At 47.9% G+C, this 115,343-nt stretch carries 104 protein-coding genes, 1 pseudogene, 1 riboswitch and 1 other annotated feature (2 of these 107 cut by a window edge); of the genes and pseudogenes, 98 read left to right on the top strand and 7 right to left on the bottom strand.

Going from position 1 to position 115,343, the window contains the following annotated elements; all coding sequences use genetic code 11:
• From frr to pduL, 50 genes are all read left to right on the top strand, one after another.
• Window positions 1-457: the 3' portion of a ribosome recycling factor gene (gene frr / locus AC2TDN_RS05700; protein WP_484687281.1), read on the top strand. 98 nt of this gene lie to the left of the window's left edge; only the last 457 of its 555 coding nucleotides appear in the window; the start codon falls outside the window, past its left edge; its stop codon occupies window positions 455-457.
• Window positions 458-518: 61 nt separating this feature from the next.
• Window positions 519-1,283 (top strand): undecaprenyl pyrophosphate synthase, encoded by a 765-nt coding sequence (gene uppS / locus AC2TDN_RS05695; RefSeq protein WP_482065515.1) that lies wholly within the window; start codon window positions 519-521, stop codon window positions 1,281-1,283.
• Window positions 1,284-1,310: 27 nt separating this feature from the next.
• A complete protein-coding gene (locus AC2TDN_RS05690) occupies window positions 1,311-2,105 on the top strand; it encodes a phosphatidate cytidylyltransferase (protein ID WP_482065514.1) in 795 nt (264 codons plus the stop codon).
• Window positions 2,106-2,123: 18 nt separating this feature from the next.
• Window positions 2,124-3,263: a 1-deoxy-D-xylulose-5-phosphate reductoisomerase gene (locus tag AC2TDN_RS05685; RefSeq protein ID WP_484687280.1), complete on the top strand. Its 1,140-nt coding sequence runs from the start codon at window positions 2,124-2,126 to the stop codon at window positions 3,261-3,263.
• 88 nt (window positions 3,264-3,351) lie between these two features.
• Window positions 3,352-4,626 carry an RIP metalloprotease RseP gene (gene rseP, locus AC2TDN_RS05680; RefSeq protein ID WP_482065512.1) on the top strand — a complete coding sequence of 425 codons (1,275 nt, stop codon included), beginning with the start codon at window positions 3,352-3,354 and terminating at the stop codon, window positions 4,624-4,626.
• A 4-nt stretch (window positions 4,627-4,630) separates the two neighbouring features.
• On the top strand, window positions 4,631-6,079 hold the full coding sequence (proS, locus tag AC2TDN_RS05675) for a proline--tRNA ligase (RefSeq protein WP_484687279.1): 1,449 nt from the start codon (window positions 4,631-4,633) through the stop codon (window positions 6,077-6,079).
• A 42-nt stretch (window positions 6,080-6,121) separates the two neighbouring features.
• Entirely contained in the window at window positions 6,122-10,429 is a 4,308-nt protein-coding gene (locus AC2TDN_RS05670) for a PolC-type DNA polymerase III (protein ID WP_484687278.1), read from the top strand.
• Between the two features lie 169 nt (window positions 10,430-10,598).
• Window positions 10,599-11,060: a ribosome maturation factor RimP gene (rimP, locus tag AC2TDN_RS05665; RefSeq protein WP_484687277.1), complete on the top strand. Its 462-nt coding sequence runs from the start codon at window positions 10,599-10,601 to the stop codon at window positions 11,058-11,060.
• A gap of 38 nt (window positions 11,061-11,098) precedes the next feature.
• Window positions 11,099-12,196 (top strand): transcription termination factor NusA, encoded by a 1,098-nt coding sequence (gene nusA / locus AC2TDN_RS05660; RefSeq protein ID WP_053375757.1) that lies wholly within the window; start codon window positions 11,099-11,101, stop codon window positions 12,194-12,196.
• A 41-nt stretch (window positions 12,197-12,237) separates the two neighbouring features.
• A complete protein-coding gene (gene rnpM, locus AC2TDN_RS05655; RefSeq protein ID WP_053375758.1) occupies window positions 12,238-12,552 on the top strand; it encodes an RNase P modulator RnpM in 315 nt (104 codons plus the stop codon).
• The gene (locus AC2TDN_RS05650; RefSeq protein ID WP_482065507.1) at window positions 12,539-12,871 is read left to right on the top strand and encodes a L7Ae/L30e/S12e/Gadd45 family ribosomal protein; all 333 of its coding nucleotides are present in this window, start codon (window positions 12,539-12,541) and stop codon (window positions 12,869-12,871) included. The genes rnpM and AC2TDN_RS05650 overlap by 14 nt, the downstream gene beginning before the upstream one ends.
• Before the next feature lie 61 nt (window positions 12,872-12,932).
• Window positions 12,933-15,476, top strand: coding sequence for a translation initiation factor IF-2 (infB, locus tag AC2TDN_RS05645; protein WP_482065659.1), 2,544 nt, complete (start codon window positions 12,933-12,935; stop codon window positions 15,474-15,476).
• 7 nt (window positions 15,477-15,483) lie between these two features.
• Window positions 15,484-15,840, top strand: coding sequence for a 30S ribosome-binding factor RbfA (rbfA, locus tag AC2TDN_RS05640; RefSeq protein ID WP_482065506.1), 357 nt, complete (start codon window positions 15,484-15,486; stop codon window positions 15,838-15,840).
• Window positions 15,837-16,826 (top strand): DHH family phosphoesterase, encoded by a 990-nt coding sequence (locus AC2TDN_RS05635; RefSeq protein ID WP_484687276.1) that lies wholly within the window; start codon window positions 15,837-15,839, stop codon window positions 16,824-16,826. Before rbfA ends, AC2TDN_RS05635 begins: the two co-directional genes overlap by 4 nt.
• Window positions 16,827-16,829: 3 nt before the next feature.
• Window positions 16,830-17,744, top strand: coding sequence for a tRNA pseudouridine(55) synthase TruB (gene truB / locus AC2TDN_RS05630; RefSeq protein ID WP_484687275.1), 915 nt, complete (start codon window positions 16,830-16,832; stop codon window positions 17,742-17,744).
• Between the two features lie 44 nt (window positions 17,745-17,788).
• On the top strand, window positions 17,789-18,736 hold the full coding sequence (locus AC2TDN_RS05625; RefSeq protein WP_482065503.1) for a bifunctional riboflavin kinase/FAD synthetase: 948 nt from the start codon (window positions 17,789-17,791) through the stop codon (window positions 18,734-18,736).
• A gap of 211 nt (window positions 18,737-18,947) precedes the next feature.
• Complete coding sequence (rpsO, locus tag AC2TDN_RS05620; protein WP_484687274.1) at window positions 18,948-19,217, top strand: 30S ribosomal protein S15; 270 nt, start codon at window positions 18,948-18,950, stop codon at window positions 19,215-19,217.
• 151 nt (window positions 19,218-19,368) lie between these two features.
• Window positions 19,369-21,468, top strand: a complete 2,100-nt coding sequence (pnp, locus tag AC2TDN_RS05615; protein ID WP_484687273.1) for a polyribonucleotide nucleotidyltransferase — start codon at window positions 19,369-19,371, stop codon at window positions 21,466-21,468.
• A 221-nt stretch (window positions 21,469-21,689) separates the two neighbouring features.
• Entirely contained in the window at window positions 21,690-22,688 is a 999-nt protein-coding gene (locus AC2TDN_RS05610; RefSeq protein WP_484687272.1) for a polysaccharide deacetylase family protein, read from the top strand.
• Between the two features lie 125 nt (window positions 22,689-22,813).
• On the top strand, window positions 22,814-24,082 hold the full coding sequence (locus tag AC2TDN_RS05605) for a M16 family metallopeptidase (RefSeq protein ID WP_484687271.1): 1,269 nt from the start codon (window positions 22,814-22,816) through the stop codon (window positions 24,080-24,082).
• On the top strand, window positions 24,063-24,506 hold the full coding sequence (gene dut, locus AC2TDN_RS05600) for a dUTP diphosphatase (protein WP_484687270.1): 444 nt from the start codon (window positions 24,063-24,065) through the stop codon (window positions 24,504-24,506). Before AC2TDN_RS05605 ends, dut begins: the two co-directional genes overlap by 20 nt.
• A 130-nt stretch (window positions 24,507-24,636) precedes the next feature.
• Window positions 24,637-25,536, top strand: a complete 900-nt coding sequence (dpsA, locus tag AC2TDN_RS05595; protein ID WP_482065498.1) for a dipicolinate synthase subunit DpsA — start codon at window positions 24,637-24,639, stop codon at window positions 25,534-25,536.
• Window positions 25,533-26,120, top strand: coding sequence for a dipicolinate synthase subunit B (locus AC2TDN_RS05590; RefSeq protein WP_482065497.1), 588 nt, complete (start codon window positions 25,533-25,535; stop codon window positions 26,118-26,120). The genes dpsA and AC2TDN_RS05590 overlap by 4 nt, the downstream gene beginning before the upstream one ends.
• Window positions 26,121-26,151: 31 nt before the next feature.
• A complete protein-coding gene (locus AC2TDN_RS05585; RefSeq protein WP_482065496.1) occupies window positions 26,152-27,198 on the top strand; it encodes an aspartate-semialdehyde dehydrogenase in 1,047 nt (348 codons plus the stop codon).
• A gap of 46 nt (window positions 27,199-27,244) precedes the next feature.
• Window positions 27,245-28,459: an aspartate kinase gene (gene dapG, locus AC2TDN_RS05580; protein ID WP_484687269.1), complete on the top strand. Its 1,215-nt coding sequence runs from the start codon at window positions 27,245-27,247 to the stop codon at window positions 28,457-28,459.
• A 27-nt stretch (window positions 28,460-28,486) separates the two neighbouring features.
• Window positions 28,487-29,362 carry a 4-hydroxy-tetrahydrodipicolinate synthase gene (gene dapA / locus AC2TDN_RS05575; protein ID WP_484687268.1) on the top strand — a complete coding sequence of 292 codons (876 nt, stop codon included), beginning with the start codon at window positions 28,487-28,489 and terminating at the stop codon, window positions 29,360-29,362.
• Window positions 29,363-29,802: 440 nt separating this feature from the next.
• Entirely contained in the window at window positions 29,803-31,482 is a 1,680-nt protein-coding gene (locus tag AC2TDN_RS05570) for a ribonuclease J (RefSeq protein WP_482065493.1), read from the top strand.
• Between the two features lie 180 nt (window positions 31,483-31,662).
• The gene (locus tag AC2TDN_RS05565) at window positions 31,663-32,412 is read left to right on the top strand and encodes a ClpP family protease (RefSeq protein ID WP_484687267.1); all 750 of its coding nucleotides are present in this window, start codon (window positions 31,663-31,665) and stop codon (window positions 32,410-32,412) included.
• Entirely contained in the window at window positions 32,412-32,624 is a 213-nt protein-coding gene (locus tag AC2TDN_RS05560) for a YlzJ-like family protein (RefSeq protein WP_484687266.1), read from the top strand. Before AC2TDN_RS05565 ends, AC2TDN_RS05560 begins: the two co-directional genes overlap by 1 nt.
• An 80-nt stretch (window positions 32,625-32,704) precedes the next feature.
• The gene (locus AC2TDN_RS05555; protein ID WP_484687265.1) at window positions 32,705-35,374 is read left to right on the top strand and encodes an FtsK/SpoIIIE family DNA translocase; all 2,670 of its coding nucleotides are present in this window, start codon (window positions 32,705-32,707) and stop codon (window positions 35,372-35,374) included.
• A 118-nt stretch (window positions 35,375-35,492) separates the two neighbouring features.
• Window positions 35,493-36,281, top strand: coding sequence for a spore cortex-lytic enzyme (gene sleB / locus AC2TDN_RS05550; RefSeq protein WP_484687264.1), 789 nt, complete (start codon window positions 35,493-35,495; stop codon window positions 36,279-36,281).
• 147 nt (window positions 36,282-36,428) lie between these two features.
• Complete coding sequence (yfmF, locus tag AC2TDN_RS05545; protein WP_484687263.1) at window positions 36,429-37,703, top strand: EF-P 5-aminopentanol modification-associated protein YfmF; 1,275 nt, start codon at window positions 36,429-36,431, stop codon at window positions 37,701-37,703.
• 3 nt (window positions 37,704-37,706) lie between these two features.
• The gene (gene yfmH, locus AC2TDN_RS05540) at window positions 37,707-38,993 is read left to right on the top strand and encodes an EF-P 5-aminopentanol modification-associated protein YfmH (protein WP_484687262.1); all 1,287 of its coding nucleotides are present in this window, start codon (window positions 37,707-37,709) and stop codon (window positions 38,991-38,993) included.
• Window positions 38,990-39,736, top strand: coding sequence for an elongation factor P 5-aminopentanone reductase (ymfI, locus tag AC2TDN_RS05535; protein WP_484687261.1), 747 nt, complete (start codon window positions 38,990-38,992; stop codon window positions 39,734-39,736). Before yfmH ends, ymfI begins: the two co-directional genes overlap by 4 nt.
• Window positions 39,737-39,847: 111 nt before the next feature.
• Window positions 39,848-40,099, top strand: a complete 252-nt coding sequence (locus tag AC2TDN_RS05530) for a DUF3243 domain-containing protein (RefSeq protein ID WP_169083022.1) — start codon at window positions 39,848-39,850, stop codon at window positions 40,097-40,099.
• A 189-nt stretch (window positions 40,100-40,288) separates the two neighbouring features.
• Window positions 40,289-41,056, top strand: a complete 768-nt coding sequence (locus AC2TDN_RS05525; RefSeq protein ID WP_138751528.1) for a DUF3388 domain-containing protein — start codon at window positions 40,289-40,291, stop codon at window positions 41,054-41,056.
• Window positions 41,057-41,074: 18 nt separating this feature from the next.
• Window positions 41,075-41,992: a helix-turn-helix domain-containing protein gene (locus AC2TDN_RS05520; protein WP_482065485.1), complete on the top strand. Its 918-nt coding sequence runs from the start codon at window positions 41,075-41,077 to the stop codon at window positions 41,990-41,992.
• A gap of 30 nt (window positions 41,993-42,022) precedes the next feature.
• Entirely contained in the window at window positions 42,023-42,517 is a 495-nt protein-coding gene (locus AC2TDN_RS05515; protein WP_053375785.1) for a YajQ family cyclic di-GMP-binding protein, read from the top strand.
• A gap of 157 nt (window positions 42,518-42,674) precedes the next feature.
• Window positions 42,675-42,818, top strand: coding sequence for a hypothetical protein (locus AC2TDN_RS05510; protein WP_482065484.1), 144 nt, complete (start codon window positions 42,675-42,677; stop codon window positions 42,816-42,818).
• A complete protein-coding gene (pgsA, locus tag AC2TDN_RS05505) occupies window positions 42,815-43,390 on the top strand; it encodes a CDP-diacylglycerol--glycerol-3-phosphate 3-phosphatidyltransferase (RefSeq protein ID WP_482065483.1) in 576 nt (191 codons plus the stop codon). The genes AC2TDN_RS05510 and pgsA overlap by 4 nt, the downstream gene beginning before the upstream one ends.
• A gap of 98 nt (window positions 43,391-43,488) precedes the next feature.
• Entirely contained in the window at window positions 43,489-44,739 is a 1,251-nt protein-coding gene (locus tag AC2TDN_RS05500) for a competence/damage-inducible protein A (protein WP_484687260.1), read from the top strand.
• A gap of 259 nt (window positions 44,740-44,998) precedes the next feature.
• On the top strand, window positions 44,999-46,048 hold the full coding sequence (gene recA, locus AC2TDN_RS05495; protein WP_482065481.1) for a recombinase RecA: 1,050 nt from the start codon (window positions 44,999-45,001) through the stop codon (window positions 46,046-46,048).
• Window positions 46,049-46,191: 143 nt separating this feature from the next.
• On the top strand, window positions 46,192-46,404 hold the full coding sequence (locus AC2TDN_RS05490) for a RecX family transcriptional regulator (RefSeq protein ID WP_484687259.1): 213 nt from the start codon (window positions 46,192-46,194) through the stop codon (window positions 46,402-46,404).
• A gap of 321 nt (window positions 46,405-46,725) precedes the next feature.
• Window positions 46,726-48,267 carry a ribonuclease Y gene (gene rny, locus AC2TDN_RS05485; protein ID WP_482065479.1) on the top strand — a complete coding sequence of 514 codons (1,542 nt, stop codon included), beginning with the start codon at window positions 46,726-46,728 and terminating at the stop codon, window positions 48,265-48,267.
• Between the two features lie 89 nt (window positions 48,268-48,356).
• Window positions 48,357-49,151, top strand: coding sequence for a TIGR00282 family metallophosphoesterase (locus AC2TDN_RS05480; RefSeq protein WP_482065478.1), 795 nt, complete (start codon window positions 48,357-48,359; stop codon window positions 49,149-49,151).
• A gap of 137 nt (window positions 49,152-49,288) precedes the next feature.
• A complete protein-coding gene (locus AC2TDN_RS05475) occupies window positions 49,289-49,549 on the top strand; it encodes a stage V sporulation protein S (RefSeq protein ID WP_006036664.1) in 261 nt (86 codons plus the stop codon).
• A 115-nt stretch (window positions 49,550-49,664) separates the two neighbouring features.
• Entirely contained in the window at window positions 49,665-50,606 is a 942-nt protein-coding gene (locus tag AC2TDN_RS05470) for a dipeptidase (RefSeq protein WP_482065477.1), read from the top strand.
• A 182-nt stretch (window positions 50,607-50,788) separates the two neighbouring features.
• Entirely contained in the window at window positions 50,789-52,546 is a 1,758-nt protein-coding gene (locus AC2TDN_RS05465; protein ID WP_482065476.1) for a 2-oxoacid:acceptor oxidoreductase subunit alpha, read from the top strand.
• Window positions 52,524-53,390, top strand: a complete 867-nt coding sequence (locus tag AC2TDN_RS05460; RefSeq protein WP_482065475.1) for a 2-oxoacid:ferredoxin oxidoreductase subunit beta — start codon at window positions 52,524-52,526, stop codon at window positions 53,388-53,390. The genes AC2TDN_RS05465 and AC2TDN_RS05460 overlap by 23 nt, the downstream gene beginning before the upstream one ends.
• 93 nt (window positions 53,391-53,483) lie before the next feature.
• Window positions 53,484-54,056 (top strand): phosphate propanoyltransferase, encoded by a 573-nt coding sequence (pduL, locus tag AC2TDN_RS05455; protein WP_484687381.1) that lies wholly within the window; start codon window positions 53,484-53,486, stop codon window positions 54,054-54,056.
• A gap of 84 nt (window positions 54,057-54,140) precedes the next feature.
• Here pduL and AC2TDN_RS05450 read toward each other — a convergent pair whose 3' ends face one another.
• Entirely contained in the window at window positions 54,141-55,634 is a 1,494-nt protein-coding gene (locus tag AC2TDN_RS05450) for a DHA2 family efflux MFS transporter permease subunit (protein WP_484687258.1), read from the bottom strand.
• A gap of 188 nt (window positions 55,635-55,822) precedes the next feature.
• On the opposite strand from AC2TDN_RS05450, the gene AC2TDN_RS05445 reads away from it, so the two are divergent.
• From AC2TDN_RS05445 to AC2TDN_RS05425, 5 genes and pseudogenes are all read left to right on the top strand, one after another.
• The gene (locus AC2TDN_RS05445; protein WP_484687257.1) at window positions 55,823-56,425 is read left to right on the top strand and encodes a TetR/AcrR family transcriptional regulator; all 603 of its coding nucleotides are present in this window, start codon (window positions 55,823-55,825) and stop codon (window positions 56,423-56,425) included.
• Window positions 56,426-56,917: 492 nt separating this feature from the next.
• Window positions 56,918-57,064, top strand: a pseudogene (locus AC2TDN_RS05440) (transposase); the annotation flags it as partial.
• A gap of 200 nt (window positions 57,065-57,264) precedes the next feature.
• Window positions 57,265-57,750 (top strand): GNAT family N-acetyltransferase, encoded by a 486-nt coding sequence (locus AC2TDN_RS05435; protein ID WP_484687256.1) that lies wholly within the window; start codon window positions 57,265-57,267, stop codon window positions 57,748-57,750.
• A gap of 218 nt (window positions 57,751-57,968) precedes the next feature.
• Entirely contained in the window at window positions 57,969-59,558 is a 1,590-nt protein-coding gene (gene miaB, locus AC2TDN_RS05430) for a tRNA (N6-isopentenyl adenosine(37)-C2)-methylthiotransferase MiaB (RefSeq protein ID WP_482065471.1), read from the top strand.
• Between the two features lie 23 nt (window positions 59,559-59,581).
• The gene (locus AC2TDN_RS05425) at window positions 59,582-60,076 is read left to right on the top strand and encodes a YlbF/YmcA family competence regulator (RefSeq protein WP_484687255.1); all 495 of its coding nucleotides are present in this window, start codon (window positions 59,582-59,584) and stop codon (window positions 60,074-60,076) included.
• A gap of 221 nt (window positions 60,077-60,297) precedes the next feature.
• On the opposite strand, the gene AC2TDN_RS05420 is transcribed toward AC2TDN_RS05425, so the two are convergent.
• Window positions 60,298-60,909: a biotin transporter BioY gene (locus AC2TDN_RS05420; RefSeq protein ID WP_484687254.1), complete on the bottom strand. Its 612-nt coding sequence runs from the start codon at window positions 60,907-60,909 to the stop codon at window positions 60,298-60,300.
• A 123-nt stretch (window positions 60,910-61,032) separates the two neighbouring features.
• Here AC2TDN_RS05420 and AC2TDN_RS05415 point away from each other — a divergent pair, with 123 nt between their 5' ends.
• Both AC2TDN_RS05415 and AC2TDN_RS05410 read left to right on the top strand, forming a co-directional pair.
• Window positions 61,033-61,890 (top strand): ABC transporter ATP-binding protein, encoded by an 858-nt coding sequence (locus tag AC2TDN_RS05415; RefSeq protein ID WP_484687253.1) that lies wholly within the window; start codon window positions 61,033-61,035, stop codon window positions 61,888-61,890.
• Entirely contained in the window at window positions 61,880-63,727 is a 1,848-nt protein-coding gene (locus tag AC2TDN_RS05410; protein WP_484687252.1) for an ATP-binding cassette domain-containing protein, read from the top strand. The genes AC2TDN_RS05415 and AC2TDN_RS05410 overlap by 11 nt, the downstream gene beginning before the upstream one ends.
• Here the strand turns inward: AC2TDN_RS05410 and AC2TDN_RS05405 are convergent.
• Both AC2TDN_RS05405 and AC2TDN_RS05400 read right to left on the bottom strand, forming a co-directional pair.
• Window positions 63,701-64,303: an HAD family hydrolase gene (locus AC2TDN_RS05405; protein WP_482065466.1), complete on the bottom strand. Its 603-nt coding sequence runs from the start codon at window positions 64,301-64,303 to the stop codon at window positions 63,701-63,703. The genes AC2TDN_RS05410 and AC2TDN_RS05405 overlap by 27 nt on opposite strands.
• Window positions 64,300-65,514, bottom strand: coding sequence for an MFS transporter (locus tag AC2TDN_RS05400; protein ID WP_484687251.1), 1,215 nt, complete (start codon window positions 65,512-65,514; stop codon window positions 64,300-64,302). Before AC2TDN_RS05400 ends, AC2TDN_RS05405 begins: the two co-directional genes overlap by 4 nt.
• A gap of 389 nt (window positions 65,515-65,903) precedes the next feature.
• On the opposite strand from AC2TDN_RS05400, the gene AC2TDN_RS05395 reads away from it, so the two are divergent.
• The 10 genes from AC2TDN_RS05395 to AC2TDN_RS05350 all read left to right on the top strand — a co-directional run bounded on the left by AC2TDN_RS05395 (window position 65,904) and on the right by AC2TDN_RS05350 (window position 79,990).
• A complete protein-coding gene (locus AC2TDN_RS05395; RefSeq protein ID WP_482065657.1) occupies window positions 65,904-66,749 on the top strand; it encodes a collagen-like protein in 846 nt (281 codons plus the stop codon).
• 173 nt (window positions 66,750-66,922) lie between these two features.
• On the top strand, window positions 66,923-67,465 hold the full coding sequence (lepB, locus tag AC2TDN_RS05390) for a signal peptidase I (protein WP_482065464.1): 543 nt from the start codon (window positions 66,923-66,925) through the stop codon (window positions 67,463-67,465).
• A gap of 19 nt (window positions 67,466-67,484) precedes the next feature.
• Complete coding sequence (locus AC2TDN_RS05385) at window positions 67,485-68,396, top strand: DUF4184 family protein (protein WP_484687250.1); 912 nt, start codon at window positions 67,485-67,487, stop codon at window positions 68,394-68,396.
• A 180-nt stretch (window positions 68,397-68,576) separates the two neighbouring features.
• Complete coding sequence (locus AC2TDN_RS05380) at window positions 68,577-70,055, top strand: sensor histidine kinase (protein ID WP_484687249.1); 1,479 nt, start codon at window positions 68,577-68,579, stop codon at window positions 70,053-70,055.
• The gene (locus tag AC2TDN_RS05375) at window positions 70,033-70,722 is read left to right on the top strand and encodes a response regulator transcription factor (protein ID WP_482065461.1); all 690 of its coding nucleotides are present in this window, start codon (window positions 70,033-70,035) and stop codon (window positions 70,720-70,722) included. The genes AC2TDN_RS05380 and AC2TDN_RS05375 overlap by 23 nt, the downstream gene beginning before the upstream one ends.
• Window positions 70,723-70,755: 33 nt before the next feature.
• Window positions 70,756-73,779, top strand: coding sequence for an efflux RND transporter permease subunit (locus AC2TDN_RS05370; protein ID WP_484687248.1), 3,024 nt, complete (start codon window positions 70,756-70,758; stop codon window positions 73,777-73,779).
• Window positions 73,780-74,136: 357 nt separating this feature from the next.
• On the top strand, window positions 74,137-74,298 hold the full coding sequence (locus tag AC2TDN_RS05365; protein ID WP_484687247.1) for a hypothetical protein: 162 nt from the start codon (window positions 74,137-74,139) through the stop codon (window positions 74,296-74,298).
• A 162-nt stretch (window positions 74,299-74,460) separates the two neighbouring features.
• Window positions 74,461-76,413, top strand: a complete 1,953-nt coding sequence (locus AC2TDN_RS05360) for a putative thiazole-containing bacteriocin maturation protein (RefSeq protein ID WP_484687246.1) — start codon at window positions 74,461-74,463, stop codon at window positions 76,411-76,413.
• The gene (locus AC2TDN_RS05355) at window positions 76,410-78,353 is read left to right on the top strand and encodes a TOMM precursor leader peptide-binding protein (RefSeq protein WP_484687245.1); all 1,944 of its coding nucleotides are present in this window, start codon (window positions 76,410-76,412) and stop codon (window positions 78,351-78,353) included. The genes AC2TDN_RS05360 and AC2TDN_RS05355 overlap by 4 nt, the downstream gene beginning before the upstream one ends.
• Window positions 78,354-78,409: 56 nt before the next feature.
• Window positions 78,410-79,990 carry a SagB family peptide dehydrogenase gene (locus AC2TDN_RS05350; RefSeq protein ID WP_484687244.1) on the top strand — a complete coding sequence of 527 codons (1,581 nt, stop codon included), beginning with the start codon at window positions 78,410-78,412 and terminating at the stop codon, window positions 79,988-79,990.
• A gap of 91 nt (window positions 79,991-80,081) precedes the next feature.
• On the opposite strand, the gene AC2TDN_RS05345 is transcribed toward AC2TDN_RS05350, so the two are convergent.
• Window positions 80,082-80,621, bottom strand: a complete 540-nt coding sequence (locus tag AC2TDN_RS05345; RefSeq protein WP_484687243.1) for a hypothetical protein — start codon at window positions 80,619-80,621, stop codon at window positions 80,082-80,084.
• Between the two features lie 159 nt (window positions 80,622-80,780).
• Here AC2TDN_RS05345 and AC2TDN_RS05340 point away from each other — a divergent pair, with 159 nt between their 5' ends.
• The 12 genes from AC2TDN_RS05340 (at window position 80,781) to AC2TDN_RS05285 (ending at window position 93,458) form a co-directional block, all read left to right on the top strand.
• Window positions 80,781-81,119: a DUF3889 domain-containing protein gene (locus AC2TDN_RS05340; protein WP_484687242.1), complete on the top strand. Its 339-nt coding sequence runs from the start codon at window positions 80,781-80,783 to the stop codon at window positions 81,117-81,119.
• Window positions 81,120-81,201: 82 nt separating this feature from the next.
• Window positions 81,202-81,513: a YbjQ family protein gene (locus AC2TDN_RS05335; RefSeq protein WP_482065453.1), complete on the top strand. Its 312-nt coding sequence runs from the start codon at window positions 81,202-81,204 to the stop codon at window positions 81,511-81,513.
• A 166-nt stretch (window positions 81,514-81,679) separates the two neighbouring features.
• Window positions 81,680-82,873, top strand: a complete 1,194-nt coding sequence (locus AC2TDN_RS05330) for an AraC family transcriptional regulator (RefSeq protein WP_482065452.1) — start codon at window positions 81,680-81,682, stop codon at window positions 82,871-82,873.
• 164 nt (window positions 82,874-83,037) lie between these two features.
• Window positions 83,038-83,658 carry an ABC transporter permease gene (locus AC2TDN_RS05325; RefSeq protein ID WP_482065451.1) on the top strand — a complete coding sequence of 207 codons (621 nt, stop codon included), beginning with the start codon at window positions 83,038-83,040 and terminating at the stop codon, window positions 83,656-83,658.
• Window positions 83,659-83,675: 17 nt separating this feature from the next.
• On the top strand, window positions 83,676-84,320 hold the full coding sequence (locus tag AC2TDN_RS05320; RefSeq protein WP_482065450.1) for an ABC transporter permease: 645 nt from the start codon (window positions 83,676-83,678) through the stop codon (window positions 84,318-84,320).
• 20 nt (window positions 84,321-84,340) lie between these two features.
• On the top strand, window positions 84,341-85,267 hold the full coding sequence (locus AC2TDN_RS05315) for an ABC transporter substrate-binding protein (RefSeq protein ID WP_482065449.1): 927 nt from the start codon (window positions 84,341-84,343) through the stop codon (window positions 85,265-85,267).
• A 30-nt stretch (window positions 85,268-85,297) separates the two neighbouring features.
• Window positions 85,298-86,287, top strand: coding sequence for an ABC transporter ATP-binding protein (locus AC2TDN_RS05310; RefSeq protein WP_484687241.1), 990 nt, complete (start codon window positions 85,298-85,300; stop codon window positions 86,285-86,287).
• 47 nt (window positions 86,288-86,334) lie between these two features.
• Complete coding sequence (gene hutH, locus AC2TDN_RS05305; protein ID WP_482065447.1) at window positions 86,335-87,855, top strand: histidine ammonia-lyase; 1,521 nt, start codon at window positions 86,335-86,337, stop codon at window positions 87,853-87,855.
• Between the two features lie 32 nt (window positions 87,856-87,887).
• A complete protein-coding gene (gene hutU / locus AC2TDN_RS05300; protein WP_482065446.1) occupies window positions 87,888-89,549 on the top strand; it encodes a urocanate hydratase in 1,662 nt (553 codons plus the stop codon).
• A gap of 13 nt (window positions 89,550-89,562) precedes the next feature.
• Window positions 89,563-90,822: an imidazolonepropionase gene (hutI, locus tag AC2TDN_RS05295; protein WP_484687240.1), complete on the top strand. Its 1,260-nt coding sequence runs from the start codon at window positions 89,563-89,565 to the stop codon at window positions 90,820-90,822.
• A 49-nt stretch (window positions 90,823-90,871) separates the two neighbouring features.
• On the top strand, window positions 90,872-92,128 hold the full coding sequence (locus AC2TDN_RS05290) for an allantoate amidohydrolase (protein WP_482065444.1): 1,257 nt from the start codon (window positions 90,872-90,874) through the stop codon (window positions 92,126-92,128).
• 10 nt (window positions 92,129-92,138) lie between these two features.
• Window positions 92,139-93,458: an amidohydrolase family protein gene (locus AC2TDN_RS05285; RefSeq protein WP_484687239.1), complete on the top strand. Its 1,320-nt coding sequence runs from the start codon at window positions 92,139-92,141 to the stop codon at window positions 93,456-93,458.
• A 48-nt stretch (window positions 93,459-93,506) separates the two neighbouring features.
• On the opposite strand, the gene AC2TDN_RS05280 is transcribed toward AC2TDN_RS05285, so the two are convergent.
• Window positions 93,507-94,160, bottom strand: coding sequence for a HutD/Ves family protein (locus AC2TDN_RS05280; RefSeq protein ID WP_482065442.1), 654 nt, complete (start codon window positions 94,158-94,160; stop codon window positions 93,507-93,509).
• A 217-nt stretch (window positions 94,161-94,377) separates the two neighbouring features.
• Between AC2TDN_RS05280 and AC2TDN_RS05275 the strand changes: the two genes are divergently transcribed.
• The 7 genes from AC2TDN_RS05275 to AC2TDN_RS05245 all read left to right on the top strand — a co-directional run bounded on the left by AC2TDN_RS05275 (window position 94,378) and on the right by AC2TDN_RS05245 (window position 101,963).
• Window positions 94,378-94,698, top strand: coding sequence for a rhodanese-like domain-containing protein (locus AC2TDN_RS05275; RefSeq protein ID WP_484687238.1), 321 nt, complete (start codon window positions 94,378-94,380; stop codon window positions 94,696-94,698).
• Between the two features lie 212 nt (window positions 94,699-94,910).
• The gene (locus tag AC2TDN_RS05270) at window positions 94,911-95,132 is read left to right on the top strand and encodes a hypothetical protein (RefSeq protein ID WP_484687237.1); all 222 of its coding nucleotides are present in this window, start codon (window positions 94,911-94,913) and stop codon (window positions 95,130-95,132) included.
• Window positions 95,133-95,315: 183 nt separating this feature from the next.
• Window positions 95,316-96,062, top strand: a complete 747-nt coding sequence (gene map / locus AC2TDN_RS05265) for a type I methionyl aminopeptidase (RefSeq protein WP_484687380.1) — start codon at window positions 95,316-95,318, stop codon at window positions 96,060-96,062.
• 174 nt (window positions 96,063-96,236) lie between these two features.
• The gene (locus AC2TDN_RS05260; protein WP_484687236.1) at window positions 96,237-96,641 is read left to right on the top strand and encodes a hypothetical protein; all 405 of its coding nucleotides are present in this window, start codon (window positions 96,237-96,239) and stop codon (window positions 96,639-96,641) included.
• 113 nt (window positions 96,642-96,754) lie between these two features.
• Window positions 96,755-96,988 (top strand) — a binding site (T-box leader).
• Between the two features lie 50 nt (window positions 96,989-97,038).
• On the top strand, window positions 97,039-98,913 hold the full coding sequence (locus AC2TDN_RS05255) for an arginine--tRNA ligase (protein WP_484687235.1): 1,875 nt from the start codon (window positions 97,039-97,041) through the stop codon (window positions 98,911-98,913).
• A gap of 72 nt (window positions 98,914-98,985) precedes the next feature.
• Complete coding sequence (locus tag AC2TDN_RS05250) at window positions 98,986-101,280, top strand: heavy metal translocating P-type ATPase (RefSeq protein ID WP_484687234.1); 2,295 nt, start codon at window positions 98,986-98,988, stop codon at window positions 101,278-101,280.
• A complete protein-coding gene (locus AC2TDN_RS05245; protein ID WP_484687233.1) occupies window positions 101,277-101,963 on the top strand; it encodes a sulfite exporter TauE/SafE family protein in 687 nt (228 codons plus the stop codon). Before AC2TDN_RS05250 ends, AC2TDN_RS05245 begins: the two co-directional genes overlap by 4 nt.
• Window positions 101,964-101,968: 5 nt before the next feature.
• On the opposite strand, the gene AC2TDN_RS05240 is transcribed toward AC2TDN_RS05245, so the two are convergent.
• Window positions 101,969-102,412 (bottom strand): FixH family protein, encoded by a 444-nt coding sequence (locus AC2TDN_RS05240; protein WP_484687232.1) that lies wholly within the window; start codon window positions 102,410-102,412, stop codon window positions 101,969-101,971.
• 227 nt (window positions 102,413-102,639) lie between these two features.
• A riboswitch (cobalamin riboswitch) is annotated at window positions 102,640-102,793 on the top strand.
• Window positions 102,794-102,941: 148 nt separating this feature from the next.
• Between AC2TDN_RS05240 and AC2TDN_RS05235 the strand changes: the two genes are divergently transcribed.
• The 12 genes from AC2TDN_RS05235 to AC2TDN_RS05180 form a co-directional block, all read left to right on the top strand.
• A complete protein-coding gene (locus AC2TDN_RS05235) occupies window positions 102,942-103,934 on the top strand; it encodes an ABC transporter substrate-binding protein (RefSeq protein WP_484687231.1) in 993 nt (330 codons plus the stop codon).
• Window positions 103,935-103,974: 40 nt separating this feature from the next.
• On the top strand, window positions 103,975-104,976 hold the full coding sequence (locus AC2TDN_RS05230; RefSeq protein WP_484687230.1) for a FecCD family ABC transporter permease: 1,002 nt from the start codon (window positions 103,975-103,977) through the stop codon (window positions 104,974-104,976).
• Window positions 104,973-105,785, top strand: coding sequence for a heme ABC transporter ATP-binding protein (locus AC2TDN_RS05225; protein WP_484687229.1), 813 nt, complete (start codon window positions 104,973-104,975; stop codon window positions 105,783-105,785). The genes AC2TDN_RS05230 and AC2TDN_RS05225 overlap by 4 nt, the downstream gene beginning before the upstream one ends.
• Before the next feature lie 2 nt (window positions 105,786-105,787).
• Window positions 105,788-106,858: a nicotinate-nucleotide--dimethylbenzimidazole phosphoribosyltransferase gene (cobT, locus tag AC2TDN_RS05220; protein WP_484687228.1), complete on the top strand. Its 1,071-nt coding sequence runs from the start codon at window positions 105,788-105,790 to the stop codon at window positions 106,856-106,858.
• A 10-nt stretch (window positions 106,859-106,868) separates the two neighbouring features.
• A complete protein-coding gene (gene cobU, locus AC2TDN_RS05215; RefSeq protein WP_484687227.1) occupies window positions 106,869-107,456 on the top strand; it encodes a bifunctional adenosylcobinamide kinase/adenosylcobinamide-phosphate guanylyltransferase in 588 nt (195 codons plus the stop codon).
• Window positions 107,456-108,436, top strand: a complete 981-nt coding sequence (gene cbiB / locus AC2TDN_RS05210; RefSeq protein ID WP_484687379.1) for an adenosylcobinamide-phosphate synthase CbiB — start codon at window positions 107,456-107,458, stop codon at window positions 108,434-108,436. Before cobU ends, cbiB begins: the two co-directional genes overlap by 1 nt.
• Complete coding sequence (gene cobS / locus AC2TDN_RS05205) at window positions 108,418-109,230, top strand: adenosylcobinamide-GDP ribazoletransferase (protein ID WP_484687226.1); 813 nt, start codon at window positions 108,418-108,420, stop codon at window positions 109,228-109,230. The genes cbiB and cobS overlap by 19 nt, the downstream gene beginning before the upstream one ends.
• A 21-nt stretch (window positions 109,231-109,251) precedes the next feature.
• Window positions 109,252-110,349 carry a threonine-phosphate decarboxylase CobD gene (gene cobD / locus AC2TDN_RS05200; RefSeq protein WP_484687225.1) on the top strand — a complete coding sequence of 366 codons (1,098 nt, stop codon included), beginning with the start codon at window positions 109,252-109,254 and terminating at the stop codon, window positions 110,347-110,349.
• Window positions 110,346-111,959 carry a cobyric acid synthase gene (locus AC2TDN_RS05195; RefSeq protein WP_484687224.1) on the top strand — a complete coding sequence of 538 codons (1,614 nt, stop codon included), beginning with the start codon at window positions 110,346-110,348 and terminating at the stop codon, window positions 111,957-111,959. Before cobD ends, AC2TDN_RS05195 begins: the two co-directional genes overlap by 4 nt.
• Complete coding sequence (locus AC2TDN_RS05190) at window positions 111,956-112,666, top strand: adenosylcobinamide amidohydrolase (RefSeq protein WP_482065426.1); 711 nt, start codon at window positions 111,956-111,958, stop codon at window positions 112,664-112,666. The genes AC2TDN_RS05195 and AC2TDN_RS05190 overlap by 4 nt, the downstream gene beginning before the upstream one ends.
• A 29-nt stretch (window positions 112,667-112,695) precedes the next feature.
• A complete protein-coding gene (locus AC2TDN_RS05185; protein ID WP_484687223.1) occupies window positions 112,696-113,139 on the top strand; it encodes a GNAT family N-acetyltransferase in 444 nt (147 codons plus the stop codon).
• Between the two features lie 744 nt (window positions 113,140-113,883).
• Window positions 113,884-115,343 carry the 5' portion of a methyl-accepting chemotaxis protein gene (locus AC2TDN_RS05180; RefSeq protein ID WP_484687222.1) on the top strand. Its footprint extends 559 nt past the window's final position, so only the first 1,460 of its 2,019 coding nucleotides appear in the window; its start codon is at window positions 113,884-113,886; its stop codon lies beyond the right edge, outside the window.

Here is a 115,343-nt window from a genome sequence, read left to right as displayed (position 1 = left end):
TACAGCTTTGCTGGATCGTATTCAAGTGGAATATTACGGAGCAATGACGCCAGTTAATCAACTAGCCAACATTAACACGCCTGACTCACGCACGCTGTTCATTCAGCCGTGGGACAAATCGTCTATGTCGGCCATTGAGAAAGCAATTATGAAATCCGACCTTGGTTTAACGCCTTCGAACGATGGCGTATCGATTCGCATTTCGATTCCGCCGCTTACGGAGGAGCGTCGTGCAGAGCTTGTAAAAACATCTAAAAAGTTAGGTGAAGAAGCGAAGGTAGCTATTCGCAATATTCGCCGTGATGCTAACGATGGTGTGAAGAGGCTTGAGAAAACGACGATTTCCGAAGACGAATCGCGCGGACATCAAGAGGATATTCAGAAAGCGACTGACAAATTTATTGCTGAAGTAGATAAAGTGCTGGTTGCCAAAGAAAAAGAAATTATGGAAGTATAATAATCTCTGGGCCCCTCCGATAGGTGGGGTTTGGTTTTGATTTCGGTTGGGAGGAAGTAAGATGATCGAGCGACTTTGGGCCAAATTAGGCAAATCGTCCTTACAGCCGACTGATTCTGTGTCCTTAGAAAATGTGCCTGAGCATGTTGCAATTATAATGGATGGGAACGGTCGCTGGGCTAAAGATCGTGGATTGCCACGAATGGCAGGTCATCATTCCGGCATGAAAGCGGTCAAACGAATCACAATTGCAGCAGACCGGTTAGGCGTCAAATATTTGACGTTATACGCGTTTTCAACGGAAAACTGGAAGAGACCGAAAGCTGAAGTGGATTTTCTCATGAAGCTGCCCCAGCAATTTCTTGAAATTGAATTAGAAGAGCTGATTGCCAACAATGTTCAGGTTCGTATGATGGGCCATAAAGAGGATTTGCCATCATTTACAATAAGCGCAGTTGAAGAAGCCATTGTGAAGACTGCAAATAATACTGGACTTGTTTTAAATTTTGCTCTGAATTACGGAAGCCGCAAGGAGATGCTTGAAGCCATAAAAAGCATCGCGTCAGATGTTCAGCAAGGAGATTTGTCCTTAGATGACATTGATGAAACAGTGATGGCAGATCGATTGCTTACGAGCGGATTGCCCGATCCAGATTTACTCATACGCACTAGCGGAGAGCTGCGTCTAAGCAATTTTATGATGTGGCAGCTAGCTTACAGTGAGTTGTGGTTTACGGATGTGTACTGGCCGGAATTTACGGAAGCGCATTTTCAAGAGGCGATTTTGGAATACCAGCGCCGTGCACGTCGATATGGTGGATTGTAGCTTCAAGCGACGGAGTGTGACTTTTCATTGAGACAACGAATTATTACCGGAGTTGTAGCAGGTGCTGGCTTCATCGGTTTAGCAATAGTAGGCGGATGGTTATATACAAGTCTACTCGTATTACTTGCAATTATCGGCTTTACTGAATATGTGCGCATGAATGGTGTAGCATGGTCGCATCCGTCCTCCTTGCTTGGATATGCGGGTGTGCTACTGTTCGTGCTTCCTTGGTCTTATTGGGGGATAACGATCCCATCGCCGCTAGCCATCCTATGGGTGCTTGCCTTCCTTCTGCTGTCTATAACTGTAATTACAAAAAATAAAACAACAATTGACGGCGCCGCACTTATGTTGCTTGGCGCTTTATATGTAGGATATGGCTTTTCAGCTATGGTCCAGTCACGTCAAATTGAGCAGAATGGTTTAATATGGACGTTTTTGGCCTTTGGCTGCATTTGGGCATCGGATATTGGCGCATATTTTATGGGACGAGCTTTCGGGAAAACAAAGCTCTGGCCATCGATAAGTCCAAATAAAACGATTGAAGGCGCCCTTGGAGGCGTTTTATTTTCCTTAATTGTGTCTGCGGTATTCGCTCTAGCGTTTCCAGATTTTATTGAATTGCCAAAAGCGCTGCTCATCGGCGTAGTGGCTGCTGTAGCTGGTCAATTCGGAGATCTGATACAATCGGCGTATAAGCGTGTTAGAGACATTAAGGATACAGGCACATTATTGCCGGGACATGGCGGTGTGCTTGACCGATGCGACAGCTGGCTTATCGTATTTCCGCTGTTAGTGCTGACCGAGCTGCTACCCGTATAAGTCAGGAGGATTTTTGGCATGAAAAAAATAAGTATATTAGGTTCGACAGGTTCAATCGGAACACAGACGCTAGACATTATAGCTCATGATCCTGATCGTTATAAGGTTGTCGGTTTATCGGCGGGTGCGAATGTCGATTTGATTATAGAACAGGCAAAGCAATTTAAGCCATCAATCGTAAGTTTAGCCTCAAAGGCTGATGCGGATGCCGCACGACCTCATTTACCGGCAGGTACGAAGGTTGTACATGGCGAGGAGGGTCTCGTGGAGGTTGCGGCTGGTGTGGACGCTGACATCGTTGTAACGGCAATTATGGGCAGCAGAGGCTTGCCTGCAACACTTGCGGCAATTGACGCGGGCAAAACGATTGGCTTGGCGAACAAAGAAACACTCGTTACAGCAGGACATATCGTTATGGAGCGCGCGAGACAGCGCGGCGTATCGATATTTCCGATTGATAGCGAGCATTCTGCCATATTCCAATGCTTGAACGGGGAAGATCGTAAATCGATCAAGCAAATTACACTAACAGCCTCTGGAGGCTCATTCCGCGATCGTACCCGGGAGCAGCTTGAAGGCGTGACGGTTGCTGAGGCGCTTAATCATCCGAACTGGTCCATGGGCGCCAAAATTACGATCGATTCCGCAACGATGGTTAATAAAGGGCTTGAGGTTATTGAGGCAAAATGGCTCTTCGACGTTACATACGATCAAATAGATGTCATTATTCATCCGGAGAGCATCATTCATTCTTATGTGGAGTTTTCCGATCATAGTGTAATCGCGCAGCTCGGAATGCCGGATATGCGTGTACCGATTCAATATGCATTATCCTATCCAGAGCGGAACGCGACACCAACGAATAGACTTAATTTAGCTCAAATCGGCAAGCTGAACTTCCGAGAGATGGATTACGACAGGTACCCATGCCTCAGGCTGGCCTTTGAATGCGGCCGTCTCGGCCAATCTGCTCCTTCCGTGTTCAATGCAGCTAATGAGGTCGCAGTGGCACGTTTTCTGAAAGGTGAAATTACGTTTCTTGACATTGAACGGATATTGGAGACGGTAGTTGGACGTCATGAGGCATCGGATATCAATGACCTGCAAATGATCGCTGAAGTGGACGCTTGGGCGCGCCAGCTGGCAGAATCCGTATAATATCGGTCAAATTCCGGTTCTCTTGTATCGGACGGGAGAATAATGATAATCTATGTACAGGCCGTAACGAACAGGAGGCTTCAGCTATATGCACATGATTCAAGTCGTCTTTTTGACTATACTCGTCTTTTTCGTTATCGTAACGATCCACGAATGGGGTCATTACTATTTCGCTAAACGTGCGGGAATATTGGTTCGAGAATTTGCAATTGGCTTCGGGCCCAAGCTCTTTTCGGTAAAACGCGGCGAAACTAGATATACGCTTAGGCTAGTGCCGGCGGGTGGATTTGTTCGAATGGCAGGCGAGGATCCTGAAATTGTCGACGTTCAACCCGGCCAAACGATAGCGGTTCGTCTGAAGGACGATAAAATTACACGATTGTATTTGGATCGTCTTGACGAGAGAAGCGGCGTTATTCGCGGCGAAATCGTCAAAATCGATTTGGAGAGAAGCCTATCCGTAACATTGGATGTCGAAGGCGAGAACGAGACCTTCTCGGTGCATCCTCAGGCATTGATGGTTGCCAAAGGGAAGGACACCCAAATTGCGCCGCTTGACAGACAATTTAACAGCAAGACGGTAGGGCAGCGTGCGCTTGCTATATTTGCAGGGCCGCTAATGAATTTTGTGCTCGCATTCGTATTGTTTGCGACGTACATCCAGATGGTCGGCATTCCAGTTGAATCGCCGGATAAGCTGCTTGTCAGTGAAATTTCCGAAGGTATGCCGGCAGATAAGGTCGACCTTAGAAAAGGCGACGTTATCGATGCGGTTAACGGAATCAAAATCGGTGCTGATTTCGATAAGATGATTGCCATAATCGGCAAATCACCGAATGTGCCAGTCAAAATGGACATCATTCGGGAAGGCAAGGCGCAGCAGATTGTCATTACGCCTGAGCCTAATGATGCAGGAGTAGGCAAGGTAGGCATTAGCGCGGCACTGCCGACTCGTCCTGCTTCGTTCTCGGAGACGTTTACAGGTGCAGGCAATCTGATGAAAAAAATGACGATAAGCATTTTTGAAGGGTTCAAGAAGCTTATTTTCGGAGAGTTCAAGCTTGATGATCTTGGAGGGCCGGTGCGTACCGCTGAGGTAACAAGCCAAATTGCCAAGCAGGGCATCGCACAGCTAACTTCGTGGACAGCACTGCTCAGCTTGTATTTAGGTATTTTCAATTTGCTTCCAATTCCAGCGCTGGACGGCAGCCGACTCATTTTCCTTGGAATTGAAGCGATTCGAAGAAAGCCAATTGATCCAAACCGTGAGAGCATGGTGCATTTTGTAGGCTTCGCTTTCATTATGCTGCTGATGCTTGTAGTAACCTATAATGATATTTTACGATTGGTTAGAGGGGAATAGTCTCATGTCTAAGGATAAACAGTTTGTTACAGAAATTACGCCGCAAAGCGAAGATTTCTCCAGATGGTATATAGATGTTATTAAGAAAGCTGAGCTTATGGATTACTCTCCGGTGCGTGGCTGTATCGTGTTCCGCCCGGAGGGCTATGAGCTTTGGGAAAATATTCAACGCGACCTCGATCGCCGCTTTAAGGAAACGGGCCACCGCAATGCTTATTTTCCGCTATTCATTCCGGAGAGCTTTTTCCAAAAGGAAAAAGAGCATGTCGAAGGCTTTAATCCGGAGCTGCCATGGGTAACAGAGGCCGCTGGCGAGAAGCTGGAAGAGCGGCTCGCTATCCGTCCAACATCGGAAACGATGTTCGGTCATATGTATTCAAAGTGGATTCAATCGTATCGTGATCTTCCTTTGCTCATTAACCAATGGGCTAACGTAGTTCGATGGGAGAAGCGGACGATGCCTTTCCTTCGCACAAGCGAATTTTTGTGGCAGGAAGGCCATACCGCTCATGAGACGGAAGAGGAAGCTCGTCAAGAGACGATGCAAATGCTCGATGTGTATACACAATTTGTCGAGGAGTTTCTCGCAATCCCGGTTATTAAAGGGGAGAAAACGCCGTCCGAGCGCTTTGCAGGTGCTGTAGATACTTACTCTATTGAAGCGATGATGAAGGACGGGAAGGCTGTTCAAGCCGGAACTTCCCATTACCTCGGCACAAAGTTTGCCGTTGCATTCGATATCAAATTTCTTGATCGTGAAAATACATTGCAATTCGCGCACACGACATCATGGGGTGTTAGCACAAGGCTGATTGGCGCACTAATTATGGTTCATGGCGATGATCGCGGTCTAGCTCTGCCGCCGAAGGTAGCGCCAACCCAAGTGATCATGATTCCGATCGGTCCGGCGAAAATGCGCGAGCAGGTTGTCGGCCGTGTAGACGAGCTGTATGCTGAGCTTAAGAAAGCAGGCGTTCGTGTACGTGTAGACGACCGCTCAGACGTCAGCCCAGGCTGGAAATTCAATGAGTACGAAATGCGCGGCGTTCCGCTTCGTCTGGAGCTTGGACCGCGTGATATGGAAAACGGACAAGTTGTACTCGTTTCTCGCATTACAGGTGAGAAACGTGTCGTTCAACAAGCGAATCTCGTTGCGGAAGTGGAAGCGATGCTCGAGGAAACGCATCATGAAATGTTCAATCGCGCGAAGCAGTTCCGTATCGATAACTCGCGTTCGGTTGATACCTTGGATGAAATGAAGAGCTTCCTTGAAGAGCAGCGCGGCTTCGTAGAAGCTGGCTGGTGCGGATCTGCTGCTTGTGAGAAGCAGGTTAAGGAAGAAACAGGGGCAACAAGCCGCAATATCCCATTTGAACCATCTACGCAGAAGAGCACATGTCTCGTATGCGGCGATGAGTCTAAACATATTGTTGTATTTGCACGTGCTTATTAAGAACTGAAGAAGCTCGGTTCGGATCTTAAGGAGTGGAGTTTTATGAGCCAAACCGCTGACAAGCGGCAGCGCTTCGATATGCTTTTACAGCAGACGGAGCTGCCGCAGGAACTTATACAAACTTATTTTCAAGATGGTTATATCGATCAAGTTATCGTCAGCAACAGCAATCGGGAATGGACGTTTTGCATCCGCAAAACGTCCATGGTGCCTTTACAGGCCTATAATGGACTATGCCAAGCGGCTCGTATGAAATTCGAGCATATCGCTGCGGTATCCTTTATATTCGTTTATGACCCTGTGGTCGAGACAGAATCGATTGTTTTGCAGTACTGGGGTTTATTTATGGAGTGGGCTCAGCGCGAGATCGCATCCGTTAACGGTTGGCTTCAAAAAGCCAGCATTTCAGTTGAAGGTGATGTGCTTACGCTGTCATTGCTCGATAATACGGGGCTGGAGCTTGCTCGCAAGAAACGTTTGGACGAAGAAATTATCCGATTTTATAATCAATATTTTCAGCGTGAATGCAAAGTGAAGATGATCATGAGCGAATCAAGGCAAGAGATTTTGGACGAATACGCCCTTCGGATCGTACAGGAAGAGCGCGAGTACGTGCAGGAGCTGATGGCTAACTCGCAATCTGAATCCGAGCTTGTGGATGAGGCTGAGATTAGGCTCGCAGTTGGTTATGATATCCGCGAAGAGCCTGTGCCATTGATGAATATCATCGAGGAAGAAAAGAAAATTACGGTGCAAGGCGCCGTATTTGGCCTCGATGTGAAGGAGCTTCGCAACGGAAGCACGCTCTTTACCTTTAATGTGACGGATTTCTCGGATTCCATTGCGATGAAGATGTTCGCCAAGACGAAGGACGATGTCAAAATTTTAAGCCAGCTTGCCAACGGCAAATGGGTTAAAGCGCGCGGGCGGATCGAATATGACCGCTTTATGCAGGAGCCTGAGCTCGTGATGATGCCAAATGATTTGCATGAGGTTAAATCACCTCCGGATCGCATGGACAAAGCTGAAGAGAAGCGCGTTGAGTTCCATCTCCACACGACGATGAGCGCCATGGATGCGGTAACGCCGGTCGACGTATATATCAAAACGGCAGCCAAATGGGGACATAAGGCGATAGCGGTAACCGACCACAGCAATGTGCAATGTTACCCTGACGCGAACAAAGCAGCCAAGAAGCATGGCATCAAGGTGCTGTTCGGCTTAGAAGCCAATGTCGTTAACGATGCCGTTCCAATGGTGCTGCAGTCAAGGCCGGAGCCTCTTGCGACTGCAACTTATATTGTATTCGATATAGAGACGACAGGCTTGTCGGTTATCAACAACAAAATCATCGAGCTTGCAGGGGTTAAAATGCGTGACGGGAAAGAAATCGATCGTTTCTCGACGCTCATTGACCCGCATGAGAAGATTCCTTATCATATTCAGCAGTTGACTAATATCAATGATGATATGGTAAAAGGGCAGCCCGAAATTGAGCCGAAACTCCGTGAGTTTATTGAATTTATAGGCGATGATATTCTCGTTGCGCATAATGCGCGGTTCGATATCGGCTTCATTCAAGCCAACTGCAAAGCATTTGGCATGCCAGAGGTTAAAAATCCAGTGCTCGATACGCTTGAGTTGGCACGCTTTATTTTCCCGACGCTCAAAAATCATCGTTTAAATACTTTGGCGGATAAATACAAGGTCAGCCTAGAGAACCATCACCGTGCGGTAGATGACTCCCTTGCGCTTGGCGGCGTACTGTACGGCTTGATTGCGGATGCAACTGAACGAAATATAACGAATCTGCATCAGTTAAACGATTATGTAGGCATCGATTTATCCAATTCACGGCCTTTTCATAGCAATATCTACGCTTTAAATGCGGTAGGCAAGAAAAACTTGTTCAAGCTTATTTCATTATCGCATACCAAGCATTTTAAACGCGTAGCCACGATTCCAAAAAGCAAGCTCGTGGAGCTTCGCGAAGGATTGCTCGTTATATCCGGCTGCGAGAAGGGCGAGTTTTTCGAGACGGTATTGAACAAGTCGTACGAAGAAGCGCTGGAGGTTGCCCGTTTCTATGATGTCCTTGAAATTCAACCGATCGATTTTTACATGCACCTGGTTGAGAAGGGGCTAGTCAGCAGCCGGGCCGAAATTGAACAAGCGCATCGTCGCATCTGTCAAATCGGTGATGAGCTCGCCAAGCCGGTAATCGCAACAGGAAACGTTCATTATTTGAATCCGCGGGACAAAATGTACCGGGATATTACAATTAACGGCATTACGGGCTTTAGTCCCCTGAAGAGCATTCGCAAGCCTGACGCTCATTTCCGCACGACGGAAGAGATGCTGGAGGAATTTGCTTTTCTCGGAGAAGCAAGAGCGAAGGAAGTTGTCATAACGAATACGGCTGAGCTTGCTGATCGTTTTGAGCCTTATGACATGTTCCCGACAGGCTTGTTCGCGCCTAATATCGATGGAGCGGATGAAGAAATACGAAGGACCTGCTATGACACAGCAAAATCGATGTATGGCGAGGACTTGCCGCAGGTCGTTATCGACCGGTTGGAGAAAGAACTTATTCCGATTATTAAATTTAAATTTTCCGCCAACTATCTGATATCGGAGAAGCTCGTTAAAAAATCGAACGAAGACGGTTATTTGGTCGGTTCGAGGGGATCGGTTGGATCTTCGGTCGTAGCTACGTTCCTCGGCATCTCCGAGGTTAATCCGCTGCCAGCCCATTACTTGTGCAAAAATCCGGATTGCCGCCATAGCGAATGGTTTTTGGACGGAAGCATTCCGAGCGGCTTCGATTTGCCGGACAAGCAATGCCCGAAATGCGAGAAGCCGATGAAGGGCGAAGGACAGGACATCCCGTTTGAAACGTTCCTCGGCTTTAAAGGCGATAAAGTTCCCGATATCGATCTTAACTTTTCGGGTGATTATCAGCCTATCGCCCATAACTATACGAAGGTATTGTTTGGCGATAAGAGTGTGTTCCGTGCCGGAACAATCGGTACGGTAGCCGAAAAAACAGCCTATGGCTTTGCTAAGAAATTTGAAGAAGAGCATAGCAAGAAGTGGCGCGGCGCGGAGCTCGCAAGACTTGCCAGCGGGTGTACCGGCGTGAAGAGGAGTACGGGACAGCATCCCGGCGGTATTGTCGTCGTTCCCGATTATATTGAAGTAGAGGACATTACGCCTGTTCAATTCCCGGCTGATGATGTCAACGCGGAATGGATGACGACCCACTTCGACTATCATGCTTTTGATGAAAACCTGCTTAAGCTCGATATTCTAGGTCATGATGATCCGACCATGATGCGGATGCTGCAGGATTTGACTGGCGTTGATCCAACGAGCATTCCAATGAACGATCCCAAAGTGATGAGCATGTTCAACTCGACGAATGCGCTGGGCATTCCTGGTGAAAAGATACGCTCTTCGGTAGCGACATATGGCGTTCCCGAGATGGGAACCAAATTCGTACGGCAAATGCTTCAGGAAACGCAGCCTTCTTCCTTTGCGGATTTGCTGCAAATTTCCGGCTTGTCGCATGGTACGGGCGTTTGGCTCGGAAATGCGCAGGAGCTGATCAAGAACGGCACCTGCAACATCAAGACCGTTATTGGCTGCCGGGATGACATCATGCTTTTCTTGATTTACAAAGCGGGGATGGATGCGGGCTTGGCGTTCAAAATTACGGAGAGCGTGCGTAAAGGCAAAGGGCTCACGCCGGAGTGGATCGATGAGATGAAGCGGTGCAAGGTACCTCAGTGGTATATTGATTCTTGCCTTCGCATCGAGTACATGTTCCCGAAAGCACATGCTGCTGCCTATGTCATATCCGCTGTTCGTACAGCTTATTTCAAGCTTTATTATCCGATTGATTACTATGCGACTTACTTTACCGTCCGCGCGGATGACTTTGATTTAGAGCTGCTGTGCCAAGGATACGATGCGATCCTGCGGAAGCTGATCGAAATTGAAGCCAAAGGGTTTAACGCGCTGCCTAAAGAGAAAAACATGGTGTCTCAGCTGGAAATGTCGCTTGAAATGACGGCGCGCGGCTTCTCCTTTAAGCCAATTGATCTGTACCGCTCCGACGCGACGAAGTTTCTGGTTGACGGCGATTCGCTTATCCCGCCATTTGCTGCAATTGCAGGTATCGGCGATAATGCGGCTCGCAATATTGCAGCTTCGAGAGACGATGGCGAGTATCTGTCGATCGAGGATTTCCAGATGAAATCGAAGGCTACAAAGACGATTGTAGAGGTTCTCGGCAACATGGGATGCTTCCGTGGATTGCCTGAATCCAACCAGCTATCCCTCTTTTAGAATGAGGCCTGTTAGAAAAGATTTCTTGTCACTATAGTGCGGTTATGTTATAATTTTTCTGGCAATGATGATGATAAAGACTTTGATGCAGAAGAGTGGGGAAACCCACTCTTTACGTTTTGTAAATGGCAAAATGGCATAGTGCGTATAAACAGGAGGTCAACTGAATTTGAGTATTTCCAAAATCAAAGCTGCCGTCCAGGAAATGGTCCTGCCATACCTCAGCAGTAATGGATTTGAACTGGTTGATATTGAGTATGTCAAAGAGGGAAGCAACTATTTCCTTCGTATATTCGTGGATAAAGAAGGCGGCATCGATATCGACGATTGCGGCCGTATCAGCGAATTTATGAGCGAGCAGCTGGATAAGAACGATCCGGTTACTGACGCTTATTTTCTAGAGGTATCTTCCCCGGGAGCAGAAAGACCGCTTAAGAAGGAAGAAGATGTACGTAAAGCAATCGGTAAACACGTTTACATAACGACATATGAACCGATTAGCGGCGCTAAAGAATTTGAAGGGCTGCTACTTTCATTTGACGGGGAAAACGCGGTTGTCCGTACAGGCAAGAAGGAGTATACCATTCCTTATGTCAAGGTAGCCGGCGCTAGACTCGCTATCGTGTTCTAATATTCGTTTTCTATATTGAAAGGGGGAAATCCAGTCCAATGAGCATGGATTTTATTGAAGCGTTACAGGAAATAGAAAGAGATAAGGGAATTACCAAAGATGTCCTATTGGAAGCCATTGAGGCAGCGCTTATCTCCAGCTACAAAAGAAATTTCAATACCGCGCAAAATGTGCGTGTCGATATTAATCGCCACACTGGCGTTATTAAAGTATATGCCCGCAAAACAGTTGTCGATGAGGTGCTGGATCCGCGTCTGGAAATTACAGTAGAGGCTTCCAGGGAAATCAATCCTCATTACCAGCTGGATGATATTGCGGATATTGAAGTAACGCCGCGTGACTTCGGCCGCATCGCCGCGCAAACAGCGAAGCAGGTTGTAACGCAGCGCATCCGCGAAGCTGAGCGCGGACTGATCTATAACGCTTTTATCGACAAAGAGGAAGATATCGTAAACGGTATCGTTCAGCGTCAAGATGTTCGCAACCTATTCGTAGACCTAGGCAAGGTAGAGGCTGTATTGCCGCTTACTGAGCTGATGCCTACCGATAAGTTCAAGCATGGCGACCGCGTGAAGTCTTATATTACGAAAGTCGAAAATACGACCAAGGGTCCGCAAATTATTTTGTCCCGTACCCATCCTGGTCTATTAAAACGACTGTTCGAGCTTGAAGTGCCTGAAATCTATGACGGAGTCGTGGAAATTCGTTCGGTTGCGCGCGAAGCCGGCTTCCGTTCGAAAATTGCTGTACATTCCCGCAATTCTGAGGTTGATCCGGTCGGATCATGTGTTGGACAAAAGGGACTGCGCGTTCAGACGATCGTAAACGAGCTTAAAGGCGAGAAAATCGATATCGTTCGTTGGTCTGAAAGCGTGGATGAATATGTTGCGAATGCGCTCAGCCCGTCTAAGGTGCTTGAGGTTATCGTATTCGAACAAGAGAAGATGGCTAGAGTTATCGTTCCAGACTACCAGTTGTCGCTAGCGATCGGCATCAAAGGCCAGAATGCTAGGCTTGCCGCTAAGCTTACTGGCTGGAAGATTGACATTAAGAGCGAGACTCAAGCGGAGCAGGAGTATGGCCGTCCGAAATCTTTGACGACGATCATGCACCAGGATTCGGTATCCATCGATTAATTCGTTAAGCGTCAATTCAGCTGGCAGAGGAGGGGTGTACAATGAGACCGAGAAAAGTACCGCTTCGCAAATGCGTCGCTTGTCAGGAGATGATGCCGAAGAAGGAACTCATTCGGATTGTGCGGACACCGGCCGAAGAGGTGCAAATTGACCTGACAGGCAAAAAAGCGGGCCGCGGCGCGTATTTATGCGGTAAAGTAAGCTGCTTTAAATTGGCAAAGAAATCCAAGGCACTTGATCGAGCGTTGAAGCAGCATGTTGGAGATCATATTTATGATCAGCTCGAGCAGGATTTTGTAGCGGTAGAGGAGCAGTTTATCGCCGGCAAGGAGCTGATAAGCGATGAAGCAGAATAAGAGCTTATCACAGCTGGGCATGGCTATGCGAGCTGGCAAGCTGATTACTGGCGATGAGATCGTACTCAAAGCTGTGAGAAATAATAAAGTGCATCTTGTTATCGTTGCAGGAGATGCTTCAGAGAATACGAAGAAAAAATTTCGTGACAAATGCAACACCTACGGAATACAACTCGCCGAAGCATTCGACCGTGAGCAACTAGGAAAGGCGATTGGTAAGCCAGAACGGGTTGTACTAGCGGTAACCGATGCGCAATTCGGAAAAATGATTGCGAGTCATCTGAGCCATAATACGGAGGTGGATCATATTGGACAATAAACAAGACAGCAAGGACAATAAAGATAAGCTGCGCGTTTACGAGTATGCCAAGTCACTTAATATGAGCAGCAAAGAAATCATTACGATTCTTAAACGACTTGATTTACCGGTCAATAACCATATGAGTGTCATGGAAAATGAAATGGTAAACAAGGTCGAAGGCTTTTTCCGAAATATTAAGCAAAATGCAGCTGCTAAGCGGGCACAGGAAACGACAAGCGTGTCTGTATCCTCCGCTCAATCGTCAGCAAACCGGCCGCAGTCGCAGCAGCCGCAAGAACGAAAGCTTGCCGTTCAAGAAAACAAAAATACGAATCAAGACAGACAGGGGCCTATGAATTCTATTAATACGAAAACACAAACCAACCAAACCGAACAACGACCAGCAGGGCAGCAATCAACGAATCGTCCTGCGCAACAATCCAGCAACAACCGTCCATCCCAAGGAAGCGCAAGCTCAAGCCGTCCGAGCCAAGGACAAGGCGGCCAAGGAAATCGCCCTAGCCAAGGCGCGGGTTCAAGCCGTCCAAGTCAAGGGCAAGGCGGTCAAAGCAACCGTCCGGCATCATCAGGACAAAATCGTCCAGCTCAAGGCGGACAAGGAAATTCAGCAAGCCGCCCAAGTACTTCTGCAAGCAGCAGCCGTCCGGCACCATCTGGACAAAGCCGTTTCGATTCCAAGCCTGCGCAAGGGCAAGCGCGCGGGAACGACAATAAAAATGCAAGACCAGGCCAAAAGCGTTTTGAAGACGGCAAGCCTGGCGGCGGCTATAGAGGAAACAACAACAACCGCGGTCAAAAAGGCCGTGGCGGCAAGTTCCAACAACAACCGCCTCGTGAGAAAATCGACAATACGCCTAAAAAGATTATCGTTCGCGGTACGATGACTGTTGGCGAATTAGCTAAATTGCTTCATAAGGATGCATCAGAAGTTATCAAAAAGCTGATTTTCCTAGGTGTTATGGCTACAATCAACCAAGAAATCGATATGGATGCTATCCATTTGATCGCTACGGATTATGGTGTAGAGGTTGAAGTGAAAATTCCTGTAGAGGAAGATTCCTTCGAAACGGTTGAAGAATCAGACGAAGACGATGATTTGATAACGCGTCCACCGGTTGTTACGATCATGGGTCACGTTGACCACGGTAAAACAACTTTGCTTGATGCGATTCGCAAAACGAACGTAACAGGCGGAGAAGCCGGCGGTATCACGCAGCACATCGGTGCTTACCAAGTTGAAATCAACCATAAAAAAATTACGTTCCTAGATACACCGGGTCACGAAGCGTTTACGCTTATGCGTGCTCGTGGTGCTCAGGTAACGGATATTACGATTATCGTAGTCGCAGCCGACGACGGCATTATGCCGCAAACGATAGAAGCGATTAACCATGCGAAGGCTGCTGGCGTTCCGATTATCGTTGCAGTTAACAAAATCGATAAGCCTGAAGCTAATGTTGACAAAATCAAGCAAGAAATGACTGAATATGAGCTCGTTCCGGAAGAGTGGGGCGGCGATACGATTTTCGTCGAAGTTTCCGCTAAGCAAAGAATCGGTCTTGAAGGTCTTCTTGAAATGATCTTGCTCGTAGCAGAGGTAAATGATTATAAAGCGAACCCTAACAAACGCGCTCGCGCTACCGTTATTGAAGCCGAGCTTGATAAAGGCAAAGGTCCGGTTGCACGTATTCTCGTACAGCACGGTACGCTGAAAATCGGCGATGCTTTCGTTGCAGGCAACTGCTTCGGCCGTATCAGAGCAATGGTTAATGACAAAGGCCGCCGTTTAAAAGAAGCAGGTCCTTCTACGCCAGTAGAAATTACTGGTTTAACGGAAGTTCCGCAAGCCGGCGATCCGTTCATGGTATTCGAGGATGAGCGCAAGGCCCGTGCAATCGCTGACCGTCGTTCCATTAAACAGCGTCAATCGGATATGGGTGCCAATACGCGCGTAACGCTTGATGATCTGTATAACCATATCAAAGATGGTGAAATTAAAGATCTGAACGTTATTATCAAATCCGACGTTCAAGGCTCTTCAGAAGCACTTAAAGGATCGCTCGCGAAAATCGACATCGAAGGCGTACGCGTTAAAATCATCCATAGCGGTGTAGGCGCGATTACGGAATCCGATATCATTTTGGCATCGGCATCCAACGCGATCGTAATCGGCTTTAACGTTCGTCCAGATCCGCAAGCTGAAGCAACCATTGCACAAGAGAAGGTTGACGTGCGTATGCACCGCGTCATCTACAATGTCATCGATGAGATTGAGCAAGCGATGAAGGGCATGCTGGATCCGATCTTCAAAGAGGTTGTTATCGGTCATGCCGAGGTTCGTAACGTATTTAAAGTTACGAAGGTTGGCGCAATTGCAGGCTGCATGATCACTTCCGGTAAAATCATTCGTAACGCAGAAGCTCGTCTTATCCGTGGCGGCATCGTTGTCTTCACAGGTAAGATTGAGTCCCTTAAGCGCTTCAAGGATGATGCGAAAGAAGTTGCACAAGGCTACGAGTGCGGTATTACACTTGACCGTTACAACGATGTTCGTGAAGGAGATACGATCGAAGCGTTTGTCATGGAATCGGTAGAGAGGTGATTATAGCATGGCAAAAATCCGCGTAGGACGGGTAGGCGAGCAGATTAAAAAAGAGCTCAGCCAAATTATACAAACAGAGCTTAAAGATCCTAGAATAGGTTTCATCACCGTAACCGGCGTTGAAACGTCGAGCGATCTGTCACAAGCTAAGGTGTATCTAAGCGTGCTTGGAAGTGAAGAACAGAAGGAAGCTACGCTTAAGGCTCTTGGAAGCGGAACGGGCTTTATCCGTACGGAGCTAGGCAAGCGTATGCGACTTCGTCACACGCCAGTGCTGCTGTTCAAGTTCGATAGCAGTATCGAATACGGCAGCCGCATTGAATCTTTGCTTGAGAACATCAACAGCGGGAATGCAAGTCAATGATGGCACAAGACAGCTATTTGAAGCAGTTGGATGCTGCGCTGGCATTCATCAAGGATTCCGATCACTTTCTGGTCGTGTCGCATGTACAGCCTGACGGTGATGCAATAAGCTCTACTGTTGTCGTCGGCTGGCTGCTTCAGGAGCTTGGTAAATCGGCTATTTTGATCAATGAAAGCGAATTGCCGTCGAGACTTAGCTATTTGCATCAATTTGATTCGATTGTAAACTATAAGCTGGCTGTACCGCAGCAAAAGTTCGATGCCATTATTTCGGTCGATTGCGCTGATTTCAAACGAATCGGGGAGGTTGCGAGCAGCTTTGCGCCAGACGCAAAGCTGCTCAATATCGACCACCATCCGACCAACAACGGATTTGGTTCTGTAAATGTCATTCGTGCTGAAGCTGCTGCAACAGTCGAGATCTTGTATGATCTAATCGAAAGAGCAGAAATTTCGTTTGATCTGAATTGCGCAACAGCTATCTATACCGGTCTTTTGACCGATACAGGTGGCTTTCGTTATTCCAATACAAGTCCGCGTGTCATGGAAATTGCCTCGCATTTGCTTGCATTAGGCGTGTCAGGCAACGATCTTGCAGATCATTTGCTTGAAAAAATGACGATGGCTAAGCTTAAGCTTCTCCAAATCGCGTTAAACCGGCTCACTTTTTCAGATAATTTGGAAATTGGCTGGGTCTTTATTGGAAAAGACGATTTGCAAATGACAGGCGCGGTACCCGAGGATATTGAAGGTATCGTAAATTATGCTCTTAATGTTGACGGGGTTGAGGTCGGCATATTATTTAAAGAAGCAGACGACGGGTCAGTTAAAGCAAGTCTGCGTTCGGCGGGCAAAGCCAATGTAGCTGCAATCGCGCAAGATTTTGGCGGCGGCGGTCATGTAAGGGCAGCCGGCTGTCGGCTTGAGGGTTCATTATCAGAGTCGATTAACGAGCTGGTGGAAGCAGTCAGAAAGGCGTTGGTTTAATCGATGGACGGCATTTTGGCAGTTTGGAAGCCTGAAGGCTGGACTTCTCACGACGTGGTTGCAAAGGTTCGCCGCATTCTAAAGATGAAGCGGATTGGACATGCAGGTACGCTCGATCCTATGGTGACAGGTGTATTGCCTTTATGTTTAGGGCGTGCTACTAGAGTGGTTGAATATGTTCAAGAGCGACCTAAGTCTTATGAAGCCGTATTGCAGCTTGGTATTGCGACGGATACGGAAGACCTAACCGGTACGGTCATTGAGCAGCAATCATCTGTAGCTGTTACAGAAGAAGAGATTCGTGAAGCATTAAGTCGTTTTACAGGCGAAATTGAACAGGTCCCGCCTATGTATTCCGCTGTAAAAGTGGATGGCAAACGGCTTTATGAGCTGGCAAGAGAAGGTAAAACGGTTGAGCGTAAATCGAGAAAAGTAACGATTCATCAAATGGATCTCATTGACGCGCAGCTTGAGCTCGATCAGCCTAAAATTACGTTTTCTGTCGTTTGTTCAAAAGGTACATACATTCGTACTTTATGCGTGGATATTGGCAAAGCGCTCGGCGTTCCAGCGACGATGGCCCACTTGACGAGAACGATGTCAGGCGGCATTACGAAAGAAAGCTGCTTGACGTTAGAGCAAATCGAGGAGCTGGAGAAAGCGGGCGAATTAAGTGAGCATTTAATTGCTGCTGACGAAGCTATTACACATTTGGAGAGCGCGATTGTTCCTGAGGCAATAGGCAAGCTTGCGCTTTTGGGACAGAAGATTAATCTTTCCCATGCGTGTAATCGAGATGCAACCTATATAGATGAACAGCTTATTCGTCTTTATAACGATAATAACTCGTTTCTTGGCATTTTTCAGATCGATCTGGGTGCTGCTGTTTTCAGACCAGTCAAGGTGTTTTCAGCTTAAATTATCGATGTAGAAAGTTAACAGGAAATGCAGGTGCTTCAGCGTTGGAAATTATTCCATTAAGTTTTCCTTTAAACGGTTTGTCCACGTTATCGCTGGACAAACCGCTTTCCATAGCAATCGGTCATTTTGATGGTGTTCATCGCGGACACCAAAACGTCATTCGTCAAGCGGTGCTTGAGGCGAAAGAGGCCGAAATGCTGTCAGCGGTTTTGACCTTCGATCCCCATCCGAAGGAAGTGCTCGGACAAGGTAATCAATATTATCGTTGTCTTACGCCTCTTGAGCATAAGACCGCTTTATTTGCAGAGCTCGGAGTCGATCTCGTATTCATTATGCGATTTGATCCCGAATTCGCATCTGTTACTCCTGAACGCTTCGTGAATGAGGTATTGCGAACACTTCGCGCCAAGCAGGTAGTTGTTGGCTTCGATTTTAATTTCGGCCATAAGGGCTTAGGCAATACGGAAGCTTTGAAGCAGCTAGGGCAACCCGATATTGCTGTTCATGTCATTGAGCCATTATTCGAGAATGGAATTAAAGTTAGCAGCACCTATATACGTGAAGCGCTCGAGCAGGGGAATACGGAATTGGCTGAGCATTTGCTAGGTCGGCCTTATGAAGTTAAAGGCATCATCGTGCATGGGGATAAGAGAGGCCGCACAATCGGCTTCCCGACGGCTAATCTTCATATCACCGCTCCATATATTGCGCCTAGATTAGGCGTCTATGCGATAACGGCTTGGCTTGGAGAGAAAGCTTACCCTGGCGTCTTGAATTATGGCTTAAAGCCAACCTTTAACCAGAAAGAGCCGCAGCCTGTAATGGAAGCTCACTTGTTTGATTTCAATGGCGATATTTACGGGGAACAATTGCGTCTGCAATTTCTTTCGTTTATTCGCTCGGAGAAAAAATTCAATTCCATCGATGAGCTGGTCAACCAAATCGGTGCGGATGCGCTTCAAGCTAAAGCAATACTCGGATGCAACTAATGCGGACCGTTGTTTTGAGCTGTAGCTGCGCGTTGTGCAGCAACGAGGAGATACACCTCGACAAGCATCTATCTTATATGTTATACTATACAACGTTGTGAGTAGACATACATTTCGTATGTCATTCTCTAAACTTAACCTTAGCTTGGGTGTCCGATCTCACCGACGGCAGCGAGGCTAATGGCGATTATCAAGAAGGAGGTGAATTAGGATGGCAATTACACAAGTACGTAAAAACGAACTGATTGAGACGCATAAGACACATGCAACTGATACCGGTTCTCCGGAGGTTCAAGTGGCTATCCTGACTGAAAACATCGTTAACTTGACTCAACATTTGCGGGAGCACAAGAAAGATCATCATTCCCGTCGTGGTTTGCTCAAGATGGTAGGTCAGCGCCGTAAGCTGCTTGCATACCTTAAGAACAATGATGTTAGACGTTACAGCGCATTGATCGAAAGACTCGGCCTTCGCCGTTAAAACATGCGTAATGAGAAGCAACCTGGTTGTCCAGCCGTCCGGGAATACCGGATGTGCGGATTCGGGTTGCTTTTTGTAATAGGAGAACACTGGGGAAAAACCTGTATAATACAGTGAAATAGACTATAAAATAACTTTTAGGAGGGATTAGATGGTACAACGAATTGAGATGATGGTAGGCGGAAGACCGCTATCCATTGAAACAGGCCGCCTTGCTAAGCAAGCGAATGCTGCAGTAACCGTGCAATATGGCGATACTGTTGTATTGTGTACGGTAACAGCATCCGCAGGTCCGAAGGACTTGGATTTCTTCCCGCTTACGGTTAACTATGAAGAGCGTTTGTATGCCGTTGGTAAAATTCCAGGCGGATTCATTAAACGTGAAGGCCGTCCAAGCGAGAAGGCGATTTTGTCCAGCCGTCTTACGGACAGGCCTATTCGTCCGTTGTTCCCGGAAGGGTTCCGGAACGACGTTCAAGTGATGAACATCGTAATGAGTGTGGATCAAGATTGCCCGCCAGAAATTGCGGCTATGATCGGTACATCTGCTGCTCTATCGATTTCCGACGTTCCATTTGACGGCCCAATCGGCGGCGTGAGCGTTGGCCGGGTAAACGGTCAATTCGTCATTAATCCAACAGTTGAGCAAGAGCAGCTAACAGATCTGTTTGTTGTTGTAGCAGGCACGAAGGATGCTATCATGATGGTTGAAGCCGAAGCGAATGAGGTATCGGAAGAAGTTATGCTTGAGGCAATCATGTTTGGACATGATGAAATCAAGAACATCGTTGCCAAGATCGAAGAGCTGCAAGCCATTGCCGGCAAGCCGAAAATGGAAGTTAAGCTACATACCGTTAATGAACAAGTAAATGCTGATGTTCGCGCTTATGCTTCAGCGGATCTCGTAGAAGCGATTAAAGTAGAAGAGAAGCATGCTCGTCAGGATGCAATTGACGCTGTTAACAGCGCAGCGGTTGCACATTTTGAAGAGCAATATATCGATACACCAGGGCTGCTTTCCGATGTGAAGGAAGTTCTTTACGATATCGTCAAGGAAGAAGTTCGCCGCCTTATTTCTCATGACAAGGTTCGTCCTGACGGTCGTTCGCTTGAAGAAATTCGTCCGATTGATTGTGACGTAGCGCTTCTGCCGCGTACGCATGGTTCGGGCTTGTTCACTCGTGGACAAACGCAAGCGCTAAGCATTTGTACGCTTGGAGCGATGGGTGACGTTCAAATTTTGGACGGCATTTCACCTGAGGAAACAAAACGCTTCATGCATCATTACAATTTCCCGCCATTCAGCGTTGGTGAGGCTCGTCCTCTTCGTCCGCCAGGTCGCCGCGAAATTGGTCATGGTGCACTTGGTGAGCGCGCGCTTTCCAAAGTTATTCCGTCTGAAGCAGATTTCCCATATACAATTCGTCTTGTTTCTGAAGTGTTGGAATCAAACGGTTCATCGTCACAAGCCAGTATTTGCGCAAGCACGCTCGCTATGATGGATGCAGGCGTACCGATCAAAGCTCCTGTAGCTGGTATCGCAATGGGTCTCATCAAGGACGGCGACCATTTCGCAATCCTGTCTGATATTCAAGGTATGGAAGATCATCTTGGAGATATGGACTTTAAGGTTGCTGGTACAGCTGAAGGCGTTACTGCCATTCAAATGGACATCAAAATTGCCGGCATCAACCGCGCGATTTTGCAGCAAGCTCTTGAACAAGCGCGTCAAGGACGGGTTTTCATCCTAGGCAAAATGCTTGAAAGCCTGCCGACTACTCGGACAAGCTTATCGAAATATGCGCCGAAAATTTTGACGCTTCGCATTAACCCGGACAAAATCCGCGACGTTATTGGCGCAGGCGGTAAAATTATTAACAAAATCATCGAGGAAACAGGCGTTAAAATCGATATCGAGCAAGACGGAATGGTATTCATCGCTTCCTCTAACGAAGAGATGAACCAGAAGGCAAAATCGATTATCGAAGGCATTGTGAAGGAAGTTGTTGTTGGCGAAATTTACGTGGGTACAGTTAAACGCGTAGAGAAATTCGGAGCTTTCGTTGAGATCTTGCCGAACAAGGATGGACTTGTCCATATTTCGCAGCTGTCGAATGAGCGTGTTGCCAAAACCGAGGATGTCGTGAACATTGGCGACCAAATCAAAGTTAAAGTAACCGAGATTGACCAACAAGGCCGAATCAACTTGTCAGCTAAAATTCTGATGACGCCGGAAGTTTCACCGCAGTAAGTTTCACTTAGGCAACAATAGAAGATACAGGCAACAATAGAAGATACTTAAGAAAAGAGCCAGATTTGATCTGTCTCTTTTTGTTTTTCTATTCGTACAGATATCGCTGTCAATGTCTTCCTTCTGCATAATCTTGTCCCTCTTTTCATAAACATGGATTAACATGCTTCATTAAGGTCAAGCTTAGGAGGCATGTGATGCTGTTTATAGGAGTGGGAAATATGAAGGTGAGAAAAGCTGCCACGATTGCAGCGAGTATGCTCATGTTGATCGTTTTTGTGAGTATAAATAGTGACGTGTCTCAATATCTTGCCTCATTGAAATATGGCGATGCCAGGGCTGCATCAACGGTGCTCGTATCTTCCACAGAGGACCGGCAAAGGCTGCTGACGATTATATCGGAAGAAGCAAATAAGCGTAGAATCGCGCCAGTCGATGCGAGGATTGACCGCGTATGGAAAGCCATCCCTGGATATAATGGGTTGGAGGTCGATATAGAGAAAACGCTGGACGCTGCATTGCTCGCACCTTCCGCAAATGCGATACCTTATGTCTACAAGGAAGTAGAGCCTAAGATTAAGCTAAACGATCTTGGACCTCACCCGATCTATAGAGGCAATTCGAATAAAAAGATGGTATCATTCATGATAAATGTAGCTTGGGGCAACGAATACATAGATTCCATATTAAATACACTTAAACGAGAAAATGTGAAAGCAACCTTTTTTCTGGACGGCAGCTGGCTTAATAAAAATGCGGAGATAGCAAATCGAATTCAATCCGAAGGACATGAGATGTCCAATCATGCGTATACACATCCGGATATGAGTGCGTTAAGCAGGCAGGATCAATATAATCAAATTTCAAAAACCGAGGCGCTTCTGAAGTCAAAACTAAAAGTCAATAACAAATGGTTTGCTCCACCGTCAGGCTCCTTTAATCAAGCTACCGTTCAAATTGCTGAGGAGCAGGGGTTGAAAACAGTGCTTTGGACAATCGATACGGTTGATTGGCAAAAACCTCCGGCTGATTCGATCGTTCGTAAAATATCGTCGAAGCTGGAGCCTGGCGCTTTAATATTGATGCACCCTACTGCATCCTCGCGTGATGCCCTTGCAGGCATGATTGCATCTGCCAAGGCGAAGGGCTACGCAATCGGTACAGTTAGCGAGACGCTTTCATCCAAGCGTATGCCGCCTGCTGTTGAGGGAGCTGGCTGATTCTGCTATAGTAAAAACATTCATGTTCAAAAGCACATGCATACGAAGTCGGTTTAGTTCGGCCATCCATATAAAAAACGAGTACGTGGTTTGCTTTGCCGCTCTGAACATAAGGAGGACTATTAATGAATAAATACACCCTTAGCAATGGATTACGTATTGTAGTTGAATACATTCCGACCGTAAGATCCGTATCGTTTGGGATTTGGGTCAAAACAGGCTCGCGCAACGAGACGCTTGAAAATAACGGCATTTCGCATTTCATCGAACACATGCTCTTCAAAGGAACTGAAAAACGTACATCGAAGGATATTGCAGATTTATTTGATGGCATTGGCGGCAATGTCAATGCGTTTACATCAAAGGAATATACTTGTTACTTCGCCAAGGTGCTTGATGAGCATTTGCCGCTTGCGGTTGATGCGCTATCGGATATGTTCTTCAACTCTCAGCTTGATCCAGATGAGCTGGCGAAGGAAAAGAATGTCATACTTGAAGAAATTTCGATGTACGAGGATACGCCGGATGACAAGGTGCATGATGAAGCATCACGTGCCGCATTCGGTGATCATCCGTTGGCCTATTCGATTTTGGGGCTTGAGGAGCGCTTGACTGCGATGACTTCGGATACGCTTCGCGGGTATATGAATGACACCTACACGCTTGAGAATACCGTTATCAGCGTAGCTGGCAATGTTGAAGAGCAAGGATTGCTCGCTTTGCTCGAAAAATATTTTGGCGGCTTTACGAACAGCAAGCCTGCATCTGCTATCGTTGCTCCGCCTGCATTCCACGGTGAATATTTGTTTTATAAGAAGAAAACCGAACAAAATCATCTCTGTATCTCGTTTCCTGGATGTTCCATCACCGACTCTCATTTGTATGCGATGATTTTGCTTAATAATGCGCTGGGCGGTGGAATGAGCTCTAGACTTTTCCAAGAAATCAGAGAGAAGCGCGGTCTTGCTTATTCCGTCTATTCCTACCACACCTCCTATGCAGATACTGGCTTGTTCACGCTTTATGCAGGAACGGCACCGAAGCAAACCAAAGAAGTGCTTGATTTGACGATGGAGCAGCTTAACGAGCTATCGGTCAAAGGGCTTGGCGAGGATGAGCTGCATCGCGGCAAAGAGCAGTTGAAGGGAAGCCTGATCTTAAGCTTAGAGAGCACAAGCAGCAGGATGAACCGTTTAGGCAAAAACGAGCTGATGCTTGGCAAGCATTATACGCTCGATGAGCTATTAAAGCGTATTGATTCTGTAGATATGTCGCATGTAGTTGAAGTGACGAAGCGTATGCTGTCCGTACCTTTCTCCGTTGCGATGGTTGGCTCAAACGACAAAGCAGCAGTGCAATTGGGGAGGAATCAATTTGTACCAAGTACAGTTTAAACGATTAGAAGGCAATGAAGATATTGCGATTCCGCGTAAAATGTCCGAATGGGCAGCTGGCTTTGATCTGCAAGCAGCTGTAAGCGAGCCTGTCGTATTAGCGCCAGGGAAGCGTCAGCTTATCCCGACCGGATTTGCTATGGCCATGCCTGGTGAACTGGAAGCGCAAATTAGACCCCGGAGCGGTCTCGCATACAAGCATGGCATTACTTGCTTGAATTCGCCCGGAACGATTGATGCGGACTACCGCGGTGAGGTAAAAGTGCTTCTAATCAATTTAGGGCAAGAGCCATTTACTATTACAAGAGGCGAGCGAATCGCTCAAATGGTGTTCCAGCTAGTGCCCGCGGTTACAATTGTTGAAGCAGAAGAACTGCCTGACACGGTGCGAGGCGCAGGCGGGTTCGGCCATACAGGAGTATAACGAAATAACTGCATAACGTTATTAAAGTAAAAGATCGGGTCATTTGCCCGATCTTTTTTTCTTTTTCACCCCGCTCTGGGCGCAAGCATAAGATGATCTTGAGCTAGTAGCAAGAAAGGAGTGAAGCTTAATGCTAACAGGCGTTCGAGTGCTGTTGCTAGGCGGTGATGCAAGACAGCTTGAAGTCATACGCAAGCTGACAGAGCTTGATGCTATCGTCACTGTTTCCGGCTTTGACGGACTGCATTCGTCATTGGACGGTGCCGTGCAAGCGGAGTTCGAGGAACAGCTGTTCGAAGGAGTCGATGCGCTGCTGCTGCCTGCGGTAGGCACCGATGATCAAGGAATGATCCATGCCGTTTTCAGCGATCGACAAATGCAGTTGACCGATAGCCATTTGGCAAAGCTGCCAAAGCACTGTACGGTGTATACGGGGATGGCCAAACCCTATTTGCGCCAGCTATGCGAGCAGCATACACTATCGCTCATTGAGCTCTTTGACCGTGATGATGTCGCTATATACAACTCGATACCGACTGCGGAAGGCGCTCTGATGATGGCGATTCAGAATACGGATATTACGATTCATGGTTCGTCCTCCATGGTGCTCGGATTCGGTAGAACGGGCTTCACAATGGCGCGCACACTTCAAGGCTTAGGGTCGAAAGTGAAGGTTGGCGTACGGCGTTCGGAGCAATTCGCAAGGGCTTCAGAAATGGGGTTTGAGCCTTTCTACATCAGTGGTTTGCTGCATCATGTAAGCAATATTGACTTGCTTTTTAATACAATTCCGACTATGATAGTCACAGCGCAAATTATCGCAAATTTACCTTCGCGGGCCGTAATAATCGACCTCGCATCGAAGCCTGGCGGCACTGATTTCCGCTTTGCAGAGAAGCGGGGAATTAAAGCGATGCTCGCACCCGGACTACCCGGTATCGTCGCACCCAAAACAGCTGGACGTATCATGGCGGATTGCTTAACACAGTTGATTTTGGATGATACGATTAAGCGGGGGAATGGGATATGAATTGGTCTGGAATTACAGTAGGATATGCTTTATCTGGTTCACACTGCACGTTTGCTGAGGTTATGCCAGAAATTAAGCGGTTCGTCGATGCGGGTGCCAATGTGGTGCCGATCGTTTCTAATACGCTTATGACGACGGATACTCGATTCGGAAAATCCGAGGATTGGCAAGCACAGCTTAAGGCTATTACGGGAAATGAGCTAATTTCGACGATTGTGGAGGCTGAGCCGCTTGGGCCATCTAAGCTGCTTGACGTTCTTGTCATAGCGCCATGCACAGGCAACACAACAAGTCGATTGGCAAATGCGATAACAGACAGCGCGGTGCTTATGGCTGCCAAGGCGCAGATGCGCAATGGTCGTCCGCTAGTACTCGCTATTTCAACAAATGATGGACTTGGTTTAAATGCTGCTAACATAGCGAAGCTGCTAGTGGCTAAACATATTTATTTCGTGCCGTTCGGCCAAGATAACCCTGTGCAAAAGCCTAACTCGCTGGTTGCAAGAATGGATTTGGTCTTGGAAGCATGCGAAGCTGCCCTTCAGGGGAAACAGCTGCAGCCTCTGCTTGTCGAACGCCATTAATGACAGACGGAAAGAGGGGAGTCGACAGCAGATGTCGAATCAGAAATTGTTCAATGTTGCAGTAGTTGGCGCAACAGGCGCAGTAGGGGAACAAATACTAAAATTACTTGATTCTAGAAACTTCCCGATCAAAGAGCTTAAGCTCTTATCATCTGCTCGTTCAGCAGGCACAAAAATGACATTCAAAGGCCAAGAGCTGACGGTTGAGGAAGCAGCGCCGGATAGCTTCAAAGGCATCGAAATTGCGTTATTTAGTGCAGGCGGCGACGTTACAAAGGCGCTGGCACCGCATGCGGTTGAGCACGGGGCGATTTGTATCGATAATACGAACGCTTATCGAATGGATGAGAACACGCCGCTCGTAGTTCCAGAAGTGAACATCGAGAAGGTTAGCGAGCATAAGGGCATAATCGCTAATCCGAATTGTTCGACTATTCAGATGGTTGCAGCGCTAAAACCGCTGCAAGACCGTTATGGCATTTCCCGCATCATCGTTTCTACTTATCAAGCAGTATCTGGTGCAGGAAGCCGTGCAATAGATGAAATGCTGCGTCAAACGCAAGCAGCGCTGAACGGCGAAGCTGTAAGTCCAGCTATTCTTCCGGTTGGTGCATTGCCAGTCAAGCATCAAATCGCGTTTAATGCGATTCCGCAAATCGACAAATTCCAAGAGAATGGCTATACGCTCGAGGAAATGAAAATGGTTCGCGAAACGAAAAAAATTATGGGTGACGAATCCATTCAGGTTACAGCTACTTGCGTACGTATTCCTGTCGTTTACGGTCACTCGGAATCCCTATATGTTGAGCTTAAAAACGACTACGATTTGGAAGAGGTTAAGCAGCTGTTAGCAGACGCGCCAGGCATTACGCTCGTTGATGATCCTGCTAATCAGCAGTACCCTCTTGCGACTGAAGCAGCCGGCAAGCCGGATGTATTTGTCGGTCGCTTGAGACGTGATCTTGGCTCTGAACGCGGACTTAATATGTGGATCGTCTCAGACAACCTACTCAAAGGCGCAGCATGGAATGCTGTTCAAATCGCTGAATATATCGCTAACGGTTCATTTATTAAGTAAGGGTATTCGGCTACTTCTTCCCGGGATCGATCACGGAGGATAAAATATGCGCATCCTGATTCAAAAATTCGGGGGCACCTCTCTATCAAATGATCACGCCAGGGAACACGTTATCCATCACATTTGCAGAGAACGCAGTAATGGCTTCGCTGTTGTCGTTGTTGTTTCGGCTATGGGTCGCAAGGGTGATCCTTATGCTACGGATACGCTGCTGCAGCTTATTCGTGACAATGGCGACAGACTGCCGGCGCGCGAGCGGGATATGCTGTTAGGCTGCGGGGAAATTATATCCGCAGCCGCTTTATGCAGTTTACTCATTACACGCGGCATTCCTTCCGTCGTTTTAACCGGCGGACAGGCGGGCATAATTACTGACGAACAATATGGGCATGCCCGAATTAAAGAGATTCGTCCAGATAAGGTACTCAGTCACTTGCATGAAGGTACCGTCGTCATTGTAACAGGCTTTCAAGGAAGCACGGCGCAGGGCGACACGACAACGCTCGGCCGCGGCGGAAGCGATACTTCCGCAACTGCACTCGGTGCAGCGCTGCGTGCCGAAATGGTTGATATCTATACAGACGTGAATGGAATATTGACGGCAGATCCGCGCATTGTCGAGGAGGCAAAGCCGCTCCCTGTCGTAAGCTATGCTGAAATATGCAATATGGCAAGGCAAGGAGCAAAGGTGATTCATCCGCGCGCGGTTGAGATAGCGCAGCAAGCTCGCATACCGCTCCGAGTGAGATCCACCTTTTCCAATGAGACGGGGACGCTTGTAACCGATTCGGCCGAGCTGAAGGCAGATCTGTCTGTTAAGGATCGTCATGTAACAGGAATTGCCCATGTTTCTGGCATTACACAAATTTCGGTCAAGGCGATTGATGGCCGGAATGATGTGCAGCTTCAAGTATTTCAATCGATGGCTAAACATCACATTAGCGTCGATTTTATTAATGTTACGCCTAGCGGTGCAATTTATACTGTATTTGATCATGATGCCAAGCGTGCTGTTGATGTGTTGAAAGAGAGTGGATTCGCTCCTTCAGCGATTAAGGGCTGTGCGAAGGTATCCGTAATTGGCGGAGGGATGAATGGAGAGCCTGGCGTTATGGCGCGTATCGTGGAAGCGCTGACGGAACGAGGAATTACCATCATGCAATCGGCTGATTCCAATACAACGATTTGGGTGCTCGTACGTGAAGCGGATATGGCGGAAGCGCTTCGTTCTCTCCACGCGAAGTTCGAGCTTCATCGATAGAGAGCAATACTTTTGGGAGGAATTCAGATGGAATTTGGCAGATTAATTACAGCAATGGTAACCCCATTCGATGCGGATGGTCATATTGATTGGCATACGACAGGCCGATTGATTGATTATTTAATTGAGGAGCAGCAAAGCGATAGTCTTGTCGTTTCTGGCACTACTGGCGAATCGCCTACGCTGTCCGATGAAGAGAAGCTGGAGTTGTTCCGATTTGCGGTCAAGCATGCGAATGGTCGTTGCAAGATTATTGCTGGTACAGGGAGCAACAACACAGCCCATTCCATCCATTTGACGAAAGAGGCAGAAGCTGCGGGTGTTGACGCCGTATTGCTTGTTGCTCCTTACTACAACCGTCCTAACCAAGAGGGACTTTATCAACATTTCAAGGCAATTGCGGAAGCAACCGCTCTGCCCATTATTTTGTATAACGTAGAAGGTCGCACAGGGGTGAACATATCCGCCGAAACGACGCTTCGCTTAGCGCAAATCGACAATATTATCGCTACCAAGGATTGCGCATCAACAGATCAATTGACTCAAATTATTAGCGGCGCGCCTGCTGATTTCAAAGTGTATACTGGTGATGACAGTGCAACCCTGCCTGCCTTGGCTATTGGCGGATACGGTATTATTAGCGTTGCAAGCCACATTGTCGGAAAAGAGATGAAAGCGTTGATTCAAGCTTACACCAGCGGCAACGTTCAAGAGTCTGCACGCATTAATGGACGTTTGCATCCTATTTTCAAAGGTCTATTCGCTTGTCCTCATCCTGTTCCAAATCCCGTTGCAGTAAAATATGCGCTCGGGTTAAAAGCATTTTCGGTAGGCGGAGTAAGGCTGCCGCTTGTTTCAGTGAGCGAGGCAGAAGCCGCATTCTTACGCAATTTGCTTGGATAAATAGACGTTATCGTTGATTGCAGCCGGTGCATCCAGCATCGGTTTTATTTTTTTGGGAAGCATATTGGAAAATAGCTTTATCGGGTTTCACTTGTATTCCAGCTTTTTCTTCATGTATAATGATTTCAAGTGACTGGGTGCGGCAAATATTTGGAAATGAACTTAACGTCAGAGCGGCATCTGACGATAACAGGGCATAGGTGAAAAAAGCTTTGGCATTTCAACACCAAATGGGACTGTACGGAGCTATTCTGCTTTTCCATATTCAGACCATACTTACGAAGCTTTTTCGCTTCGCAATAATTTAATATTTCGAAGCCTTTATGCTTCGAAAAATTCACAAAAACGAAGTTCACGAAGTCTTTGCGCTTCGCAAAAATTTATGAAAATGATTACGAAGCAATAGTTGCTTCGCAAAATTTTAAGGAGGAAAGATACACTTGTCTAAGAAGAACAACCAGGATAAACTGCTCATTTTTGCACTAGGCGGAGTTGGCGAAATCGGAAAAAATATGTACGTCATTCAGTATAACAATGACATAGTTGTTGTTGACTCGGGTTTGAAGTTTCCAGAAGAGGACATGCTCGGTATAGATATCGTTATTCCGGATATTTCATACTTAACGGAAAATCGCGATAAGGTTCGCGGAATTATTATTACCCATGGACATGAGGATCACATCGGCGGATTGCCATATGTGTTGAAAAGCTTAAACGTGCCTTTATATGCAACTAAACTAACACTCGGTCTTATTGAAGGTAAACTGAAGGAAGCTGGATTGCTAGGAGAAACGAAACGTATTCTCATCAATGCAGACAGCGAAATTCAGCTCGGCACCATTCGTGCTTCCTTCTTCAGAACGAACCACAGTATTCCTGATTCCGTAGGTGTCAGCCTGGATACTCCAGAAGGAACTGTCGTTCATACGGGTGACTTTAAATTCGATCATACACCGGTTAACGAGCAATTCGCTGATTTGCAGCGTATCGCCGAAATCGGAAAACGCGGCGTTTTGGCGTTATTGTCGGATAGTACAAATGCAGAACGTCCTGGATATACGCCGTCTGAAGCTCAGGTAGGCGACAATCTTGAAGATATTTTCCGGAAGTCGTCTCAGCGCGTAGTTGTGGCAACCTTCGCATCGAACGTACACCGGATTCAACAAATCATTAATGCTGCAATCGCTACAAAACGCAAAATTGCTGTTGTAGGCCGCAGTATGGTGAACGTAGTTGGCATCGCTTCCGATCTTGGTTACTTGAACATTCCGGAAGGCATGATCATCGAACCGGAGGAAGTTAACAAATTGGCTGCGGATCGCGTTGTCATTTTGTGTACAGGCAGTCAAGGCGAGCCGATGTCGGCGCTTACTCGTATGGCGCGCTCCACGCACCGCAAGGTTGATATTTTGCCTGGCGATACCGTTATCATCGCTGCAACGCCAATTCCAGGCAATGAGAGATATGTAGGACGTACCGTAGATGAATTATTCCGCTTAGGCGCAAACGTTATTTACGGAAACGGTTCGGTATCGGGCGTTCACGTATCCGGTCACGGAAGCCAAGAAGAATTGAAGCTTATGCTTAACTTGATTAAGCCAAAATATTTTATTCCCATTCACGGTGAATACCGGATGCTTCGCCAGCATGCGAAGCTTGGCGAAGCGATCGGAATCGAACGCGAAAATATTTTCGTCATCGATAACGGCGACACTGTAGAGTTCCAGAATGGCGCAGGCCGTAAAGGCTCTAAAGTACAAGCCGGCAACGTATTGATCGATGGTTTGGGTGTTGGCGATGTTGGTAATATCGTACTTCGCGACCGCAAGCTGTTATCGCAAGATGGCATATTGGTCGTTGTTGTTACACTAAGCAAGCAGGATGGCACGATCTTGTCAGGTCCGGACATTATTTCTCGCGGATTCGTTTATGTTCGTGAATCCGAAGGTCTTTTGGATGAAGCAAATCGTATCGTTACATCAACGCTAACTCGCCTCATGAACGATAAAGTGAATGAGTGGGCTTCACTCAAAACGAATGTGAAGGATGCGCTTGGCCGCTTTTTGTACGAGCAAACTCGCCGTCGACCAATGATTTTGCCAATCATTATGGAAGTATAATGAAATGAATGAATGAAATAAATGAATAAAGGAAGAGAATCGCTTGTCCATTCCGCAGTTGCCGCGGCGGACGCAAGCGATTCTTTTTTTGCTTCATAGCGGTTCTTGACTGTATTTGTATAAATTCGGCGCCAGACCTCATACTATGACAAGCAATAATTCATTAGAGGGGGATTGTACATGAGCTCGCAATTTCAAATGGATTTATCAGCAGAGCAGCAGGAACCAAATACGGATGAAAAAAGAAAAGGGAATGCAGTTGTCGACACGATCCAGCAGCTTGGCCAGACAGCAGTACCGGCGCTAACCGAGTCGAACATATTTTGCATGACCATCATTGGGCAGGTGGAGGGGCATCTTGTGCTGCCGCCGCAAAATAAAACGACCAAGTACGAGCATCTTATTCCGCAATTGGTAGCTGCTGAACAAAACCATAAAATTGAAGGCGTGTTTATCGTTTTGAATACGGTAGGCGGCGACGTGGAAGCGGGACTCGCGATAGCCGAAATGATCTCATCCTTATCCAAGCCAACAGTAACGTTGGTACTCGGGGGTGGTCACTCCATCGGCGTTCCGATTGCAGTAGCTGGCGATATGTCATTTATTGCAGAAACGGCGACGATGACGATCCATCCCATACGGTTGAACGGATTAGTTATCGGCGTTCCGCAAACGTTCGAATATTTGGATAAAATGCAGGAGCGTGTCGTCCGTTTTGTCACATCGCACTCCAATGTATCAGAGCACATTTTCAAAGAGCTGATGTTCAAAACAGGTGAGCTTACTCGGGATATTGGAACGACGGTTATTGGATCTGACGCAGTGAAGCATGGCTTAATTGATGCGGTTGGAGGCCTTGGAGAAGCGCTTAAGGAGTTAAATCGACGCATAGAGGCTTCTAAGCTTGGACGGGTAGAGGTGAACAGCTAATGACGATTTATACGAATATGCCGCTCGAATTAGTGCTGGAAGGACTTCATGACGAAGTGGAAAAGGTACAGGAGGTTTGGGCAAACGGGGTTAAGATGCAGATCATGCCGGTCGCGCCCGGAATGGGAAAAATCGTCCGTCTTATAGAATGCGGTCTGGACGATTATTTGAATCCGAATTTGATGCCAGGTACCATTGTGCATTACCATTAACAGCAAACGGATGTTCGTACGAATGTCTCATAGGAACATTTGCCCACCTATGGTATAATCTTTTACCAGAGGTGACGGATTTGGCAAAGAAAAAGAGACGAAAAAAAACAATTGGCACAAACTTAAAATACGAAGTATACGGCATATTGCTTATTACCATCTCCATCATTGCATTATCCGGTGAAGCGGCTGTCGGGCGCTCGTTATCCAAGCTATTTGGGCTTGTGCTCGGCAAGTTTTATTTTGTGCTTGCTTTAATTGGCATCGTTATTGGACTAACTGTCATGATTAAACGAGCTTGGCCAAAAGGCTGGACGAATAGACGTACGGGCTTATTTATTTTGGTGCTTGCTTTTACGCTGATGAGCTCGATTTCTGAAATCGAGCAAAAGCTCCCAACGACTGATCTAACTGGCACGATGATATTCAAACAGCTTAGCAGCGATTTGCAGATATCGTTAATTAGTGTTCCAGCAGCTAATGATTTACCCATAAGAGATAAGGAAATAAGCGGCGGTTACATCGGTGCCATTCAATATTCGTTATTTTTCTCTTTGTTTGGCTACTACGGCGCAAAGCTGATCATGTTCGTCATGTTCGCCATTTCCATCATGCTGATGACAGGGAAGTCGTATGTGGAATTAGGCAGACTGATAAGCTCGCGGACTACTCGGATGTTCAAATTGCTAGGGGCAAAATGGGCGAAACGAGCAGCTAGGCGTGCATCTGCTGCAGCTGCCGCGAATGTAAACCAAGTGGATGCTGATGATGATGACATAATGGATGACGATCATGAAGGCTATGTCGTATCTCCTCCCAAAAAGAAAAGATCCTTGTTTTTCTCATGGAGACAAGAGAGGGATGCCGAGGAACAAAGCCAGGAGGAAGACGAGCAGAATGAGTGGGTATTCGAGCCGGGCAGCACTGAAGCGCGTACAAATGGCAAGCCTGCTTGGCAAAATGATCTCGAGCCGCCATGGGAAAAATCTGGCGAAGACTTACATTCAGACCCATTACATACCCAATCTGTTCAAGATCATGCTGTTCCTTGGGAATCTTCCGGGACTGACATAATCATTGATCATGACCTGCCTGTACCGCCTAACGAGGAAGAATGGAACGAATCATGGCCTGTTCAAGAGCTTGCTCAATCCGATGTGACTGATGATACCGATGAGAACGAGCTTGAGGATGATCCAGAGCTTCTTAATCCAGAATCGCTATCAAGCGACGTCTCCGAGGCTTCGGAAGCATTGGTGATAGATGAAAGCGCAGCGCAGCCGTTGCCAAGACGTCCGATCGCCGAGGCAGAGGCTAGTACGGAGAAGCCGTATCTGCTGCCGCCGTTTTCGCTGCTTAACAAGCCTAATTTACTTGGAAAAAGCGCAGATGCGTCCGATATGTACGACTCGCGTCGCAAGCTGGAGGCAACGCTCGAAAGCTTTGGCGTTCGCGCGAAAGTGCTCGATGTCGTAAGAGGTCCCGCGGTAACGCGCTATGAGGTTCAGCCGGCTACTGGCGTTAAAGTGAGTCGAATTGTTGGACTCACGGATGATATCGCCCTTGCATTAGCAGCAAAGGATATCCGAATGGAAGCCCCGATTCCGGGAAAATCAGCGATCGGCATAGAAGTGCCGAATATGGAAGTATCCGTCGTTACGATGCGAGAGGTAATGGAGACAGCTACCTTCCAAAATGCCTCGTCAAAATTGTCTATCGCATTCGGCCGCGATATTTCCGGACAGACGATTGTGGGCAACTTAGCGAAAATGCCCCATCTGCTCGTAGCAGGTGCTACAGGTTCCGGTAAATCGGTTTGTATAAACGGTATTATTACAAGCATTTTGTACAAGGCTGCGCCTGATGAAGTTAAGTTTCTTATGATTGACCCGAAGATGGTTGAACTAAATGTATACAATGGCATTCCGCATTTGCTTGCTCCCGTAGTGACGAATCCTAAGCGGGCATCGCTCGCTCTAAAGAAGATCGTTGTCGAGATGGAAAGCCGCTACGAGCTGTTCTCCAAGTCTGCTACACGCAACATTGAAGGCTACAACACGCTGATGGCTGATAATCCGGCCGCCGTTCTCCCTTATATCGTCGTCATTGTGGACGAGCTTGCGGATCTCATGATGGTAGCCGCCAATGATGTGGAGGATTCAATCGCAAGGCTTGCCCAAATGGCACGTGCTGCGGGCATTCATCTCATCATTGCGACGCAGCGGCCGTCAGTGGATGTTATTACAGGCGTCATCAAAGCAAATATTCCGTCACGCATTGCGTTCGGCGTCTCTTCACAGGTCGATTCACGAACGATTCTCGACATGGTAGGGGCTGAGAAGCTGCTCGGCCGCGGGGACATGCTTTTCTTGCCAGTAGGTATGTCCAAGCCGATAAGGGTGCAAGGTGCTTTTCTGTCGGATCAGGAAGTGGAGACGCTCGTTAATTACGCGCGCGGCCAAGCTGAAGCGGAATATAAAGAAGATCTTGTACCTGAAGTCGAGGAAGAGTCGGCAGAGGGCAATGTGGCCGTTGATGAGCTTTACGATCAAGCGGTGCAAATTATTTTGGAAGCGAAGCAAGCTTCTGTTTCCTTGCTGCAGCGTCGCATGCGGGTCGGCTACACAAGAGCTGCAAGGCTTATCGACCAAATGGAGGCACGCTCTATAGTAGGACCATATGAAGGAAGCAAGCCTAGGGAAGTTCTGATAACGATGGACGAATTCCAAGCCGGCAGAGTCAGCTCATAATTTACGGCTGACTGAAGGTACAGGAGAAAATGCATAGAAGAGGGACGAATTTCTCATACTAAAGTTAGGTAACGCTACCTTAAGCGAACTAACTTGCAAGAGAAAGGCAGATCCCAACATGAGAAATCGTTTAATTTTGGTGACCTCGATTATCGTGCTGCTGCTGTTCGGCACCTTTTCTTTCATGCGCGATGTGCATAACGAAGCAAAGGAAACATTCAGCAACGCTACCTTAACGGTAGGCTCCTCTGGTCAGGACGTCTATGAATTGCAAGGACGGCTCAAGCATCTCGGTTATTTCAAAGGTGCAGTAGACGGAAAGTTTGGAGCAGCTACTAAAAACGCAGTAACATGGTTCCAGTGGAAGTTTGGACTCAAGTCGGATGGGGTTGTCGGAGCAAAAACAAAGCTAAAGCTTTGGGAAGCCACAAAAACCTGGAAGCCGACAGCCAGCACTGGCGGATCTAGCGGATCCGGTGGATCTGGCGGCAAAGAAAACGCCAGCTCGACGGGTGACATAACGACAATCGGACAGTCCAATCGACTTGGCTTGACGGACAATGATTTGCAGATGATGGCGAATGCCGTTTACGGTGAAGCACGAGGCGAATCCTATGAGGGGCAAGTAGCCGTTGCAGCTGTTATTATTAACCGTTTGAAATCACAAAGCTTCCCAAACACGATCTATGGCGTCATCTTCCAGCCAGGCGCTTTCACGGCGGTTGCTGACGGACAAATTTGGCTGCAGCCAAATGCCAGGGCGAGGGATGCGGTTGAGGATGCGATTAATGGCTGGGACCCAACCGGCGGCTGCATCTACTATTTCAATCCGCATACTGCAACCTCCAAATGGATTTGGACTCGGACGCAGATCAAGACGATTGGAAAGCATATTTTCTGTATGTAACTATACGCTTATTACGAAAGGAAGCAGCCGTTACTGCCTAGCGCAGCAGTGGTTGCTTCTTCCATTTCCTATAGGTTAGAATGGTATAGTGATTTGTCAATTGGAATAGATTTACTCTATAACGCGCCGTTGAAAGGAGCAAACCGAGTGACCCAATTCGAAAGAGGGCTGCTGCAGCGAATTCGACTGCATGTGTTGCCTACAAAACGATTTAAAACGTTTGCCATTTCCTTATTTGCTGGACTTACACTTGATGAAGCAACGGTAACGCCGGTTGCCCTCATTCCGTTCGTACTAAGAAGAGGCACGGCTAATTTGCCTGAAACGATTGCTTTCCGCGAGAAGCTTGACGATTTATATGGAGCAGGCTTCGGTTTTGACGTATATAAAAGAGGCGATGCTCAAATCGTTCAATTCCGCATGGATGTGATCAACGATGAATTCGTCTCAGCGAACACCTCGCTCCTGGCAGAATCGCTGAAATTTTTAGGGGATGTGCTTACCGATCCGCTCATAGATAATAACGGCTTCCATCCAAAATATGTGGACGCAGAAAAAACGACGCTTAGAAAACGGCTAGAGGCAATCGTAAACGATAAAATACGATATGCAGCGGAGCGCTGTTTGGAAGAAATGTGCGCTGACGAGCCTTACCGTCTGCATCCGCTTGGCAAACGATCAGAAATTGATGCGATAACGCCTGCATCGTTGTATGAGCATTATGAGCAATGGCTGAATAACGCTGCGCTTGACTTGTATGTCGTTGGGGATACGTCGCTTGAAGAAGTAACTCGTCTCGTCAACAAAACATTCAAATTGAAGGATGGCACGCCTTCTGCTTATACGGTGCCAAACGTCCAGCATGCGGTCAAAGAAGTGAAGAAGGTTACGGAACGCATGGAGGTAAGCCAAGGCAAGCTGAACTTGGGACTTCGCACCGGTGTAGGCTACAGCGATGACGCTTATCCGGCAGCATTAATGTACAACGGCATTTTGGGAGGATACCCGCATTCGAAGCTTTTCTTGAACGTGCGAGAGAAGGAAAGCCTGGCGTATTATGCTGCATCAAGGCTTGATGGCCATAAAGGGCTTTGCACGATTCAATCAGGCATCGAATTCGCTAATTACGACCGTGCTGTCGCCATTATCCAGGAGCAGCTTGAAAGCATGAGGCAAGGCCAACTTTCAGAGCTTGAGATGAGCCAGACGAAAGCGATGATTTCGAATCATCTCCGCGAGCTTCAGGATTCCGCCTATGAGATGATCGCCTACGACTTCAACAGCGTGCTGACCGGGAAAGAGCGAAGTGCAGAGCAGCTGCTTGAGCAGGTTCAGGCAGTTACCGCTGAGGATATCGTGAAGGTTGCGGAGCGCGTGCAGCTCGATACGATTTACTTTTTGCGTGATCGAAAGGAGGCATAACCTATGCAAACCCTTAGCTATCCAAACGTACAGGAAACGTTGTATCGCGAAGTGCTTGATAACGGACTTGAGGTTATCGTGCTGCCGAAGGAAGGCTTTAATAAAACATATGCGACATTCTCGACAAAGTATGGTTCAGTCGACAACCGCTTTTCGGTTGGCAATCAGCCTCCTGTGAAAGTGCCTGACGGTATCGCGCATTTTCTCGAGCATAAAATGTTCGAGGAGCCAATGGGAGACATATTTGCTGTATTTGCATCGCAAGGAGCTTCAGCGAACGCGTTTACGAGCTTCGACAGAACGGTATATTTGTTCTCTGCTACGGAGCAGATAAACGCTAATTTAGAGACGTTAATCAACTTCGTTCAAAATCCTTATTTTACAGATGCCAATGTAGAGAAGGAAAAAGGAATAATCGAGCAGGAAATCAATATGTATCGTGACAATCCCGATTGGAGAGTTTATTTCGGGTTGATTGATGCGCTGTATCATGAGCATCCGGTTCATATCGATATCGCCGGAACGGTGGAGTCCATCAGGCAAATCGATAAGGAAACCCTTTACCGCTGCTACGAAACCTTTTATCATCCCTCCAATATGATATTGTTTGTCGTTGGCGGAGTGAAGGCGGAGGAAGTATTCCAGCTTGTGCGCGATAATCAGAATAGCAAATCTTTTGAGCCGCAGGGGCCGATCGAGCGATTTTTTGAGAAAGAGCTTGAAGCTGTCAAGATCCCACGCAAGGTGACGGAGCTTCCTGTTTCACTGCCAAAATGCATGCTCGGAATCAAAGAAAAGCATACGGGGCTAACCGGCGAAGCGCTTCTGCGTCAAGAAGTGACGACCAAGCTGATGCTGGAAGCTCTAATTGGACCTAGCTCTACGCTCTATCAGCAGCTTTATGAGAAAGATCTGATCTCTGACTCGTTCGGACACGAGTATAATTCGAGCACGGGCTACGCCTTCTCGGTTATCGGGGGCGACACGCCAAATCCGGATGAGCTGATTAAGCAAATTCGTTCAGCAGTTGAGGGTATTTTGGCAAAAGGCATTGAACCAACTGCGTTCGAGAGAGCCAAGCGCAAAAAAATCGGCGGATATTTACGCATGCTAAACTCCCCAGAAGCCATCGCCGGTGAATTTACGAGATATCGATTCCGTGACAGCGATATGTTCGATGTGCTTGATTTCTATGAAAAATGCACGCTTGACGATGTTAATGAGCGGCTTCGCGAGCATTTTGACTTCAATCAATCATCGGTATCGATTGTGGAACAGCCATCAAAATGAAGACGCTTCAGGAAATGACGGTGCTGATTACTGGGGGAGGCCGCGGCATCGGCGCAGCTATTGCCAAACGATTTGCAGCTGAGAGAGTCAATATCGTCATACATTATTTGCATTCTCATGAGACGGCTAACGAGACGGCACGAACCTGTATGGCGCTTGGCGCAAACGTATTAACGATCTCAGCGGATCTGCGTTCCAAGGAGCAGCTTGAGCGGATGCGGGAGAAGCTGGAGAGCCACAATATGCTTCCGGATATATTAGTCAACAACGGAGGTATTTCGCATTATGGCATGCTGATGGATGTGACCGAGGAAGATTGGGATGATGTGATGGCCGTCAACCTGAAGGGCATGTTTCTATGCTCGCAGTTGTTTATGCCGAATATGATTGCCCAGCGTTATGGCCGCATCATTAACGTTTCCTCCATTTGGGGGATGTCTGGAGCATCCTGCGAAGTGCTTTATTCCACAACAAAGGGCGGTATGAACGCTTTTACGAAGGCGCTGGCCAAGGAGCTGGCGCCGACGGGCATTACCGTTAATGCGGTTGCACCGGGAGCGGTTGATACCGAAATGATGGATAGCTTCAATGCGGAGGAGAAGGCTGCGATGCAGCAGAAAATTCCAGTCGGGCGATTTGGCTCTACGGAAGAAATTGCTTCGCTCGTGTATTTTCTGGCGCTGCCTGAATCATCGTATATTACGGGACAAGTAATTAGCCCAAACGGCGGCTGGCACACATAGGTTGAAGCTGTTCTTTTTTGGCGGACAAGCCCTTTTGCATAATTAGACGTGCTTTTACGCATGATAAGACTGTTGATGATTCTTTTCTATACCATTAGGAGGCGAAGAAACATGTCGACAGTCCTTTCTAACTTTGCAACATGGAAGCATTTTTTGGCAGACCGTGTATCGCAAGCGAAAAAAATTGGGATGACGGAAGAAACGATCGTGTCCTTAGCTTATGAGATTGGCACTTTTCTTGAAGAAAAGGTTGATCCGAAAAATGAGGAAGAACGCGTATTGAAAGAGCTATGGGATGCAGGCGATGAGTCTGAGCGCAAGACGCTAGCCTGCTTGATGGTCAAGCTCGTCCAAAAATCGTAGCCCATTTTTTGCGATGGCGGCATTTCGTCAACAGAAGCAGCAGCAGAAGAGCCTCCCTTTAGGAGGCTTTTCTGCAATGTTTCTTTTTGGGTTGCAGGATTGTGACGAAAATTGTAGAATTATGTTTTATGACGGGCAGTTCAATCATTTACATACTTCTATACGATTAGGTTTAGGACGGTGAAAGCTTTGGAGTCGAAGCAGTGGTACATGGAATACAAAATACATAAGAACCGCCCAGGCTTGCTTGGAGATATCGCTTCATTGCTAGGTATGCTTGAGGTTAATATTATGACGATCAACGGCGTTGAGGATCGAACAAGGGGCATGCTGCTTCAGACCGATGATGACGAGAAAATCGAGCTTCTTGGCAAAATGCTTCAAAAGGTTGATAATATTACTGTAAACAAGCTGAGAACGCCTACAATTGTTGATATTTTAGCAGTCCGTCATGGACGCTATATCGAACGTGATTCCGATGACCGCAAAACGTTCCGTTTTACGCGCGATGAGCTCGGTATTTTAGTGGACTTTTTGGGCGAAGTGTTTAAACGTGATGGAAATCAGGTTATAGGTTTAAGAGGTATGCCACGGGTAGGCAAGACGGAGTCCATCATTGCAGGCAGCGTATGCTCGAATAAGCGCTGGACCTTTGTTTCCTCTACTTTGCTTCGGCAAACGGTCAGAAGCCAGCTGTCTGAGGACGAGATGCAGCCTAACAATATTTTTATAATTGATGGAATCGTAAGCACGATTCGCTCGAATGAGAAGCATTACGGATTGCTGCAGGAGATTATGGCTATGCCTTCAACGAAAGTAATCGAACATCCAGATATATTCATTAAAGAATCCAATTTTGATTACAGCCATTTTGACATTATTGTAGAATTGCGCAATACGCCAGATGAGGAAATATCTTATGAATCTTTCACAGCTAACTATACAGACGATTTCTAATCGGAAGGAGGCCGTCTCATGTCTGATTTAGGTGAACTACTTCGCAAGGCGAGAGACCAGCGCGGCTTAACGCTTGATGATATTCAAGAAACGACAAAAATCAGAAAACGGTACTTGGAAGCGATAGAGAGTGGAGATCATACGGTTTTGCCAGGCCCTTTTTATGTACGGGCATTTGTGAAAAATTACTCAGAAGCAGTTGGACTCGATCCAGATGAAGTGCTTCGCTTGTATCAGCATGAGGTGCCTGCTGCACCGGTAGAGCAAATTTCCGAGCCGATCGTCGTTAGGGCACCGCGCAGAGTCAAATCTCAATCGTCAGAGAGACTTGGCAAAATCGGTTTTAGCGTCATGATGTGGTCCTTTCTTATTTTGATCGTTGTCGTCATTTGGGTCTATGCAATCAATAAAGATTCTAGCGATCCGAAACAGGCAGATAACAGTACAGACATTACCGAGGTGTCCCAGCCGCCTGCTGAGGATACGGATAATAATAATTCAACTGGGAACGAGAACGTGCCAAGTACACCACCCGTCTCTCCGACTCCGACTGTTGCGCCTACAACGGTTACGTTCGGCAGCAAGGTGGGCAAGGCTGATCAATATGATATTGGTCCAGCGGGTACAGCCCATAAGGTTGAAGTTAAAGTGGTTGGCGGCAGAAGCTGGCTTGAGGTTCGCTCAGGCAGCAGAACTGGAGAGAAGCTTTACTCTACAAATGCAGAGGACGGCACAATCGAAACTTATGAACTCGCAGGTCCAATTTACATCAATGTAGGCAGAGCGGATCTGACCGAAATAACCGTGGACGGCGTTCCTGTGCCTGATGGCGACAGGGCAACATTAAAAAAACTGCTGCTTAATCCAGTTGGCGCTACCGACAATGCAACACCAACAGATGAAGCGGTACCAACGGACCAGGCTAAAACGGAATAATTGATTCCTGTACCAAAGGAGAGGTATGAAATGGCTTCAGAAAATGCTTTTGATATTGTATCCAAGGTGGATATGCAAGAATTAGCGAATGCGATAAAGCAAGCAGAGCGTGAGATTGAAACGCGCTTTGATTTTAAAGGCAGCAAGAGCTCCATCGCTCTCGAGAAGGAAGAGCTTGTTGTCGCTTCCGAGGATGACTATAAGCTAAAAAACGTGCTTGATATCCTATTGTCCAAAATGGTAAAACGCGGCGTTCCGATCAAAAACTTGGATTATGGCAAAATCGAAGGCGCATCGGGCAATACCGTCCGTCAACGCATAAAGCTAAGACAAGGCATTGAGCAGGATGTCTCGAAAAAAATCAATATTTTGATTCGCGATTCGAAGCTGAAGGTGAAAAGCTTGATTCAAGGCGATCAGATTAGAGTATCAGGCAAAAGCCTCGATGACTTGCAAGCCGTGATGAAGCTGCTTAGAGAAGCTGATCTGCCAGTAGAGCTTCAATTCACTAATTATCGCTCTTAAAACAAAAGCTTCGTTTCATCGCATTTTGAGAAACGGGGCTTTTCGTTTTCATGCTGAAGTCGTTAACAATTGAGGCTTTAGCCGCTTTTGACACGTGAATTGGCATGTATTATACTTGGTTAGGTAGCTTTACGGAAGGATCTGGGGGAATACATAGATGAGAGAGAGAACAATTGCTAAGGCTCAAGGCTGCTTATTATATGGTATGCAGCTGGAAATGAAAGCCGATTTCATTCACGAACAAGGGGTTCGCGTAATGCACACCTATGAGTTAGATCGATCTAAGGAGGGAATTGCGTGAATCTGGCGAATCGCATTACACTAGCCAGAATATTTTTGGTGCCGGTTATTATGTTTTTTCTGCTTATTAAAGTGGATTTGGGGTCGTTCAGCATCTCAGACTTCTCCATTACATACAATCAAATCATAGCGGCACTCATTTTTATTGTGGCGGCAAGCACAGACGGATTAGACGGCTACATTGCGCGCAAGAACAAAATTGTTACGAACCTAGGCAAGCTGCTTGATCCATTGGCAGATAAGCTGCTCGTAGCAGCGGTACTGATTTCACTCGTTGAGATGGACAAGCTGAACGCATTGATTGCGATCGTGATCATCAGTCGGGAATTTGCGGTAACTGGTCTCCGTCAGATCGCGCTTCTAGAAGGCTCCGTTATGGCTGCCAGCACATGGGGCAAATGGAAGACGGCGATTCAAATTACGATGATTATCGCGCTCTTGATCAACAACTTCCCATTTAATTTCATAGATTTTCCGTTTGATGTCATCGCAAGCTGGGTGGCTGCCGCTATTACGGTATACTCGGGAATCGATTATTTTTTAAAAAACAAGCATTTGATTCCGGTAGAATAATGTCAAAGCATCTTTCCGCAAGGCGGGGAGATGCTTTTGCTTATATGCATGCATAAATTCAAACCTAGAACATTTGAACGAAGAGGAGAACGCTAACCATGAAAGCAGAAATCATTGCGGTCGGCACGGAGCTGCTGCTAGGCCAAATCGTAAATACGAATGCACAGTTTTTGTCTCAAAAGCTTGCAGGGCTAGGTGTTGATGTTTACTTTCAGACGGTAGTCGGCGACAACGCCCTGCGGCTGAGGCAAGCCATCGAAATCGGAAGAAGCAGAGCCGACCTGCTTGTCTTTACAGGGGGGCTTGGCCCGACGCAGGATGATCTTACGAAGGACGTGCTAGCCGAATATTTAAACCGCAAGCTGCTCATTCACGAGCCTTCGATGGCCCAAATCGAGCAGTTGTTCAGCTCCCGAGGCATTCATATGGTAGAGAGCAATCGCAGGCAGGCACTCATGATTGAAGGCGGCGAGCCGCTTGAGAATACGACAGGCCTTGCTGTGGGCAATGGCTTATCCGTTGACGGCACGCTTTATTTGCTTCTGCCAGGCCCGCCGCGGGAAATGAAGCCGATGATGGATGGCGCTGGCGAGGTGTGGCTGCGTTCCGTGCTTGGGTTAGCAGATCCGCTTTATTCGCGCCTGCTGAAATTCGCTGGGATCGGTGAATCCAATCTCGAAGCGAAGCTGCTTGATTTGATTGATGGTCAGGTTGATCCAACCATAGCCCCTTACGCAAAGGAAGGCGAGGTAGCTATCCGAGTATCAACCAAAGCGAGCACGTCAATCGAAGCGGATCAAAAAATAGATGAAACCGTCGAGAAGATTAAGGAACGTGTAGGCGAGTATTTGTACGCACAGAAGGACATCCCGATCGAAGAAGAGGTTGTACACCTTCTTAGAGCCTCAAGGCGCAAGCTGGCGAGCGCGGAAAGCTGCAGCGGGGGTTTGTTCGCGGAACTTATTACAAACGTTCCTGGGAGCAGTGGGGAGTATGTAGGAGGGGTTGTTACCTACACCAATATAATGAAGCATCACCTGCTCAGCATTCCGATGACACAGCTTGAGGGAGAAGGTGCGCCAGGTGCGATTAGCGATTCGACTGCGGCATTGATGGCGGAGAGAGTCAGAGAGCTGTCGGACGCTGATTTTGGCGTGTCGCTGACAGGTGTTGCGGGACCTGCAGAATCCGAGGGCAAGCCGGTAGGACTTGTCTATGTAGGCTTAGCGGAACGCGGCAGGCCGACGATCGTTCATACTTTAAACCTTAGCGGCGGAAGAGGCATGATCAGGCTGCGGGCTGTAAAGGCAGCGTTATATCGACTGTGGTTGGCGCTGCAGACGCGTTAAAAACGGAAGCGGGCCACCTCGTCAACCCATCGCCATGCTGTCCCTTTTGATGGATAAATAAAGTTTGTCAATTGTCGATAAGACAGTTATAATGAAGAATAGTTATCGGAAGAACCGTGGCGAAGAATACTTTGCTGCGGTTTTTTTATGCCCAAATTAGGCGTCAAGCAAAAATGCGAATGTATGTTCGAAAAAATGCTTGTCAACCTGATGGAAAAAAGGTATCATAACATTATAAATAAAGAAGGATGTGAGTTTCTTGTCGGATCGTCGCGCTGCACTAGAAATGGCTTTGCGTCAAATTGAGAAACAATTTGGTAAAGGCTCCATCATGAAATTAGGAGAATCCACACACATGCAGGTAGAGACCGTTCCTAGCGGTTCGCTTGCTCTTGATATTGCATTAGGAATAGGCGGCTTGCCGCGTGGACGTGTTATTGAAATATACGGACCGGAATCTTCCGGTAAAACGACAGTTGCACTTCATGCGATTGCAGAGGTTCAACGTATTGGCGGACAAGCTGCCTTTATCGATGCAGAGCATGCTCTTGATCCGCTCTATGCAAGCAAGCTTGGCGTTAACATTGACGAGCTGTTGCTTTCACAGCCTGATACGGGTGAGCAAGCATTGGAAATCGCGGAAGCGCTCGTACGCAGCGGCGCCGTTGATATCGTCGTTATTGACTCCGTAGCTGCACTCGTGCCGAAAGCGGAAATTGAAGGCGATATGGGGGATTCCCACGTTGGTCTTCAAGCGCGTCTGATGTCTCAGGCTTTGCGGAAGCTTTCCGGAGCAATCAGCAAATCGAAGACGATTGCGATTTTCATCAACCAATTGCGTGAGAAGGTCGGCGTTATGTTCGGTAACCCTGAGACAACGCCAGGCGGTCGCGCCTTGAAATTCTACTCCAGCGTACGTCTTGATGTCCGTCGTATTGAAACGTTGAAACAAGGTAACGACATGGTCGGTAACCGTACTCGTATCAAGGTTGTTAAGAACAAAGTAGCTCCTCCGTTCAAACAAGCTGAGATCGACATCATGTACGGCGAAGGCATTTCCAGAGAAGGCACGCTTGTTGATCTTGGCGTAGAGATGGATATCGTACAGAAGAGCGGCGCATGGTTCTCTTACAATGGCGAGCGTCTTGGCCAAGGCCGCGAGAATGCGAAGCAGTACTTGAAGGATCATAAGGATATCGCTGAAGTGATCGAGAAGCAGATTCGCGATGCAAGCAACCTGTCGGCTGCAGCAACTCAGGCTAATTTCAAAGCTGAAGAAGACGACGAAGAATTCGAAGATCTAGAATAAATCGACCTGAAATCATACATGCTGATGCTTCGCCGTCCCGATAGGGACGGCGAAGCTGTGTTTAGAGAGGATTTTAAATCGCAAGCTTTTTTGAAGCTGATCATATTCAATATGCCCTAGACCGTTTAGAAAGGGAGCATATTGTGGATGATGAACAATATGCACGACAATTTGCGACAAGCCAGCTCAAAAACAGCTTGAGAGGGCTTCGATTCATTCAGCAGGAGCTGAAGCGAGGCGTGTCGAAAGAAGCTGCAGCAGATGCAACGGGATCGTTAGACCGCGATGTAAAATTAGCATCGGCCAAAAAAAGCTGCGGAGAAGGATTGGCGATTCGTAAAAAGGCAAGCCATTAGACCGAAAACGCATGCTAATGGGCTATTTAATGCGTAGAGGCTTCCCTTCAGAAATCGTGAAGGTAGCCATAAAGTGGATTGATCTAAATGGGGAAGTTGAAGCATTCGAGGAAGATGATGGGCTTTTGCTTGACAATTGATTTTACGAAAAGATAAAATGAGTTTGTATTCCTTCATTATTGAATCAATTTTCCTTCCAAAAGTTGATTCAAAACGATTATTTTCGTCAAATTAGTAAATGTTGAAACGGTTTGAAGCCGGTTGAAAACCTAATATCATCCCAAGCAGTGCCTTGGTGTATGCAACAAGGAGGTGAACAAGATGCATGAGATCATTTGGATCTTGATCTGTCTCTTTGTTGGCGCAATATTCTTTGGGATTGGTTATTTTATTCGAAAGTCGATTGCCGAGGCCAAAATTTCAAGCGCTGAGCAAGCTGCGATCCAAATCGTAGAAAATGCGAAGAAGGAAGCGGAAGCTCAGAAGAAAGAAACCGTGCTAGAGGCAAAAGACGAAGTCCACAAACTTCGTTCCGAAGCCGAGAGAGACATTCGTGAACGTCGCAACGAGGCTCAACGTCAGGAAAGACGTTTGCTCCAAAAAGAGGAGTCGCTGGATAAAAAGTTAGAAGCGCTAGAACGCAAAGAAGAAACTGTAGCCAACAAAGAAAAACGGATCGAAGAAACGCAAGAGGAGATCGATTCCATTTACAAGCAGCAGCTTAGTGAATTGGAACGTATATCGAGTCTCACAACGGAAGATGCGAAATCGATCATTTTATCCAATGTTGAACAGGAAGTACGACATGAGACAGCACAGATGATCAAAGAGATCGAGCAGCAAGCGAAAGAAGAGGCAGATAAGAAAGCCCGTAATATTATATCACTTGCGATTCAACGCTGTGCGGCAGATCATGTGGCTGAAACGACGGTATCCGTTGTTACATTGCCTAATGAAGAGATGAAAGGCCGCATTATTGGGCGTGAAGGCCGAAATATCCGTGCTTTGGAAACATTGACTGGTATCGATCTTATCATCGACGATACACCGGAAGCGGTCATTTTGTCTGGTTTCGACCCGATAAGACGCGAAATTGCCCGTACTTCTTTGGAAAAGCTTGTAGCTGACGGTCGTATCCATCCTGCCCGCATTGAAGAAATGGTTGAAAAATCTCGTAAAGAAGTGGACGAGCGTATCCGTGAATACGGTGAGCAAGCTACTTTCGAGGTTGGAGTTCATGGCTTGCACCCGGATTTAATCAAGATTCTTGGTCGATTGAAGTACCGGACAAGTTATGGTCAAAACGTATTGAAGCACTCCATGGAGGTTGCTTACTTGACTGGCTTGATGGCAGCAGAGCTTGGCGAAGATATTACGCTGGCAAAGCGTGCAGGATTGCTGCATGATATCGGTAAAGCGCTAGACCACGAAGTGGAAGGCTCACACGTTGAGATCGGCGTTGAGCTTGCTAAGAAATACAAGGAGCATCCTGTCGTTATTAACAGTATTGCCTCCCATCACGGTGATACGGAAGCTACTTCCGTTATCGCGATGCTCGTAGGAGCGGCTGATGCCTTATCGGCTGCACGTCCGGGAGCTCGCCGTGAAACGCTTGAAACGTACATTAAACGACTGGAGAAGCTTGAAGATATTTCAGAATCGTTTGATGGCGTAGAGAAATCGTATGCGATTCAAGCTGGCCGCGAAGTGCGCGTCATGGTGCAGCCAGAGAAAATCGACGATACGGAAGCATTCCGCCTCGCACGTGATATTACGAAAAAAATCGAGAGCGAGCTCGATTATCCGGGACATATTAAAGTTACGGTCATTCGAGAAACACGCGCGGTTGAATATGCGAAGTAATCAATAAAAAAATATTAGCTTTACGGAAAAGTGGCTGCTAGTTAGCCACTTTTCTGTTTGCAGGCGCATAAAAAAGGAAGTGTACCCACATGAATGTATTATTTATTGGCGATATCGTAGGCAACGTAGGGAGAAGCGCATTGAAACGCGTGCTGCCGGCGCTAAAGAGCAAATACAATCCTCATATTATTATTGCAAATGGCGAGAATGCGGCCGCTGGCCGCGGGATAACGGCAACAATTGCGAAGGAATTTTTCGAGTGGGGCATCCATGGCATAACGATGGGCAACCATACGTGGGATAATAAAGATATTTTTGAATGGATAGACGATGAGCCCCGCCTTGTTCGCCCGGCGAACTATGCGGAAGGGGCCCCTGGACAAGGCATGGCCTTCATTAAAGCCGGAGGAAAGCAGCTGGCAATCATTAATTTGCAGGGACGTACGTTTTTGCCGCCGATTGATTGTCCTTTCCGCAAAGCAGATGAACTAATCGAAGAAGCTAGAGAGCAAACGAATAACATCCTCGTCGATTTTCACGCGGAAGCGACGTCGGAGAAAATCGCGATGGGCTGGCATCTTGATGGGAGAGTCTCGATCGTACTGGGAACTCATACGCATGTTCAGACGAATGACGATACGATTTTGCCTGGGGGAACGGCTTACATAACTGATGTTGGAATGGTTGGACCTAAGGAGGGCGTGCTAGGCATGGAGCGCACTGCTGTTTTGCACAAATTTATTACGCAGCTGCCGGTTCGTTTTGTTGTGGATGAGGGCAGTTGGCATTTGCATGCCATATCCGTTCAGATTGATGATGCAACGGGTCAAGCACGGAAAATCGAAAAAATACGCCTTACGGAAGATGAATGGCTTCTGTTGTAACGCTTTGAATCTTTGAAAAGTTCCGACAATTCAGAACAGTTTGTTAATTACAAGAATAAAAGCAGGAATTTTTTAATCTCCCTCGAATACTATTTAAAAGTGGAATCCATCCAACAGTCCAAGGGGAGGTTCTTTTTATGGATGTATTAAAAGTTTCAGCAAAGTCCAATCCAAATTCCGTTGCAGGTGCGCTAGCTGGCGTTCTTCGTGAACGTGGTGGTGCGGAACTGCAAGCCATTGGAGCTGGTGCGTTAAATCAAGCGATCAAGGCCGTTGCTATTGCTCGCGGATTTGTCGCTCCCAGCGGGGTGGATCTAATTTGCATTCCAGCTTTTACTGACATCGTTATCGACGGGGAGGACCGAACAGCAATCAAATTGATTGTTGAACCTCGGTAGCAAGTCCAGGCGGCGTTAACAATTAAGCCAATTGGATGAAAATGAAACGTTTTCGCCTGTTTACGTCGTAGACAGGTTTTTTTGCTGCAATTCTAACGAATAGGTAGGTGCGACTATGAGAGTGGTCGATTTTCATTGCGATGTCCTTTGCAAGCTGCTGATTGACGAGAAATTGACGTTTCAAGGAAGCAAGCCTGGAAGTTTGGATGTTACATACGAGCGTCTGAAGGCGGCTGGAACGATTTTGCAAACATTCGCGATCTATATTCCTCAATCGATAAATGGACGGTTAGAGCCGATTTTGGAAAGCGTAGACCGCTTTCACCAATTGGTGCTGACTTGCAAGGATATGATGTGGGTGAGAACGGCTGAGGAGCTGGACTCTTGTATACAGAATGGGAAAATAGGAGCGCTATTGTCGCTTGAAGGAGTCGATGGGCTTCAAGGCCAGATGTCGCTGCTCCGAATCATGCATCAATTAGGCATACGTGCTGCGGGACTGACCTGGAATCATGCAAACTGGGCTGCAGACGGAGCAATGGAGCCGCGCGGCGGAGGCTTGACCGCAAAAGGAAGATTGTTTGTAGAAGAATGCGATAAATTGGATATACTGTTAGATGTATCCCATTTGTCCGAACGGGCTTTTTGGGAGGTGGCCGAGCTATCGCAAAGACCCGTGCTCGCCTCCCATTCTAATGCTAGAGCGATCTGCGATCATCCTCGAAATTTGACCGATGCTCAGATTGAGAAATTGATTGCAAAGGATGGACTCATTGGCGTCACATTTGTGCCTTGGTTCGTATCGGATGCGGAAGTCGTAGCCATCGATGATTTGCTTCGTCATATTGAGCATATTTGCGAGCTCGGCGGCGAGTCCCACATTATGCTTGGCTCAGATTTTGACGGCATCGATAAGTATATGAAGGGATTGACGCATCCCGGCGAGCTGATTGCACTTCAAGAAGCGCTGCTCAAGCGATATTCAGCAAGCCAAACCGAGCAATTTATGTCGGGAAATGCTTTGCGTTTTTTGAGAAAAATGCTTCCCGCTCGCTAAATGACATTCGATCTGCTTGCGGTATGGATTCAATCGAAACAAACTATGCTTTTGTTAAGCGTTTACATCTTGATTTTTATGCGTATGAGCTTTAAAATTGTTGTGACTGTTATGACTTATACTATATAATTGCTTAATAATATTATGATTTGCACGTTCTAGAAAAAGAGGAGTTGGGCATTTTGATCAGTCAATTGTCTTGGAAGATCGGGGGACAACAGGGGGAAGGGGTCGAAAGTACGGACCGGATCTTTTCTACGGCTCTTAACCGCTTGGGCTATTATTTATATGGATACAGGCACTTTTCTTCCAGAATCAAAGGTGGACACACCAATAATAAAATTCGTATAAGCACGAAGCCGATTCGTGCTATTTCTGATGACTTGGACATTCTAGTCGCGTTCGACCAGGAAAGCATCGATCTGAATGCGAAGGAGCTGCGTCCAGGCGGCGTTATCGTTGCGGATGCAAAGTTTAATCCAAGCGTACCAGAGGGCATAGATGCAAGACTGTTTGCCGTTCCGATTACGGCTATGGCTGAGGAGCTTGGCACATCATTGATGAAGAACATGGTTGCCTCCGGCGCATCATGGGCACTGCTTGGACTGCCGCTTGAAGTATTCAATAAAGCGGTTGAAGAGGAGTTCGGACGCAAAGGCGCAGCTATCGTCGAGAAAAACATTGAAGCGGTTAAACGCGGCGCCGAGTTTGTGCTTGAGCAAGCGGGCGGACCGCTCGATGCGTTTAAGCTGGATGCGGCTGACGGCCAGCAGAAGCTGTTCATGATCGGCAATGAAGCGATCGGTCTTGGCTCTATCGCGGCAGGCTGCCGCTTGATGGCTGCTTACCCGATTACGCCAGCATCCGAAATCATGGAGTATTTGATCAAAAAGCTGCCTAAATTCGGAGGTACGGTTGTACAAACCGAGGATGAAATCGCAGCGGTAACGATGTCAATTGGCGCAAACTATGCAGGCGTGCGTACGATGACTGCATCTGCTGGACCTGGTCTAGCGCTTATGATGGAGGCAATCGGCCTTGCCGGCATGACGGAAACGCCGCTCGTAATCGTGAATACGCAGCGCGGAGGCCCGTCTACGGGACTGCCGACCAAGCAAGAGCAATCGGACTTGAACGCAATGGTATACGGCACGCACGGCGAGATTCCAAAAATCGTCATCGCACCAGCCTCGATCGAGGATTGCTTCTACGATACAATCGAATCCTTTAACCTTGCAGAGCAATATCAGGTTCCTGTTATTTTAATGACGGATCTGCAGCTGTCGCTGGGCAAACAATCCTGCGATCAGCTGGATTATAGCAAAATTGAAATCAAACGCGGCAAGCTGGTCGAAAATGTACCAGCGCTTGAAGGCCATGATTTATTTAAACGATATGAGCTTACGGAGGACGGCGTATCTCCACGCGTTCTGCCAGGCGAGAAGGGCGGCCTGCATCACGTAACGGGCGTTGAGCATGATGAGACGGGCCGCCCGTCGGAGAATGCCTTGAACCGCCAGAATATGATGGATAAACGCCTCGGCAAGCTTGACAATATGCTCATTCGGGACGCGATACGCGTAGACGCTCCTCATGAAACGCCGGAGCTTCTCATTATTGGAATGGGCTCTACTGGCGGCACGATTGATGAAGCTAGAAGCTTGCTTGCTAAGGAAGGCATATCGACTAACCATATTACGATACGCCAGATTCATCCGTTCCCGACGAAGCCTCTGCTTCCTTACTTGCAAAATGCAAAAAAAGTGATCGTCATCGAGAACAATGCTACCGGACAGCTTGCTTCCCAAATCAAAATGAATGCAGGTTTCGCAGAAAAAATCGAAAACTTGCTTAAATATGACGGCAATCCGTTCCTGCCCTCCGACGTTCACAAAGCATGTAAGGAGTTGAGTTTAGATGGCAACGTTCAAAGAGTTTAGAAATAATGTAAAGCCTAACTGGTGTCCTGGCTGTGGAGACTTCTCCATTCAAGCAGCTATTCAGCGCGCAGCAGCTAACGTTGGTCTAGAGCCTGAGAATTTGGCTGTTATTTCCGGTATCGGATGCTCGGGTCGTATCTCCGGATACATCAATGCTTACGGCTTCCATGGTATTCATGGCCGCGTGCTTCCAATCGCACAAGGCGTTAAGCTGGCTAACCGCGAGCTTACGGTAATTGCCTCCGGCGGTGACGGAGACGGCTTTGCCATTGGCATGGGCCACACGGTTCACGCCATTCGGCGCAACCTGAACGTCACTTATATCGTTATGGACAACCAAATTTATGGTTTAACGAAAGGTCAGACCTCGCCGCGCAGCGCCGAGGGCTTCAAAACAAAATCGACGCCGGAAGGCTCGATCGAGTCGACGCTTTCGCCGCTCGAAATCGCGCTGTCCGCAGGCGCTACGTTTGTTGCCCAATCGTTCTCCAGCGATTTGAAGCAATTAACGAAGCTGATTGAAGAGGGAATTAACCATGAGGGCTTCTCGCTAATCAACGTATTTAGCCCATGCGTAACCTTCAACAAAATCAATACGTACGACTGGTTTAAAGAAAATATCGTTAACCTTGAGCAATTCCCGGACTACGATCCTTCCAACCGCGTGCTTGCGATGAACAAGATCATGGAAACAAACGGGATGCTTACCGGTCTTATTTATCAGAACAAAACACGCAAATCCTACGAGGATCTCGTAACAGGCTTCAAGCAAGAGGGCCTTGCAAAGCAGAATATCAAGATTTCCTCCGAGGAATTCGACAAGCTTGTTGCCGAATTTAAATAAATGGTATGATTAGCATACGGCCTAGCGGTTGTATGCTTTTTCATTCGAGAGATTGGAAAGTCGATTATTTCATAGCAGGAGAGTGACAACATGATACATAAGGAAGTTCCAATAGGCGTATCTGCAAGACACATTCACTTATCAGAAGAGCATGTCGAGCTTCTGTTCGGAGAAGGATACGAATTAACAGAAATGAAGCCCTTGTCCCAGCCTGGACAATATGCTGCCAATGAAACGGTAGCTGTTATTGGTCCAAAGGGGACGTTTGCTAAAGTAAGAATTCTTGGCCCGACACGGAAGCAGACACAGCTAGAGGTGTCCCGCACAGACGCATTTGCGCTTGGCGTCAATCCTCCTGTAAGGGAGTCAGGCGATACAAAGGGTTCGGCAGGCATTAAGCTCCAAGGGCCGGCTGGAGTGGTTGAGATCGAAGAAGGCGTAATCGTCGCTGCTCGTCATATTCACTTCCATACAGACGATGCAGATCGGTTAGGCATAGCGGACAAGCAGCTGCTGAAGGTTCGTTTTGAAGGTGAGCGCGGAGTTGTATTTGAAAATGTAGTCGCACGCGTATCGGAGCAATTTGCGCTTGATATGCATATCGATACCGATGAAGCTAATGCGGCGGGCGTGAAAAATGGAGATAAAGCAGTAATCATAGATTAATCTACTAATAGAAGACAGCTTCCGAGTCGTCAGTGACGATCAGGAAGCTGTCTTCTTTTGTTATATGCTTATAAGTATTTCCGTTTAATGGCCCATCATCATCGATACTTCAGGCTTCTCATCAGGGTCAGCACCGAGCTCTTGTTTCGGTCTGCGAAGCAATAAAGCTGCAATAGCGCCGATGATTGCAATCGATCCTAGAATGAAAAATGTATCGCCATAAGCAGAGTACACGACGTTTGGTCCTGGGTTAGTCGTGCCGTAATGCTCCATTCGGCTTGCGAGAATGGTCGATAAGCCAGCGACTGCGAAGGAGGTCATGACTTGCTGTGCAGCTGCGGTTAAAGAGGTGACGCGGCTTACAAGCTCTCTCGGAGCGGACTGCATAATATGGGTGTTAAGAGGCATCATCGATAAGCCCATGCCTGCTCCTAGCATCGCGAGTGGGATCATAATGGTAAGTAAAGTCGTATCTACAGAGATTTGGCTTAAAATAAAGCCTGCTATCGTAACAAGCGATAAGCCTGCAATTACGACGGGACGAGCGCCAAAACGGTCAAACAGCTTGCCGCCGATCGGCATGAAGATACCAGCTGCTAAAGCTTGCGGCAGCAGGATAAGACCAGTGTCGAAAGCAGAGTAGCCTTTGGCGATTTGCAAAAAGATCGGTACGAGGAACAGTGTTCCAAATAATGCGATTTGTACGATCCATTGCAAAATGATGCCGCGTGTAAAATTGCCGGATTTGAAAACGCGAAGCTCAAGCAACGGCTCTTTGCGGTTAAGCTCCACGAATATGAAAATAATAAGCGCAATACCGCCTACGATCATACCCATCAGCGCTTCTGGCGAGGTCCAGCCGCTGCCTGCGCCGCCTTCGCCGCCGCCAGCAGAGCTTACGCCATATACGAGCATGGCAAATGCTAATGGAGCGAATATCATGCCTAAGAAATCAAGGGAAGGAACTCGTTTCCGTTCAACGTTAGGCAAGGTGCGAAGCCCTGCGATAACAGCGATGACACCAATCGGAAGATTGATAATAAAGATCCAGTGCCATGATACGTAATCAACGAGCCAGCCGGCTACGACAGGCCCAAGGGCAGGGGCTAGAAGCATCGGAATACCGATCATGCCCATAACAGCGCCCTGCTTGCCGGGAGGGCTGAGTCTAAAGGTGAAAGCCATAGCGATTGGTGCAACCATACCGCCGCCCAGACCTTGGATAACCCGGAATACGATAAGCTGCTCCGCTGTTGTCGCTAAAGCGCATAGACCCGAGCCGAGTGTAAACATGATGATCGAGAATAAGAAGATCTGTTTGGCTCCAAAACGGTCGGACATCCATCCGGCAAGCGGAATAACGGCGGCTTGTGCAAGCATGTAGCCCGTTATCGTCCATTGAACGACAGTCATCGAGCTATTGAAATCTTCCATTAAACCAGGCATGGCGACATTCATTGCTGTACCGTCCAAAATAACCATAAACATACCGACTATGATGGCGATGAGCGGAGCTAGAATATTGCGAATCGACATCGGATCGCCAGCGGGTGTTGCTTTTTTTGAAGCTGAAGCCATTTCAGTTCCTCCTATCCGTATTTAGGGTCTATTCTTCCTATTATTGACCTGTACAGCATGTAGGGCTACAATAAAAAGATGACCGCATCTATGTGCGGACAATTGTCCGCACTACTGAATAATAAAGACGATTGAGGAAATTGTCAATCGTTTCATTTGTTGACGCGTAAAAAAAGGAGATTGGAACGATGACTGCACCAGAAAACAGCAGAACGAAACAAGAGCTCAGCAAAGCGATTTTGCATACGGCTAATCACTTGTTTACGGAGCATGGGGTAGAATCGGTCAGCATGCACCAAATCGCCAAATCGGTGGGCATTGGTCAAGGCACCCTTTATCGGCGGTACTCAAATAAGGGCGATTTGTGTATGGATATGATGAAAGAAAACTTTGAAATTTTCATCAGTGAGATCGAACAATATTTGACAGAGGGAGCGCAGCTGCCCGTACACGAGAGATTGAGCGGGGTTATGCGCAAAATGATTGCTTTCGTCGACAAGGAGTTTAAATGGCTTGGCGTCGTGCATTCTTTTAATAAGATCGAAGATCAAAAAGGTGATTTTTTTCAATCACGTCCTTATCGATATTTGCATCATGTGCTTAGCAGCTTGATCAGTGAGGCCGTCAAGGAAGGACAAATGCAGCCCATTGATCCCACCTACTCGGCTCATTCTTTTATATCCATTCAATCGCCGCACACTTATAAACAGCTGCGATGTGTAATGGGGTATACATGCGAGGAAATCCAGGATCGTTTTTGCTCAACATTTATTGATCCTTTATTTCGTTAGCAGAAGCATGCTTTGCAATGATAAGAAGAGAACAAGAAGGGGCTGTCCCAAAAGTGTTCGCACGGAATAGGAACATCCCAATACTGTTCGTTTACTTATTCCTAACTATGATTTTTTAACCAGCTAGTTGAGAGCTCTGGAGCTCCTGTCATTCGCTCCTTAACCTTACTTTCCACAAGCTTTTTCGCTTATTTCAGCGCTCATTGTTCTAACCCGTAAGTTTGAAATAAAAGGCTATCTCAAATCATTTCAGTTTTGTGGAATGAACAGGAAAAACTCCATCTATTTTCCTAATAAAAACTAAGTTCGTTCATTTAGCTGGAAAAACTCCCGTTAATTGGAGCACTTTCACCGAAATAGGGTCATAAGCGAGATATTAACGGGAGAAAATCCATCTAAACCTGATTTTTGCCAAAAAACACTTGAAATAACGGGAGTTTTTCCCGTTCATGCTGACCCAAGAGGGCTCAGCCCCATGAATGATTGAACCCGAGACTGCAGAAGAACCGGGGATTCCGCCGATTCCTGCATCGTGGCTTGCCATAGGTATGCCTGGAGGTGGGGAGACTTTCGCTTGCCCACAATCTCATGAAGCAAGCAGCCATAGACCAGAATAGAAAACTAGCGGTACAGAAATAGCACCCTGTACCGCTATTTTTTTATGTTTTCCAACATTTCTGTTCAAAGCGAGCTATATCTCCACAGCCCCTTTTTTTTTCGCAGTTTTCGTAAATATTGCTGATTATTAATATAAATTAGTTAAGAACAAGATTTTTGAGACAAACCGCTTATTTCACGTTATAATCAGCAAAAATCCCATATATTGGAGGTTTCTGTGCGTGGAAATTACAATTCGTAAAATGCGACTAAACGATATTCAACAAGTTCAAAATGTGGCTAAAACAAGCTGGAATGCGACCTACGATGGGATAATACCTGTTGAAGCCCAAGAAAGTTTCCTAAAATCTGCTTACAATGATGAAATGATGTTTAGACGCTTAGAACGCTCGCTTCTTTACGTTGCCGAACATAACGGGAAGATAGTTGGATTCGCTAATTTTTCATTTGTAAGAGAAGATGGGAAAGTAGAATTAGCGGCTATTTATCTTTATCCTGAACATCAAGGAAAAGGGATTGGTTCAGCACTGCTGCAAGAAGGAATTAATAATTCCCAGGGAGCAAAAGAAGTCTACATTAATGTTAAAAAGGGTAATGAAATTGGCAGAAAGTTCTACGAAGCAAAGAAGTTTGAGATTGTCAAAGAGTTTGATGACGACTTTGACGGGCATATTCTAAAGACAGTTCGAATGGTGTTAAAGCTATAAGGCAAGTCCTCATGACTTGCTAGCGTCAATTCGGTTGGAAACGGTTTGGGTACAATTATGTAAAAAACGATAGAGCAAGCGTATGAGGTGAGAGGTTTTTTACAAAGGGATATGATGGATTAGGCGGGGGCGTTGTGGTATAATTTCATATTGATGTTTAAATAGAATTGAAAAGATAATGTTTTAGCGGCATTGAAAATAAAGGATGTGAGAACACAATGACGAAAGCGAACTCAACGGACTTAAAATCCGTCAAGGGTGAGAAGGACTACTCCAAATATTTTGATTTCTCAGATGCGAAGGTGCTGAGTGAAGAGGACGGGAAAACGACTTTGCGCATCAAGGGGCGCAACATTCAAATTAACTCGACTCCAAATCACAAGGATGAGAAGAAGCGCGGCAAAGAGGATATCGAGGTTCATTACGATTTTGCAATTCCGGATGATCTGCGAACGATCGGCGTGGGCAAGTATTATTTGATCCAAACGTACGGCTGCCAAATGAACGAGCATGACACCGAGGTCATGAAGGGTATGTTCGAGGAGATGGGTTATACAGCAACGGAGGACCGGAAGCTTGCGGACGTGATTTTGCTCAACACATGCGCGATTCGTGAAAATGCGGAGGACAAGGTGTTCGGCGAGCTAGGACATCTGAAGACGCTGAAGACGGAGAAGCCGGATTTGCTGCTCGGCGTTTGCGGCTGCATGTCGCAAGAGGAGTCGGTTGTTGGACGGATTTTGCAAAAGCATTCTTTTGTAGATATGATTTTTGGTACGCACAATATTCATAGACTTCCCTATTTGCTGCAAAATGCCTATTTCAGCAAAGAGCTTGTCGTCGAGGTATGGTCCAAGGAAGGCGATATTATCGAGAATATGCCTAAGAAGCGCGAGGGAATGCGTGCTTGGGTCAATATCATGTACGGCTGCGATAAGTTCTGCACCTATTGCATCGTGCCTTATACGAGAGGCAAGGAGCGCAGCAGACGTCCGGAGGACGTTATTGCCGAGGTTCGCGACCTGGCTAGAAAAGGCTTCAAGGAAGTTACGCTGCTTGGCCAGAATGTAAATGCATACGGGAAGGACTTCGAGGACATCAGCTATCGCTTTGGCGATCTGATGCAGGACATGTCCAAAATCGATATTCCGCGCATTCGCTTCATGACGAGCCATCCGCGTGATTTTGATGACCATTTGATCGAGGTGCTTGGAACGGGCGGCAATTTGGCAGAGCATATTCATTTGCCTGTACAGTCCGGAAGCACGGAAATATTGAAACGAATGAGCCGTAAGTATACGCGTGAGATGTATTTGGAGCTGGTTCAAAAAATTAAGGCAGCTATTCCAAACGCGATGCTTACTTCAGATATTATCGTCGGTTTCCCTGGCGAAACGGATGAGCAGTTCGAGGACACGATGACGCTTGTGAAGGAAGTAGGCTTTGATTCCGCCTATACCTTCCTCTACTCTCCGCGCGAGGGAACTCCTGCCGCTGGCATGGAGGACAATGTGCCGCTAGAGGTGAAGAAGGCGCGTCTACAGCGCTTGAACGCACAGCTGGCTGCTAATGCGAGAGAGAAGAACGAGCTGCTTCGCGGAGAAATCGTTGAGGTGCTGATTGAAGGCGAGAGCAAAAACAACGAGAACGTCCTCTCTGGACGGACGCGTACGAATAAGCTCGTTCATCTGGAAGGACCGAAGGAATGGATCGGCCAGTTCATTATGGCGAAGGTAACCGAGGCTCAAACCTGGTATATCAAAGCTGAACCGATTGAACAATTAACACAAGAAGAAGCCGTTAGCTAACGGAAAAATAGGAGAGATGACAAATGGCGGAGCAGCATACAGCAGAAAATCAAGCAGCGCAATGTGATCATGATCATGAGCACGGAGAGGGCTGCGGAATTCCGAGCTTCCATACGCGCGACCTGATCGTTCGCGAAGATATTTCGAAAAAAGCGAAGGAGCTTGCCGATCTGATTTTTACATCGGAGGAGGTTCAGCACTATCGCCGCGCAGAACAGCAAATTAACGGCAATGAGCGTGTACAGCAGCTTATTACCAAAATCAAAAAGAAGCAAAAGGAAGTTGTAGCATTCGAAACGACTTTCAAGAACGCAGATATGGTTAAAAAAATCGAAGGCGAAATGGAAACGCTGCAGGATGAGCTTGACGGCATTCCGATCGTATCTGAATTTCAACAAAGCCAATCCGACATCAACTATTTGCTGCAGCTAGTCGTATCCATCGTACGCGACACGGTATCTGAGAAGATCAACGTGGAGGATGCTTCGGAGCCGGCACCAGAGGAATGCAGCGATTAATAGCTGGACTTGATTGAAACAAGCCGTATTTCATGCCGCTCATTCGAGCAAAGCGTGGAATACGGCTTTTTTTGGGCAATGAGGCAGATTCACCGTGGGAGGCTCGTTTATGGAATTGAAGCGGGAGGGAGCAGCTATGAACGAACAACAAAACGGCTTATCCCTTATTGATTGCGGATCAATAAAGGGATAAGCCGTTTTGTTTGTTGATTTAGCGATTATTATCCTCGAAAAGAAGCTTCATTCGCTTTGGTTTTTCCGATTGACGAGCGAATGTAGACGATGTAATGTGTTAGGGAAACAGCTAAAATGGTGCCAACAAGCGATTTAAGCGCATCGCCGATGATGAATGGATAAAATCCGATTGTCATCGCTTTTTGGAAAGTAAAGTCAAGGGAATGCATGAGCCAAGGAATGCCTGGAATATATGCACAAAGTGAGCTGAATAGCTCGAAAATAATGAAAAAAGCGATAAAAGCAATGGCTTTATTCGACTTGAAGCTGCTTTTTAGGAAAGTGCCTACCGCAAGGCTGACTAAAAGCGCACAGAACGGGAATGCGAATATAAATCCAGCTGTATGACCGGTCAGAGTCGAAATTCCGCCTTGACCGCTGAATAAGGGCAATCCAATTGCTGCAAGCAGAATAACGATGAAAATACTTAGAAAGGCGTTGCGCGGCGTCAGGAATAGGCCTGCTAGCACTACGCCTAATGTTTGCAGCGTAATGGGGACAAATGAGCCTCCGAGCTTAATCGTCAATGAGCTCATGACAATAAACAAGGCTGCAAATAAGGCGATGAATACAAGTGAGCGGATGTTATTGGACTGCATGTTGGTGAACGACTCCTTTATCTGCTTGTCATTATATTGTTAACCATATATATTAATATAAGGTTAACAATTCGAATTGTAGCATAGCCAATGGTTTTGGGGAAGAGGTTGGGTGAAATTTTTTTGAAGCCTATAAATCAGTCACAGATTGAAATGAAGCAGGTTACGGTCACGCCGCCTGTCATGCTGGAAGGACAGAAGCAGGAGCCTATTATTAGAGATATTTCGCTAACGATAAATAAAGGGGAATGGATTTCGCTGCTAGGGCGAAATGGAAGCGGGAAGAGCACGCTTTCGAAAGCGGCTGCCGGTTTCCGTATCGCTGGCGCTGCGGGACAAATCGTCAGGAGCATACAGACAGCGGCACAGGGCAAGCCGGTTCCGATCGTCATGCAGCAGCCCGAAGCAGCGATGATCGGGGCAACGCCTTGGGAAGATGTCCTTCTCTTGCTGGAGCAAAATGAGCTGCCTGCTCACACTATTCCTTATGAAGCCGAACGAGCGCTGCAAAGGGCAGGGCTGGGCGAGCGAATGCATCAGCCTATCGAGACGTTATCTGGCGGCCAGAAGCAGCTTGTGGCGATTGCTGGCTGCTTGGCTATGCAATCTCCTTTGCTCGTACTCGATGAGGTGACGGCTATGCTGGACCCTGAGGCGTCGAGTGCCGTACTCGAGCAGGTAAGGGAGCTGCACCGTAACGGCGTAACGATCATATGGATTACACAAAAGCTGGAGGAGCTGTATGATGGTGACCGAGTCATTGCGATGAATGACGGTGCCATCGTATTCGACGGTCAGGCTGGTGCTTGGTTTGCAAGAACGAGTGCGAGCGCGAAAGACAGCATTTGCGAGCAGCTCGGCTTTGATGCTCCATATGCAGCGCAGGTTGCCTGGGAGCTTGAGGAGCAGAGTTATCTGCTGCGGCCATTTCCGTTTACGGCTGCTATGCTGGCAGAGGCGGTGAGTCGATATGAGCGCTGATTGGAAGCTAAGCGGAGTAACCGTCGTTGCGGATGGAGCATCTAACAAACAGCTGCTTAGCGATGTCAATATGACTTTCGAGGCAGGCAAGATTACACTGCTGATCGGGCAGAACGGTGCAGGTAAATCTACACTGCTTGAGACAATGGCAGGAATTCGCTCAATTCAGAACGGCAATATCGAGCTGGGCGGCGATTGTTTATGGCTGAAGGACAGCCGCCGAAAACGGCTTAATCAGGACGTGGCGCTTAAGCTTGGCATTGCGATGCAAAGCTCTGAGTCGCAGTGGTTTGCCGCGACCGTTCGAGAGGAGCTGCTTTACTCGCTTAAGCCGTACAAGTTAGCCGCTGCTGATGCAGAGCAAAGAATGCAGCAGGCGCTGGCTGAAACGGGTCTTGCGCAGGAGCTGCTGACGCGCGATCCATGGACGCTCAGCGGCGGGCAGCAGCGACGGCTGTCACTAGCCTGCTTGCTGGCGTGTGAGCCGGATTGGCTGCTGCTGGATGAGCCGACAGCGGGGCTAGACGCTGTCGGTATACGCCGCTTGTGCGCGGTGCTTGAGGCGCACAGGGCGGCGGGGCGCGGAGCGGTCGTAGCAACGCACGACCTCGACGCGCTGCTGACGCTGGCGGACGCGGTCGCCGTGGTTAGCGGCGGCACGGTCCGCGCAGCGGCTCCTGCGGCGGCGATCGCGCATGCCGCAGCGGCGCCGCAGGCGCTTCGCGCGCTGGCTGCGCTGCGCGCGGCGGCGGCTTTGCCGCCGGAGGCGGCGCCGGGTGACGGGGCGCCGTGGCCTGCGCCGCGCGAGGTTGCGGCAGCGCTGGCAGCGGAGCTGGAGCGGCGAGCGGCCGCAGCCACAGCCGCAACAGCAGCAATCGTACCTGCCGCATCCGTCGGCACGGCTGCAATCGCTCCCGCAGCAGCTGCAGCTCATCAATTGATGCGTAGCTCACAACTAACTGCTAATCAAGTAAATAAGAATGCGCCTTCAGTACAATTAGAAGTTAATAACCATAACTTAGATGCTGATGAGCGCAATGAAGATGCTGGACATCCACTTAATGGAGCGCATGTGGGAGCGACAAAGGAAAGCTCTACGCTCCTTCGTTCCGATCGTTTTGATCCACGTGCTCTCGTGCTCGTCTATTTATTTCTTGCAGCAAGCGTGCTTGCACAAAAATCGTTTTTGGAGCTGTCGCTAGCTGTGATTGTAACCTTGTCTCTATTGACGCCTTTTCGAGCGCTTATCAGGCCGTGGAATCGGGTAATACGAGCTTATGTCATTATGATTGTCATCTTTTGCGTAATAGGGGGAATAGGCTTTAGCCCGCTCGACTTCGACTGGAGCAAGGTATGGCCAATTGCTTTAAGGTTCGGCAAGCTGCTTCTGATTATGCTGCTGGGGATGCCGCTGCTTAAGCTGATGTCGCCCTACAGGCTGCAGCGGGCGATCGAGCAGTCTCTAGGCTGGCTCAGCAGGCTGCGAGTGCCGATTCATTCGTTTGCGCTAGTCGTCACGCTTATCTTTCGGTTTATCCCGCTGCTATCAGGGGAGTGGGAGCGGTTTGCGAAGCTCGCTCATGCGAGAGGGAAGGCTGCTGCGCCGCTGAAGAAGTTGCCGTTTAAAATGATTCTTTCGGTGCTTATTCCTTATATGCGCTCTATTCTTCGACTTGCTGAGCAAATGTCGGATGCGCTGGAGGCGCGCGGCTTCGGCTATTCGAAGCGAAAGCCTACCTACGGCTTCCGCCTTCAGCTCGGCCGAGCTGACGCTTGGCTGCTAAGTATTGCTGCGGCAAGCGGCCTGTTGCTATTCCTGCTCGCTTTCTTGCTCTAGGAGCGGGAGGACGAGCGGAATCCATTCTCCATCCTCATCGGCAAGCAGCGTTCGCCAGCCAAGCGACGCTGCTTGTTTTATATTTTTGGCCTGATCATCAACGAACAAAACCATGCTTCCAGTGGGGAAATAGGCGGCTGTCTTAGCGTAAATATCCGGATGTGGCTTTTTGACTGCTGACAAGCTTGAAATCGTAATGCTCTTCAAATAAGGCTTGAGCGGCTTAACGATCGGTTCAACCCATTCAGGAAGATGATTGCTCAGCAAATGAACATCGGCGATCTCGCTCCATTCGGCTACTCTTGCAAGTGCAGGCAGTGGCTGCAAGCTGGTATCGATAAAACCTCTAGCTCTCTCAGTTCCAAGCAATGGCGTATAATCACTGAGCCATAGCCAGAACTGCTCCTCCGTTATATCTCCTGTCCATAGGCGTTCGCTGATTTGCTTCTTATAAGCTGCATAGAGTTCTTCTTCAGACACGATGGCTTCAGCTGCGAGCAGCTTCCAGAAGAGAGGAGACAGATTTGTCGCAAGCACGCCGCCAATATCAAGCACGAGCTGTGGCTTTATTGTCATCTGCTTACTTCGTCCGAGCGTTTGCCCGCTATGCTTAGCCGAGACGACTTGCGCTCCGTCATCGCCCACATCACAACTAGAATGAATGCAACAGCGCCAAGCAGCGAGCCAAACAGGAAGCCTCCGTTAAGGCCCCAGCTTTCATTCAACCAGCCAGCTAGAAAGGGTCCTGAGAACATCCCCACGGCATATAAGGCTTGATACAAGCCCATAGCGGTCGCCCGCCCGGGAAGCTCAACGTCGCGAATGGCAAGACCAAGCAGCAAAGGCATATGCAGTCCCTGCGCAAAACCATTTATCGCCTGTGTCGCGACGAGTACGCCGAATGAATCCGCAAAAACCATAGCCGCCGTACATATCGCACTCAAAATAAAGCCGGTTCCAATCGTGCCCCAGTAACCAAATTTGGGTGTAAACCATCTCGCGGTTACGAGTGAAGCGAAGGCATGAGGGAGCATAAAAGCAAAAACAAGAAGCGTTAGCTTAAGTCCGTCGGCACCCATTTCTTCTGCTTTGAGCGGCGTAAAGCCAAACATCGTAATGAACAGGACACCATGAGCAAGTATGGAGAGCAAAGATACCTGAAGCAGCGTTTTTGTTCGTACGACTTTTTTGATCATGGCAAAAGACATGCCCGGCTGGTCACGCTGCTCTAAACGAGGCTCCTTCAGCATGAATGCTAGCAGCAATCCGATAATAGCAATGGCAGCTCCAACCGTAAACGGGGCTTTCGAGTTAAAGCCATCATTGAGCCAGCCGCTAAACAGCATGCCGATCATTTGACCGGACACGGTCATGACGCTAATATTGCCCATTGCACGGCCAGTCTGGCCTGCACCAAAGTAGCTGGCGTACAGCACAGTGAATGCAACCCATGTGGACGCGCATACGCCAGCCATAAGCCTGCCCGCAAGCGGCCATAGCCAAAGTCCTGGAATAAGAAACAGCAAGCAGCTTATAGCAGCGGTTAGCATGCCAAGCAGGATGAATGGCTTGCGTTTTCCGAAGCGATCCGACAAGATGCCAAGCGGAAAGCGGACAAACATTTGTACGAAGCCATAGCTTCCAAGCACGATGCCGATAAAAGGCAAGGATAATCCGCGATCGCTTAAGTAAGGCGATAAGGTTGGCACATAGACGTACATAGAAGTCCAGTAAAGAATCGTTATAGTCGTAAAAAGCAATCTTTGCGCAGCCGTTATTTGGTTCATTGCAGTTGAACATCCCCTTTCTGCTTCACTTTATCGCATGGCAGCTTCCGTTGTCACTTCCTAATTTTCAAGCACAGCGAAATCAAAAACCGCAAGCAGATCAGGAATATAGGTATAGAAACAAAAGGGTATACGAATAAAAAAGGACCCTCACAATGATCATTGTGAGGGTCCTATTGTGAAACTATTATTGGGTTGTCCCTTCTATTATATGAACTCTCTTAACCAACGGTGACCGAAAATACGAGCAATATTAACCCCCGGCAGATGAATCTACCTTATATTCATACCTATTTTTGCAAAAGATAGATAGCAGTCTATGAGTCTGAAGACAAATGTCCATACCATTAATAGATAAATTGAGTAGTATAACTCAAATATATATGGAGGTGTTTGTATTGGGTTGTCTTGAACGAAAACGCAAAAAGGTCTGTAAAAAAATAATCTGCCCTACGAAGAGAAAGAAACACTCGAAAAGAAAAAGATGTTGTAAAAAAATTATCATTAGAAAAAGAATAGTACGTGTAATTAGGCCTCGTAATGTAGAACGTGTCGAAAGTGTAGGTTCGGCAGGTAGTGTTGGCTCTGCAGGCGCAGCAGGTGCAGTTGGATCAGCAGGTGCAGTAGGATCAGCAGGCTCAGTAGGCTCAGCAGGTACAGTAGGAGAAGTAGGATCAGCCGGCAGTGTTGGATCGGCAGGCGCAGTAGGGACAGCAGGAGAAGTCGGCGCTGCAGGTGCAGTAGGGACAGCCGGCAGTGTGGGTGCTGTCGGAGGTACCGGAGCCACAGGAGCGACTGGCGCAACAGGAGCCGCAGGCGGACTATCCCAGTATGGATATATTTACAATGTAGGACCTCAAGTGGTCGCGTTAAATGCTGATGTTCTATTTGATTCGAATGGTGTCTTAACACCTGGAATTACGCATTTTCCCGGAACTGCTGGTATTGTTGTTACAGAAGGGGGAGACTATGAGGTTACTTTTTCAGCATCGGGTGTAGAACCGAGCCAATTCGGATTATTTGTTAATGGCGCGCTGTTTCCCGTTCCAGGAACCGTATATGGCTCGGGTGCGGGCACTCAGCAAAACGAAGGTCAGGTTATCCTTACGCTAGTAGCTGGAGATACACTTACACTGCGAAATAGTCTTTCTGCTGCAGCGGTGACTCTTCAGACCTCAGCCGGTGGAACACAAACAAACGTAAACGCATCAGTTGTAATAAAGAAACTAAATTAGGTTCTAATCATCTGACAGCTAAACATGACAGTCCAGAATTTTTTCGCTTTCTGGACTGTCATTTGTCATTCATAGGACCCCGTCTGGGAACTTTCACCAGTGAATGGCGTATTAAGCAGGGAACGTTTTACGATATAGCCTGCAGCAGCCATTAATTGAAGAGGTGAATGTGAATGAGAACAGAAAGACGTCAAACTAAAAAATGGGTTAAAGAGCTGAGGGAGTGGACCGTCTCGCTAACGATTGCGATTGTCGTAGCCATGCTGTTTCAGACGTATGTGTATGCGCAATCGGAGGTCCAAAATGTGTCCATGCAAAATACGCTAGTAGCGGGACAACGGTTAATTGAAGACAAGTGGTCATATCGCTTCCACGAGCCGAAGCACGGTGATATTGTCATTATTAACGGTCCTGAGAGCGAGCTTCGCCTAATCAAACGCGTTGTTGGCTTGCCAGGCGATGTGATTGATATTCAAAACGGAGCGGTTTACATAAACGGAGAGATAATCAAAGAGCAGTATGTCAAAGGTCAAACATTTGCGGGCAGTGTAGCCGTCCCATTTCAAGTAGAAGAGGGTCAGCTGTTCGTGATGGGCGATAACCGCGAGCATAGTATGGACAGCAGGGAGCTCGGACCGATAGCACGGTCAAGCATTGAAGGAAAAGCGATATTCCGCATTTGGCCGTTTCCGAAGTTTGGTACATTAAATGAATAGAAGGAGCTGCGGTTAAAAGATGCCTTTCACATTATCTCATCCGCTCTTTGCGGCGCCGCTAAAGAAAGCTATTCCTTCTTTAAGCCTGACTGGTTTAATACTGGGTAGTATGGCTCCGGATATAGAATACTTTATTGCCATGCAGCCGTTTCGTTCCATCGGCCATTCCATATCCGGCTTCCTTCTGTTGGTACTCCCTATTTGCATAGCGTTTGCATTTGCCTTTCACCGCATCATTAAGCCATCTATACCTGAGCTGCTGCCGGACATTGGAGGAATCAGAGCTTTTGCTGCATCCTTGAATCGCCCATGGCAATTGGCGACAGCCGCTGAGTGGCTATTCTTTTGTTTATCTCTGTTCATTGGTTTTTATTCGCATGTATTTTTAGATCATTTCACGCATAGCGGCGGTTTTTTTGTAATGAGACTGCCTTTTCTGCAAAGCATGATCTTAGGGGATCATGTCTATCATATCCTCCAGCTTTCGTTGTCCGTTATTGGGGCATTGGTTCCGGGATTATATTTTTTTTATCGGTATTTAAATTGGTATAAGAATCGTGCGAGGAATAAAAAATATATTAAGCAGCAAAGCGCCTATTTGCAATGGGGGCTTCTCGTTTTTGTTGCATTAGCTTTGCTAATAGGCAAACTCCTATTTTCAGGCAGCTTCTTCTCCATCAGCATTTGGGTAGTAGCGCCGATAACCTCCGCATGTGTAGGGCTATTTGTAACTTCAGCAATGCAAATTGCGGCTCAGAATCGCCGGACTGCACTTGGAATCTTATTTTCTCTCTTACTGATCGGCATTATTTTTTGCTATAAGCTTTTGTTTGACCAGGAGGAGTTTTCATTAAAAGTGTGGGTTATTTATCACTGGATACTAGCAGCAGTCCTTATCCTTAGCACGCTTTTCATCTCAAAAAGAAACTAAACTGTACAATTTAATCTTATAAATATTTTATTGCATTAAATAATAATGACATTAATAGAATCGAAGCCTATATAACTAAACGTAATAATTTCGTAAGAATTGGTTCCAAGTTCGTTTAGAAATAGCCTTTATGATTAACCATAGACTCAACAATAAAGTTTAAGCGAGGCGTGAACGGAATTGTCGATCCGAGTGAAGCTGTACATGTCTTACTTAGCCATGGTATTTGTACCGCTTATATTAATGCTTCTATTTTTGCTATTCGTTTTTTATGCACGCGGGGAAGAGGATGTCAGTCAATATTTTGAAAAAGAGCGATCGGAGCCTTATCAGCAAGCACTCGTCTATGGCGAATTGTCTTATGTGTTGAAAAATGACTCGGGACAGCTGGAGAATGAGAAATACTTGATTGATATCCAACAAAGGCTGGGAGAGCTGTGGGCAGGACTTCTCATTTCCAAGAATGGACAGATCATATCGATTGCTCCCTTCCTCGATCAGCTCGAGCCGAAAGAAAATTGGCAGAAACTGCTGAACCTTCCGCCAGAGTCGGTGAACTTTCATTCATTCCGATTTGAGACTAACGTGCTGCATTTTGATTATCCGGATGGAAGCGAAGGCAAGGTGGTGCTTTTTAGGCGAAATGACATTGTTCCCATTTACTGGAGACCCGCGAGCAATGTATTCACCTTGGCTATAATTGGGTTAACAAGTCTGCTCCTTACATATTTTGTTTCCAGAAGCATCATACGACCGATTAAGAAGCTGGAGGCAGCGGCGCTGCAGATTAAGGATGGCGATTTGTCTCACAAGGTCGTGGCGACGACGAGAGGGGAAATTGGACAGCTGAGCATCGCATTCGAGGAAATGAGGGTGAGACTGCAGCAGTCCATCGAACAAAGCTTGCAATATGAGGAAAATCGAAAGATGCTGCTATCGCATATTTCCCATGACTTAAAAACGCCAATATCAGCGATTAAAGGTTACGTTGAAGGGATTATGGATGGAATTGCAAATACGGATGAGAAGCGCAAGCGTTATATGGAAACGATCTATCGGAAAGCAACTGACATGGATCAATTAATCGATGAGCTGTTCCTGTTTTCCAAGCTTGATCTTCAAACGGTCGCATTCGATTTCAAAGTCATCGATATTCGTCGTTATTTGGAGCATTTTTTGGAAGAGCAGCGCTTTGATCTGGACAAGTCAGGCGTTAAACTGCGTTTTCTGGAGGATGCTGCGAATTCGATTTTTATCGCTGCAGATCCTGATAAGCTAAGCCGAGTGCTCACTAATGTTTTGAATAACTGTGTCAAATATATGGGTCAGCAATCCGAACTCGCAAACAAGGAGATCAAAGTCAGAGTGAAGGAGCAAGGGCATTATGCTCTGGTGGAAATCGAAGACACAGGCCCTGGGATTGATGATGAGGATTTGCCGTATATTTTCGATCGATTCTATCGTGCAGAGCAATCGCGCAACTCGGAAACAGGAGGAAGCGGCCTCGGCCTTGCGATTGTCAAACAAATTATTGAAGGGCATGGCGGTGTCGTATGGGCAGAGAATGTAGAGCATGGCGGAGCTAAATTCTGTCTAACTCTTCCGAAGTCGACAGCCGTCAAAACGGTGGGTGAGCATGAAGAACATACTAATCATTGAAGACGAGAAGGCCATTGCCGAGCTGGAACGTGATTATTTGGAAAGCTATGGTTTCTCCGTACACATCGAAGGGAGAGGCGATATCGGGCTGGAAAAAGCATTAGAAGGAAAGTTTGACCTCATCATATTGGATGTGATGCTGCCCAAAATAGACGGCTTCGAAATTTGCCGGCAAATTAGGCAATCCGTCAACATTCCTGTTCTAATGGTGACAGCCAAGAAGGAAGACATCGATAAAATCAGAGGTCTTGGCCTTGGCGCTGATGATTATATGACCAAACCATTTAGTCCAAGCGAGCTTGTTGCTCGCGTGAAAGCGCATTTGGCTCGATATGAGCGCCTTACCGGGGATAAAGGCGAGCGAGGCGACCATATTCGCATTCGCGGATTATTTATTGATAAGCCTTCCCGCAGAGTTATGATTCATGAACAGGAAGCTATGCTGACGTCAAAGGAGTATGAGCTGCTGCTGCTGCTCGCTTCGCATCCGAATCGTGTATTCGAGAAGGAAGAGCTGTTTGAGCGGATTTGGGGGTTAGATTCCAATGGCGACGCAGCTACGGTAACGGTCCATATTCGGAGGCTGCGCGAGAAGATAGAGCATGACCCATCGAAGCCTCAATATATTGAAACGATCTGGGGAGTGGGCTATCGCTTTAAAGTATAGCAAGCAAAGATAGAAGACGAGGAGTGGAACCCATTGAAAAGTATTATCAAATTTTCGCTTAACAACAAATTTGCTTTATGGATTTTGACGCTGCTCGTTTTGTTTGCCGGGCTTTACTCCGGCATGAATATGAAGATGGAGACTTTGCCGGACATTACAGTGCCTATCGTTAGCGTAACGACGGTTTTGGCTGGCGCTGCTCCTGAAGAAATTATGGAGAAAGTGACGAAGCCAATCGAACAGCGTACGCGCAATTTGAAGGGTGTTAACGTGGTTAGCTCTACATCCTATGAGAATGCTTCATCGGTTGTAATCGAATATACGTATGAGACGGATATGGATGAAGCGGCTGCAGAAGTGAAAAATGTGCTTGCAGAGATATCGCTTCCAGAGGGTGCACAGGACCCATCGGTATCCAGGATCAGTCTGAATGCCTTCCCGGTTTTGTCGCTAAGCTTATCAGACGACAGCATGAATTTGGAGCAGCTTACAAAGGAAGTGCAAAATAATATTTTGCCTCGTTTGCAAGGCATTGATGGTGTTGCCAGCATTCAAATGTCGGGCCAAAACGTAATGGAAGGCGAGCTGGCATTCAAAGCGGATAAACTTAAGCAAATCGGATTAACCGAAGATATGGTGAAAGGCATGATTCAAGCCTCGGCGATATCGGTGCCGCTTGGCATATATGAATTTGGCGATTCGGAGAAAGCGATCGTTGTTGACGGAAATGTTTCCAGCGAGGATGATCTGAAAAAATTAATCATCATGCCGGGCGTCAAGCTTAGCGATATTGCGGATATTAGCATTGTCGGCAAAGCGGAATCGATCTCCAGAACGAATGGCAAGGATGCAATCGGGTTAAATGTAGTGAAATCGGCTGATGCCAATACGGTCGACGTCGTAAACAACGTTAAAGAAGAAATTAAAGAACTGGAAAGTAAAAATGCTGGCTTATCCTTTGTAACGACGCTTGATCAAGGCAAGCCGATCGAGGATTCCGTTCATACGATGATAAGCAAGGCGATGATAGGGGCATTATTCGCGGTTATCATCATTATGATATTCTTGCGTGACATTCGTTCTACGATTATTGCTGTCGTATCCATTCCGCTGTCTATCCTTATCGCGCTGCTAATCTTGGGCCAAATGGATATTACGCTGAACATTATGACGCTTGGGGCAATGACCGTAGCAATCGGACGCGTTATTGACGACTCGATTGTCGTTATCGAGAACGTTTACCGCCGAATGGCGCTCTCAACTGAAAAGCTTAAGGGCAAGGAATTAATTCTCGATGCAACGAAGGAAATGTTCATCCCGATCTTGGCATCAACGATCGTAACGATCGCCGTATTCCTACCGCTCGGACTTGTATCCGGCATGATTGGCGAAATGTTCCTTCCGTTCGCTTTAACCATCGTCTTTGCACTTTTAGCATCGCTTGTAGTTGCAATTACCGTCGTTCCTATGCTGGCTCATATGATGTTCCGCAAGGGCCTAAAGCCAGGGAAGGCGCATCATGATAAACCCGGACGTATGGCTGAATGGTATAAAGGCGTGCTGCGGTGGTCGTTGAACCACAAGCTTATCGCTTTTGGATTGGCCGTACTTCTCCTAGTCGGCAGCTTGTTCCTCGTTCCTGTTATCGGGACTAGCTTCATATCAGGCGACGAACAGAAAATGATGGTCATTTCTTACAACCCGGCACCTGGCGAAACTCGCGAGCAGGTTGAGGAGATGGCGCTTGAGGCGGAGAAAAAATTACTGGATCGCGAAGGCGTTGCAGTCGTGCAGTATGCTGTTGGCGGACAAAATCCATTTAGCCCAGGAGCATCCAAGCAAGCGTTGTTCAACTTGAGCTATGATGAAGCTTTTGCTGAATTTACAAATGAGAAAGAAAAAATAGTACCGCTTCTGCAGGAGCTTGGCGGAAAAGGCGAGTGGAAGCAGCAGGACTTTACTGGAGGCGGACTTGGAGGATCGGGCATTTCGATGCTTGTGTTTGGACCGGATATGAAGTCGCTTCAGCCCGTTGTCGATGATTTAATGGCGAAGCTTGCAGACCACAAGGACCTGAAAAATATTGATTCCAGCCTGTCTGCAACGTATGAGCAATATCGTCTCGTCGCTAATCAAGAGAAGCTAAGCCAAAATGGCCTTACTGCAGGTCAAATTGCGATGGCGCTTAGTCCCGTTCGCGAACGTCCCGTTCTGACGACGATTGAGAAGGATGGCGAGCAATTTAATGTTTATGTGAAGGTTGAAAGCAAAACCTATACGAGCAAAGCGGATCTTGAGAATGTGAAGTTAACCTCACTGCTTGGTACAGAAGTGGCGCTTAAGGATGTGGTCAAGATCGAGGAAGGCGAATCGCCAAATACGATCACAAGACGCGATGACCGCATTTATGCCGAGATAAAAGCAGATGTAACAGCTTCTGATGTTGGTAAAGTATCCGCTGAAATTCAGAAGCTGATTGATGATACTGATCTGCCAGCTGGCGTTGACATTGATATGGGCGGCGTGACGGAGCAAATCAATGAATCGTTTACGCAGCTTGGTCTTGCGATGCTTGCCGCAATCGCGGTTGTATATCTTGTTCTCGTTATTACGTTTGGCGGAGCCTTAACGCCATTCGCCATTTTGTTCTCCTTGCCATTTACGATTATCGGCGCATTAGTAGGCCTGCTCATTGCTGGGGAAACACTTAGCGTGACGGCTATGATCGGAGCGCTGATGCTGATCGGTATTGTCGTAACGAATGCGATCGTACTTGTCGATCGAGTGATTCAGAAGGAGAAGGAAGGCCTATCCGTACGCGATGCATTGATTGAAGCAGCGGGTACTCGCCTTCGCCCGATCTTAATGACGGCGATTGCGACGGTTGGCGCATTGCTTCCGCTTGCTTTAGGTTTTGAATCCGGCGGTTTGATCTCCAAAGGGATGGCTGTTACTGTCATCGGCGGCTTAACGAGCTCCACGCTGCTTACGCTTATTATCGTCCCTATCGTATATGAGTTCTTAAACCGCAAGAAGAAAACGCGTATTGTAGAGTAAGCTAAACAAAGCCTTTCATAAGTAGGAGGCTGCCTTCAAGGTCAATGACTTTGGAGGCAGCCTCTTTGCATGCGTATGAGTAAGTTAATTATTTTGGCAACTAGGCGGTTGCAGCAGTAACACTAGCGGAGGTAATTTCATACGTATATGTCATGAACGAACAACGGCATAAGGCCAGTTTGAGCTGCTTTCACTTCAGTCGTTCATTCTAGTCTAAACCGTTGAAAAAATGATGAACATATACGGAGGCTGCTGAGATGAATGAATTTAAGAATGATCTTCAAAATTTGAATATTGACCCTTACAAATCGAGTGGTATGACGCCAAATGCCGGTCAAGGTCAAGTGGATCCAAACAATGCACGGCTTTGTATCGGTTTTTGCATTGGCTTTTGTATCGGTTTTTGTTCCTGTGGAAACTGCGCAAGTTGCAGCAACTGTTTCAGATGCGGAGGCTGTGCCCGCTGCGGAGGCTGCGCTCGTTGTTCTGGTTGTGCACGCTGCCGCTAATGCCTTTTAAATAAGTGGAAGATTCAAGACACCTCTGTAAGCGATTTAGCTGACAGGGGTGTTTTTTCTAGTTAAGAACTGGCATGACGGACAAATAGCCATACATACCTTTAAAGAGGAAAAGGTTGAAAGTTTTTTTATTGGCATTATTCACGATAAGGAGGAATGGCATTTGGATCCTTCTATGCGTCTTAAAGTGAGAGGGGATACTTTTTTTCTCCCGAGCTCTGACGGAAGCGTCTATTTTCGGAACAATATTGGCTCGTTTCGGATGGAGGGCAGTACGATCGGCCAATGGATTGAGAAATTAATGCCGGTCTTTAACGGCGAGAACACGATGAATGATTTGACTGACGGATTGCCGGAGCAATACAAGAAGCATGTATACGAAATCGCGGAAGTGCTGTATGCGAACGGTTATGTTCGGGATGTAAGCCAGGATCAATCGCATACGCTGCAGGAGGCTGTGCTTAAGAAATATGCTTCTCAAATTGAATTTTTGGACAGCTTTGAAGGCTCGGGTGCTTACCGGTTTCAGCTTTTTCGACAGTCAAACGTACTTGCCGTCGGGTTTGGCTCTTTTTTTGTTTCTTTAATAAAGTCCTTGTTAGAGTCTGGAATTCCTCATATTCACATGCTGATTACGAATCATGGATCGACGAATCGAAAGCGAATATTGGAGCTCGTAGAGCATGCCCGTCGTGAGGACCAAGAGATCAAGTTGGACGAGATTTCTTTGCAAAGTGAGGGCAAGATCGATTGGCGGTCGGTGGTGCAGCCGTTCGATGCCATATTGTTCGTGTCGGATGAGGATGGCGAACCGGGATTGAGAGCGCTGCAAGAGATTTGCAGGCAGGAGAGGAAGGTGCTGCTTCCTGCTATGATGCTGAAGCAAGCTGGTCTAGCCGGACCGCTGATCCATCCGGACTCGGATGGGGACTGGGATTCTGCTTGGCTAAGGGTCCATCATCCCGCTATTCATAAAGATCCACAGCATCACACGCCCTCGTCTACCGCAGAAGCGATGCTAGCTAATGTCATCGTCTTTGAATGGCTGAAAACAGCCACGGAAGTTGCAGTGTCCGCACTCAAAAATAAATTGTTTCTGCTTGATTTGGAGACTTTGGAGGGAGGCTGGCATCCGTTTCTCCCGCATCCGCTTGCGGGTAGCCGTCCTTCTATCAAACGAATAGAAAATTTGGATTTATTGCTGGAAAGGGAGCAAGAAGAGAAGGATTCAACGGCCTTGATCACTTGCTTCAGCCAGTTAACGTCTAGTGAAACAGGTGTTTTTCACCGCTGGGAGGAAGGGGAATTACTGCAGCTTCCGCTGTCACAATGCCTTGTTCAGGCGGTAGATCCGCTGTCAACAGGGCCGGCGGAGCTGCTTTCGGAGATGATTTGCAATGGCATTAATCATGAGGAAGCGCGGAGGGAGGCTGGGCTTGCCGGAATCGAATCTTATTTATCGAGAATGACTGATTTGCTTATCCATGCCAAGCAGGGGGAGGACAGCAGCTCTGACAAGCGTCTGGCGCTTGAATTTTTAGGCGTCGGAGCGGGGGAGTCGATCGCGGAGGGTATTTGCCGAGGCCTGCAAAAATGTTTGACAGCAGCGTTTAAACAGAAGCTTATAGAGCATGATCCTTCTGCCGTTTTAGCATGTATTGGTCAAATAGATGATGTACGCAGCCGGTATTATCAAAGTGCGTTAACGACGATGGCAGATGCGCCGACGCTTGCTTTTGGAGAGGATGTTCTAGGATTCCCTGTCGTGTGGGTCGGAACAAAAGGCAGCTGGTATGGCGCGGTTGACTACAATCGCACTGGGGCGCTGCGCAGAGCATTGCAGCGCGCGCTGCTAGATACCCAAAACCAAGCGACTATCGATACGGCGGATGCGGTCAACTGGCTTTCTGTGAGTGTCAAAGACGAAGCGACGGAGAATGTAACGATACCGGCAATCGATTCAACAAGACACCGAGAAATATTGCTATCCGCTCTTGGACGATTAAATCAGAGCAGCAAGCGTCTGCTTGTTTTTGACTTAACGGTCGAGTCATTCTTGAAGGAGGATCTGGCTGGCGCATTCGGCGTGTCGCTTGGAGAGGAGGGCGGAAAATGAGCGCTATCTTGGCAATTATAGGGGAGGGTCAGCTAGTAGATTTCGTGTGCAGCGAATTATCTGAAGACCATCAGATTTTGAGGCAAAACGATTTTTCGACTGAAGTACCGGAGATGGCTAAGCTGGCGCTTGTTCTGCATGATGGTTATAATCCTTCAGATCATTTGTTCGCGGAGGAGCTGTTCCAGCGCTCTGGGATGCCTTGGCTTCGCGGATTTGTATCGTTTGGAGAAGGCGTGATCGGGCCGATGGTAGTACCGGGAAAGGCGGGATGCTCCCAGTGTGCAGAACTTCGACGCCTCATGGCTGGCAATGACCGGAAGGAAATGTGGGAAATCCAGCAGCAGCACTTCATGCATGGAGGGACTTCGCCCGACGTATGGTCTTCGCGTTTAGGTCTTTTGCATATGGCGCAAATTATTGCATCGGAAGCTCGAAGAGTTGTTGCGGATGGTCCTGCTCTAACGGAAAATCGATTAACGTTTATTCATCTGCAAGCCTTGAATAGCTCGTCTCATTTCTTTTTGCCAGACCCGCTTTGTCCTTTATGTGGCCAGATCCCGGAGGATTCTGCGATAGCATCCCGAATTACCCTTCAGCCTAGCTTGAAAATCAGTGAAAACAGCTACCGCAGTCGATCGATGACGGAGCTGAAAGGGGTTTTGGCGAAGGATTATCTGGATGCTCGGACGGGCTTTTTGAACGGAAAAATGATCGATCTCCATTCGCCGTTTGCCGATTCGAGCATCAATTTGCCATTGTTCTCGAGTGATGAAGGCTGTGCTGGCCGCACACATTCTTTTGCCGACAGCGAAATGACTGCTATTTTAGAAGGTTTGGAGAGATATTGCGGCATGTCGCCGCGCGGGAAGCAAACGACCGTTCATGACAGCTACCGCAACTTGAAGGACCAGGCGCTCGATCCCGTTCTGGTTGGCATTCACGAGAAGGTTAATTATGATAGCCCGGGCTTTCCATTTCGACCGTTTGATCCGAGCAGGCCAATCGATTGGGTATGGGGCTATTCGTTTTTGCAGGAGCGGCCTATTCTCGTGCCAGAGCTGCTTGCCTATTATAGCTCAGGATGCGGACATGGCTTTGTTTATGAAACCTCAAATGGATGCGCGCTAGGCGGCAGCCTGGAGGAAGCTATATTTTACGGAATAATGGAAGTAGTCGAACGCGATTCGTTCCTAATGACCTGGTACGCGCAGCTGCAGCTAGATCCTCTTGATCTTATTTCTGCTTGCGATCTTGAATTGGATTTAATGGTCGAGCGTTTGCGAGAGGTTGTCGGCTACGATGTTTACGCATTCAATTCGACGCTCGAGCATGGCATTCCAAGCATTTGGGTGCTCGCCAAAAACAAGGCTGATAAAGGTGTCAACCTGATATGCGCGGCTGGCGCCCATCCTGATCCGGTGCGTGCGGTAAAAGGCGCGATCCATGAAATTTCGGGCATGCTGCTGTCGTTGAATGAGAAGCTGGAAGAGAACCGGGAGCAATATGAGCAAATGCTCGATGATCCGCTGCTCGTTCGTCAAATGGACGATCATTCGATGCTGTACAGCTTGAAGGAAGCCGAGGATCGTTTTCATTTTTTACTCCAAAATGATCGTGCGCGCCTTACTTTCGAAGAAGCGTTTAAGCCAAAAGAGAAGCATGCGGATTTGACTGATGATTTAAAGGATATCCTTCAAGCATTCCGCGAGCTCAGTCTGGACGTGATCGTGGTGGATCAGACGACGCCGGAAACGCTTCGAAATGGGCTTCATTGCGTAAAGGTATTGATTCCGGGCATGCTGCCAATGACGTTCGGGCATCATCTTGTTCGCTTGACGGGCTTGGAGCGGGTACTAAGAATACCTGCGGAGCTAGGGTATGTCGAGAAGCCGCTTAAGCCAGAACAGCTTAATCCGCATCCGCATCCATTTCCGTAAGCCGCGACTGCATTTTCAAATCGTATGCCCCAAGCAAGCCTTTAGGAGGAGAAGGAATGAGTCTGAAGGCATTTTTTCACCAATTGCAATTCGACCCGGATATGGCCAAATCAAAGGATGGGGAGACCGATTGGGAAGACGCGCCGCTCCCCTATAAGCTTTATAGGGGCTTGCCTGCTTACCCTCTTTCTGCCGAGGTTCCGCTGACGCTTGCGGGAGAGCGGGATTGTGCTAAGCCAAATCTTCGGGAGCTCGGTCATTTTCTTTGGTACACATTCGGTCTTGCGCAACTGAGCCAATCTGTTTATGGACCGGATGCAGGGGATGAATGGGGAACCTCTCTACAGCTTTGCAGGCGATTCGTTCCTTCAGGCGGTGGGCTATATCCCAGCGAGCTTTACCTTTATCTGAAGCTGGAGGACCTGCCTCACGGCATTTACCATTATGATGCGGCGCATCACCGGTTGATTCTGCTGCGTGAAGGGCAGCATGACAATTATTTAAGCAAGGCGCTGGGGAATCGCTGTGACTTGCCTGCTTGCTTCGGCGTCGCTTTCGTAACGACTATGTTTTGGAAAAATTATTTTAAGTACGATAATTTTTCATATCGCTTGCAGGGTCTGGATGCCGGATTATTGATTGGACAACTGCTGGAAGTGTCAAAAAGGTTTGGCTTTGAGACGGGTGTGTACTTCCAGTTTTTGGACCGTGCTGTCAATCATCTTTTAGGATTATCCGAGCGGGAAGAGAGCGCGTATGCGGTCATTCCGCTGTCAGCAGAGCCGGAAATGCAATGGTTCTTACCTGTGCAAGAAGGCGCGGAACACATATCCGCAGACGAATTGTGCAGGGAGCTTGCGGTGACTCGGCATGAGCACTATATGCGATCGAGAAGAGTATCGGAATATCCGATGCTAATCCAAGTGAATGAAGCTTCCATGCTGGAATATTCACATTCGTTTCGGCAAATTGGGAGGGAGAAGGAGAATTCGATTAAAGGAGGATCACATAGGCTGCCTCAAGTAAAAAGGCTGACATATGATCTGGCGTCCGTATTGCGAGAACGTTATTCGCCGGAAATTGAATTCGTATTGCAGCCGGTTGGTCAATGTAGTCTTGCAGCTCTGTTGCAAGAAGTGATGTCATCGTTTAAGTATCGAAATGATCTGGACGGCAAGCAGGAGAAGCCGGAGTCTCGCGTTTCTCTATATGGGTGCTTCTACGGCGTTGAAGGTATTAGTAATGGCGCCTATCGCTATAATGTTTCTGCACATGCCTTGGAACCGGTTCGTGACGGCGATCTCCGGTCCTGGCTGCAGCATGGAATGTCATTGGATAATGTGAATTTGCATCAAGTGCCGTTATGCTTTCATGTCGCAGGGGATATGGACGATCTCCAGGTGCAACTGGGTTGCCGAGGCTATCGCATCCTGCAGATGGAGGCAGGGATGCTCGTCCATCGCTTGCTGCTGGCAACTTCCGCAGTCCAAATGGGGGGGCGACCGCTGCTCGGTTTTGATGCCCAAATAAGCAATGATCTTTATAATATGGCTTCTCGCGGGCATACAAGTCTCATTCAAATTCCGGTCGGTCATTGTCGAGTCCGTTCGCGGCTTGAGGGGAGTTTGGCTCACTAGCGGTTTATTCCAAAAAGGACAGAGGGAATGTCATCGACATCTCCTCTGTCCTTTTTGGTTTATTCATTTGATAAAACAGAGGACTGAGCACCTATCTTGGCTGGTCTTTCTCTTTCTCTTTCTCAGTCGAGTAACATACGACGGGATAACACGCATGATGCGCATGAAGCGCATGGTGCGGGTGAACCCATGGATGAAACCATTCGTGATGATAATCGATTGAGGTGTATTCCCAGCCTTCATGAGGATGATGGTGATCCATTGAATCATGCATCGCAGGATGGAAGTCATGCATCGGATGATAATCATGCATATCGTGATAATCATGCATATGATGGAAATCGTGCATATCATGATAATCATGCATATGATGGAAATCGTGCATATCATGATAATCATGCATATGATGGAAATCGTGCATTGGATAGTAGCCGTGCATGTGGTGTTGATCGTACATATGATGGAAATCATGCATGTGGCTTAGATCTACACAGCAATGGCAATGGGATTTCTGAGTCATCTCACTCTCGAGAGGTTTATTTATTTCGGGTTGAAGGGAATTCATTTGCATGTGCTGGTAATAATCCGGCATGCCAGCCGTTTGTTGCACATAAGGCTGATTAGGTATCATGGTGTGCCTCCTTTTTATCATACCTTACAATATGCCTAAATCGAAAAAAGGGCACATATCCCTATAAATTGGGCGTGAACATGAGACATAAGTGAATAGGACGAAACGAAGAAGGTGACGCTAGTACGGATACTATGAAAAAGACAGGTGGTTGAAGAAATGCTGCGTCATATCGTCATGAAGGCCGTATTTGTTCTGCTGAGCCTCTCTCACTCTGAGGTCATGACAGCAGGGGAGTCTGCCTTGCATGCAGAGCCTTCCTATGCCAAGTGGGGAAAAATGGCTATGGAGGAGACATTGAAAGCGTACCTTAACGCTTCCATAATTGATTATAAATATGTAGGCAGAACTAAACTGTCAGAGGAGCAAGCAGAGGAGAGCTTTGTGCTGTGGCTTCGGAAGGATGCACGGGAATTTGGTGTGCGGGTCAGAATTACGATCCAAACGAGTACGGATCAGGTATTGAACCTAACGATGAAGGAGCTTGATTCAAAATAATTGAAACATCTGATAAAGCTGCTCCGTATTAGAAGCAAAACGATATGATACGCTTCTTGATGAAGCGGGAGGAGCTTAAGCGATGCTAATTTCAACTACGCCAACAATCGAAGGACGTCCCATACAGGATTATGTGGGAGTCGTAACAGGTGAAGCCATAATGGGTGCCAATGTCGTACGCGACTTTTTTGCATCGATAACGGACATTGTAGGAGGACGCTCGGGCGCATACGAGAGCAAGCTGAAAGAAGCCCGCGACGTAGCGATTGATGAGATGAAAAACCAAGCTTCAAGGCTGGGAGCAAATGCAATCGTCGCTATCGATATTGATTATGAGGTGGTACGCGAGGGCATGCTTATGGTAGCTGTCAGCGGAACTGCGGTACGTCTATAATCAGAAAATCAAGTAGGGAAAAAGCGATAATAATTCGATCGTTATAAGCGGTGCTTATGCGATTGAGTTAAATCGTTTTTTTTTTGTAATGGAGATAATCTACAATTGACGAAACGAGGCAGATAAGGTTAGAATTGCGGTACTTTTATAAAGAAAGGGAGTCTTTATGATGCAGGCAACGACGGAGGCAGCGTTCTCACAGCTTCTCATTTCCGGAACAATTGTACATGAAGGCAGCTTTAAAGAAGTTCAGCAAAGACTCGGCATAGAAATTACGCCTCATTTGACGATTGTGATTTCGATGGATCGTTACCCGGAGCTTGCTATAGATAAATCGATAACGTGGAAAATGGAAATTGGACAGCAGCTGGTCAAGGCTATTTATCAGACGATAACAGAGCCTTTTCTTTGGGCTTGGGTGGAAGAAGGGATATTAGCGGTGCTGCTGGAGCTTCCATCGGATAGTCCGCAAAGTCCTTCATTAAAAAAAAGCTTATTATCGATCGTTCAAAAAATTCAAGGGTTGGTTGATCAACAGGGTTTTTCTGTATCCGCGGGAATCGGCTCCTATTATGACAGCCCCTATATGCTGTATCGGTCTTTCGAGGAAGCGAAGGAATCGCTTGTTGATCGTTTTTTTCAAGGGAATCGCGTTATTTATTTCTATGAAAAGGATAAAAAAATCGCCAAGCAGGCGGAGCAGGCGATTTCCCAAGAAGAAAAAACAGAGCTGCTTGCGCGTGTCCGAATTGGCGATATCGAAGGCTCTATCAATTATTTGAAAATATTGCTCGCTAGAATAGCGCTAATCTATAAACTGCACATCGATATGTTCAAATCTGCAGCCATTGAGCTTAGCATGTCCTTATCGAGCATGGTTCTCGTAAAAGGGGGAGATGTCTCGGTTATTTTATCCGAAAACGCAAAGATGATTCAAAGCTTATACAGCACGGTCCGATATAACAATTTTGTAAACAAGCTATGTGATTATTGGAGAATGCTTGCGGAGCAAATTGTAAAAGCAAATAAATTGAACGTATCCCCAATTACACGCAAAGCGATGAAGCGAATCATCGAGAACCATCAGAACAAAATGACACTGGAAGACATAGCACAATGTTGCTATGTGAGCACTTACCATTTAGCCCATTTGTTTAAGAAGGAAGTAGGTCTAGGCGTCATTGATTTTTTGAATAAAATCCGCATTGAGAAAGCGCTATATTACTTGGAAGCGACGGATATGTCCGTTAAACAGATTGCGGGTCAGGTCGGTTTTCAGGATTCCAACTATTTTACGCGTACGTTTAAAAAAATAATGAGCTGCACCCCCTCCGAATATCGCACAGCAAGATTGTGCTAGTGGTGAGCAACTTTGTCCATTGATTGTAAGCGTTTTCAATTCTATAATTAAGACGTGAAGTAATCTTACATCAGGTTATGCTTGTTCGGGAAACGGGGGGTTTGTGTCATGAAACATAACATTAGTTGGCTTATGTTGTTCAGACCTAGAGAGGAGAGACTAGGATGAATTATCTGTTTGAACATCTTGATAAGGTAACGGGGCTGTTAATCGAACATATTTATCTCGTATCTCTTTCGCTAGTCATTTCTATCCTTGTTGCTGCGATGATTGCTGCGGTGATCTCCCGCTTTAAGAGAGTGCAGTCTCCCGTATTGGGGGTTCTTGGCATCATCTATACGATTCCAAGCATCGCGTTATTCGCGCTGTTGATCCCTTTCCTTGGCCTAGGAGTGAAGCCGGCGGCAATCGCTTTGATCGCCTATTCCCAAATGGCGCTGGTCCGAAATATGGTGGTCGCGATTAAAGGGATAGAGCCTTCTATTGTAGAAGCGGCTCGCGGGATGGGGATGGGCAAGTGGCGGATGATTTACAAGATCATCGTTCCGCTGGCGCTGCCCGTTGTAGTAGCGGGAATCCGCATCGCGGCAGTTTCCATGATCGGCATTGCGACGATTGCCGCTTTCATCAATGCAGGCGGGCTTGGAAAACTGATATTTGAAGGCATTTATCAGGATCATTCCGGCAAAATCATCGCAGGCACCGTAGCGGTACTCGTACTTGTTATTGCGACAGACTTGGTGTTCCGATTCATTGAAAGAAGAGTGAGTCTTAACACAAGGTGAAAGGAGGCAACTGAGAAATGAACGTTTTCAAAGAAGCTATTGATTATCTGATGAGCAAGCCGGACCTTTTTTGGGAAGCTTTGAAAATCCATCTTTTGCTGAGTATGATCGCATTGGCGATAAGTATTTTCATCAGCGTACCGCTTGGGATCTACTTATCTAAACGGAATAAGCTGTCCATGGTTGTGCTGAATGTGTTCTATCTCGGGAAGATCATTCCTAGCTTGGCCGTACTGGCGCTTACGATGCCTTATGTGGGGGTCGGATTCACGCCTTCGTTAATTGCATTGACGATTCTTGCATTCCCTACCATTCTAATCAATACGGTGGTTGCCTTTAAGGAAGTCGATAAAAACATCATTGAAGCTGCGCAAGGGATGGGAATGAATAAGCTTCGGATTATCCGGAAAATTGAGTTTCCGCTCGCCTTGCCGGTCGTTATTACAGGGATACGCACAGCCTCCGTTGAGGTTATTGCGGGAGCTGCGCTAGCTGCTTTTATAGGCGGCGGAGGTCTTGGTGATTTCATCATAAATGGAATCGCGTTGGCCAAGCCATCGATGCTGCTGGTGGGCGCTGTACCGATTTGTCTGCTTGCTATTGCAGGCGATTCGATATTTGGACGGATTGAAAAATTAACGAGCCCAAAAATGGGCCAATAATCAGAGGAGCGTGAAGGGGTATGAAAAATATGTTTAAGAAGCTGATGTTGTCTGGTACGGTATTATGTTTGGCTGTTAGTTTGGCAGCTTGTAGTCAATCAAGCAATGAAGCTGGCGGATCAGCGGATAAGCCCACGATCAAGATCGGATCAAAAAACTTCACGGAGCAATACATCCTCGGAGAGCTGTATGCGCAGGCGCTGGATGCAGCTGGCTATAAAATAGAGCGGAAGCTCAACCTTGGCGGAACGCAAGTGGCTTTTACAGCACTTCAAAGCGGTGAAATCGATTTGTACCCGGAGTATACAGGAACGGCGCTTCAGGACGTCCTGAAAGAGTCAGCACCTAATGATGAAAAGGCAGTCTATAAGGCGGTTAAAAAAGGCTACAAAGAAAAATTTGATATAGAGACATTGGATCAAACGCCATTCAATAACACCTACGTGATCGTAACTACCGCTGATATTGCAAATAAATTTGGCTTAAAGACACTTTCTGATCTGTCGGCCAAAGCTCCTGAGCTTAATTTTGCGCTTATTCCTGAATTTGCCGATCGGGGAGATGGGCTGCCAGGCTTGCAACAAACGTATGGCGGCTTCGAATTCAAATCGGCCAAATTGTTTGATATCGGCTTGAAATACAAGGCGTTAACGGATAATCAAGTTGATGTGACGATTGGCTTCGGAACAGATGGTCAAATTGCCGGCTTTAATCTCGTTTCGCTAGAGGATGACAAGAAGCTATGGCCTCCATACCATGCCATTCCGCAAGTTCGCGGCGAAGTGCTGAGAAACAACCCGGAGATTGGCGATATTCTCAACAAGATCAATGCATTGCTGACGGATGAAGTGATGGCATCTCTGAACTGGGAAGTGGACGGCGAAACCAAAAAAGAGCCAGAAGATGTAGCGGAAGCATTCCTTAAAGAAAATGGATTTCTTAAATAACAGGAATGCAAGCTGGAGGAGGTGACCAAAATGAGCGGAATTGAATTTCAACATGTGATCAAGTATTATCCCGGCACGGAAAAGCCTGCTGTCAACGATGTTAGCTTAACAGTAAATAGCGGTGAGTTTATCGTACTGCTCGGTACTTCGGGATGCGGGAAAACGACGCTGTTAAAGATGGTCAATCGACTTTACGAGCAAACGGAGGGCAGTATTTTGGTTGACGGTACCGATACGAAGAATGTGCCCGTCAATGATCTAAGAAGGCGGATCGGCTATGTAATCCAGCAAAGCGGATTGTTTCCCCATATGACGGTGGAACAGAACATTGCCGTCGTACCTGAGATGCTGGGTTGGGACAAGGCTAGAATTAGCGCAAGAACCGACGAGCTTCTGGAGCTCGTTCATCTTGATCCCAAGCTGTATCGGAAAAGATACCCGCGTCAGCTATCCGGCGGTCAACAGCAGCGGATCGGGCTAGCCAGGGCACTTGCGGCAGACCCGCCGTTTATGCTGATGGATGAACCATTCGGAGCAATTGACGCCATTACGCGAACCAAGCTGCAGGATGAATTGATTAATATTCAGAAGAAGCTGCACAAAACGATTATGTTCGTTACGCATGATGTGGAAGAGGCGCTTCGGCTAGCAGATAAAATTATTATTATGAAAGATGGAGAGGTCGTTCAATTCGACGCTCCTCTCCAACTCATCCTTCATCCTAAGAACGAGTTTGTTCAGCACTTGATGGGTGGGGACGATATGATCCGTAAAATCAGTCTCATTAAAGTGAGCGCCGCGATGGAGCGGGTCGTCGCATCCCATGTGAATCCTGCCCTTCCAACGATTTCGGAGTCCAGCGACCTCAAATCGGTGCTTGATATTCTACTGCGTACAGGTGCGGAAGTCGTGCAGGTCGTTGGTGTTGTTGGGCAAGAAAACCGTGTTATCGGCAAAGTAGCCCTTTCACATATTCAAAATCTGCTGTCTCCTGTATATCAAAAGACGGCGGATGTTTAAGCCTCAAGCAGCAGATGGAAAAGCTTGTTCTACGGAGGTGATTTGTTTTGAGCAGCATCGTAATAAACGGCAGAACTATACGAATTGAGGATGTCGCTGCAGTCGCAAGAAAAGGACTTAAGGTCGAGCTAGCCGAGGAAGTTAAAGCGAAAATCAATAAATGCCGCAGCCACGTAGAACGATTTGTAGAAGAGCAGCGCCCCATTTATGGTATTACGACGGGACTGGGTGAACTATGCAAAGTTAGACTAACGCCGGACGAAGCGGCAAGGCTTTCCAAAAACGTCATCATGAGTCATGCATGCGGGGTAGGCGAGCCATTAAAGGCTGATCAAGTGCGCGCGATTATGTTTGCGGCGGTCGTCAATTTCTCGCAAGGCTACTCGGGCATCCGTTTGGAAACGGTTGAGACGCTTGTTCAGATGTTGAATAAGGGCGTAACGCCCTGGGTGCCTTCGCAGGGCTCGGTAGGTTATCTCACCCATATGGCCCATATTTCGCTTGTCGCGATTGGCCTGGGGGAGGCTTATTATAATGGCCGGCAGCTTACTGGAGCGGAAGCGATGAAGGAAGCTGGAATTAGGGCGCTAGAGTTGAAAGAGAAGGAAGGGCTCAGCCTAGTTAACGGAACGGTATGCATGAGCGGTATTAGCGCCTTGGCGATCTTTGACTGCTTGCAGCTTGCAAAATGGGCGGATATCGCTGGTGCGATGAGCTTTGAAGCGCTAAAGGGCACCTATTATGCGTTTGATGAGCGAATTCATCGCGTACGCCCATTTCAGGGACAATGGCAGGTTGCTGACAATCTTCGAAGGCTTATTGCGAGCAGCGAAATTAGCGAGCAGTCCAAGGACCGCAGAATTCAGGATGCGCTCAGCATAAGGTCCATTCCTCAGGTGCACGGCGCATGCCGCGATAAAATCATGCATGCCGTTGAAATTGCTGAGCTTGAGCTTAACTCTGCGACGGACAATCCGCTCATCTTCGACGACGGCGATGGCGGCATTTCCATCTCGGCATGCAATGCGCATGGAGAGCCTTTGGCGTTGACGATGGATATGACGGCAATCGCGGTAGCGGAGCTTGCTAACATCTCAGAGCGCCGAATTGACCGGCTGGTTAATCCGCATACGAGCGAGCTGCCAGCATTTTTGGTGGAAAAAGGCGGTTTAAACAGCGGTTTCATGATTACTCAGTATGTAGCTGCCTCGTTAGTTGCTGAAAATAAAGTGCTGTCCCATCCTATATCCGTCGACTCTATTCCTACATCGGCGTTTCAGGAGGATCATGTCAGCATGGGCACGCCAGCAGCGCTGAAAGCCGTTCAAGTTATTCGCAACGCCTTCAAAGTGCTCGCAATCGAGCTGTTGACTGCCGCGCAGGCGCTAGAATTTCATAAACCGCTCAAATATGGGGCTGGAACGGAAATCGCCTATGAGCTCATTCGCAATCATGTGCCCAAATGGTCGGAGGACCGCGTATTTTACCCGGATCTGCAAAAGATGTTCGCTCTTGTTGAGAATGATGAATCTATTCGAATCATAGAAGAGAATGTAGGTCTTCTTTAACTTATACATTTTGCAAAATGGAGGCGTTACGGATGAGCTTATCGCAACATTCGATTATAAAAGCTCCACGTGGAGTGGAGTTAAATACAAAAGGCTGGGTGCAGGAAGCTGTTCTGCGCATGCTGATGAACAATCTCGACCCGGAAGTGGCAGAGCATCCGCAAAAGCTTGTCGTATACGGCGGAATAGGTAAAGCCGCGCGGAACTGGGAAGCCTTCGACAGCATTGTCGCTACGCTGAAGGAGCTTGAGGATGATCAAACTCTGCTTGTGCAATCTGGAAAGCCGGTAGCGGTATTCCGCACGCACAAGGATTCGCCAAGAGTGCTGCTCGCGAATTCCAATATCGTACCCGCTTGGGCGAATTGGGATAAGTTCCACGAGCTGGATCAAAAAGGGCTGATGATGTATGGCCAAATGACGGCAGGCAGCTGGATCTATATTGGCAGCCAAGGGATCGTTCAAGGAACTTATGAATCGTTTGCCGAATGCGCAAGGCAGCATTTTGGCGGCAGCTTGAAAGGAACGATTACCGTTACGGCAGGCATGGGCGGTATGGGCGGGGCTCAGCCGCTGGCTGTCACGATGAATGATGGGGTCGTGATCGGTATTGATGTTGATCGTACGAGAATCGAGAAACGGATTGAGACTCGTTATTTAGATACTTGCGTCGAGTCATTGGATGAAGCGATCACATTAGCTGAGGAAGCCAAGTCCGAAGGGCGAGCGCTGTCCATTGGCCTTGTCGGCAATGCAGCAGAACTATTGCCGCAAATGATCGGCCGCGGTTTCATTCCTGACGTCTTGACGGATCAAACGTCTGCCCATGATCCTTTGAACGGCTATTTGCCGATTGGCATGTCGATGCAAGAGGGCGAGGTGCTGCGCGAGCAGGATCCGAAGGCCTATGTGAAGCGTTCCAAAGCAAGCATGGCGATTCATGTAGAAGCGATGCTGGCTTTGCAGAAGCTGGGTTCTGTTGTATTTGATTATGGAAATAACATTCGTCAGGTTGCGTTTGACGAAGGCGTTGCCAATGCTTTTGATTTTCCCGGGTTCGTGCCGGCTTATATTCGCCCGCAATTTTGCGAAGGGAAAGGCCCATTCCGCTGGGTTGCCTTATCAGGCGATCCGGAGGATATTTACAAAACGGATGAAGTTATTTTGAAGGAATTTGCTTATAACGAGCATTTATGCAAATGGATCAAAATGGCTAGAGAACGTATTGAATTCCAAGGTCTGCCTGCACGTATTTGCTGGCTGGGATATGGCGAGAGAGCAAGATTCGGAAAAATAATCAATGATATGGTCGCTTCAGGCGAGCTGTCAGCTCCGATTGTAATCGGTCGCGATCATCTTGACGCTGGCTCGGTCGCATCTCCTAACCGGGAAACGGAAGCGATGAAGGATGGAAGCGATGCTGTTGCCGATTGGCCGATTTTGAATGCATTGGTGAATACAGCAGCAGGAGCAAGCTGGGTATCGGTTCATCATGGCGGCGGTGTTGGAATGGGCTATTCCCTTCACGCAGGTATGGTTGTGGTGGCTGACGGTACTGAGGATGCGGCGAGACGGCTTGAACGCGTATTGACGAGCGACCCTGGCATGGGCGTTGTCCGCCATGCGGATGCGGGCTATGAGCTGGCGATATCAACGGCGAAGAACAAAGGCGTGCAAATGCCAATGCTGACATAAGGCGGGATCGATTATGAATCCAATCGTTTATATCAAAAACGCGAATCAAATCGTTACGGTCAGCGGAGCGAGCGCAAGTCCTAAATCCGGCAGGCAAATGGAAGACCTGGGCTTGATTGAGCATGGCGGAATCGTAATCGAAAGGGATCAGATCGTATTTGTTGGTTCCGATGAGGATGCACAGTCCTATGTAGATAACCTCACGCAGGAGCCGCTCGTTATTGATGCATCCGGCAAGCTGGTTACGCCGGGACTCATTGATTCCCATACCCATCTCGTCTTCGCGGGAAGCCGCGAGAAGGAGCTGGAAATGCGGCTGCAGGGTGCCACTTATATTGAAATTTTGGAAGCGGGCGGTGGCATCCTGTATTCCACAACGCAAACGCGTCAAGCCTCGGAGGAGCAGTTGTACGAAGAGTCTAGAAAAAGGCTTGACCGTTTTCTCCAATACGGCGTAACGACGCTGGAAGCGAAGAGCGGCTACGGCTTAACGACTGCCGATGAGCTGAAGCAGCTTCGGGTAGCGCGCAAGTTGAATGAATCGCATGAAATTGATATCGTTTCTACGTTTATGGGGGCTCATGCAGTCCCCCTTGAGTATAAGAGCGATCCAGAGGAATATGTAAGGATCGTTATTGAGGAGATGCTGCCTGCTGTAGCAGAGGAAAACTTAGCCGTCTTTTGCGATGTTTTCTGCGAGCAGGGCGTGTTTACAGTCGAGCAGTCGGAACGCATATTAGAGGCTGGGAAGAAGTATGGTCTTATTCCAAAAATCCATGCCGATGAGATCGTAACCTTTGGCGGTGCGGAGCTTGCCGCGAAAGTCGGCGCGATTTCAGCGGATCATTTGCTTAAGGCGTCGGATGAAGGCATTGCAAAAATGGCGGAAGCTGGCGTCATTGCCGTTCTGCTGCCGGGCACTGCATTTTTTCTGATGGAGGAGCCCGCTGAAGCGCGGAAATTGATCGAAGCTGGTGTCCCGGTTGCGCTCTCCACAGATCGGAATCCCGGTTCATGTCCAACAGAATCGCTTCCGCTTATTATGAATTTCGCTTGCTTGAATATGAAGATGACGCCTGCTGAGGTTTTGTCGGCATGTACCATTAACGCAGCACATGCGATTGGCCGTGCTGATGAGATTGGCAGCATCGAGGCAGGTAAGAAAGCTGATCTCGTACTTTTTGACGCGCCGAACTATTTGTTTATTCAATACAACTTTGGAGTCAATCTAGTCGACACGGTTATTAAAAATGGCAGAGTTGTTGTAGGTTGAAAACAACACGGCCGATAGGACTAGCATTCGCGAAGGAGAACGGCAATTTATGAAAAATTTACGAATTCAGCCTGATCGTTTGGAGAAGCAAATTCACGAATTAGGGGAAATCGGACAAAACGTACGCGGAGGCTTGGATCGAACGACGTTTACACCCGCGGAGCTTCAGGCGCGGAGCTGGCTGATTAAAGAGCTTCAGGAGCTTGGCCTTGAGGTGAGGCTTGATGCCGCTGCGAATATTTGGGCAAGACGGCCGGGCAGCGAGCCGAATTTGCCTGTCATTGCTTTTGGATCGCATATCGATACTGTACCGAATGGCGGCAAATACGATGGGGCGCTTGGCGTCTTAATGGCACTAGAAGTTATGCGTGTATTGAAGGAAGAGGGCGTTCAAACGCGCCATCCGCTGGAGCTCATTTCTTTCAGCGCGGAGGAACCGAACCCGTTCGGCTTGTCAACGTTCGGAAGCCGGACGGTAGCGGGGAAATTAAAGCGGCCAGACCTCGATGGCATTTATGACGATAAAGGCCTCTCGATTATAGAAGCATTAAATAAAGCGGGAGGGAACTCGGAGCAATTCGAATCTGCGAAGCGAGAGCCGAATGAGCTTGCTGCCTTTCTTGAGGTGCATATCGAACAGGGCAAGCGTCTTCTTGAGCGAAATATCCCTGTCGGCATCGTAACGGCGATCACAGGCATTTATCGTGAAGAGGTTATCGTTCACGGTCAAGCGAATCATGCCGGAACAACCTTGATGAATGATCGGAAAGACGCCTTAATGCTGGCCTCGGAGCTGATGCTCGCTTTCGAAGCCGTATGCCGCAATCATCCAGCCGATGAAGTCGTTGGAACGATTGGACGAATCGTCAATTATCCGAATGCGGCGAATATCATTCCTGAGAAAGTCGTGTTTAATTTGGAAGCTCGAGGGAAATCCACCGAGGAAATTCAGCAGGTTATTTCGTCATGGAACGTTGCAGTCGAAGAAATTGTACGCAGAAGAATAGGCAAGGTTGAGCGGCGGGTTGTACTCGATCAAGCGCCAGCAACGATGGATCAAACGGTTATTGATGTTTGCAAGGAGCAGTCCGAAGCATTAGCGCTCGAAACGCTCTACTTAGGCAGCATGGCAGGACATGATGCGGTGCATATGTCGGCTTTGACCCGGGCAGGGATGCTGTTTGTCCCGAGCATTGACGGGAAGAGCCATTGTCCGGAGGAAGAGAGCCTCATGACGGATATCGAGAAAGTCGCTAATGTTTTGCTTCACGCCATTTTGTCCTTGGATAAAAGATTAGAGGAGTAGGGGGATGAACATGCAGCAATTATTTATTGCAGATTATGTATATACGCAGGATGCTTTTGAGCCGAAGCAAGCCATCCTAGTGGAAGATGGCATCATCAAGGAGATCGGTCCCGAAGAGCGGCTGAGCTCGCGTTATCCGGCTGCTGAAAGGATTTTGTGGTCCGGCAAAGCCATCGTCCCAGGTACGGTCAATTCGCATAACCACTCCTTCCAAAGCTTGCTGCGTGGTATCGCCATTGACCGGCCTTTTCTCGATTGGAGAGACGAGGCCCTCTATAAATATACGCCGCTTCTGGATGAAGAGGCTATCTATACCGGGGCGCTGCTTGCCTTCGGGGAAATGCTGCGTTATGGCGTAACCACAGTGAGTGATTTCTTCTATGTCCACAACGGTGGAACGGCACATGATGAGGCAGTTATTCGTGCAGCTAACGACCTTGGCATTCGGCTCGTCTTTGCCCGTACGATGTACGATTGGACCGGTGCGCCAATCTCTTATCGGGAGACGGTCGATGATGCGGTCAAGCGCACCCGCGACCTTGCCATCAAATATCAAGGCAATCGGATGGTAACGGTGCATCCTGCGCCTCACAGCCCTCATGCGGCTTCACCGGAGATGATTAAGGCAGGGCACAGGCTCGCGCAGGAGCTGGACACTCCGTTTCATATTCATGTAGCGGAAGAGATGTTTGAGGTTGAGGAAACGCTGCGGGATTACGGCTTGCGTCCGGTTCATTATTTGGATTCGCTCGGCGTGCTGGATGAGAGAATGATCGCCATCCATCTCGTCTGGCTGGATGATTCCGAGATCGAGCTCCTCGGCAAACGCAGCTGTTCCCTCGCCTACTGTCCGTCAAGCAATATGTTTCTTGCCGACGGCGTTACTCGCATTCCCGATTTGCTGAAATCAGGCGTGAAAATAACGCTGGGAACTGACGGCGCATGTAGCAACAACCGAATCAGCGTATTTGAAGAGATGCGGATGTGCTCCATGCTGCAAAAGGTGACAAGGCTGGATGGAACCTGCATTACTGCGGGCCAAGTATACGAGATGGGAACGAAGCGCGCCGGCGAGATTTTGCGCATGCCGATCGGCGTGTTGGAACAAGGCGCTTACGCTGATTTTGTGGCCTTGGATATCGATGACTTGTCGCTTGCACCGAAGAACGAGCTATTTGCGAATATGGTTTATGCGATGCAGCCGGGCGCTATTTCCTATGTCGTCGTGGGCGGCAAATTGATCGTAGATAATGGGAAGCTTACTACCGTTCCCGAACGAAACATCGTTCATCGTGTGGATTCATTATTTGATAAATGGTCAACCGTTTAACTGCCAAAAACCCTTCCGATCCCAAGTAAAGGATCAGAAGGTTTTTTTTTATATGACGCTGGCTATTGATGAAGCAAATATAGTCGCTTTTATAATAGCGGTATTTTTTTCAGCTTCGTTTGTGAAATGAGCTTGAATCTGCCGCTTTGGATCGATATTTGAAATAAGCAGCATATCGCCTGACTGAAGCTGTTCAGATATACCGCCATCTATACGGAAAGTAATGGCGCCGTTAGCGCAATAAATCGCTTCGAACACTTGGTTGAAATCGTTAGTAGATAAATAGGGGCCAAGAATGACCGTTTGAGCAGATTCATCCATGTGCAGTGCTTGAAGCTCGCCTTTGTAGCCTTCAGTCAGCATCAGATTGAAATCTTCTACTTTCCCAAAGCTTTGGGTTGTCCACTCTCCGCTGTAGCTATCCTGTTCATAGGGCTTCAACACAGTCTGATGATGCCCTTCATGCTGAAGAGTCATTTCTCCCGCTGTGACCATCGTTAGTCGCCAAATGCCGGGAAGGGGGGTGAAGGTGGATTGCTCGACTTCGACTGTTGCCGTACTAATTCTCCATCCAAAATTCCGCTTCGAATAATCTGCATCTTGAGGGTATATGGCAACCTCCGTTGTCGTACCGCCCGACCATCTTGCTGTGTGCTGCTGAGCTTTCCTGCATAATTGAAATGAAAGAGAAATAATGACCATCGCCTTCCGTTCTTAAATGAATTTGCATGTATGTAATTATAACATATGAAGTGCTGTTTGATGCGTGTTGAGAGGGGCTGTGAACAGTCTTTATCATCTGCAAGAAAGGCTGGTTTGCTATATTCTATAAGCAGTGAACGTGTGCCAAGATGGACATGAACTTGCCTTCGCGATACAATGCTTATAGACAAATAAATATTAAGCATGGCTTGAAGGGATGAATAATATGTATCCGGAAATGACGGCAGCTGAGCTGGATGACCAGCTAAAGGCAGGCAAAACCTTAAATCTCGTTGATGTCCGCGAACCGGATGAATGGCAAGCTGGCCATATTAAAGAAGCACGCAGCATTCCTTTATCGGAGCTTCAGGAGCGGTCGAATGAGCTTCAGCAGGGCGAGCAAGAAATCGTTCTGATTTGCCGGAGCGGCGGCCGCAGCGGCAAAGCCTGCGACTTCTTGCACGCACAAGGCTATAAAGTAGTAAACGTAACAGGCGGCATGCTGCAATGGCCAGGCGAGGTAGCGCTGGGCGAATAATGGATCCATTTTTGATAAAGCTGTTTCTTCAAAAAAAGTCCTCCCAAGGACTTTTTTTGTTTGTATGCTAGGTTGTGGAATAGTTGCTCAGCTCAACGGGCAAAATCATATCTGATTATCTGGATAGCTGCTGTGAAAAATAACAGATTGCTATTCTTTTCATATCATGCTTAGCCACAGGTTGAAACACAAAATAGAAAGGATGAATGAGAATGATGCTTCAAGAGCATACAGCTGAAGAAATTAGCGAGTTGATGTCGATATTAAAAAATTCGTTGTCAATGGAGCTGAGAGTGAGCAATGAAGAAGTGCAGAACACAATAACAATGATGGAAAAGCATGGATTTAAATATAAGGTCTCATGGTCGTCAATGGAATTGGAAGATCATACGGTGATCGATTTTTGGAAGAAAGAACTGATCAAGAATCCTTAACGTTTCCGCTAAGCTGGTTCTATTCCGTTAACGAATAAACCATTCGAACATATACTGAAGCATACATACTTCAGGAGCTAACTTGGAGCGCAAGCTGGGGTATTCTTATTTTAAAACCGATTATACATTTTAGAGAAAACTTCAGGCTGCGGCGTAATTGAAGTGAAGGATTAGGTGATTGAAATGATTGTTATCAAGACGCAGGAAGAAATGATGAAAATGAAAAAAGCGGGTGAAGTATTGGCAGCCTGCCACCGGGAGCTGCGCTCTTTCATCCGTGCTGGCATTACCACTTTAGAAATCGATCAATTTGTTGAAGCTTTTTTGGAAAAGCATGGCGCGACGCCGGAGCAAAAAGGGTATAATGGATATCCGTTCGCGACTTGCGCTTCAATTAACGATGTCATTTGCCATGGCTTTCCTAGTCAAACCGTACTGGTGGAAGGCGATATCGTAACGGTTGATATGGTCGTTAAATTGGATGGCTGGCTCGCCGATTCGGCTTGGTCCTATACGGTTGGGAATGTGTCGGCAGAGGCGCAAAGGCTGCTCGATGTCACCAAGGAGTCGCTCTATAAAGGCATTGAACAGGCTGTAGTTGGAAACCGGATCGGTGACATATCGCATGCAATTCAAGTCTATGCTGAAGCGCAAGGGTTCTCGGTCGTCCGAGACTTTATTGGTCATGGCATCGGCCAGAAAATGCATGAAGAGCCTCAAGTGCCCCATTATGGACCTCCGCATAGAGGCACGCGCTTAAAGGCGGGTATGGTGCTGACCATTGAGCCGATGTTGAATACGGGAAAATACCACAGTAAAATTGATGCAGACGGATGGACGGCAAGAACGGTCGATGGCGGTCTGTCGGCTCAATATGAGCATACGCTGGCGATCACCGATGATGGTCCGATCATTTTGACTGAACAATAGCAGTCCTTGATTTTCAAGCATGAAATACAAAGGCTTCCGTCATTCGGCGGAGGCTTTTTTTTGCGGACATGTAACATTTTTTACGAATGGAGCGTCTTATTTATGTGAAAGAAAAATTCCATTATATTCTTTCTTTTAGAGAATGACTAACAGATCTGGGAGCAGGAACAAAAAATGAAAACGAGAAACGGGTACATCTTATTGGCTGTTATGGCTTTATTGCTAATTATTTTTGTCTTTAATTGGCTTAGAACGAATACGAACAATTTTAACATGTTCATGCCTTTTGCCGTCACGTTGAATAACGATTCTGACTATGACATCGTTTCGGTGGAGATGGGAATGGTCTCAGGCTCATCGGAGCATAAGTATACGAAGACAATAAAAGCTGGCGACAGCGTTCGAATTAAACCGCAGCTGCAATTAACGGGCGAAGGCGCTGTCTACTTAAAATACACGGATTCTAGAGGGATTACGAGAGAAAATATCGCTTGTGGATATACGGAATCGTTAACCGGAAGAGCTGAGCTGACGATCGATAATGACCGATTTGTTCTAAATGAGCAAGATTGCTGGTAATGGGTGCTTCACTTTTTTGATAACCAGCAGCTATAGCTATGTCAATGGTTATTCCAGCTTGACATAGCAAAGACGATCCTGTATAAATATTTCTAAGCAATCAATTGGAAATCACAACATTAGTGAATGGGACAGTAATCTATGACGGATAGTTGCAGCGAGCCGGGTCAGTGGAAGCCGGTACGGATGTCTTAGATGAAGCGGACCCAGGAAATGGTTTGCCGAACCGAAGTAAGCAGCAGTAGGCAAATCCGGTCATGGACCGTTACGAAAACGAGGGGTCAAGCAGCTTGCACGCTTGGCACTTAGAGTGGTACCACGGGATCTTTACGGCTCTCGTCTCTTATTTTAGAGACGGGGGCCTTTTTGTATTTTTTATGCGAATGGAGGAATGGGAATGATTAATGAACAAATCATTGCGGCGATTGAGGTTATTATGCAGCGAATGTTATCGGAGGCCGGGCTGCAGCGGCCTGTAAATCTGAGGATAGCGGTGGAGCATCCCGTTAATCTGGAGCATGGCGAATACAGCAGCAATATTGCGATGCAGCTTGCAAAGCTAATGAAGCGCGCTCCTTCCCAGATTGCGGGTGAATTCAAGGAGCAGCTGCTCACCGAGCCGAGCTTGTCCTCATCTATCGCTCGTATCGAGGTAGCTCCTCCAGGCTTCCTGAACTTCTATGTGAATTGGTCCTGGTGGGCTCAAGCTTCAGACCAGCCGGCAGCACGGATCACAGAAGCGAGAAACAAAGTGCTGATCGAGCATACGTCGATCAATCCGAATAAATCGGCTCATATCGGACATTTGCGCAATTCCTGCATCGGCGATTCGTTAGCGAGAATGCTCAAACGGACAGGACATCAAGTAGAGGTGCATAACTATATCGATGACCTAGGCAATCAGCTGGCTGATACGGTGGTTGGCGTTTTGCAGACGACGACCGAGCAGCCTTATGAGCGCTTTGGAGATTTTTGCTGGGAGACATATTCCAAGATCAATAAGGCGTACAAAGAGCAGCCTGCATTGCTCGAGGAGCGTACAAAGGTGCTTGCTCAATTAGAGGAGGGGCGCTCCAATGTAGCATGGATGGGCTTGCTCATAGCAGAACGAATCGTACGCGAGCATGTGGAGGAAATGAAGAAGTTCGGCATCTCCTATGATGTTCTCGTATGGGAGAGCAGCATCGTGCGTGAAGGCTTCTGGGAGCGAACGTATGAGCAGCTTAAGCGTACAGATATCTTCCGTAAGGAGGATGACGGGAAGCTAGCGGGCTGCTGGGTGCTTAAACAGCCGGAGCAAGAAGGCGATATCAAGGAGCAAACAGAATTCCATGCGGAAAAGGTGCTCGTACGCTCGAATGGTATTTTGACCTACACAGCTAAGGACATTGCCTATCACCTGTGGAAGTTTGGCTTGCTCGATAACGATTTTCAGTACAAAAAGTTCTCCGATCGCCTTTGGTCCACCCACGCCAGCGGAGTGAAGAAAAAAATAGGCCGCGCCGATATGGTCATTAACGTCATCGATCAGCGCCAGGAATATCCGCAAGCGATGGTTAAGCAAGCACTGCTTGCTTTAGGCTACCAGAAGCAGGCGGAGCAGCTTAGACATGTCAGCTATGGCGTTGTATCGTTAAGTCCTCAAACGGCAAGAGGTCTAGGCATTGATACCTCGGACGGGAAGCAAGCTTATGCGATGTCGGGCAGGCAAGGAATCGGCGTCAAAATCGCGGATTTCTTGGCGCATATGGAACAAATCATCGATTCGAACCGATCACGCAAGGCCGGATTATCGAGCAGCGCGATTGCAGCAGCGTCGATCCGCTACTATTTGCTGCGTTTCCACTTACAGACGGAGGTCGTATTTGATCTTGAACAAGCGACTGAGGTAACCGGGAATACAGGCGTTTATTTAATGTATTCTTATGCGCGCGCAAGCAGCATATTGAAGAAATCGGGTGTTTCGGGTATCCCAGTCCCTAGCGATACTTTGGCATCCGGCGAGCTTGGATTACAGGAACGCAGTCTGCTTAAACAGCTAGCCTATTGGCCGGAAACGCTGCAAACATCTGTCATGGAGCTCGCGCCAAACCATTTGTGCAACTACGTATATGAGCTCTCTGCTTTATTCAATCATTTCTATGCCACTTGCCCGATTCTAAAGTCAGAGGGGGAGGCGAGGAGCCTGCGCCTATGGCTCACGGAGCGTTATAAGCAAACGATGCAGGATGCGCTTGAAATACTAGGTTTGCCAGCACCAAACAGCATGTAGCCGCATGTTCCATTCATGCAATTCGATTGCCCATCATATAGTTTAACGGGAGAGGTACAGGCATGAGCGGCGATGAATGGAAGGCAGGTGCTGAGGTTGGAGCATGACATTCAGAATCAAGAAATAGAACGTGATGTCACGATAGATTTTGCGGTGCAGGGGATGAGCTGTTCTGCTTGCGCGGCAAGGATTGAGAAGGCTGTCGGCAAAATGGATGGCGTGCAAATGGCGGCAGTCAGCTTCCCGCTTCGAACGGCATGGGTACAGTTTAAGCCCGGGGTGCTCGGGGCCGCCCAGATTGCTGAGCGCGTAAAACAATTGGGATTTGCAGCGCTCTTAAATGAGACGGCAAAGGAAGGACTTCATAAGGAGCATAAGATCCTAAAGCTAAGACTTGTCGTCTCTTTAATCCTCACGCTGCCGCTGCTAACGGGCATGGCACAGCATATTCCGCTGCTGGAGCCCTTGCTGCCTCATATGCCGGCATGGCTAATGCTCCCATGGCTGCAGCTCGCGCTTGCTACGATCATACAGTTCGTGATCGGTTTGCCGTTTTATATTGGCGCTTATCATGCTGTTCGCGAGCGAAGCGCAAATATGGATGTTCTCGTTGTCATCGGCACGACCGTCGCATATCTATACAGCCATTATGCCGTTTTTCAGAGCGGCTTGCTTCGTCCGCTTGCAGAGTCGGCTGCCCATTCGCCTCCGCTCTATTTTGAAACGTCGGCTGTCGTCATTACGGCTGTGCTGCTCGGCAAATATATTGAAGTTTCAGCCTCGCTTCGAGCGCAGCACGGCTCGGAAGGCTATGGCAAGCTGCAAAGCCAGACGGCTGCGGTTGAACGGGCAGGGGAAGTCGTACGCATTCAGACGGAGTTTGTACGGGCAGGCGACATTGTTATCGTTCAAGCAGGCGAGGTCGTGCCTGTTGACGGTATTGTGAGCGGCGGTCAGTCAGCGATGGATGAATCGCTCCTCACTGGAGAAAGCTTGCCGATCGCCAAGCGTGAAGGAGATTCGGTGTGGGCAGGCACCCGCAACGAAAGCGCGCAGCTTCGCATCCGTACGAAGGCTGCGGGACATGATACGATGCTGAACCGCATTCAGGAGCTTGTCCGGCAAGCGCAGCGCTCTAAATCCGCGATTCAGCGCAATGTCGATGCGGCTGCGAGCTGGTTTGTTCCGGTTATGCTCATCTTTGCGCTCGCTACGGTCGTGATGTGGGGAGCATTCCTTGAGCCGGGGAATTGGAGCAAAGCATTCGTATGTGGCATTGCGGTCTTGTTGGCAGCTTGTCCATGCGCGCTTGGTTTAGCTGCGCCGATCTCGCTTGTCATTGCGTCGGGCAGGCTGGCCAAGCAAGGCATCATTTCGAAGGAAGCAGGTGCGCTTGAGCGGTTGGCGAGAATCCAAACGATTATTTTTGACAAGACAGGTACATTGACCGAAGGCAAGCCGCAGGTTAGCGCAGTGCTGGCGATACAGGGAAGCCGCGCTTCACTGCTCCGAATGGCAGCCGCTGCCGAAGCGGAAGCAGCTCACCCATTGGCAATCGCTATAATTCGAGAAGCAACGAAGCTGGGACTCGTTATTCCTGAAGCCAGCCAATTTGCGTTTACGCCAGGCGGTGGTGTTGAAGCGACTGTTGAGGATCAGCGCTTCGCGGTCGGCAATGCCAAATTTGCGTCCGAACGTGCTTGGAGCGTAAGCGGTGCTGCAGCAGCTTTCGCGCAGCAGCGTGAGGAGGCGGGCGAAACGGTGCTGTATGCCGCGTTGGAAGGGCAATGCGTGGGTGTCATGGCGTTTAGCGATACGGTTAAAGGAAATGCAAGAGCTACTATAAAAGAGCTCAAGTCGCTAGGTGTAGCATCGCTGCTCGCTACCGGTGATCACGAGGCTCCCGCGCTTGCTGCGGCCAAAGCTGCAGGCATTACAGTCGTACATGCTTCCATGCTGCCAGAGAGCAAGGTTGAGCTGGTGGAGCAGCTCAAGCGGCGAGGAAAGCGGGTAGCCATGGCGGGCGATGGCTGGAATGATGCGCCGGCATTGGCCGCTGCTGATGTCGGGCTTGCGATGGGGGAAGGAACGGACGCGGCGCTGAGCGCTGGGCATATGACGCTGTTGTTCTCAAGGCTGCAAGCTATCCCTGAGGCGATCAGAATCAGCCGCTTAACAATTCGAAATGTTAGACAGAACTTAACCTTCGCCTTTCTTTATAATGTGATCATTATTCCTTTTGCTGCAATTGGCCTGCTTGAGCCATGGATGGCAGGGACGGCAATGGCGCTCAGCTCGGTGTCGGTAGTCGCTAACGCGCTTCGGCTCTCCGGTCAGCTTCGGCGCAAGGCTGGATCAAGCAAATGACGATAACTTGGCAGCAGGTTGGCTTTATTATTTTGACGGGATTGTTCAGCGCTCCGCATTGCATCGGGATGTGCGGAGGCATCGTATCCGCCGTGTCGCTTAATTCTACCGCTTCAACACAGAAATCGATGCTGCTCTATAATGCGGGACGAATTTTGTCCTATACGCTGTTAGGTGCCGTCATGGGAACGGTTGGCTCCTTTGTTGATGTGGCAGGCAAGCTTGCCGGCGTACAGGGGCTTGCGTCCATTATCGGCGGCTGCTTCTTGCTGCTATGGCTATGGCGCAGGTTTCAGCTGCCTTTCATGAACCGACTATCAACCTTCCTCCACAAGCGATTGGCAGGAGGTGCACAGCGCTCAGCGAATCAAGAAACCGGGCATTTGCTTGCTACTGGTATCGCGTTCGGTTTCTTGCCCTGCGGCTTGACATATGCGATGCAAATGACAGCGGCCTCCACCGGCTCGGGGCTCGAGGGAGCGGCTGTGATGGCCTTGTTTGGCCTCTCTACCTTTCCTGCCCTAGCTGCTGCAGCGTCCATTGCATCCTTTGCAAGCAAAAAATGGCGGCGCTTCATGCGCAAAGCGAGTGTGGTGACGGCGATTGCCGTAGGCGTCATTTCGATTTTGCGAGGGCTGGCTGTCAACGGCGTGATTCCATCGATAAACCCGTGGCTATGGTAAGCAGTCTAATGAACAGCCTTCAGCAATCTGACGATGGTATAGGTTTGAGTTTCTGTCTCAACCTTTAATGTCGCCTTCCATGTGCCAGCCATGAGCGGCACGCCTTCACCTTCATATTTGCCCGGTGAAGCTTCGGTCATTTTAAATGCATAATCCCCGCAAACCATATCCAGCATTTCCAGCTTTACGGATAAGCTGGCTCCCTGCAAGGCCGCACCAGAGTCATCGGCAAGTTCGATTTGAAGGCTGTTGCTGCGAAGCACTTTGGCCGGATAAGGCGCGATCGACCAAATGGCATGGCCGCTCTCGAAAGCATGCTCCGAAATAGGAGGAGGCGCTTTGTCGCGCTGGCGGAGCCAAGTTAGCGTTATACCAGCTAGAAGAACAATGGCAAAGAGCAGGAAAACGAATTTATAAAGCGGCGATTGTGATTTATGCTGTTGCTGCATGTCGGCTAGGGACCTCCTTTTGCATAAAACAGATTCGTTGTCGGCTTTAATAATGAAAGAGGCATATTACGTTACCTATGCGGGAAATGTCAGGAGCAGAACGGAGGGAGTTGATCCGATTGGCTTAGCGAGTAATGTTGGACAAAATCCGAGAGACGGTGTATATTAACATCTGATAATTTCATACGTAAAAATAGGTGCTAATGGGAGAGTTTCTGACAATGGGTCAATCGATTGTTGGAAGTCGCTTGCTTGAAGCTTAATAGGGAAGACCGGTGAGAATCCGGCACGGACCCGCCACTGTAAGGGAATGCAGCAGGAGCTAGCCAGCGCTCGCTGTCACGACCAAGTCAGAAAATCTGCCTGTTTGTACATAACACTTTTACCTACGTGGACTTAGGGATCGTGCTTTGGAAAGCCTGCCGCTTCGTTTATTTACTAGAGCGCGTATAAGAGCATTTCTGGCACAATTGCCGGAAATGCTTTTTTTTATTTTATACGAATTAAAAAATTAGGGGTGGAGAACAAGATGAACGGAAAGAACCGCAATATGATGAAGCTTCTGTTTGGCTTGCTGTTAACGATGATGCTCGTATTCACAGCAGCATGCGGAGCAAGCAATGACACTGAAAACAAGGCTAGCAATACACCGGCTAATACGGAGCAAGCTGCTGCGAATGAGCCGGCGCCATCGGAAGAATCATCTGGTTATCCGCTAACGATAAAGGATGATACAGGTACGGAGATGACGTTCGAGCAAGCGCCGACCAAGGTCGTTACGCTTGTACCGAGTGAGACGGAAGCTATTTATGCCATTGGCTCTGGGGAGCAAGTCGTAGGGGTTGATGAATATAGCAACTATCCGGAGGAAGCTGCATCCAAGCCGAAAGTAGGCGATATGACGACTAACATTGAAGCAGTAGCAGCGCTTGACCCTGATCTTGTGCTGGCTTCACCGTCGATGAATACGGAAGCGATCACGAAGCTCCGCGAATTGAACATTCCGGTGTTCGCGACAGATCCGCTTACCTATGATGCCGTTATTGCCAAAATCGAAAATTTAGGTCATATTATGAATAAACATACGGAAGCGGCTGCCGTTGCTGACCATATGCGTGAAGTTAAGCAGCAGGTTACCGATGCAGTGAAGGACGCGGAGAAGAAGAAAGTATACCTCGAGTTTTCACCAGGCTGGACAGTTGGTTCAGGCACTTTCCTCGACGAGCTCCTGACGCTTGCAGGCGGCATCAATATTGCAGCCGCATCGCCTGGCTGGTACGAGGTTAGCGCTGAGGAAGTTGTAAAACAAAATCCTGCATTTATTGTATATCCTGCTTTGAAGGAGGACCCGAATCCAATCGTTGCTGGTATCGAAAGCCGTCCAGGCTGGGATGTCATCGATGCGGTGAAAAATAAGCACATGCATGCGGTGACGGAGGATCCGCTCGTGCGCGTTGGACCACGTCTTGCCGATGGGTTGCTTGAGCTTGCTAAAGTCATTCACCCGGATCTCGTAAAATAATCAAATGACCTATAAATTAGTTTGGTATGGAGGAGCAGCTATGCTCCTTCTTGCTGTTTCTATCGTTGTTAGTCTATCAATTGGATCGGCTGGCATATCCTTGCGTGACGTGTGGGGGATACTTCTTCATCAACTGCCGTGGTTTGCGGATAAGCCTACTTCGTATTCACCCGGACAAATAGCTGTCGTGACACAAGTCCGGCTCTCGCGCGTTTTGCTCGCCGTGCTCGTTGGGGCATGCCTTGCGCTTGCGGGCACCGGCTTCCAAGGCGTGCTGCGCAATCCGCTGGCCGATCCTTATACGTTAGGCGTCGCTTCTGGAAGCTCGGTCGGAGCAGCATTTATGATCTTGTTTGGACTGCAGACCGTGCTTGGCATATGGACGATACCGCTCGTTGCCTTCAGTACAGGAATCGTTACGCTGCTTGGCGTTTTTTGGCTCTCGCGCAACAAGGGCGTCATGCATATTGAAACGCTTATTCTCTCAGGAGTCATTATCCAATCCTTTCTTGGCGCATTCGTTTCATTCATGGTTTCCATGTCGGAGGGTGTTGTCAATCAGATCTTGTTCTGGTTGATGGGCTCGCTTGCTATGCGAAGCTGGGAAAATGTCTATATGATGATTCCGTTTCTGCTTATTGGAATGCCGCTGCTCCTCGCTTACGGCCAGCCGCTCAATTTATTTGTGCTTGGCGAGCGGCATGCAGCGCATCTAGGCATTCGTGTCGAGCGGACAAAGCTTATCGTCTTAATCAGCTCGACGCTGCTCACCGCAGCAGCGGTTTCCGTATCTGGCGTTATTGGCTTCGTAGGGCTTGTAGTGCCGCATCTAATCCGTCTGCTCGTAGGCCCCGACTATCGCTTGATCACGCCTTTGTCTGCAATCGGCGGCGGCATATTCGTCCTGTGGGCAGATACGCTGGCGCGAATGGCATTGACACCCAAAGAAATTCCGCTTGGTGTCGTTACCGCGCTTATCGGTGCGCCTTTCTTCGCTTATTTGCTGCATAGACGGAAGCTGAAGCAAGGAGGGACAATATGATAGAGGCTCATCAAATCGTACAAACGGTGCAGGGAAGGACCGTGCTGAACGGTCTTTCTTGCTCCTTTCAAAAAGGGCGCATGTACGGTATTATTGGTCCCAATGGCGTCGGCAAATCAACTCTTCTGCAGTTGTTGTCGGGTATCGATCAGCCAAAGCAAGGAGAAGTGCTGCTCGCAGGTCGAAATATCGCTTCATATCCGCGCAAGCAGCTGGCTAAGAAGCTGGCGGTGCTTCAGCAAAGCGGCTTGCCGCCTGTTGGATTCTCCGTACGTGAGGTCGTCAGCATGGGAAGATATCCGTTCCAGAACTGGCTAGGCAGCGAAGAGCAGGACTCCGAGCCGATCATTGACAGAGCATTATCTGCGATGGGACTTGAGGAGCTGGAGCATCGCAAAATGGATCAGCTTAGCGGCGGAGAACGGCAGCGCGTAGCGCTGGCTAAGCTGATGGCGCAGGAGCCGACTATTATTTTGCTGGATGAGCCGACAACCTATTTGGATATTGGCTTTCAGGTGCAGCTGCTGGATACGGTGAGAGCGTGGCAGCAAGAGCGCGAGCTAACGGTGATCGCCGTGCTTCATGATTTGAATTTGGCATCACTTTACTGCGATGAGCTCGTCGTGCTCCATCAAGGAAAGGTTGCTGCGGCTGGTATTCCGCATGCCGTGTTAACGCCTTCACTTATTGAACGAGTTTATGAAACGACAACAGCTGTCATCGCGCATCCCGTTACAGGTGTGCCGCAAATTATGCTTCAACCAAATTGGAATAACGAATCAGACAGACTTGGCTTGAAGGAGCTATAACAATGGAAACTAATTTGTACATAGCGTTAATGGAAACGATTAAACAGATTAAACCGTTCAACGATGAGGCTGCGGCGCTTGCTTTGCGTCACTCGGATTCATTGACGAAGCCGCCTGGCAGTCTTGGCAAGCTTGAAGCACTCGCTAGCCAGCTAGCCGGCATCTCGGGTCATTTATGGCCCGACTTGTCGCGTAAATCAGTCATTGTGATGGCTGGCGACCACGGCGTCTGCGAGGAAGGGGTAAGTGCTTTTCCACAGGCGGTTACGCCGCAGATGGTGCTAAACTTCCTGAACGGCGGAGCAGCTGTAAATGTGCTTGCGAGACAAGCCGGTGCGGAGGTCGTCTGTGTCGATATTGGCGTGAATGCGGATTTGGAGCATGAACGGCTCGTAAGCCGCAAAGTTGTTCGTGGCACGGCCAATATGGCAAAGCAGGCGGCTATGACTCGTCAGGAAGCCATTCAAGCGATCATAGTTGGCGTTGATGTTGTGAACGAGCAGTACCGGCAAGGCAGCCGATTGTTTGCGACGGGCGAGATGGGCATCGGCAATACGACGGCGAGCGCTGCGCTTACAACCGTACTGACAGGGCTATCGCCCGAGGAATCCGTTGGCCGAGGAACCGGCATCAATGATTCGAGCTGGCTGAACAAGGTGGAGGTCGTAAAGCGCGCGATTGCCGTTAATGAGCTTTATTCTGCTGATGCAGATCCAATTGATGTGCTTGCCAAGGTCGGCGGCGCGGAGATAGCTGGACTCGTTGGCGTCATTATCGGAGCTGCGGCGAACGGCTGTCCGATCGTAATCGACGGCTATATTTCGTCTGCTGCGGCGCTCGTCGCATCACGAATTGCCGAGCAGACAATGCCATATATGATAGCCTCACATCTCTCTCATGAGCAAGGCCACTTAAGATTGCTTGAATCGATCGGCTTGCTGCCGATGATGCAGCTTGAGATGCGCCTTGGAGAAGGTACGGGTGCTGTATTATGTTTTCATTTTATTGACGCTGCGCTTCTTCTCATGCAGGAGATGGCAACCTTCGAGAGTGCAGGCGTATCCAAAGGCTAGGTGATGGTTGATGGCAATACTGGTAACCGGCGGCGCGCGGAGCGGCAAGAGCAGCTTCGCTGAGCAATATGCGATGCGGTCTGCGGCACGCGGCTTATATCTTGCAACCTGCCAGCCCTATGATGAGGAGATGAGAGAGCGGATCACGAAGCATCGAACAGACCGAGACATCTCCGGCTTTAGCTGGAAGACCGCTGAGGATGCCTGGAATGCAGCGGATCTGCTTAATCAATGGGAAGAGCAATTTACCGCTGAGCTTCACAATGGACAAGAGCCGCCTGTTGTGCTGCTTGATTGTTTAACGTTATGGCTGACGAACTGGCTGATGCAAGTGGAGCAGCATGCATGGGAAGAAAATCGGCTTGAACTCGAAATCGAGAAGCTGCTTAAAGCGATTGCGGGGTATTCACACCCTCTTCTAATCGTTACTAATGAAGTAGGGGACGGCATCGTCCCGGCTTACCCGCTTGGCAGACGATTTAGAGACGAGGCTGGCCGCTTGAATCAGAGGGTCGCAGCGTTGTGTGAGCGCGTCTTTCTCGTGACAGCCGGTATTCCGATAGAGCTGAAATCGCAGGCTTTTAGGTGGGAGCAATGATGATCCTATACTCCATAAAGGAGCTGCTTCTGCTTGCAGCGGCGGCAATTGTAATTGATTGGATCGTTGGCGATCCGAAATGGCCGACCCATCCTGTCATATGGATTGGACGGCTCATACGGCTGTTAGAGCGTCTACTAGCGCCTGAGCGCTTGCCAGGGCGAACCGCTGCTGTCAGGCTATTGGGTGTCGTGCTCACTTTTACAACGCTAATGATAAGCTGCGGAACGATGTGGCTGCTTGTGTGGGCAGCGGATGCTGTGCATCCGTGGCTTGGCTATGCGGCAAGCGCGTGGTTTATTTCGACAACACTTGCTGTTAAGGGCTTGAAGGAAGCGGCGATGCTCGTTTATCGGCCATTAGTGGAAGGCAGACTGGATGAAGCGCGCAAGTATGTTGGATATATTGTTGGACGGGATACCGGGAAGCTTGACGAGCGGGAAGCTTCGCGTGCTGCTGTAGAGACCGTTGCGGAAAATACGGTAGACGCGCTTGTATCCCCGCTATTATTCGCCTTAATCGGCGGCGCTCCGCTGGCAATGCTTTACCGCGCAGCAAATACGCTGGATTCGATGGTCGGCTATCGGAATGAGAAGTATGCCGATTTTGGCTGGTGCTCGGCTCGGACTGACGATGTGCTTAATTTTGTTCCCGCTCGGTTAACAGGCGTAATGCTTACGATTTCGGCCTTTTTTTTGCCTCGAATGAAGGCAAGGCAAGCTGCGCGCGCGATTCGATCATTCGCGCATCTGCATCCCAGCCCAAACAGCGGCATTCCGGAATCTGCGGTAGCAGGCGCGCTAGGCATAGAGCTCGGCGGTACCAATATATATTTTGGCGTATCAAGCGAACGAGCGAGAATGGGCTGGCCAACACGTTCATTGCAGCCGGATGATATTGTACATACTGTACGCTTGCTGTATAGCGTTAGCTTTATTTTGTTTATAGGAGTGATTGCAGTATGGTTCGTCGTGAGTTGAAGCTGCAAGCTCAAGCACTTATCGCTGCCTTACAATTTTTAACGCGATTTCCGGTTCCGTTGACTGTTCCTTTTCAAGGAGCGGTTCTGTCGCGGAGTGTCGTCTATTTTCCGCTTGCAGGAGCTCTAATCGGCCTCTGTCTCGCAGCGTTCTCTTGGGTGCTCACTTTATTCGCGCCGGCGTGGCCAAGCGCTGTTATCGTGCTCGGCTTATGGACAGCATTAAGCGGAGGGTTGCATCTTGACGGCTGGATGGATACGGCAGATGGCGTACTGAGTCATCGTACACGCGAGCGCATGCTCGAAATCATGAAGGATAGCCGGGTAGGAGCGATGGGCGTCATTGCCGCTGTGCTTCTGCTGTTATTCAAAGTGTCCATCTTAGTTGAACTATTCGAACCCGATCAGTTAAAGCTGTATTGGCCGCTGCTCGTAATCGGCCCGATTTGGAGTCGCGCTTGGATGAGCGCCGCTATCGCTTTCTGGACGTTTGCACGGCATGGAGAAGGAATAGCGGTATTATTTAACGAGGTTAAAGGTAGACATGCCGCTGCTTCTATGATCGTGGCAGCAGTTTGCACGGGAATCATTTTGTGGATCGCAAACATAGATTTGAGTATATCGCTAGTCTATCTGCTGCTTGCAGCCTTGATTACATGCAGCGTCGGCAGTTTGCTTGCGGCTTTCTTAAGCAGGAAGCTAGGCGGTTTAACCGGAGATACATATGGGGCAATGAATGAAGCGATTGAAGCAGTGCTGCTTTTTGCAGCGGTTATTTGGATGCAAGCTTACTAACATAAGGAGTTGGGTTCGAAAATGTTGGAGAGGTACGGACATGGGGGCGATTTAAGGACCGCGGAGGAAGCCTACGGAATGGCAGCGCAATCATTTATTGATTTCAGCTCGAACATGAACCCGCTAGGTCCCCCTGAAAGTGTAAAACAAGCGCTAATGGCTTATGCGGACATTATCGGGCAATATCCAGATCCTGCCGTTCGCGGTTTGAGAAGAAAGCTGGCTGAGCGGCACCAAATTGATGAGCAATCCATTGTTGTTGGCAACGGCGCAGCGGAATTGATCGATTTAATCGTGCGCGCGCTGCAGCCTAAATTAACGACGCTTGCTATTCCATGCTTTGACGAATACGGGGACGCTATCCGCAAAATCGGCGGGGCCGTATATGAAATCAAGCTGTCATCGGAAAATCAATTTGAATTGCATTTGGAATTGGAGCATCTTCGAGGAGCAGCAGCAACAGGTTCATTATTTATGCTTGGATCTCCTAATAATCCGACAGGTCAGCTTGTTGATCCAGCACTAATCCGCATGCTGCTGAGTAAAGGGGCATACGTTGTCGTTGATGAGGCATTTATGGATTTTGTCCCGGAGGAATCGCGATTCAGTCTCGTTCAGGAGGCAACGAGGAATGAGAAATTGTTTGTGATCCGCTCGATGACAAAGTTTTTTTCCATCCCCGGCATTCGGCTTGGCTATATCGTTGGCATGCCAAGAACGTTAAGCGGCTTAAGGCGGTTGCAGGTGCCTTGGAGCGTCAATTCGCTCGCGCAGCTGATCGGCGAGTCGGTGCTTGACGAGACGGATTATGCGGAGAGAACGATGATGTGGCTGCATGAGGAGAGGCCTTGGCTCATTAAGGAGCTGCAAGCACTCGGCTTTGTTGTTAATCCGAGCGTGGCTAATTATTTGCTCATTCGTATCCCGAGTGAGGCTGAGCTAAGCGCCAGCATGCTTCAGCTCGAGATGGGCAAGCTTGGCATCCTTATACGTGATGCATCAAGATTCGCCGGTCTAGATCATACGTATATTCGGGTTTCCGTTAAGCTTCGCAAGCAAAACGAACAACTGGTAGCGGCATTAAAACAATGCTTGCTGCAAAATCGTGGTGGCAAATGAGTATAGCTGATGAATTTGCAGCAGGCGCTCAAAAATCTCTAGGCCGCACGATCATGATTCAAGGTACGGCATCGGATGTAGGCAAAAGCTTAATAACAGCTGCGCTTTGCAGAGTTTTTAAAAATGATGGCTGGCGAACGGCTCCTTTTAAATCGCAAAATATGTCGCTGAACTCCTATGTGACATGGGATGGCAAGGAAATAGGCCGCGCGCAAGGAATGCAGGCAGATGCATGCGGCATATTGGCGACGACAGATATGAATCCGATCCTGCTGAAGCCGACTGGAGAAATGGTATCGCAGGTCGTTGTGCACGGAAAACCGCTTCGCGACTATGAGGCGACTGAATACCGCGAAAAATATTTGCCTGCTGCTGGCGCTATTGTGCAGGACTCGTTGCGGCGTCTGCGGGAGGACTATGATATTGTCGTCCTGGAAGGGGCAGGCAGTCCGGCTGAAATTAATTTAAAGGACCGAGATATCGTCAATATGCGAATGGCAGCTTGGGCAGAAGCTCCCGTCATTCTGGTTGCCGATATTGATCGTGGCGGCGTATTTGCCTCTATTGTCGGTACGCTTGAGCTGCTGGAGCAGGAAGAACGAGACCGCATAGGCGGTTTTATTATAAACAAGTTTCGCGGCGATGTATCGCTGCTTCAGCCTGGGCTGGATTGGCTGGAAGCGCGTACAGGCAAGCCCGTAATAGGCGTCATGCCTTATATGCCTGGCTTAGAGCTGGAGGATGAGGATTCGCTGTCTCTTAGCAAGCAGCACTCACTCGTCCCAAAGGAAGAGACAGATCAGCAGCGAGAATTGGATATTGCTGTCATCCGGCTGCCTCGGATTTCGAATTTTACAGATATGGACCCGCTGCGCTTCGAGAAGGACGTACAGCTTCGCTATATCGAGCATGCAGGTCAATGGGGCAGTCCTGATGCCGTCATCCTACCCGGGAGCAAAAACACGATCGCGGATTTGGAATGGCTGAAGGAAACAGGTCTTGCCGAATGGGTACAGAAGCATGCTTATAGCGGCGGAGCTGTAGTTGGCATTTGCGGCGGATATGAGATGCTTGGCGCTCGGCTGTACGATCCGATGAGCATCGAATCTTCTACTCAGGAAGCGGAGGGGCTGGGCTTTTTTCCATTCGAAGTCCGCTTTACGGAGCTGAAAAGAACGGTTCGCGTCGAAGGCGCTAGCCGATTCCATGGACATGCGTTATCTTCTGCCATTGAGGGTTACGAGATTCATATGGGTGAAATCGCATGGCTTTCGCATGAAGATTCCGATTATCAGCCTTTCCAAGTCAGAGAACATCAATCAGGGGTTGAGGATGGAGCATCATCCGAGTATGCTGCCGAAGGCGCAAGCAAGGCTGACGGGAAGCTGTGGGGAACGTTTATTCATGGCATTTTGCATAATGATGATTTTCGAAGGCATTGGTTAAATGGATTGAGGGAATCCAAAGGGCTTGCCAGCTTACCTGCTGAGCTGCGTTTTCAAGAAAGACGCGAATTGGCATTTGATCGTTTAGCGGAGCATGCTTGCCTTTATCTTAATATGCCGCTTATATATGAGCTGCTTGGGCAGTCGAAGGAGGAGGCGCGATGACTCAGCCATTTCGCAAAGGACACCGTTATGACTCGGCCGTCTGGTCAGGAGTAATGCTAGAGCTTCTGGAGGACAGGATTGAAGCAAGCATTCCCGAGAAGCTGTATGCGCTGAGCAGCGCCGTTCATCCGGGAGGGTTCTCCGATGCGAGCCGCATCGTCAACTGGAAGGTGCCGCTCGCTTATCGATGCGATGATCCTGTGCGTGATATAATACGGCAATGCGAGGCATGGGGCCATGATCCAGCACTTACGATTGGTCTGTTAACTGCGGCGAAGCTGACTCACGCCTCTGTAACCGAGCTCGAAGGTGATAAGTTCAAGCTGTTATGCTGTACGACTGTCGGCACTCGAAATGCAGCAAGAGCAGGCTTGCCGCGCAGCACCTTCTCCGCTTACACGCCGGGTACGATTAATACGATACTTTTGATCGATGGACAGATGACAGAGTCTGCGATGGTAAATGCCATCATAACCGCGACAGAAGCGAAGACAGCCGCGCTCCAGCACTTAGGCATCGTCGAGAAGGAGACCGGCAACTCTGCAACTGGAACGACGACGGATGCTATCGTCATAGCGGTGAGCCAGGCGGATAGCTGGAATGCGGTGCACGCATACGCAGGCGCAGCGACAACGATCGGCTGCACCATCGGCGAAGCGGTTTATGAGACGGTGCTTGAAGCAACGCGTACGCAGCACGAGGACTAAAGAAAATACCCGATTCGGTGGTGAGGAAATTGGATATTTTGATACGGAAAGCAGCAGATTCAGATGCAAGCCTCCTCGCTCGAATGAATAAAACGCTTATTCAAGATGAAGGCAGTCGCAATCCGATGTCCATCCAACAGCTTGAAGAAAGGATGCGTGGATGGCTAGTTAGTGATTGGGAAGTTGAGGTTTTTCAAATAGATACAGTGATCATAGGATATGCTGTTTACCGATTGACGATTGATGAATATTTTCCGCAAGAATCATTTGTATACCTTAGGCAATTTTATATTATGAGCGAGCATCGCGGCAAAGGCTATGGCAGCACCGTATTACATCACTTAATCAACCATTCCTTTCCCCGCGATGCTAAGGTTACGATAGAAGTATTAGCCTCAAATCCGCGAGGTTATAATTTCTGGTTGAAGTTTGGATTCATGCCCCATTATACTCAGATGATGCTGACGAAATGATGCAACATGTATACCATCTTGCAAGGTGAAAACGCATGTCCATTTATCTTCTTCCTTATCGTAATGGCAATTGTCGAGCTTACTGATGTCCCTCTGCCCCTTCTTCGATTTTCCCTTACGATACGCGCTGTACTTGACCAATGCCTCAAGCACTTCATTCACTAGGTAAGCATATACATAGAAACCTCCTTTCGAAGAAGGTGGGGTGGTGCCTCCATTCTTTGTTTTTTACAGATTTTAAAGCATTGAAGATTGTGCTCCAAAAGCCTATGGCTTTTAGGGTACACTCATTTCCGCTAGTGGAGCGACTATTTGCCCATTTCGCGGGTAGCGCGCCGATGATAAGTCTACTTTCTAGACCTAATTCCGTAAATCGTCCTAATTTATTTGAAATAGATCTAATTTCTAGATCTATTCCGTTGGCGAATCGCACATCCTTCCCCATTGGCGGGTTGTGCGCAATCAAAAAGCTGTCTTTAAAGGTCGATAACCTTTGAGACACCCCCTTTTTCTTATGCCTGATAGGCTATGATGCTGTATAAAAAAAGCGATGTTACATCTGCTGATATGATGAAATCTTCCGATTTTTTAAGCTAAAGAAGATAAGTTGATACCTTTGACTCTATTATTTTTACAATCTTGAAATATTTGAGTCGAATTATGTCGACATATAAAATGATTCATTATATACTACACTTGCAAATATATAAGAGATAATCCAATTATGTGCAGGGGGGGAATGCCATGAAATCGCTGTCAAGGTTTTTGGGGTTTCAGTCAATAACAGGGAAGTTTATGTGGATAACAGGTCTTTTCATGCTTGCTTTATTTGCCACCTTGTTTGTGTGGCGGTATGGCCAAGTAAGTGCTCCTATTAATTCGCAATTTATGGACAAGGGAATCAGTCTTACATTATCGCTTGCGGGAACGATTGAAAGCATTACCCAGCAAGATTTGAGCAACGGCGTTACGCTTAAAGACGGCAAATATATCTCAGGTGATCAGTTGAAAGGTATGTTATTTGACGATAGGCTGTCATTAATACCCGAAAGTGAGAAGGCAGCCCAAACCCGTCTAAAGGACCCGGAATATGCGGCTGCAAAGCAAACCTTGTATGACGGTTCTGAAATTCCTTTATGGAAGTATGAATTAAAGTACGAAAGCGTATTTGATGACTATACGGATCAGCGTTGGCAAGGCATAATCGACAGTTATTTGAGAAGCGAGACCGTTGTGTTCGCGCTCCCCGTTTTTTTCTCGAACAAGAAGGAATCTGCGGGTTACATCCCAACGCATAATACGGTGTATAGCCCAGTTGGCGATGAATCCAAGGATAAGTGGGGCAGCGTGGGGCTTTTAAGTCAAAAATATAGGGCAAACCGAATATTTAACGATGTCACAGGCTACAACGCAGCGGCAGTCACCGATAAAGTTAAACCGTTAGTACAAACCTATCCCAGATTGATAGATGGCAAAGTTGTTACGATGTGGGATATTTCAACACCTCTATATTTTGAAGGGAAGCATTGGGGAGCTGTCCGGGTTGCCATTTCCAAACAGATAGCAGATGGGGTCATTGCGGAACAGCGCATGCAAATTTTAATCCAGTACTTGTGTATGTTCGTCATCATTATGTTGGTGCTGTTGGTACTGTCTGTATTATTGGTAAAAAGTAAAATGACCCGCTTGACTGCCAAGACTAAAAGTATGTTCGCTAACGGTCGCGTAGATTTGACGGAGGAGTTCGAAAGTAAAAGCAAAGATGAGATTGGACGATTTTCTTCCGAAATGAATCACCTGCTGGATCAATTGCGGCATCTGGTGTTTTGCATTCAAAACGTCTCCTCTGAAGTAACGGATTCTGGAAGAAAGCTTAAGGGAGATGTTGCGGCTACGCAGCAATCGGCGAAAGTGTTTTACCATAAAATTGATGAAATTAGCAGTGGGGCTAATCAACAAGCGGTAGGAGCCCAACAAGGCGCCATTGCATTGAACGAGATGGCTAATGGCGTTCAGCGGATTGCAGAATCGATAGGCGATATAGCAAGCTCCTCTCATGACACCTTATCGCAGCTTCAAACAGGCATGAATCATATTCAAAATGTAATCGGACAGATGAATAACCTTCTGACATCTACTCTTAGTACAAAAGAAGTTATTCTAATCTTGCATTCAAAATCTGCCGAGATCGGAAAATTTGCTTC

It is taken from the genome of Paenibacillus sp. Y660 (assembly GCF_057221575.1).
The sequence above is the reverse complement of the archived record's forward strand: the minus strand, read 5'-3'. Positions and strand labels throughout refer to the sequence as shown.

Bases quoted from the DNA above. Each gene is read 5' to 3' on its own strand.
- map (WP_484687380.1), top strand. From the start codon at position 95,316: ATGATTGTTATCAAGACGCAGGAAGAAATGATGAAAATGAAAAAAGCG.
- AC2TDN_RS05340 (WP_484687242.1), top strand. From the start codon at position 80,781: ATGCTGCGTCATATCGTCATGAAGGCCGTATTTGTTCTGCTGAGCCTC.
- AC2TDN_RS05635 (WP_484687276.1), top strand. From the start codon at position 15,837: ATGATGGCACAAGACAGCTATTTGAAGCAGTTGGATGCTGCGCTGGCA.
- AC2TDN_RS05325 (WP_482065451.1), top strand. From the start codon at position 83,038: ATGAATTATCTGTTTGAACATCTTGATAAGGTAACGGGGCTGTTAATC.
- AC2TDN_RS05310 (WP_484687241.1), top strand. From the start codon at position 85,298: ATGAGCGGAATTGAATTTCAACATGTGATCAAGTATTATCCCGGCACG.
- AC2TDN_RS05425 (WP_484687255.1), top strand. From the start codon at position 59,582: ATGGCGGAGCAGCATACAGCAGAAAATCAAGCAGCGCAATGTGATCAT.
- sleB (WP_484687264.1), top strand. From the start codon at position 35,493: ATGAGAAATCGTTTAATTTTGGTGACCTCGATTATCGTGCTGCTGCTG.
- AC2TDN_RS05400 (WP_484687251.1), bottom strand. From the start codon at position 65,514: ATGAACCAAATAACGGCTGCGCAAAGATTGCTTTTTACGACTATAACG.
- miaB (WP_482065471.1), top strand. From the start codon at position 57,969: ATGACGAAAGCGAACTCAACGGACTTAAAATCCGTCAAGGGTGAGAAG.
- AC2TDN_RS05405 (WP_482065466.1), bottom strand. From the start codon at position 64,303: ATGACAATAAAGCCACAGCTCGTGCTTGATATTGGCGGCGTGCTTGCG.
- AC2TDN_RS05560 (WP_484687266.1), top strand. From the start codon at position 32,412: ATGACGATTTATACGAATATGCCGCTCGAATTAGTGCTGGAAGGACTT.
- AC2TDN_RS05245 (WP_484687233.1), top strand. From the start codon at position 101,277: ATGACGATAACTTGGCAGCAGGTTGGCTTTATTATTTTGACGGGATTG.
- hutI (WP_484687240.1), top strand. From the start codon at position 89,563: ATGAATCCAATCGTTTATATCAAAAACGCGAATCAAATCGTTACGGTC.
- AC2TDN_RS05280 (WP_482065442.1), bottom strand. From the start codon at position 94,160: ATGGTCATTATTTCTCTTTCATTTCAATTATGCAGGAAAGCTCAGCAG.
- AC2TDN_RS05255 (WP_484687235.1), top strand. From the start codon at position 97,039: ATGATTAATGAACAAATCATTGCGGCGATTGAGGTTATTATGCAGCGA.
- nusA (WP_053375757.1), top strand. From the start codon at position 11,099: ATGAGCATGGATTTTATTGAAGCGTTACAGGAAATAGAAAGAGATAAG.
- AC2TDN_RS05475 (WP_006036664.1), top strand. From the start codon at position 49,289: ATGGATGTATTAAAAGTTTCAGCAAAGTCCAATCCAAATTCCGTTGCA.
- dpsA (WP_482065498.1), top strand. From the start codon at position 24,637: ATGCTAACAGGCGTTCGAGTGCTGTTGCTAGGCGGTGATGCAAGACAG.
- cobD (WP_484687225.1), top strand. From the start codon at position 109,252: ATGTTGGAGAGGTACGGACATGGGGGCGATTTAAGGACCGCGGAGGAA.
- AC2TDN_RS05375 (WP_482065461.1), top strand. From the start codon at position 70,033: ATGAAGAACATACTAATCATTGAAGACGAGAAGGCCATTGCCGAGCTG.
- cobT (WP_484687228.1), top strand. From the start codon at position 105,788: ATGGAAACTAATTTGTACATAGCGTTAATGGAAACGATTAAACAGATT.
- AC2TDN_RS05385 (WP_484687250.1), top strand. From the start codon at position 67,485: ATGCCTTTCACATTATCTCATCCGCTCTTTGCGGCGCCGCTAAAGAAA.
- AC2TDN_RS05270 (WP_484687237.1), top strand. From the start codon at position 94,911: ATGATGCTTCAAGAGCATACAGCTGAAGAAATTAGCGAGTTGATGTCG.
- AC2TDN_RS05235 (WP_484687231.1), top strand. From the start codon at position 102,942: ATGAACGGAAAGAACCGCAATATGATGAAGCTTCTGTTTGGCTTGCTG.
- rbfA (WP_482065506.1), top strand. From the start codon at position 15,484: ATGGCAAAAATCCGCGTAGGACGGGTAGGCGAGCAGATTAAAAAAGAG.
- lepB (WP_482065464.1), top strand. From the start codon at position 66,923: ATGAGAACAGAAAGACGTCAAACTAAAAAATGGGTTAAAGAGCTGAGG.
- AC2TDN_RS05225 (WP_484687229.1), top strand. From the start codon at position 104,973: ATGATAGAGGCTCATCAAATCGTACAAACGGTGCAGGGAAGGACCGTG.
- AC2TDN_RS05275 (WP_484687238.1), top strand. From the start codon at position 94,378: ATGAATAATATGTATCCGGAAATGACGGCAGCTGAGCTGGATGACCAG.
- AC2TDN_RS05350 (WP_484687244.1), top strand. From the start codon at position 78,410: ATGAGTCTGAAGGCATTTTTTCACCAATTGCAATTCGACCCGGATATG.
- AC2TDN_RS05515 (WP_053375785.1), top strand. From the start codon at position 42,023: ATGGCTTCAGAAAATGCTTTTGATATTGTATCCAAGGTGGATATGCAA.
- AC2TDN_RS05195 (WP_484687224.1), top strand. From the start codon at position 110,346: ATGAGTATAGCTGATGAATTTGCAGCAGGCGCTCAAAAATCTCTAGGC.
- AC2TDN_RS05520 (WP_482065485.1), top strand. From the start codon at position 41,075: ATGTCTGATTTAGGTGAACTACTTCGCAAGGCGAGAGACCAGCGCGGC.
- AC2TDN_RS05450 (WP_484687258.1), bottom strand. From the start codon at position 55,634: ATGGCTTCAGCTTCAAAAAAAGCAACACCCGCTGGCGATCCGATGTCG.
- AC2TDN_RS05530 (WP_169083022.1), top strand. From the start codon at position 39,848: ATGTCGACAGTCCTTTCTAACTTTGCAACATGGAAGCATTTTTTGGCA.
- AC2TDN_RS05345 (WP_484687243.1), bottom strand. From the start codon at position 80,621: ATGATACCTAATCAGCCTTATGTGCAACAAACGGCTGGCATGCCGGAT.
- AC2TDN_RS05320 (WP_482065450.1), top strand. From the start codon at position 83,676: ATGAACGTTTTCAAAGAAGCTATTGATTATCTGATGAGCAAGCCGGAC.
- AC2TDN_RS05330 (WP_482065452.1), top strand. From the start codon at position 81,680: ATGATGCAGGCAACGACGGAGGCAGCGTTCTCACAGCTTCTCATTTCC.
- AC2TDN_RS05410 (WP_484687252.1), top strand. From the start codon at position 61,880: ATGAGCGCTGATTGGAAGCTAAGCGGAGTAACCGTCGTTGCGGATGGA.
- AC2TDN_RS05670 (WP_484687278.1), top strand. From the start codon at position 6,122: ATGAGCCAAACCGCTGACAAGCGGCAGCGCTTCGATATGCTTTTACAG.
- proS (WP_484687279.1), top strand. From the start codon at position 4,631: ATGTCTAAGGATAAACAGTTTGTTACAGAAATTACGCCGCAAAGCGAA.
- AC2TDN_RS05365 (WP_484687247.1), top strand. From the start codon at position 74,137: ATGCACGGCTTTGTATCGGTTTTTGCATTGGCTTTTGTATCGGTTTTT.
- truB (WP_484687275.1), top strand. From the start codon at position 16,830: ATGGACGGCATTTTGGCAGTTTGGAAGCCTGAAGGCTGGACTTCTCAC.
- AC2TDN_RS05460 (WP_482065475.1), top strand. From the start codon at position 52,524: ATGGCAACGTTCAAAGAGTTTAGAAATAATGTAAAGCCTAACTGGTGT.
- uppS (WP_482065515.1), top strand. From the start codon at position 519: ATGATCGAGCGACTTTGGGCCAAATTAGGCAAATCGTCCTTACAGCCG.
- AC2TDN_RS05230 (WP_484687230.1), top strand. From the start codon at position 103,975: ATGCTCCTTCTTGCTGTTTCTATCGTTGTTAGTCTATCAATTGGATCG.
- ymfI (WP_484687261.1), top strand. From the start codon at position 38,990: ATGAAGACGCTTCAGGAAATGACGGTGCTGATTACTGGGGGAGGCCGC.
- AC2TDN_RS05240 (WP_484687232.1), bottom strand. From the start codon at position 102,412: ATGCAGCAACAGCATAAATCACAATCGCCGCTTTATAAATTCGTTTTC.
- AC2TDN_RS05590 (WP_482065497.1), top strand. From the start codon at position 25,533: ATGAATTGGTCTGGAATTACAGTAGGATATGCTTTATCTGGTTCACAC.
- AC2TDN_RS05685 (WP_484687280.1), top strand. From the start codon at position 2,124: ATGAAAAAAATAAGTATATTAGGTTCGACAGGTTCAATCGGAACACAG.
- rpsO (WP_484687274.1), top strand. From the start codon at position 18,948: ATGGCAATTACACAAGTACGTAAAAACGAACTGATTGAGACGCATAAG.
- rseP (WP_482065512.1), top strand. From the start codon at position 3,352: ATGCACATGATTCAAGTCGTCTTTTTGACTATACTCGTCTTTTTCGTT.
- dapA (WP_484687268.1), top strand. From the start codon at position 28,487: ATGGAATTTGGCAGATTAATTACAGCAATGGTAACCCCATTCGATGCG.
- cbiB (WP_484687379.1), top strand. From the start codon at position 107,456: ATGATCCTATACTCCATAAAGGAGCTGCTTCTGCTTGCAGCGGCGGCA.
- AC2TDN_RS05250 (WP_484687234.1), top strand. From the start codon at position 98,986: ATGAATGGAAGGCAGGTGCTGAGGTTGGAGCATGACATTCAGAATCAA.
- AC2TDN_RS05565 (WP_484687267.1), top strand. From the start codon at position 31,663: ATGAGCTCGCAATTTCAAATGGATTTATCAGCAGAGCAGCAGGAACCA.
- AC2TDN_RS05510 (WP_482065484.1), top strand. From the start codon at position 42,675: ATGAGAGAGAGAACAATTGCTAAGGCTCAAGGCTGCTTATTATATGGT.
- AC2TDN_RS05610 (WP_484687272.1), top strand. From the start codon at position 21,690: ATGAAGGTGAGAAAAGCTGCCACGATTGCAGCGAGTATGCTCATGTTG.
- AC2TDN_RS05470 (WP_482065477.1), top strand. From the start codon at position 49,665: ATGAGAGTGGTCGATTTTCATTGCGATGTCCTTTGCAAGCTGCTGATT.
- AC2TDN_RS05480 (WP_482065478.1), top strand. From the start codon at position 48,357: ATGAATGTATTATTTATTGGCGATATCGTAGGCAACGTAGGGAGAAGC.
- infB (WP_482065659.1), top strand. From the start codon at position 12,933: ATGAGCAGCAAAGAAATCATTACGATTCTTAAACGACTTGATTTACCG.
- AC2TDN_RS05315 (WP_482065449.1), top strand. From the start codon at position 84,341: ATGAAAAATATGTTTAAGAAGCTGATGTTGTCTGGTACGGTATTATGT.
- cobS (WP_484687226.1), top strand. From the start codon at position 108,418: ATGGTTCGTCGTGAGTTGAAGCTGCAAGCTCAAGCACTTATCGCTGCC.
- pnp (WP_484687273.1), top strand. From the start codon at position 19,369: ATGGTACAACGAATTGAGATGATGGTAGGCGGAAGACCGCTATCCATT.
- AC2TDN_RS05355 (WP_484687245.1), top strand. From the start codon at position 76,410: ATGAGCGCTATCTTGGCAATTATAGGGGAGGGTCAGCTAGTAGATTTC.
- cobU (WP_484687227.1), top strand. From the start codon at position 106,869: ATGGCAATACTGGTAACCGGCGGCGCGCGGAGCGGCAAGAGCAGCTTC.
- dapG (WP_484687269.1), top strand. From the start codon at position 27,245: ATGCGCATCCTGATTCAAAAATTCGGGGGCACCTCTCTATCAAATGAT.
- AC2TDN_RS05585 (WP_482065496.1), top strand. From the start codon at position 26,152: ATGTCGAATCAGAAATTGTTCAATGTTGCAGTAGTTGGCGCAACAGGC.
- yfmH (WP_484687262.1), top strand. From the start codon at position 37,707: ATGCAAACCCTTAGCTATCCAAACGTACAGGAAACGTTGTATCGCGAA.
- AC2TDN_RS05290 (WP_482065444.1), top strand. From the start codon at position 90,872: ATGAAAAATTTACGAATTCAGCCTGATCGTTTGGAGAAGCAAATTCAC.
- AC2TDN_RS05500 (WP_484687260.1), top strand. From the start codon at position 43,489: ATGAAAGCAGAAATCATTGCGGTCGGCACGGAGCTGCTGCTAGGCCAA.
- AC2TDN_RS05605 (WP_484687271.1), top strand. From the start codon at position 22,814: ATGAATAAATACACCCTTAGCAATGGATTACGTATTGTAGTTGAATAC.
- AC2TDN_RS05285 (WP_484687239.1), top strand. From the start codon at position 92,139: ATGCAGCAATTATTTATTGCAGATTATGTATATACGCAGGATGCTTTT.
- rny (WP_482065479.1), top strand. From the start codon at position 46,726: ATGCATGAGATCATTTGGATCTTGATCTGTCTCTTTGTTGGCGCAATA.
- rnpM (WP_053375758.1), top strand. From the start codon at position 12,238: ATGAGACCGAGAAAAGTACCGCTTCGCAAATGCGTCGCTTGTCAGGAG.
- AC2TDN_RS05445 (WP_484687257.1), top strand. From the start codon at position 55,823: ATGACTGCACCAGAAAACAGCAGAACGAAACAAGAGCTCAGCAAAGCG.
- AC2TDN_RS05420 (WP_484687254.1), bottom strand. From the start codon at position 60,909: ATGCAGTCCAATAACATCCGCTCACTTGTATTCATCGCCTTATTTGCA.
- hutU (WP_482065446.1), top strand. From the start codon at position 87,888: ATGAGCTTATCGCAACATTCGATTATAAAAGCTCCACGTGGAGTGGAG.
- AC2TDN_RS05335 (WP_482065453.1), top strand. From the start codon at position 81,202: ATGCTAATTTCAACTACGCCAACAATCGAAGGACGTCCCATACAGGAT.
- AC2TDN_RS05260 (WP_484687236.1), top strand. From the start codon at position 96,237: ATGAAAACGAGAAACGGGTACATCTTATTGGCTGTTATGGCTTTATTG.
- AC2TDN_RS05650 (WP_482065507.1), top strand. From the start codon at position 12,539: ATGAAGCAGAATAAGAGCTTATCACAGCTGGGCATGGCTATGCGAGCT.
- AC2TDN_RS05190 (WP_482065426.1), top strand. From the start codon at position 111,956: ATGACTCAGCCATTTCGCAAAGGACACCGTTATGACTCGGCCGTCTGG.